Source organism: Arthrobacter citreus (assembly GCF_038405225.1).
GTDB classification, from domain to species: Bacteria; Actinomycetota; Actinomycetes; order Actinomycetales; family Micrococcaceae; genus Arthrobacter_B; species Arthrobacter_B citreus_A.
Map to the genome: position 1 here is coordinate 338,945 of NZ_CP151657.1, position 115,343 is coordinate 454,287.

The 115,343-nt window shown below is 65.3% G+C and carries 107 protein-coding genes and 1 pseudogene (2 of these 108 running past the window's edge); 71 read left to right on the plus strand and 37 right to left on the minus strand.

Annotated features, from left to right (window positions below):
- Window positions 1-812 carry the 5' portion of a M20 family metallopeptidase gene (locus tag AAE021_RS01660; RefSeq protein ID WP_342023943.1) on the minus strand. 361 nt of this gene lie to the left of the window's left edge, so 812 of the gene's 1,173 nt are visible here — the first part of the coding sequence; it begins with the start codon at window positions 810-812; its stop codon lies beyond the left edge, outside the window.
- A gap of 164 nt (window positions 813-976) precedes the next feature.
- Entirely contained in the window at window positions 977-2,506 is a 1,530-nt protein-coding gene (locus tag AAE021_RS01665; protein WP_342023944.1) for an AbgT family transporter, read from the minus strand.
- Window positions 2,507-2,692: 186 nt separating this feature from the next.
- Here AAE021_RS01665 and AAE021_RS01670 point away from each other — a divergent pair, with 186 nt between their 5' ends.
- Entirely contained in the window at window positions 2,693-3,484 is a 792-nt protein-coding gene (locus tag AAE021_RS01670) for a shikimate 5-dehydrogenase (RefSeq protein WP_342025278.1), read from the plus strand.
- A 16-nt stretch (window positions 3,485-3,500) separates the two neighbouring features.
- Here the strand turns inward: AAE021_RS01670 and AAE021_RS01675 are convergent, their stop codons facing one another.
- Entirely contained in the window at window positions 3,501-4,730 is a 1,230-nt protein-coding gene (locus AAE021_RS01675) for a class I SAM-dependent methyltransferase (RefSeq protein ID WP_342023945.1), read from the minus strand.
- A 54-nt stretch (window positions 4,731-4,784) separates the two neighbouring features.
- Here AAE021_RS01675 and AAE021_RS01680 point away from each other — a divergent pair, with 54 nt between their 5' ends.
- The gene (locus tag AAE021_RS01680) at window positions 4,785-5,936 is read left to right on the plus strand and encodes a MalY/PatB family protein (RefSeq protein WP_342023946.1); all 1,152 of its coding nucleotides are present in this window, start codon (window positions 4,785-4,787) and stop codon (window positions 5,934-5,936) included.
- 27 nt (window positions 5,937-5,963) lie between these two features.
- On the opposite strand, the gene AAE021_RS01685 is transcribed toward AAE021_RS01680, so the two are convergent.
- The 4 genes from AAE021_RS01685 to AAE021_RS01700 form a co-directional block, all read right to left on the minus strand.
- Window positions 5,964-6,722 carry an ABC transporter ATP-binding protein gene (locus AAE021_RS01685; protein WP_342023947.1) on the minus strand — a complete coding sequence of 253 codons (759 nt, stop codon included), beginning with the start codon at window positions 6,720-6,722 and terminating at the stop codon, window positions 5,964-5,966.
- Window positions 6,719-7,753, minus strand: coding sequence for an iron chelate uptake ABC transporter family permease subunit (locus AAE021_RS01690; protein WP_342023948.1), 1,035 nt, complete (start codon window positions 7,751-7,753; stop codon window positions 6,719-6,721). The genes AAE021_RS01685 and AAE021_RS01690 overlap by 4 nt, the downstream gene beginning before the upstream one ends.
- Window positions 7,746-8,819 (minus strand): ABC transporter permease, encoded by a 1,074-nt coding sequence (locus AAE021_RS01695; protein ID WP_342023949.1) that lies wholly within the window; start codon window positions 8,817-8,819, stop codon window positions 7,746-7,748. The genes AAE021_RS01690 and AAE021_RS01695 overlap by 8 nt, the downstream gene beginning before the upstream one ends.
- 65 nt (window positions 8,820-8,884) lie before the next feature.
- Entirely contained in the window at window positions 8,885-9,835 is a 951-nt protein-coding gene (locus AAE021_RS01700; RefSeq protein WP_342023950.1) for a siderophore ABC transporter substrate-binding protein, read from the minus strand.
- A 357-nt stretch (window positions 9,836-10,192) separates the two neighbouring features.
- Between AAE021_RS01700 and groES the strand changes: the two genes are divergently transcribed.
- The 11 genes from groES (at window position 10,193) to AAE021_RS01755 (ending at window position 24,869) form a co-directional block, all read left to right on the plus strand.
- Window positions 10,193-10,489 carry a co-chaperone GroES gene (gene groES / locus AAE021_RS01705; protein WP_152219702.1) on the plus strand — a complete coding sequence of 99 codons (297 nt, stop codon included), beginning with the start codon at window positions 10,193-10,195 and terminating at the stop codon, window positions 10,487-10,489.
- Between the two features lie 80 nt (window positions 10,490-10,569).
- Window positions 10,570-12,180: a chaperonin GroEL gene (gene groL / locus AAE021_RS01710; RefSeq protein WP_342023951.1), complete on the plus strand. Its 1,611-nt coding sequence runs from the start codon at window positions 10,570-10,572 to the stop codon at window positions 12,178-12,180.
- 378 nt (window positions 12,181-12,558) lie between these two features.
- The gene (gene guaB / locus AAE021_RS01715) at window positions 12,559-14,079 is read left to right on the plus strand and encodes an IMP dehydrogenase (protein ID WP_342023952.1); all 1,521 of its coding nucleotides are present in this window, start codon (window positions 12,559-12,561) and stop codon (window positions 14,077-14,079) included.
- Between the two features lie 105 nt (window positions 14,080-14,184).
- Entirely contained in the window at window positions 14,185-15,324 is a 1,140-nt protein-coding gene (locus AAE021_RS01720) for a GuaB3 family IMP dehydrogenase-related protein (protein WP_342023953.1), read from the plus strand.
- Window positions 15,325-15,393: 69 nt separating this feature from the next.
- Window positions 15,394-17,118 (plus strand): glycerol-3-phosphate dehydrogenase/oxidase, encoded by a 1,725-nt coding sequence (locus AAE021_RS01725; protein ID WP_342023954.1) that lies wholly within the window; start codon window positions 15,394-15,396, stop codon window positions 17,116-17,118.
- On the plus strand, window positions 17,118-17,612 hold the full coding sequence (locus tag AAE021_RS01730; protein ID WP_342023955.1) for a PTS sugar transporter subunit IIA: 495 nt from the start codon (window positions 17,118-17,120) through the stop codon (window positions 17,610-17,612). The genes AAE021_RS01725 and AAE021_RS01730 overlap by 1 nt, the downstream gene beginning before the upstream one ends.
- 70 nt (window positions 17,613-17,682) lie before the next feature.
- A complete protein-coding gene (locus AAE021_RS01735; protein WP_342023956.1) occupies window positions 17,683-18,519 on the plus strand; it encodes an SURF1 family protein in 837 nt (278 codons plus the stop codon).
- Window positions 18,516-18,938: a DUF3817 domain-containing protein gene (locus AAE021_RS01740; protein ID WP_342023957.1), complete on the plus strand. Its 423-nt coding sequence runs from the start codon at window positions 18,516-18,518 to the stop codon at window positions 18,936-18,938. Before AAE021_RS01735 ends, AAE021_RS01740 begins: the two co-directional genes overlap by 4 nt.
- Window positions 18,939-19,019: 81 nt before the next feature.
- Window positions 19,020-20,609: a glutamine-hydrolyzing GMP synthase gene (guaA, locus tag AAE021_RS01745; protein WP_342023958.1), complete on the plus strand. Its 1,590-nt coding sequence runs from the start codon at window positions 19,020-19,022 to the stop codon at window positions 20,607-20,609.
- Window positions 20,610-20,745: 136 nt separating this feature from the next.
- Window positions 20,746-24,654: a DUF4011 domain-containing protein gene (locus tag AAE021_RS01750; RefSeq protein WP_425362430.1), complete on the plus strand. Its 3,909-nt coding sequence runs from the start codon at window positions 20,746-20,748 to the stop codon at window positions 24,652-24,654.
- Window positions 24,651-24,869 carry a hypothetical protein gene (locus AAE021_RS01755; protein ID WP_342023960.1) on the plus strand — a complete coding sequence of 73 codons (219 nt, stop codon included), beginning with the start codon at window positions 24,651-24,653 and terminating at the stop codon, window positions 24,867-24,869. The genes AAE021_RS01750 and AAE021_RS01755 overlap by 4 nt, the downstream gene beginning before the upstream one ends.
- Before the next feature lie 8 nt (window positions 24,870-24,877).
- On the opposite strand, the gene cpaB is transcribed toward AAE021_RS01755, so the two are convergent.
- The 3 genes from cpaB to AAE021_RS01770 all read right to left on the minus strand — a co-directional run bounded on the left by cpaB (window position 24,878) and on the right by AAE021_RS01770 (window position 26,693).
- Entirely contained in the window at window positions 24,878-25,552 is a 675-nt protein-coding gene (gene cpaB, locus AAE021_RS01760; RefSeq protein WP_342023961.1) for a Flp pilus assembly protein CpaB, read from the minus strand.
- Between the two features lie 98 nt (window positions 25,553-25,650).
- Entirely contained in the window at window positions 25,651-25,971 is a 321-nt protein-coding gene (locus tag AAE021_RS01765) for an FmdB family zinc ribbon protein (RefSeq protein WP_342023962.1), read from the minus strand.
- A gap of 92 nt (window positions 25,972-26,063) precedes the next feature.
- Window positions 26,064-26,693, minus strand: coding sequence for a 5-formyltetrahydrofolate cyclo-ligase (locus AAE021_RS01770; RefSeq protein ID WP_342023963.1), 630 nt, complete (start codon window positions 26,691-26,693; stop codon window positions 26,064-26,066).
- A 102-nt stretch (window positions 26,694-26,795) separates the two neighbouring features.
- Here AAE021_RS01770 and galU point away from each other — a divergent pair, with 102 nt between their 5' ends.
- The 4 genes from galU (at window position 26,796) to AAE021_RS01790 (ending at window position 30,708) form a co-directional block, all read left to right on the plus strand.
- Complete coding sequence (gene galU, locus AAE021_RS01775; RefSeq protein ID WP_342023964.1) at window positions 26,796-27,701, plus strand: UTP--glucose-1-phosphate uridylyltransferase GalU; 906 nt, start codon at window positions 26,796-26,798, stop codon at window positions 27,699-27,701.
- Between the two features lie 4 nt (window positions 27,702-27,705).
- Window positions 27,706-28,323, plus strand: a complete 618-nt coding sequence (locus tag AAE021_RS01780) for a GNAT family protein (protein ID WP_342023965.1) — start codon at window positions 27,706-27,708, stop codon at window positions 28,321-28,323.
- Between the two features lie 90 nt (window positions 28,324-28,413).
- Window positions 28,414-29,433 carry a hypothetical protein gene (locus AAE021_RS01785; protein WP_342023966.1) on the plus strand — a complete coding sequence of 340 codons (1,020 nt, stop codon included), beginning with the start codon at window positions 28,414-28,416 and terminating at the stop codon, window positions 29,431-29,433.
- 12 nt (window positions 29,434-29,445) lie between these two features.
- Window positions 29,446-30,708, plus strand: a complete 1,263-nt coding sequence (locus tag AAE021_RS01790) for a phosphotransferase (protein WP_342023967.1) — start codon at window positions 29,446-29,448, stop codon at window positions 30,706-30,708.
- Here the strand turns inward: AAE021_RS01790 and AAE021_RS01795 are convergent.
- Complete coding sequence (locus AAE021_RS01795) at window positions 30,679-31,197, minus strand: Lrp/AsnC family transcriptional regulator (protein WP_425362431.1); 519 nt, start codon at window positions 31,195-31,197, stop codon at window positions 30,679-30,681. The genes AAE021_RS01790 and AAE021_RS01795 overlap by 30 nt on opposite strands.
- A gap of 196 nt (window positions 31,198-31,393) precedes the next feature.
- On the opposite strand from AAE021_RS01795, the gene AAE021_RS01800 reads away from it, so the two are divergent.
- The 8 genes from AAE021_RS01800 to AAE021_RS01835 all read left to right on the plus strand — a co-directional run bounded on the left by AAE021_RS01800 (window position 31,394) and on the right by AAE021_RS01835 (window position 39,143).
- Entirely contained in the window at window positions 31,394-32,638 is a 1,245-nt protein-coding gene (locus AAE021_RS01800; protein ID WP_342023969.1) for an MFS transporter, read from the plus strand.
- A gap of 61 nt (window positions 32,639-32,699) precedes the next feature.
- A complete protein-coding gene (locus AAE021_RS01805; RefSeq protein ID WP_342023970.1) occupies window positions 32,700-33,626 on the plus strand; it encodes an N-acetylglucosamine kinase in 927 nt (308 codons plus the stop codon).
- Entirely contained in the window at window positions 33,619-34,068 is a 450-nt protein-coding gene (locus AAE021_RS01810) for an NUDIX hydrolase (RefSeq protein WP_342023971.1), read from the plus strand. Before AAE021_RS01805 ends, AAE021_RS01810 begins: the two co-directional genes overlap by 8 nt.
- A gap of 97 nt (window positions 34,069-34,165) precedes the next feature.
- Window positions 34,166-35,308, plus strand: coding sequence for an ABC transporter ATP-binding protein (locus tag AAE021_RS01815; protein WP_425362432.1), 1,143 nt, complete (start codon window positions 34,166-34,168; stop codon window positions 35,306-35,308).
- A 1-nt stretch (window position 35,309) separates the two neighbouring features.
- Window positions 35,310-36,083 carry an ABC transporter permease gene (locus AAE021_RS01820; RefSeq protein ID WP_342023972.1) on the plus strand — a complete coding sequence of 258 codons (774 nt, stop codon included), beginning with the start codon at window positions 35,310-35,312 and terminating at the stop codon, window positions 36,081-36,083.
- Window positions 36,084-36,130: 47 nt separating this feature from the next.
- Window positions 36,131-36,877 carry an ABC transporter permease gene (locus tag AAE021_RS01825; protein ID WP_342025280.1) on the plus strand — a complete coding sequence of 249 codons (747 nt, stop codon included), beginning with the start codon at window positions 36,131-36,133 and terminating at the stop codon, window positions 36,875-36,877.
- Window positions 36,874-37,839, plus strand: coding sequence for an ABC transporter substrate-binding protein (locus tag AAE021_RS01830; RefSeq protein ID WP_425362433.1), 966 nt, complete (start codon window positions 36,874-36,876; stop codon window positions 37,837-37,839). The genes AAE021_RS01825 and AAE021_RS01830 overlap by 4 nt, the downstream gene beginning before the upstream one ends.
- 86 nt (window positions 37,840-37,925) lie before the next feature.
- Window positions 37,926-39,143: a pyridoxal phosphate-dependent aminotransferase gene (locus AAE021_RS01835; RefSeq protein ID WP_342023973.1), complete on the plus strand. Its 1,218-nt coding sequence runs from the start codon at window positions 37,926-37,928 to the stop codon at window positions 39,141-39,143.
- Window positions 39,144-39,153: 10 nt separating this feature from the next.
- On the opposite strand, the gene AAE021_RS01840 is transcribed toward AAE021_RS01835, so the two are convergent.
- Together AAE021_RS01840 and xseA are read right to left on the minus strand one after the other, a co-directional pair.
- On the minus strand, window positions 39,154-39,393 hold the full coding sequence (locus tag AAE021_RS01840) for an exodeoxyribonuclease VII small subunit (RefSeq protein WP_342025282.1): 240 nt from the start codon (window positions 39,391-39,393) through the stop codon (window positions 39,154-39,156).
- 65 nt (window positions 39,394-39,458) lie between these two features.
- Window positions 39,459-40,742: an exodeoxyribonuclease VII large subunit gene (gene xseA / locus AAE021_RS01845; protein ID WP_342023974.1), complete on the minus strand. Its 1,284-nt coding sequence runs from the start codon at window positions 40,740-40,742 to the stop codon at window positions 39,459-39,461.
- A gap of 149 nt (window positions 40,743-40,891) precedes the next feature.
- On the opposite strand from xseA, the gene AAE021_RS01850 reads away from it, so the two are divergent.
- The 9 genes from AAE021_RS01850 to AAE021_RS01890 all read left to right on the plus strand — a co-directional run bounded on the left by AAE021_RS01850 (window position 40,892) and on the right by AAE021_RS01890 (window position 51,326).
- Entirely contained in the window at window positions 40,892-41,731 is an 840-nt protein-coding gene (locus AAE021_RS01850) for a hypothetical protein (RefSeq protein ID WP_342023975.1), read from the plus strand.
- Window positions 41,732-41,822: 91 nt separating this feature from the next.
- Entirely contained in the window at window positions 41,823-42,902 is a 1,080-nt protein-coding gene (locus tag AAE021_RS01855) for a 4-hydroxy-3-methylbut-2-enyl diphosphate reductase (RefSeq protein WP_342023976.1), read from the plus strand.
- A gap of 26 nt (window positions 42,903-42,928) precedes the next feature.
- Window positions 42,929-44,014, plus strand: a complete 1,086-nt coding sequence (ychF, locus tag AAE021_RS01860; RefSeq protein ID WP_342023977.1) for a redox-regulated ATPase YchF — start codon at window positions 42,929-42,931, stop codon at window positions 44,012-44,014.
- Between the two features lie 518 nt (window positions 44,015-44,532).
- Window positions 44,533-46,284, plus strand: a complete 1,752-nt coding sequence (locus AAE021_RS01865) for a hypothetical protein (protein WP_342023978.1) — start codon at window positions 44,533-44,535, stop codon at window positions 46,282-46,284.
- Window positions 46,277-47,155 carry a GHKL domain-containing protein gene (locus tag AAE021_RS01870; RefSeq protein WP_342023979.1) on the plus strand — a complete coding sequence of 293 codons (879 nt, stop codon included), beginning with the start codon at window positions 46,277-46,279 and terminating at the stop codon, window positions 47,153-47,155. Before AAE021_RS01865 ends, AAE021_RS01870 begins: the two co-directional genes overlap by 8 nt.
- The gene (locus AAE021_RS01875; RefSeq protein WP_342023980.1) at window positions 47,155-48,558 is read left to right on the plus strand and encodes a hypothetical protein; all 1,404 of its coding nucleotides are present in this window, start codon (window positions 47,155-47,157) and stop codon (window positions 48,556-48,558) included. Before AAE021_RS01870 ends, AAE021_RS01875 begins: the two co-directional genes overlap by 1 nt.
- A 340-nt stretch (window positions 48,559-48,898) precedes the next feature.
- On the plus strand, window positions 48,899-49,138 hold the full coding sequence (locus AAE021_RS01880; protein ID WP_342023981.1) for a hypothetical protein: 240 nt from the start codon (window positions 48,899-48,901) through the stop codon (window positions 49,136-49,138).
- Window positions 49,139-49,213: 75 nt separating this feature from the next.
- The gene (locus tag AAE021_RS01885; RefSeq protein WP_342023982.1) at window positions 49,214-49,771 is read left to right on the plus strand and encodes a dihydrofolate reductase family protein; all 558 of its coding nucleotides are present in this window, start codon (window positions 49,214-49,216) and stop codon (window positions 49,769-49,771) included.
- Between the two features lie 64 nt (window positions 49,772-49,835).
- Window positions 49,836-51,326, plus strand: a complete 1,491-nt coding sequence (locus AAE021_RS01890) for an MGDG synthase family glycosyltransferase (RefSeq protein ID WP_342023983.1) — start codon at window positions 49,836-49,838, stop codon at window positions 51,324-51,326.
- Between the two features lie 64 nt (window positions 51,327-51,390).
- Here AAE021_RS01890 and AAE021_RS01895 read toward each other — a convergent pair.
- From AAE021_RS01895 to AAE021_RS01905, 3 genes and pseudogenes are all read right to left on the minus strand, one after another.
- Window positions 51,391-53,442 (minus strand): annotated as a pseudogene (locus AAE021_RS01895) (beta-glucosidase); the annotation flags it as partial.
- Window positions 53,443-53,519: 77 nt separating this feature from the next.
- Window positions 53,520-54,179 carry a response regulator transcription factor gene (locus AAE021_RS01900; protein WP_342023984.1) on the minus strand — a complete coding sequence of 220 codons (660 nt, stop codon included), beginning with the start codon at window positions 54,177-54,179 and terminating at the stop codon, window positions 53,520-53,522.
- A 46-nt stretch (window positions 54,180-54,225) separates the two neighbouring features.
- On the minus strand, window positions 54,226-55,551 hold the full coding sequence (locus tag AAE021_RS01905) for a sensor histidine kinase (RefSeq protein ID WP_342023985.1): 1,326 nt from the start codon (window positions 55,549-55,551) through the stop codon (window positions 54,226-54,228).
- Window positions 55,552-55,801: 250 nt separating this feature from the next.
- Here AAE021_RS01905 and AAE021_RS01910 point away from each other — a divergent pair, with 250 nt between their 5' ends.
- From AAE021_RS01910 to AAE021_RS01950, 9 genes are all read left to right on the plus strand, one after another.
- Window positions 55,802-56,833 (plus strand): LacI family DNA-binding transcriptional regulator, encoded by a 1,032-nt coding sequence (locus AAE021_RS01910; protein WP_342023986.1) that lies wholly within the window; start codon window positions 55,802-55,804, stop codon window positions 56,831-56,833.
- A gap of 228 nt (window positions 56,834-57,061) precedes the next feature.
- Window positions 57,062-58,735, plus strand: a complete 1,674-nt coding sequence (locus AAE021_RS01915) for an ABC transporter substrate-binding protein (RefSeq protein WP_342023987.1) — start codon at window positions 57,062-57,064, stop codon at window positions 58,733-58,735.
- A 65-nt stretch (window positions 58,736-58,800) separates the two neighbouring features.
- Complete coding sequence (locus tag AAE021_RS01920) at window positions 58,801-59,790, plus strand: ABC transporter permease (protein WP_342023988.1); 990 nt, start codon at window positions 58,801-58,803, stop codon at window positions 59,788-59,790.
- 11 nt (window positions 59,791-59,801) lie between these two features.
- Window positions 59,802-60,725 carry an ABC transporter permease gene (locus AAE021_RS01925; RefSeq protein WP_342023989.1) on the plus strand — a complete coding sequence of 308 codons (924 nt, stop codon included), beginning with the start codon at window positions 59,802-59,804 and terminating at the stop codon, window positions 60,723-60,725.
- On the plus strand, window positions 60,722-61,609 hold the full coding sequence (locus AAE021_RS01930; protein ID WP_342023990.1) for an ABC transporter ATP-binding protein: 888 nt from the start codon (window positions 60,722-60,724) through the stop codon (window positions 61,607-61,609). Before AAE021_RS01925 ends, AAE021_RS01930 begins: the two co-directional genes overlap by 4 nt.
- The gene (locus tag AAE021_RS01935) at window positions 61,609-62,427 is read left to right on the plus strand and encodes an ABC transporter ATP-binding protein (protein WP_342023991.1); all 819 of its coding nucleotides are present in this window, start codon (window positions 61,609-61,611) and stop codon (window positions 62,425-62,427) included. Before AAE021_RS01930 ends, AAE021_RS01935 begins: the two co-directional genes overlap by 1 nt.
- 79 nt (window positions 62,428-62,506) lie before the next feature.
- Window positions 62,507-64,822 (plus strand): glycoside hydrolase family 3 N-terminal domain-containing protein, encoded by a 2,316-nt coding sequence (locus AAE021_RS01940; protein ID WP_342023992.1) that lies wholly within the window; start codon window positions 62,507-62,509, stop codon window positions 64,820-64,822.
- Entirely contained in the window at window positions 64,815-66,419 is a 1,605-nt protein-coding gene (locus AAE021_RS01945; RefSeq protein ID WP_342023993.1) for a glycoside hydrolase family 43 protein, read from the plus strand. The genes AAE021_RS01940 and AAE021_RS01945 overlap by 8 nt, the downstream gene beginning before the upstream one ends.
- A gap of 123 nt (window positions 66,420-66,542) precedes the next feature.
- Complete coding sequence (locus AAE021_RS01950; protein ID WP_342023994.1) at window positions 66,543-67,412, plus strand: AraC family transcriptional regulator; 870 nt, start codon at window positions 66,543-66,545, stop codon at window positions 67,410-67,412.
- 9 nt (window positions 67,413-67,421) lie between these two features.
- On the opposite strand, the gene AAE021_RS01955 is transcribed toward AAE021_RS01950, so the two are convergent.
- A complete protein-coding gene (locus AAE021_RS01955) occupies window positions 67,422-67,985 on the minus strand; it encodes a TetR/AcrR family transcriptional regulator (protein ID WP_342023995.1) in 564 nt (187 codons plus the stop codon).
- 86 nt (window positions 67,986-68,071) lie between these two features.
- Between AAE021_RS01955 and AAE021_RS01960 the strand changes: the two genes are divergently transcribed.
- Window positions 68,072-68,278 carry a hypothetical protein gene (locus AAE021_RS01960; RefSeq protein WP_342023996.1) on the plus strand — a complete coding sequence of 69 codons (207 nt, stop codon included), beginning with the start codon at window positions 68,072-68,074 and terminating at the stop codon, window positions 68,276-68,278.
- 15 nt (window positions 68,279-68,293) lie between these two features.
- Window positions 68,294-69,082: a hypothetical protein gene (locus AAE021_RS01965; protein WP_342023997.1), complete on the plus strand. Its 789-nt coding sequence runs from the start codon at window positions 68,294-68,296 to the stop codon at window positions 69,080-69,082.
- 33 nt (window positions 69,083-69,115) lie between these two features.
- On the opposite strand, the gene AAE021_RS01970 is transcribed toward AAE021_RS01965, so the two are convergent.
- Window positions 69,116-69,727 (minus strand): NAD(P)-binding oxidoreductase, encoded by a 612-nt coding sequence (locus AAE021_RS01970; RefSeq protein WP_342023998.1) that lies wholly within the window; start codon window positions 69,725-69,727, stop codon window positions 69,116-69,118.
- A 184-nt stretch (window positions 69,728-69,911) separates the two neighbouring features.
- On the opposite strand from AAE021_RS01970, the gene AAE021_RS01975 reads away from it, so the two are divergent.
- The 7 genes from AAE021_RS01975 (at window position 69,912) to AAE021_RS02005 (ending at window position 80,166) form a co-directional block, all read left to right on the plus strand.
- Window positions 69,912-71,720, plus strand: a complete 1,809-nt coding sequence (locus tag AAE021_RS01975; protein WP_342023999.1) for an ABC transporter family substrate-binding protein — start codon at window positions 69,912-69,914, stop codon at window positions 71,718-71,720.
- A 304-nt stretch (window positions 71,721-72,024) separates the two neighbouring features.
- Window positions 72,025-73,668, plus strand: coding sequence for an ABC transporter substrate-binding protein (locus tag AAE021_RS01980; RefSeq protein WP_342024000.1), 1,644 nt, complete (start codon window positions 72,025-72,027; stop codon window positions 73,666-73,668).
- Between the two features lie 132 nt (window positions 73,669-73,800).
- A complete protein-coding gene (locus AAE021_RS01985) occupies window positions 73,801-74,727 on the plus strand; it encodes an ABC transporter permease (protein WP_341393463.1) in 927 nt (308 codons plus the stop codon).
- A gap of 13 nt (window positions 74,728-74,740) precedes the next feature.
- The gene (locus AAE021_RS01990; RefSeq protein ID WP_342025283.1) at window positions 74,741-75,712 is read left to right on the plus strand and encodes an ABC transporter permease; all 972 of its coding nucleotides are present in this window, start codon (window positions 74,741-74,743) and stop codon (window positions 75,710-75,712) included.
- A 14-nt stretch (window positions 75,713-75,726) separates the two neighbouring features.
- Complete coding sequence (locus tag AAE021_RS01995; RefSeq protein WP_342024001.1) at window positions 75,727-77,445, plus strand: ABC transporter ATP-binding protein; 1,719 nt, start codon at window positions 75,727-75,729, stop codon at window positions 77,443-77,445.
- Between the two features lie 311 nt (window positions 77,446-77,756).
- Window positions 77,757-79,679, plus strand: coding sequence for a translational GTPase TypA (gene typA, locus AAE021_RS02000; protein ID WP_342024002.1), 1,923 nt, complete (start codon window positions 77,757-77,759; stop codon window positions 79,677-79,679).
- 16 nt (window positions 79,680-79,695) lie between these two features.
- Window positions 79,696-80,166 (plus strand): hypothetical protein, encoded by a 471-nt coding sequence (locus AAE021_RS02005; RefSeq protein WP_342024003.1) that lies wholly within the window; start codon window positions 79,696-79,698, stop codon window positions 80,164-80,166.
- Window positions 80,167-80,391: 225 nt separating this feature from the next.
- On the opposite strand, the gene AAE021_RS02010 is transcribed toward AAE021_RS02005, so the two are convergent.
- Window positions 80,392-80,625 carry a hypothetical protein gene (locus AAE021_RS02010; RefSeq protein ID WP_342024004.1) on the minus strand — a complete coding sequence of 78 codons (234 nt, stop codon included), beginning with the start codon at window positions 80,623-80,625 and terminating at the stop codon, window positions 80,392-80,394.
- A 121-nt stretch (window positions 80,626-80,746) separates the two neighbouring features.
- Between AAE021_RS02010 and fdxA the strand changes: the two genes are divergently transcribed.
- The 3 genes from fdxA (at window position 80,747) to AAE021_RS02025 (ending at window position 83,713) form a co-directional block, all read left to right on the plus strand.
- Window positions 80,747-81,073: a ferredoxin gene (gene fdxA, locus AAE021_RS02015; RefSeq protein WP_229964965.1), complete on the plus strand. Its 327-nt coding sequence runs from the start codon at window positions 80,747-80,749 to the stop codon at window positions 81,071-81,073.
- Window positions 81,070-82,224 (plus strand): succinyldiaminopimelate transaminase, encoded by a 1,155-nt coding sequence (gene dapC / locus AAE021_RS02020; RefSeq protein ID WP_342024005.1) that lies wholly within the window; start codon window positions 81,070-81,072, stop codon window positions 82,222-82,224. The genes fdxA and dapC overlap by 4 nt, the downstream gene beginning before the upstream one ends.
- A 196-nt stretch (window positions 82,225-82,420) precedes the next feature.
- Window positions 82,421-83,713, plus strand: coding sequence for a citrate synthase (locus AAE021_RS02025; protein ID WP_342024006.1), 1,293 nt, complete (start codon window positions 82,421-82,423; stop codon window positions 83,711-83,713).
- A gap of 82 nt (window positions 83,714-83,795) precedes the next feature.
- Here AAE021_RS02025 and galE read toward each other — a convergent pair whose 3' ends face one another.
- Genes galE through dapD form a run of 3 tightly spaced genes read right to left on the minus strand, consistent with a single transcriptional unit; the run spans window position 83,796 to window position 86,716 of the window.
- Window positions 83,796-84,812, minus strand: coding sequence for a UDP-glucose 4-epimerase GalE (gene galE, locus AAE021_RS02030; protein WP_342024007.1), 1,017 nt, complete (start codon window positions 84,810-84,812; stop codon window positions 83,796-83,798).
- A gap of 35 nt (window positions 84,813-84,847) precedes the next feature.
- On the minus strand, window positions 84,848-85,723 hold the full coding sequence (locus tag AAE021_RS02035; RefSeq protein WP_342024008.1) for a hypothetical protein: 876 nt from the start codon (window positions 85,721-85,723) through the stop codon (window positions 84,848-84,850).
- 18 nt (window positions 85,724-85,741) lie between these two features.
- On the minus strand, window positions 85,742-86,716 hold the full coding sequence (gene dapD, locus AAE021_RS02040) for a 2,3,4,5-tetrahydropyridine-2,6-dicarboxylate N-succinyltransferase (RefSeq protein ID WP_342024009.1): 975 nt from the start codon (window positions 86,714-86,716) through the stop codon (window positions 85,742-85,744).
- Window positions 86,717-86,802: 86 nt separating this feature from the next.
- Between dapD and dapE the strand changes: the two genes are divergently transcribed.
- On the plus strand, window positions 86,803-87,894 hold the full coding sequence (dapE, locus tag AAE021_RS02045; RefSeq protein ID WP_342024010.1) for a succinyl-diaminopimelate desuccinylase: 1,092 nt from the start codon (window positions 86,803-86,805) through the stop codon (window positions 87,892-87,894).
- Between the two features lie 78 nt (window positions 87,895-87,972).
- Here dapE and AAE021_RS02050 read toward each other — a convergent pair whose 3' ends face one another.
- The 4 genes from AAE021_RS02050 to AAE021_RS02065 all read right to left on the minus strand — a co-directional run bounded on the left by AAE021_RS02050 (window position 87,973) and on the right by AAE021_RS02065 (window position 91,379).
- Window positions 87,973-88,848: an amino acid ABC transporter permease gene (locus AAE021_RS02050; RefSeq protein WP_342024011.1), complete on the minus strand. Its 876-nt coding sequence runs from the start codon at window positions 88,846-88,848 to the stop codon at window positions 87,973-87,975.
- Window positions 88,845-89,519 (minus strand): ABC transporter permease subunit, encoded by a 675-nt coding sequence (locus tag AAE021_RS02055; RefSeq protein WP_342024012.1) that lies wholly within the window; start codon window positions 89,517-89,519, stop codon window positions 88,845-88,847. The genes AAE021_RS02050 and AAE021_RS02055 overlap by 4 nt, the downstream gene beginning before the upstream one ends.
- A gap of 104 nt (window positions 89,520-89,623) precedes the next feature.
- Complete coding sequence (locus AAE021_RS02060; protein ID WP_342024013.1) at window positions 89,624-90,469, minus strand: glutamate ABC transporter substrate-binding protein; 846 nt, start codon at window positions 90,467-90,469, stop codon at window positions 89,624-89,626.
- 130 nt (window positions 90,470-90,599) lie between these two features.
- Window positions 90,600-91,379 (minus strand): amino acid ABC transporter ATP-binding protein, encoded by a 780-nt coding sequence (locus AAE021_RS02065; RefSeq protein WP_342024014.1) that lies wholly within the window; start codon window positions 91,377-91,379, stop codon window positions 90,600-90,602.
- Between the two features lie 163 nt (window positions 91,380-91,542).
- On the opposite strand from AAE021_RS02065, the gene AAE021_RS02070 reads away from it, so the two are divergent.
- The 6 genes from AAE021_RS02070 (at window position 91,543) to AAE021_RS02095 (ending at window position 96,552) form a co-directional block, all read left to right on the plus strand.
- The gene (locus AAE021_RS02070; RefSeq protein ID WP_342024015.1) at window positions 91,543-92,313 is read left to right on the plus strand and encodes a TIGR00730 family Rossman fold protein; all 771 of its coding nucleotides are present in this window, start codon (window positions 91,543-91,545) and stop codon (window positions 92,311-92,313) included.
- Between the two features lie 38 nt (window positions 92,314-92,351).
- Window positions 92,352-92,735 (plus strand): DivIVA domain-containing protein, encoded by a 384-nt coding sequence (locus tag AAE021_RS02075; RefSeq protein ID WP_342024016.1) that lies wholly within the window; start codon window positions 92,352-92,354, stop codon window positions 92,733-92,735.
- Window positions 92,732-93,310, plus strand: a complete 579-nt coding sequence (locus AAE021_RS02080) for a DNA-3-methyladenine glycosylase I (protein WP_342024017.1) — start codon at window positions 92,732-92,734, stop codon at window positions 93,308-93,310. The genes AAE021_RS02075 and AAE021_RS02080 overlap by 4 nt, the downstream gene beginning before the upstream one ends.
- Window positions 93,311-93,317: 7 nt before the next feature.
- Window positions 93,318-94,556, plus strand: a complete 1,239-nt coding sequence (locus AAE021_RS02085) for a hypothetical protein (protein WP_342024018.1) — start codon at window positions 93,318-93,320, stop codon at window positions 94,554-94,556.
- 155 nt (window positions 94,557-94,711) lie between these two features.
- Window positions 94,712-94,879 carry a DUF3117 domain-containing protein gene (locus AAE021_RS02090; protein WP_152219550.1) on the plus strand — a complete coding sequence of 56 codons (168 nt, stop codon included), beginning with the start codon at window positions 94,712-94,714 and terminating at the stop codon, window positions 94,877-94,879.
- A gap of 11 nt (window positions 94,880-94,890) precedes the next feature.
- Complete coding sequence (locus AAE021_RS02095; protein WP_342024019.1) at window positions 94,891-96,552, plus strand: leucyl aminopeptidase family protein; 1,662 nt, start codon at window positions 94,891-94,893, stop codon at window positions 96,550-96,552.
- A 7-nt stretch (window positions 96,553-96,559) separates the two neighbouring features.
- On the opposite strand, the gene AAE021_RS02100 is transcribed toward AAE021_RS02095, so the two are convergent.
- Entirely contained in the window at window positions 96,560-97,198 is a 639-nt protein-coding gene (locus tag AAE021_RS02100) for an O-methyltransferase (RefSeq protein WP_342024020.1), read from the minus strand.
- A 245-nt stretch (window positions 97,199-97,443) separates the two neighbouring features.
- Between AAE021_RS02100 and sigE the strand changes: the two genes are divergently transcribed.
- From sigE to AAE021_RS02115, 3 genes are all read left to right on the plus strand, one after another.
- Window positions 97,444-98,055, plus strand: a complete 612-nt coding sequence (gene sigE / locus AAE021_RS02105; RefSeq protein WP_342024021.1) for an RNA polymerase sigma factor SigE — start codon at window positions 97,444-97,446, stop codon at window positions 98,053-98,055.
- A gap of 4 nt (window positions 98,056-98,059) precedes the next feature.
- The gene (locus tag AAE021_RS02110; protein WP_342024022.1) at window positions 98,060-98,995 is read left to right on the plus strand and encodes a zf-HC2 domain-containing protein; all 936 of its coding nucleotides are present in this window, start codon (window positions 98,060-98,062) and stop codon (window positions 98,993-98,995) included.
- Window positions 98,996-99,068: 73 nt separating this feature from the next.
- Window positions 99,069-99,494 (plus strand): sec-independent translocase, encoded by a 426-nt coding sequence (locus AAE021_RS02115; RefSeq protein WP_342024023.1) that lies wholly within the window; start codon window positions 99,069-99,071, stop codon window positions 99,492-99,494.
- Between the two features lie 29 nt (window positions 99,495-99,523).
- On the opposite strand, the gene AAE021_RS02120 is transcribed toward AAE021_RS02115, so the two are convergent.
- From AAE021_RS02120 to AAE021_RS02130, 3 genes are read right to left on the minus strand one after another with little or no spacing between them, the layout of a single operon-like run.
- Complete coding sequence (locus AAE021_RS02120; protein WP_342025284.1) at window positions 99,524-100,612, minus strand: Mrp/NBP35 family ATP-binding protein; 1,089 nt, start codon at window positions 100,610-100,612, stop codon at window positions 99,524-99,526.
- A 57-nt stretch (window positions 100,613-100,669) separates the two neighbouring features.
- Window positions 100,670-101,275 carry a DUF1003 domain-containing protein gene (locus tag AAE021_RS02125; protein ID WP_342024024.1) on the minus strand — a complete coding sequence of 202 codons (606 nt, stop codon included), beginning with the start codon at window positions 101,273-101,275 and terminating at the stop codon, window positions 100,670-100,672.
- Complete coding sequence (locus AAE021_RS02130) at window positions 101,268-102,551, minus strand: magnesium transporter (protein ID WP_152219534.1); 1,284 nt, start codon at window positions 102,549-102,551, stop codon at window positions 101,268-101,270. The genes AAE021_RS02125 and AAE021_RS02130 overlap by 8 nt, the downstream gene beginning before the upstream one ends.
- Window positions 102,552-102,701: 150 nt before the next feature.
- Between AAE021_RS02130 and AAE021_RS02135 the strand changes: the two genes are divergently transcribed.
- On the plus strand, window positions 102,702-103,691 hold the full coding sequence (locus AAE021_RS02135; protein WP_342024025.1) for a general stress protein: 990 nt from the start codon (window positions 102,702-102,704) through the stop codon (window positions 103,689-103,691).
- Between the two features lie 155 nt (window positions 103,692-103,846).
- Here the strand turns inward: AAE021_RS02135 and AAE021_RS02140 are convergent, their stop codons facing one another.
- On the minus strand, window positions 103,847-105,445 hold the full coding sequence (locus AAE021_RS02140) for an aminopeptidase P family protein (protein WP_425362434.1): 1,599 nt from the start codon (window positions 105,443-105,445) through the stop codon (window positions 103,847-103,849).
- Window positions 105,446-105,551: 106 nt separating this feature from the next.
- Between AAE021_RS02140 and AAE021_RS02145 the strand changes: the two genes are divergently transcribed.
- From AAE021_RS02145 to AAE021_RS02155, 3 genes are all read left to right on the plus strand, one after another.
- Window positions 105,552-106,400, plus strand: coding sequence for a PHP domain-containing protein (locus AAE021_RS02145; protein ID WP_342024026.1), 849 nt, complete (start codon window positions 105,552-105,554; stop codon window positions 106,398-106,400).
- A 435-nt stretch (window positions 106,401-106,835) separates the two neighbouring features.
- Window positions 106,836-108,425 (plus strand): sodium:solute symporter family protein, encoded by a 1,590-nt coding sequence (locus AAE021_RS02150; protein ID WP_342024027.1) that lies wholly within the window; start codon window positions 106,836-106,838, stop codon window positions 108,423-108,425.
- Window positions 108,426-108,474: 49 nt separating this feature from the next.
- Window positions 108,475-108,606: a putative transporter small subunit gene (locus AAE021_RS02155; protein ID WP_342024028.1), complete on the plus strand. Its 132-nt coding sequence runs from the start codon at window positions 108,475-108,477 to the stop codon at window positions 108,604-108,606.
- Between the two features lie 89 nt (window positions 108,607-108,695).
- Here AAE021_RS02155 and AAE021_RS02160 read toward each other — a convergent pair whose 3' ends face one another.
- Both AAE021_RS02160 and AAE021_RS02165 read right to left on the minus strand, forming a co-directional pair.
- Window positions 108,696-109,682, minus strand: coding sequence for a site-specific DNA-methyltransferase (locus tag AAE021_RS02160; RefSeq protein WP_342024029.1), 987 nt, complete (start codon window positions 109,680-109,682; stop codon window positions 108,696-108,698).
- 20 nt (window positions 109,683-109,702) lie between these two features.
- Complete coding sequence (locus tag AAE021_RS02165) at window positions 109,703-111,400, minus strand: DEAD/DEAH box helicase (RefSeq protein ID WP_425362435.1); 1,698 nt, start codon at window positions 111,398-111,400, stop codon at window positions 109,703-109,705.
- A gap of 319 nt (window positions 111,401-111,719) precedes the next feature.
- Here AAE021_RS02165 and AAE021_RS02170 point away from each other — a divergent pair, with 319 nt between their 5' ends.
- The gene (locus tag AAE021_RS02170) at window positions 111,720-112,445 is read left to right on the plus strand and encodes a ferritin-like fold-containing protein (RefSeq protein WP_342024030.1); all 726 of its coding nucleotides are present in this window, start codon (window positions 111,720-111,722) and stop codon (window positions 112,443-112,445) included.
- Window positions 112,446-112,710: 265 nt separating this feature from the next.
- Here AAE021_RS02170 and AAE021_RS02175 read toward each other — a convergent pair whose 3' ends face one another.
- From AAE021_RS02175 to AAE021_RS02185, 3 genes are read right to left on the minus strand one after another with little or no spacing between them, the layout of a single operon-like run.
- Window positions 112,711-113,013: a hypothetical protein gene (locus AAE021_RS02175; RefSeq protein ID WP_342024031.1), complete on the minus strand. Its 303-nt coding sequence runs from the start codon at window positions 113,011-113,013 to the stop codon at window positions 112,711-112,713.
- A 15-nt stretch (window positions 113,014-113,028) separates the two neighbouring features.
- Complete coding sequence (locus AAE021_RS02180) at window positions 113,029-113,253, minus strand: DUF3107 domain-containing protein (protein ID WP_342024032.1); 225 nt, start codon at window positions 113,251-113,253, stop codon at window positions 113,029-113,031.
- Between the two features lie 46 nt (window positions 113,254-113,299).
- Window positions 113,300-113,914: a TetR/AcrR family transcriptional regulator gene (locus tag AAE021_RS02185; RefSeq protein WP_342024033.1), complete on the minus strand. Its 615-nt coding sequence runs from the start codon at window positions 113,912-113,914 to the stop codon at window positions 113,300-113,302.
- A 117-nt stretch (window positions 113,915-114,031) separates the two neighbouring features.
- On the opposite strand from AAE021_RS02185, the gene moeB reads away from it, so the two are divergent.
- Window positions 114,032-115,222 carry a molybdopterin-synthase adenylyltransferase MoeB gene (gene moeB, locus AAE021_RS02190; protein WP_342024034.1) on the plus strand — a complete coding sequence of 397 codons (1,191 nt, stop codon included), beginning with the start codon at window positions 114,032-114,034 and terminating at the stop codon, window positions 115,220-115,222.
- A gap of 24 nt (window positions 115,223-115,246) precedes the next feature.
- On the opposite strand, the gene AAE021_RS02195 is transcribed toward moeB, so the two are convergent.
- Window positions 115,247-115,343, minus strand: partial view of a glutamyl-tRNA reductase gene (locus tag AAE021_RS02195; RefSeq protein WP_342024035.1) — the final stretch only. The gene runs 1,256 nt beyond the window's last position; the window shows 97 of its 1,353 coding nt (coding positions 1,257-1,353); the start codon falls outside the window, past its right edge; its stop codon occupies window positions 115,247-115,249.

The window sequence follows — 115,343 nt, forward strand, 5'->3', positions numbered from 1 at the left end:
TCCATCTCGGCTGCTGTTTCCACCCGGATATCAATCGTTGCTTTGGCATGGCCTGCAGCTACATTGGACCCCGATCCTCCCTCGATAAGTCCCACGTTGATCGAGGTTCCACGGCTGAGATCGGCGACGCCGACGGCGGCCGTGACGAACTCGGCCAGAGCATGAATGGCGCTGGCACCGGCTGCGGGATCAAGGCCGGCATGGGCTTCAACACCGGTGGCGGTGACGGTGAAGATCCCCACGCCCTTGCGGCCGGTCTTCACCGCCCCTCCTGCGGTGGCCTCCAGCACCAGGACGGCGTCGGCGTCCTGTGCCGCCTTTTCTATGGCGGCGCGGGAGGCAATGGACCCAATCTCCTCATCGCCGTTGAAGAGGAAGGTGACAGTTGGGCGGGGGTTGCCTGCGTCCGTCAGGAGCTTCAGGGCCCAGATGCCCTGAACGAGGCCGGTCTTCATGTCGAAGATGCCCGGGCCGCTCAGTGTTGCGCGCCCGGATGGGTCTGTTCCTTCAGTGAGCGGCCATCCGGCCAGGGTGCCCGTGGGCCACACCGTGTCATAGTGGGCCAGGATCAGAACCCGCCCCGGGCCGGATCCGGGGTAGGTGACCTTAAGCGTGGGACCGAGAACGCCGTCGTCCTCCAACTGCTCTTCGGCCGGGGCGCCGAGCCGAAGCGTGAGCAGCTTGCGCACGCACTCAAGCCCGTTATCGAGTCCGCTGCGGTCCCTGCTGTAGGTTTCGGTTTCCACCAGGGAAGCGATGTCCCCGATGATTTCGGGGAGCCGGACGCGGGCGGTGTCGAGCGTGGTGTTCATGGTTCTCCTGTTGTGAAGGTGTGAAGGTGCGAAGGTGCGAAGGTGTGAAGGTGTGAAGGTGTGAAGGTGTGAAGGTGTGAAGGTGTGAAGGTGTGAAGGTGTGAAGGTGCGAAGGTGTGAAGGTGTGAAGGTGCGAAGGTTCAGGGGTGTGTAAAGAGGGAGGCTCAGATCCCGAAGGGGATGCCGAGCGCGTACCAGATCATGAAGAAGGCGATCCAGACCACCCAGATGACCATGGCCAGCGGGATGGTGAAGGACGCCAGCGTCCCGATGCCCGCTGAGCGGCGGTACTTCTGGACAAACCCGAGGGCCATCACAAAATAGGGGCTCATCGGGGTGACGCAGTTGGTGACGGAATCGGCAATGCGGTACATCGCCTGCGTGGTTGCCGGTTCTATGTCCAGGAGCATGAGCATCGGCACGAAAATCGGTGCCGCCAGGGACCACATGGCGGATCCGGACGTAATGATGAAGTTCATTACCGAAATCAGGACGGCGATGCCCAGCAGGATGGCCCAGCCCGGCGCATTAATGCTGTCCAGGGTCCGCGCTCCGCTAATGGCGAGGACTTCACCCATTCCGGTCCACTTGAAGTAGGCAAGGAACTGCGAAATGGCGAAGAACAGGACCAAGATGGGAGCCATCGATTTGATGCCTTCGATCATGGCTGCCGTGACGTCGGAACCCTGAGTAAAGGTTCCGGCCGACCGCCCGTACACAACCCCGATCAGGGCGAAAAAGAGCCCGATGACGAAGGCCATGCCGCCGATCACCGGCGAATTCAGGACTCCGCCCGCTTCTCCCCGGAACGGGGAACCGGCGGGCACGAGCGAAGCGGCCACTGCGGCCAGGAACAGCAGCGCCGTGATGCCCGCGAGGCGCAGCGCACGGCGCTCCCTGGTGGAGATCCTCAGGTCGGCAACGGAACCGGCTGCTTCGTCGCTGGCATCGGCTTCCAGATCGGGGCGCTTGGACAGGACCTTCTCCACAACCACCGTGATAGTCAGCGCGATCAGGACGGATGACGCCAGGCTGAAGAAGTAGTTGGCCAGCGGCGTGACGACGACGGCGGAATCGATGGTGCCGGCCGCAGCGGTGGTGATGGAGGACAGCAGGACGTCGGTGGTGGTCAGCGAGGGGGAGGCATCGTATCCGGCGGAAATGGAGACGAAGGCGACAATGGCGCCGAGGACCGGGCTCTTCCCGACGGCCCGGAAAACCAGGGCTCCCAGCGGGATCAGGGTTACGTATGCAGCGTCTCCGGCGACGTGGCCCAGCATGGCCGCCATGGCGAGGGCGAAGGTGACGTACTTCGCCGGCACCTTGGTGACGGTGTTCCGCAGCAGCGTGTCGATCAGGCCGCTCTTCTCCGCGACTGCAATGCCGAGCATGGTGGTCAGGATGGTTGCCAGCGGGGGGAAGGATGCGAAGTTCTCAACGGCGTCGCCGATCATGGTCTGGATGCCGGCGGCGCTGAGGAGGCTGCGCACCTCGACAGCGTCTCCGGTGCCCGGGCTCACGGCGGATACCCCCGCTGCTTCCAGCGCGGCACTGAGGACGATGACGACCCCGGCCAGGATGCAAAACAGCCAGAACGGATGCGGCAGGAGATTACCGACCCGCTCGATCGCTGAAAAGACGCGGAACGCTGCGCGCATTCCCCGGGACTGCTCGACTGTGGCGGCCTGTGTCATTGTTCCCCCTGCGGTGGTGATGGGTTCGCTCGGGCGGGGCCGTTGAAGCACCACTGGCCCGAGGGAACGGTTCCACAGGAAACCTAGTGCAGGAAAGTGCTGCGGGAAAAGAGAATGCAGATTTGTTTCCTCCCGCACCCGCTGCCCAGCGGACATAATGGAAGCGTGCCAATCCTGAATAAAGACATGACCCTGTGCATTTCCCTGGCGGCGCGGCCGTCCAATATTGGAACGCGCTTCCACAACTATTTGTATGACCAGCTCGACCTGAATTTTGTGTACAAGGCCTTCGCCCCGACGGACCTGGCCCAGGCCATAGCGGGCGTCCGCGGCCTGCCCATCCGCGGCTGCGCCGTGTCCATGCCCTATAAGGAAGACGTCATTGCGCTGGTGGACCGCATGGATGCCTCGGCGCAGGCCATCAACTCGGTCAATACGATAGTGAACGACGACGGCGTCCTCACCGCGTACAACACCGACTACCTGGCGGTCGCCCGGCTTCTGGCCGATCACCATGTGCCGGTCAGCTGGTCCGTGCTGCTGCAGGGATCCGGAGGCATGGCCAAGGCTGTTGCAGCCGCACTGAGTGATGCCGGATTCTCGGACGTGACCGTCGTGGCCCGCAATGAGGGCACCGGTAGGGCGCTCGCGGACCGGTATGACTTCAACTGGCAGGCCGAGGCCGCCGGCGCCACGGCGGACCTGCTCATTAACGTGACACCGCTCGGCATGGCCGGGGAACATGTTGCGGTGCAGTCCTTCACCCATGCTGCTGTCGATGCGGCCCGGACGGTCTTCGACGTTGTTGCCATGCCGGCGGAGACGCCGCTGGTAACGGCTGCCCGCACCGCAGGCAAAAACGTCATCACCGGCGCCGAAGTGATCGCCATCCAGGCCGAGGAGCAGTTTGTGCTCTACACCGGCGTTCGGCCAACGCCGGAACAGGTCCGGGCCGCGAGCGAGTTTTCCCGCGCCTAGTGGGCAGACGCGGCGGTTAGGAAACCTGCCCGGCGGAAGCCACGGGTTCAACCACGATGGCCACCCGGTCCTCGCCGATGCGGGTCAGGACAAGCGTTGCCTTGTTCGGTCCCTTGCCGGATCCGGTGAGCAGCTGCTTGCGCAGCTCCTCCGGGGTCACGGACATGCCGCGCTTCTTGATGTCCAGGACGCCGATCCCGTTCGCCTTCACCCAGGCCTTGAGCGCCTTGACGTTGTAGGGGCGGACCTCCAGCACGCGGTAGGCACGCGCAAACGGCGTATCCATCAGTTCCGGTGCGCCGATGTAGGCAATGTGCTCATCCAGCAAGTGCCCGCCCAGTGAGCGCGCGACGTCGGCCACAAGGCCCGCGCGGATCACCGCGCCGTCGGGCTCATACAGATAGGCGTCCACGGGACCGACGGCGACGTCCTCGCTTCCGGGGGCATAGTCCAGTGCCGAGGTGAGCTCGGCCGCGCCGTTGGGACCGATCACCAGCGCCGCCCGCCGGACACCCTCACGGCGCAGGGCGTTGAACCAGAGGGTGGCCTCGGTGACGTCTCCGTCCACGGATACCCACTGCGCTTCGCAGTTCCCCGGCAGCGCCTCGTGCGGAATTCCCGGCCCCATCTTCACGCCCACGGGCAGCCCGCGGTCGGCCAGGGACTCAACGAAGGACAGCGGCGGGGAGAACGCCTCCGGATCGAAGATGCGCGTGGTGCCGGACGTTGAGGTGGTGCGGCGCGCCGGATCAAGCCACACGCCGTCGAACCCGGTGAGATCGAAGTCCTCGGCGGTACCCTGAACCACCTTGGCGTTGGGCCATGGCATGAGGTTAATGGTGGCGGCCGCCGCGGTGATCTCATCAAGCTCCACCGCGGTGACCTCCCGGTCCAGCGTGGCCAGCGCCAGGGAGTCGGCTCCAATTCCGCAGCCCAGGTCAGCAACCTTCTCCAAGCCGGCCTCAACGTACCGCTGGGCATGCAGCGCTGCGACATTCAGGCGCGTGGCCTGCTCGAGTCCGGGGGCGGTGAAGAGCATGTGCTCGGCAAACGGTCCAAACTTGCCGCGCGCCTTCATACGGAGCTTGGCCTGGGTCAGGACGGCGGCAACAACTTCGGGGGAGTGCCCGGCCTTGCGCAGATCGGTGTTGAGTTTGAAGGACTCGGATTCCAGATACGGGCCGAGGGAGTTCAGCAGTTCCCAGCCTTCGGAGGACAGAACATGGGCAAGGGAGATATCCGGCATGCTTACCAGCCTAGTTCTTCTGCCGCCGTGCACGTTAGCTGTAGGTTGGGCGGCATGACGAAGATCGCCGCTGAGCCGATGGCCGCACTGCGCGCCCGGACGAGCTACAAATGGCAGACCTATCCCGCAGACGTGCTGCCGCTGTTCGTGGCCGAAATGGATTATCCGCTGGCAGAGCCGGTTCAGCAGGCGATGATCTCCAGGGTGCTGGCATCGGACACCGGTTACATTGCCGGACCGGAACCGGTGGCTGCCGCATTTACGGGCTATGCGGGCAGGACCTGGGAGTGGTTCGTGGAGCCCGCGGACGTGCGGACCACCACGGACGTGAGCGTGGCGATTGTCGAATGCCTGCGCCAGACCGTGCCCGTGGACGGCAGCGTGGTCATCACGCCGCCGGTGTATCCGCCCTTTTATGATCTGCCGCCCGAAGCCGATGCCTCCGTGGTGGAAGTGCCGCTGCTGCTCACCGGCGCGGGCTGGAAGCTGAACCTGCCGGAACTGGAACGCGCCTTCGCCCGCGGCGCGGACGCCCTGCTGCTGTGCAGCCCACACAATCCGCTGGGGTTGGTCCATTCGGATGAATCGCTGCGGGCGGTCGCGGATCTGTCAGCGAAGTACGGGGTGGCCGTCATCAGCGACGAAATCCATGCCCCGCTGACGTATGGCCCGGGCAGTTTTACGCCGTACCTTTCCGTCTCGGACAACGCCCGCGAGTACGGCATCTGCGTGACCGCGGCCAGCAAAGCCTGGAATATCGCCGGCACCAAGTGCGCGCTGATGGTGGCGCAAAGCGACCGCACCAGGCTGCAGCTGGATTCCATGCCGGAGGAAGTGTCGGCCCGCACCTCCATTCTGGGCCTGCACGGAACAGCAGCCGCGTACAACGACGGCGGACCCTGGCTTGGGGACGTCATGGACGCGCTGGCGGCGAACCGGGGCCTGCTGGGGGAGCTGCTCGCGGCCCGGCTGCCCGGGGTCATTTACCGTCCGCCGGCGGCCGGGTACCTGGCCTGGCTGGATTTCCGCGGCCTTGGCTGGGAAGACCCTGCGGCAGTGGCGCTGGAGCGTGCACGGGTTGCACTGGAACCGGGTGCGCGGTTCGGGCGGCAGGGGAGCGGGTTCGCCCGGCTGAACTTTGCCTGCTCTCCGGACGTCCTTGCCGAAGCCGTTGCCCGGCTGGCAGCCGCGGCGGCCGCAACCTAAACGGCTGGGCGAAGCACACGAACACAGCTAGGCGAAGTACACGCCAATCCGGTTGCCGTCGATCTCCTCGATCCGGATGTCGATGTCGTAAATGTCGCGCAGCACCTCCGGCTGCATGATCTGCGCCGGAGGTCCCTGGTGGATGAGCCGGCCGTCCCGCATGGCAATAATGTCGTCGGAATAGCAGGAGGCAAAGTTGATGTCGTGGATGACCAGCACCACCGTCTTGCCGAAGTCGTCGGTAAGCCGGCGCAGCAGCCGCATCATTTCCACCGAGTGCTTCATGTCGAGGTTGTTCAGTGGCTCATCCAGCAGCAGGTAATCAGTGCCCTGCGCCAGCACCATCGCGATGAAGGCCCGCTGGCGCTGGCCGCCGGACAGCTCGTCCACGAAGCGGTCCGCCAGTGCGGTCAGGTCCAGGTATGCCATGGCCTCGTCGATGAAGGCCTTGTCGTCGATGGTGGGGCGGCCGCCGTTGTGCGGATACCGGCCAAAGCCGACCAGGTCGCGCACGGTCAGGCGCACGGTGAGCTGGTTGTCCTGCCGCAGGATGGCCATCTTGCGGGCCAGCTCCTTGCCGGACGTGGCGTTCACGTCCAGGCCGTCCACGTTGACCGTGCCGGCATCCATGCGCAGCAGCCGCGAAATGATCGACAGCAGCGTGGATTTGCCCGCACCGTTGGGTCCGATGATCGAGGTGATGCCGCCCTCTTTGATGTCGGTGCTGACGCCGTCGACGACGAGTTGCGGGCCATAGGACTTGGAGACGCCGGTTACGGAGATCATTTGACGTTGCCTCTCAGCAGCAGGATAAGGAAGACGATGCCGCCGACAAATTCGATGACGATGCTCAGTGCGGTGTCGAACGCGAAGATCCGTTCCAGGACCAGCTGGCCGCCCACCAGGGCAATGATTCCGAGCAGGACGGCGATGGGCAGCACCGCGGTGTGCCGGAAGTGCGAGCACAGCTGGTAGGCCAGCGAAGCGACCAGCAGGCCGAAGAAAGTCACGGGTCCCACCAGGGCCGTGGACACGGCCACCAGGACGGAGCAGATGATCAGCGTGGAGGTCACGGCTTTGCGGTGGTCCACGCCCAGGTTGACGGCCATGTCCCGGCCCAGCGCCAGCACGTCAAAGGACCGGCGCATGCGCCAGGCCAGGACGCTGACCAGGGCGACGGCGGCCGTGGAGTAGCCCAGCAGGGCGCCGTCCACGTTGTTGAAGGACGCGAAGAACAAATCCTGCAGGATGATGAACTCGCTGGGGTCGATCAGGCGCTGGAGCAGGGAAGAGAAGCCGCGGAACATGGTCCCGAAAACAATCCCCACCAGCAGCATCAGGTGCAGGGACTTGCCGCCGCCGGTGAAGAGCCAGCGGTACAGCAGGAAGGAGAAGCCGACCATGAGCACGAGTTCGATGACGAACAGCAGCGGCTCGGACATGGTCAGGACCGCCTGCCCGCCGATAACGAAAACAAGCGCGGTCTGCAGCAGGATGTACAGGGCGTCAAATCCCATGATGGACGGCGTCAGGATGCGGTTGCCGGTCACCGTCTGGAAGAGGACGGTGGAGACCCCGACGGCGTACGCCACCAGGATCATGGACGCCACCTTGATGGCGCGGCGGGGCAGGATGTAGCCGATGTTCCCGCGCAGCTCGATGGTCATGAAGACGGCCACGAGGGCGGCCGCCACAATCCCGAGCGTGATGATCCAAAACTTGGGCGGAACCGAGCGCACCGGATGCCGGCGGTGGGAGACCAGGGCAGTGGGCAGCGGGCGGGCGGGGGCTTCGAGGCCGGTTTCAGCTTTAGCCACGGGTGGCACGCTTTCGCAGGAGCAGGTAAAGGAAAAGGACGCTGCCGATGGCGGAGACGATCACGCCCACCGGAATTTCATACGGATAGCGGATGGTGCGCCCAATGATGTCGCAGGCCAGGACAAAGCCGGCGCCGAAAACGGCCACCCACGGCACGGCCCGGCGCACGTTGTCACCGATCATCAGGGACACCAGGTTCGGTACGATCAGGCCCAGGAACGGAATGGATCCCACACTGACAACGACGACGGCGCTGATCAGGGACACGATGACCAGGCCCAGCGTCATTACGCGGTTGTAGTTCAGGCCCAGGTTGGTGGTGAAATCCGAGCCCATGCCGGCCACCGTGAAACGGTCGGCGGCAAGGTAACCGATGACGGTGAGGGCGCCGACGATCCACAGGAGTTCGTACCGGCCCCGCAGGACGCCCGAGAAATCTCCGACCATCCAGCTGTTCAGAGTCTGCAGCAGGTCGGAGCGGTAGGCGAAGAACGTGGTGACGGCGGAGATGACGCCGCCGAGCATGATGCCCACCAGGGGAACGATCAGCGTGTTGCGCAGCGGCAGCCGGCGCAGAATGAGCAGGAACAGCGCAGTCCCGGCGGCCGCAAAGATGGTGGCCGTGGACATCTTCATCATCAGGGATGCACCCGGAAGCAGGACGGTGACCACCAGGATGCCCAGAGATGCGGACTCCACGGTGCCGATGGTGCCCGGTTCCACGAACTTGTTGCGCGCCATCAGCTGCATGATCAGGCCGGCGACGCTGACGGCCATGCCGGCCAGGATGATGCTCAGGGTCCGGGGCACGCGGCTGACCCAAAAAACCTGCCATGCGGCGGGATCGCCGGCCAGCAGCAGGGGCAGCGAAACATCGCTGACCCCGATGAACATGCTCGCCACAGCCAGCACCAGGACCGCCGCGGCACCCAGGGCCAGATTGAGGGCGGTACGCGGAAACCGCCGTCGTCGGGCGATGGCGGCGGGCGGGGGAGCCGACGGCGAGGCGGCTGGCCCCTCGGGGGCGGAAGCGGTGCCCGGTGCGCGGGCGGCGGTGGCGCTCATAGGAAGGAATCCGGTCTTGCCTTGGGTCCGGCGGCGATGCCGGAACCCAAGGCGTCGAGGGGTGGTTAGGAAATGCCGTTCTGGATTTCGGTGACCATGCTGTCCACGTTGGTCAGGCCGTAACCGACGAGGTACCAGCTGGAAGCGTCCAGGGAGGTGATGCGGTCATTCTTGGCCGCGTTGGTGCCGTTGACCAGTTCGTTGTCCATGACGGCCACGGCTGCCTCGCCGCTCTCGCCCACCGCGGTGTCGCGGTCAATAACGAACAGGTTGTCGGGGTTCTTGTCCGCGATGTACTCGGCGGTGATGGATTCGCCGTGCTTGCCGTCGGCCTTGATCTCGGCAACCGGGGTAACGCCGAGGACGTCGTGGATGATGCCGAAGCGGGAGCCGGCGCCGTAGGCGGTCATTTCGCCGCCGCTGGTCATGACGATCAGGCCGGTTCCCGCATCAGCGGCAGCGGACTTGGTCTCTTCGATGTGCTTGTCGATAGCCGTGAGCTTCTCTTCGGCTTCCTCTTCCTTGTCGAAGATGCGGCCCAGGGTGCCGGTGACTTCCTGGAAGGATGCCATGGAATCCGTCTGGTCGACACTGAGGTCGATGGTCGGGGCGATCTTGCTCAGTTCCTCGTAGGAGGCGGCCACACGCCCGGAGATGATGATCAGGTCGGGGGCCCCTTCGCTGATGGCCTCGAAGTCGGGCTCCTTCATGGATCCGATCTTCGCGTAGTCATCACCGGCGTACTTGGAAAGGGACTCGGGGAAGTTGGCGGCCGGGACGCCGTCGACGTCAACGTCGAGGGCATCCATGGTGTCCAGTGCGCCCAGATCGAAGGTGTAGACAACTTCCGGGTTAACCGGAACCTCGGTGCTGCCCTGGGCGTGCTCCACCGTGATATTGGTCTGCACGGGAGCCGAGTCCGCCGTGGCGGCCGTCTCCGATCCGCAGGCGCTGAGGGCGAGGAGGGAAGCCAGCGCGGTGCCGGCGACGAGACGGGATTTTCCGATATTTTTCACTTTGGGGGAGCTCCAGGTACTTGGGGCCCGGCCCGGCGGGGACCCGCCAACCGAACACACAAAACTAATAGGTCACAGAAATGTTTGCTAATTGAATGCACCTGAAAACTATCGGTTAGGTAAGCCTAAGGCAAGTTGGCGTCTCGAATTATGTCCGGCGAAGGACCGCTTGGCAGGTCCGGGCCTGCCAATATTGGCACTCGCCTTGACCGAGTGCTAACCGTTGCATAAAGTCGGAGCTAGCACTCTCCCAGTGAGGGTGCTAATTCCTGAGGGAAGCGCCAACCGGCACCGCGACGACGGCCAGCGCCCACCGACGGTCCACATCCGTTAGTAACTAAGCAAAGGAGAGCCCGAGTGTCGGTCTCGATTAAGCCCCTTGAGGATCGTATTGTTGTCCGCCCCCTCGAAGCCGAGCAGACCACTGCTTCCGGCCTCGTTATCCCGGACACCGCCAAGGAAAAGCCCCAGGAGGGCGAAGTTGTCGCAGTAGGCCCCGGCCGCGTTGATGACAACGGCAACCGCGTTCCCGTGGACGTGTCCGAGGGTGACGTTGTCATCTACTCGAAGTACGGCGGAACCGAAGTCAAGCACGGCGGCCAGGAGTACCTGGTGCTCTCCGCCCGCGACGTGCTGGCCATCGTCGTTAAGTAGTCGAAAAAGGAAGACCCCGGCCAATCTGGCCGGGGTTTTCTGATGCAGGTGCAGATGTAGCTGTCGGAAAGGACACACACATGGCAAAGCAATTGGAGTTCAACGACTCCGCCCGCCGCTCGCTGGAGGCCGGCGTCGACAAGCTGGCCAACACCGTCAAGGTGACCCTCGGCCCGCGCGGCCGCAACGTAGTGCTCGCCAAGACCTGGGGCGCTCCCACCATCACCAACGACGGCGTGACCATCGCCCGCGAGGTGGAGCTGGATGACCCGTACGAGAACCTCGGCGCTCAGCTGGCCAAGGAAGTAGCCACCAAGACCAACGATGTTGCCGGCGACGGCACCACCACGGCAACCGTCCTGGCGCAGGCACTGGTCAAGGAAGGCCTGCGAAACGTTGCTGCCGGCGCAGCTCCGGGCCAGCTCAAGCGCGGCATGGAGGTCGCCGTTGAGGCAGTGGCCGCACGGCTGCTGGAAAACGCCAAGGAAGTTGAAGGCAACCAGGTTGCACACGTCGCCGCCATCTCCGCGCAGAGCATGGAGATCGGCGAACTGCTGGCCAAGGCCTTCGACACCGTCGGCAAGGACGGCGTCATCACCATCGAGGAATCCTCCTCGACGCAGACCGAACTGGTCATCACCGAGGGCATGCAGTTCGACAAGGGCTACCTGTCCCCGTATTTCGTGACCGACCCGGAGCGCCAGGAAGCCATCCTCGAAGATGCGCTGATCCTGATCAACTCCGGCAAGATCTCCTCTGTTGCCGAGTTCCTGCCGCTGCTGGAAAAGGCGCTGCAGGCCTCCAAGCCGCTGTTCATCATTGCCGAGGACATTGAGGGCGAAGCCCTGTCCACGCTGGTGGTCAACAAGATCCGCGGCACCCTGAACGTCGTTGCCGTCAAGGCCCCCGGCTTCGGTGACCGCCGCAAGGCCATGATGCAGGACATCGCCACCCTCACGGGTGCGCAGGTTGTATCTCCGGACCTGGGCCTGAAGCTGGACCAGGTTGGCCTTGAGGTGCTGGGCTCCGCCCGCCGCATCACGGTTACGAAGGACAGCACCACCATTGTTGACGGTTCGGGTTCCGAATCCGACGTGGCGGACCGCGTTGCCCAGATCCGCGCCGAGATCGAGCGCACGGATTCCGACTGGGACCGCGAGAAGCTGCAGGAACGCCTGGCCAAGCTGTCCGGCGGCATTGGCGTCATCAAGGTTGGCGCAGCCACCGAAGTTGAGCTCAAGGAAAAGAAGCACCGCATCGAAGACGCAGTATCTTCGACGCGTGCAGCCCTGGAAGAGGGCATCGTGGCCGGCGGCGGTTCCGCCCTGGTCCACGCTGCCAAGGCCCTGGACACCGATCCCGAGGTTGCCAAGCTTGAAGGCGACGCAGCCACCGCCGTGGGCCTGGTCCGCCGTGCGCTGGCCCAGCCGCTGCGCTGGATTGCCGAGAACGCCGGCTCCGAAGGCATGGTTGTTGTTGCCAAGGTCACCGACCTCGAAGTCAACAACGGCTTCAACGCCGCAACGGGCGAGTACGAGAACCTGATCGAAGCGGGCATCATCGATCCCGTCAAGGTCACGCGCTCCGCCCTGCGCAATGCTGCGTCCATCGCCGCACTGGTCCTCACCACCGAAGCTCTTGTGGTGGAGAAGCCGGCCGACGACGACGAAGATCACGGTCACCAGCACTAAGCACCTCCAAAGCCCCGGCGCAGCAGCGGATTTCCGTTGCCGCGCCGGGGTTTTCCGTGTCCCGGAACGCCTCTGGAAACGCCTGCCGCAGCGGCAGTGCACTGAGGCGCAGCGTCCGGGCATCATCGGCACCATGTTCGTTGACATGGACCTTGACCCTTGGAGCGCACATACTTGGAGACAACGGCACCCGTGCCGGCACGGCGGATCCTGGTCCCTTGGGATGGGACGGGACGGCTGTGACAGATACCACCCGGTACCACCCGGGCGCTTTTGGAATAGGGCCGCGCTGTCTTTCGTTTTAGGATGTAACTGAGCTAACCGGTCCTTTTCCCGGTTTTTCCTCCATCTCCGGTCCTTCGCGAAAGAGGCGTAGTTTTGAGCCAGCAGTCCCCAGAGCATGACCCGTTCGGCTTCATCGGCCTGACATACGACGACGTCCTGCTGCTGCCCGGCCCCACGGACGTTATCCCGTCCGAGGCGGACACGTCTTCACGCCTGTCCAAGCGGATCACCGTGCATACCCCGCTGCTCTCCGCGGCCATGGACACGGTCACCGAGTCCCGGATGGCGATCGCCATGGCCCGCCAGGGCGGCCTCGGCGTTATCCACCGCAACCTGTCCATCCCCGACCAGGCCGAGCACGTGGACCGGGTCAAGCGCAGCGAATCCGGCATGATCACCAACCCGGTGACCATCTCACCGGACGCCACACTGCAGGAACTGGACGACCTGTGCGCGCACTTCCGGGTATCCGGCCTGCCCGTCGTGGACACCGACAATAAGCTGCTGGGCATTGTCACCAACCGCGACACCCGTTTCATCCCGCGCGCCGACTACCCGCGCCGGCTGGTCAACGAGGTCATGACCCGGATGCCGCTGATCACCGGCCGCGTCGGGATCAGCGCCGAGGAAACCATGGAGCTGCTGGGCAAGCACCGGATTGAGAAGCTTCCCCTGGTTGACGCTGACGGCCGCCTGCAGGGCCTGATCACGGTCAAGGACTTCGACAAGGCCGAGCAGTACCCCCTGGCCACGAAGGACGAGGAAGGCCGGCTGCGCGTTGGTGCGGCCATCGGTTTCTTCGGCGACGGCTATGAGCGCGCCATGACCCTGGTGGAGGCCGGCGTCGACCTCCTGGTGGTGGACACCGCCAACGGCCACAGTGCCGGCGTGCTGGACATGATCGCCCGCTTGAAGAAGGATCCCGCCGTCGCGCACGTGGACATCATCGGCGGCCAGGCAGCCACCCGCGAAGGCGCCCAGGCACTGATCGACGCCGGAGCTGACGCCATCAAGGTGGGCGTGGGCCCCGGCTCCATCTGCACCACCCGTGTTGTCGCCGGCGTGGGCGTACCCCAGGTCACCGCCATTTATGAAGCTTCCAAGGCCGCCATTCCGGCCGGCGTACCGCTGATCGCCGACGGCGGACTGCAGTACTCGGGCGACATCGGCAAGGCCATTGTGGCCGGCGCCGACACCGTCATGCTCGGCAGCCTGCTCGCCGGCTCGGCCGAAAGCCCCGGGGACCTGGTCTTCGTTAACGGAAAGCAGTTCAAGTCCTACCGCGGCATGGGCTCCCTCGGTGCCATGCAGAGCCGCGGCAAAAACACGTCGTACTCCAAGGACCGCTACTTCCAGGCCGACGTCCCCTCGGACGAAAAGCTGATCCCGGAGGGCATCGAAGGCCAGGTGCCGTACCGCGGCCCGCTGTCCGCCGTCGCCCACCAGCTGGTCGGCGGCCTGCGCCAGACCATGTTCTACACCGGCGCACGCACCATCCCCGAGCTGAAGGCCAAGGGCAAGTTTGTCCGGATCACTCCGGCCGGGCTGAAGGAATCCCACCCGCACGACATCATGATGACGGCCGAAGCACCGAATTACGGCACCCGCCGCTAAGACCGCAGCTGCCGGCGCAAGCCGCATCCTTCCGTGGTTGTCCACGGAAGGATGCGGCTTGCGCTGCTTTAAGCCCCGGGCGCGTGGCTGGGATAACCTAGGGGTGTGAGTAATGAGATTGAAATTGGCCGTGGCAAGCGTGGGCGCCGAGCCTACTCCCTCGATGATGTGGCGATTGTGCCGTCCCGGCGTACCCGGGACCCGCAGGACGTTTCGATCAATTGGCAGATAGACGCCTATCAGTTCGAGATGCCGGTGATGGGCGCTCCGATGGACTCGGTGATGTCTCCCGCCACCGCCATCACCATGGGCAAGCTGGGCGGCCTGGGCGTGCTGAACCTGGAAGGACTGTGGACCCGCTACGAGGATCCGCAGCCGCTGCTGGATGAAATCGCCGTCCTGAGCGAAGATAACTTCAATCCGGCGGCAACCCGCCGGCTGCAGGAAATCTACGAGGCGCCGATCCAGGCTGAACTGATCACTTCCCGGCTGGCCGAAGTCCGCGAAGCCGGCGTGACCGTTGCCGGATCCCTGACCCCGCAGCGCACCCAGGAGTTTTACAAGACGGTGCTGGCCGCCGGAGTGGACATCTTCGTCATCCGCGGCACCACCGTGTCGGCGGAGCACGTGTCCAAGACGGTTGAGCCGCTGAACCTCAAGCAGTTCATCTATGAGCTGGACGTTCCCGTGATTGTCGGCGGAGCCGCGGGCTACACCCCGGCGCTGCACCTGATGCGCACCGGTGCCGCCGGTGTCCTCGTGGGCTTCGGCGGAGGAGCCACCACCACCACGCGCCGGGCGCTGGGCATCCATGCTCCGATGGCCACTGCCATCGCCGACATCGCCGAGGCACGCCGTGACTACATGGATGAATCGGGCGGACGCTATGTCCATGTGATTGCCGACGGCGGCATGGGCACCAGCGGCGACATCGTCAAGGCGATCGCCATGGGCGCCGACGCCGTCATGCTGGGTTCGGCGCTGGCCCGCGCCGAGGAAGCTCCGGGCCAGGGTTGGCACTGGGGCCAGGAAGCACACCACAGCGAACTTCCCCGCGGCGACAGGGTCCGGCTCGATACCGTGGGACCGCTGCAGGAAGTCCTCTGGGGACCGTCGCACCACACCAACGGAACATCGAACCTGATGGGCGCCCTGCGCCGGGCCATGGCCACCACGGGCTACTCGGATGTGAAGGCCTTCCAGCGCATCGAGGTGCTGGTCGCGCCCTACCTATCCACCATGTAATTACCTAGAGTTACAGGGAGTTGCTGCAGGGAGTGCGGCACCGGCTGGTTCAGAGAGGAAATCTCGACGATGAGTAAAGATGCACTCAGTCCCGAATACCGGGAAGATGCCCTGGCCGCGCTGCGTTCCACTGCGGAACCGGGCGAAGAACTGGACATCCTGATCGTCGGCGGCGGCGTGGTGGGCACCGGCGCCGCGCTGGACGCTGTCACCCGCGGCCTGAAAGTGGGGATGGTGGAGGCCCGCGACTGGGCCTCCGGGACGTCGTCGCGCTCTTCCAAGCTCATCCACGGGGGACTGCGCTACCTGGAGATGCTGGACTTTGCCCTCGTGGCCGAGGCCCTGAAGGAACGCGGCCTGCTGATCCAGCGGATTGCCCCGCACCTGGTGAAGCCGGTTCCGTTCCTGTACCCGCTCACGCACCGCTTCTACGAGCGCCCCTACGTGGGCGCCGGCATCCTGCTGTACGACACCATGGGCCTGACGTCCGGGAACTCCCGCGGCGTGCCCATGCACAAGCACCTCAGCAAGAAGGCAACCCTGCGGGCAGCGCCGAGCATCAAGGATGACGCCATGATCGGCTCCATCCGCTACTACGACGCCCAGGTTGACGACGCCCGCTACGTCGCCATGATGGCCCGCACCGCCGCCCACTACGGCGCGGTCGTCGCCAACCGCGTTTCGGTGGTGGACTTCCTCCGTGAAGGCGAACGCGTGGTTGGCGCCCGGGTCAAGGATTCCGAATCCGGCCGGGAATTCGATGTTTTTGCCCGTCAGGTGGTGAACGCCACCGGCGTGTGGACCGACGAAACCCAGGCGATGGTCACGGACCGCGGCCAGCTGAAAGTCCGGGCATCCAAGGGCGTGCACCTGGTGGTGCCCCGGGACCGGATCCAGTCCACGGTTGGGATGATCCTGCGCACCGAAAAGTCGGTGCTGTTCGTCATTCCCTGGGGCCGGCACTGGATTGTTGGCACCACTGACACCGATTGGAACCTGGACAAGGCGCATCCGGCCGCCACCTCGGCGGACATCGACTACATCCTGGACCACGTCAACAAGGTCCTGAAAACCCCGCTGACCCGCGAGGACGTGGAAGGCGTGTACGCCGGACTGCGGCCGCTGCTTGCCGGCGAAAACGACTCCACGGCCAAGCTGTCCCGCGAACACGTGGTGGCCCACCCGGTCCCCGGACTGGTGGTGGTTGCCGGCGGCAAATGGACCACCTACCGGGTCATGGCGAAGGATGCCGTGGACGAGGCCGCCCGGGCCCTGGACGAGAAGGTGCCCGAAAGCTGCACATCCACCATCCCGCTGCTGGGCGCAGTGGGGTACAAGGCGGACTGGAACCGCCGCCACCGCACCGCTGAGCACTACGGCGTGCACGTTGCCCGGGTGGAGCACCTGCTGAACCGCTACGGATCGCTGGCCACCGAGGTGCTCGAGCTGATCCGCGAGGATCCCTCCCTGGGCCAGACACTGCCCGGAGCGGACGACTACCTGCGGGCCGAGGTGGTGTACGCCACCACCGCCGAGGGCGCCCGCCATGTGGAGGACGTCCTGGCCCGCCGCACCCGCATTTCCATCGAATCCTGGGATCGAGGGGTGTCGGCGGCCCCCGTGGTGGCCGAGCTGATGGCACCCCTGCTGAACTGGGACCTGGACCGGGTGGAAAAGGAAGTTGCGCACTACCTGGCACGGGTCGAGGCGGAGCGCCTCAGCCAGGAACAGCCCGACGACGTATCAGCGGACGCAGCCCGGCTGAAGGCGCACGACATTGCGCCTCTTGCCTGATGACGCCTGAACTCTCCCTCAACGAGAAGGGAGCCGTGCTGACGGTTCCCGGGATGGTCATTCTCGAGATGGAAGCCGCGGACCGCAGCGATGCCGCGGCGCAGCTTGCGGAGCGGATGTTCCGGGAGGGGAGGATCTCCAACCTGGAGGGGTTCCTGGAGCAGGTCAATGCCAGGGAGCACCAGATGGCCACCGGGCTTCCCGGCGGAATCGGCATGCCGCACGCCCGGAGCGAATACGTGGCGGAAACGTCCATTGCGGTGGGGATCACACGCTACGGACACAGCATCGACTTCGGCGCGTCGGACGGGCCGGCCACCGTGATCCTTCTCATTGCAACGCCTGCCGGGGCATTCTCGGAACACCTGGAGGTCCTGGCCACCCTGGCCCGGTCGCTGTTCCGGCCGTCCTTCCGGGAATCCCTCCGCCGGGCGAATGACGCGGAAGTGATTGCCGAGTTGATCAATTCATCGCTGGTCTTCTTTGACCACTGACCCGGCCGCCGGCCCTGTCCCGGCCGGCAGGCATTGGGTTTTCTACACGGTTACGAAGTACGGTTAAGGCGTGCTGAAAACTGCCCTGCAACTCCGATGGATCGCCGCGCTGCTCCTGGCCCTCGCGATCTCCACGGTCTTCGTTCTCCTAAGCCAGTGGCAGTTTTCGACGGCCGAAAGCGACCTGCCGCCGTCGACCGACCGCACCGAAACAGTGCGGCCGCTGACCGAAGTCTTCACCCCCGGAGTGCAGCTGTTCGGCACCACGGCGGACCAGATGGTCTCCATGACCGGTTCCTTCCGCACCGACGACACCGTGCTGGTGGAGAACCGGCTGTACGACGGCGAGAAGGGCTACTGGGTGGTCACGGCCTTTGCCGTTGACGGCGCACCCGGTGACGCCGTGATTCCGGTGGTCCGGGGCTGGATTGCCGACCCCGGGGAAGCCGTACCCGCCCCGTCCGGCGAGGCCGCCGTCACCGGGCGCCTGCTGCCTCCCGAGGCCCCCGTCGCGCAGCCCACCGAGGACGGGATCCTGCCCAGCCTCGCCAGCGCTGAACTGATTAACGTGTGGGATGTTCCAGGGTATTCGGCCTTCGTGACGGCCGATGAAATAACGGTCAACGGAGCCCCCGCCGACACCGGCGAAATGCGGACCGTGGACGTCGACGCCCAGCCGCAGGAAACCTCGGTGAACTGGATGAACGTTTTCTACGCCATCGAGTGGGTCGTCTTCGCCGGGTTCTCCGTGTTCCTGTGGTGGCGCCTTGTCGCTGACGCGCACCGCCGTTCCCTCGAGGACGATGACGAGTACTACGACGACGAATACGACGACGACGATGACGACGATGAGGCCGGCAGCCTGCCGTCCGAAGGTCCGGTCCCGAGCAGTGAGGTAAAGAAGTGAGCGATCCAGCACCGGCAGTAGCCAAGAAACCGCGGCGGAAGAAGCGCCGGTTCGGCGGCACGCACGCCCAGATCCGTTCGGCACTGACGTTTTACAAGGTTTCCTCCTACGTCACCGGCGTGTTCCTGCTGCTGCTGTGCATCGAAATGATCCTGAAGTACGGGATGAAAATCGAAGAGATCACCGTGGGACCGCTGAACCTGTTCACGGGCGTCCTGATCGCCCACGGCTGGCTGTACGTGGTGTACCTGCTTGCCGACTTTCGGCTGTGGCAGCTCATGCGCTGGCCGTTCTCCAAGTTCATCGTGATTGCCCTGGGCGGCGTTGTGCCCTTCCTCTCCTTCATCGTGGAGAGCCGCACCCACAAGCAGGTCCTGGCCGAACTTGCGGCGCATCCGGAAGCGGCAAAGCGCTACTGAGCCGCACGGAAGCGGTGCCCGGCGGTCAGACTGAGCCGGAACGATGTGCGGCGCGCACGTTCCGGCGACTATCCTTGAACCGTGACTAATTCCGCGACCCCTCCCATTGAAGAGCGCCCTGTCCTCGTTGTGGACTTCGGCGCCCAATACGCCCAGCTCATTGCCCGCCGGGTGCGCGATGCAGATGTTTATTCCGAAGTGGTTCCCCACACCTGGACCACGGAACAGATCATGGCCAAGAACCCGGCAGCCATCATCCTTTCCGGCGGCCCCTCCAGCGTTTACGCGGAAGGCGCTCCCGCCGTCAGCGAAGGCCTGTTTGAAGCCGGCGTGCCGGTGCTGGGCATTTGCTACGGCTTCCAGGCCATGGCAAGCGTCCTCGGCGGCAAGGTCGCCGAGACCGGCCTGCGCGAGTACGGCTCCACCGACGCCACTGTGGTGGGCGGGGCCCGCTCCATCCTCGAAGGCACCCCCGAGCACCAGAACACCTGGATGAGCCACGGTGACAGCGTCCAGGAAGCCCCTCCCGGCTTCGATGTCCTGGCCACCACCGCCGGCGCCCCCGTTGCCGCCATTGCCAACGAAGAGAAGCGCCTTTACGGCGTTCAGTGGCACCCTGAGGTCAAGCATTCCGCCCACGGCCAGGCCGTGCTGGAAAACTTCCTCTTCAAGGGAGCCCGGCTGGAGCGCAGCTGGACCACCGGCAACATTGTCGAGGAACAGGTGGAGCGCATCCGCGAGCAGGTGGGCAGCTCCCGCGTCATCTGCGGGCTGTCCGGCGGCGTCGATTCCGCCGTCGCCGCTGCCCTGGTGCAGCGCGCAGTCGGCGACCAGCTCACCTGCGTCTTCGTTGACCACGGCCTGCTGCGCGAAGGCGAAGCGGAGCAGGTGGAACGCGACTTCGTGGCCTCCACCGGCGTCAACCTGTACGTCGCCAATGAGCAGAAGCGCTTCCTGGAAGCACTGGCCGGCGTCACCGACCCTGAAACGAAGCGCAAGATCATCGGCCGCGAGTTCATCCGCGCCTTCGAGGAAGCCGAGCGGGCCATCATGGCCGAAGCCGAAGCTTCCGGCGAACCGATCCGTTTCCTGGTCCAGGGCACCCTGTACCCGGACGTCGTCGAATCCGGCGGCGGCGAAGGTGCAGCCAACATCAAGAGCCACCACAACGTGGGCGGCCTTCCCGAGGACCTGAAGTTTGAGCTCGTTGAGCCGCTGCGGGCCCTGTTCAAGGACGAAGTCCGCGCCGTGGGCGCCGAGCTTGGCTTGCCGGCGGAGATCGTCGGACGCCAGCCGTTCCCCGGCCCCGGCCTGGGCATCCGCATCATCGGCGAAGTCAACCAGGAGCGCCTGGACCTGCTGCGCCGGGCCGACGCCATTGCCCGCGCCGAACTGACCGCAGCCGGCATGGACAATGACGTGTGGCAGATGCCGGTGGTGCTGCTGGCCGACGTCCGCAGCGTCGGAGTGCAGGGTGACGGGCGGACCTACGGACACCCGATCGTCCTGCGTCCGGTCTCCAGCGAGGACGCGATGACCGCTGACTGGTCACGCCTGCCCTATGACCTGCTGGCACGCATCTCCAACCGGATTACCAACGAGGTGGACGGCATCAACCGAGTGGTCCTGGACGTCACGTCCAAGCCGCCGGGAACCATCGAGTGGGAGTAGATTAGTCGCGGGGGACAGCCTAACCAGGCTGTCCCCCGCGTTGCTATGCCGGGCAAACCCGGCAAGAAGCGATAGTTTGGAAGGTATGCCGATTTGGTCAAGAACGCCGCGCGGAAGTGCAGAAAAGAGGGCACCTGTGTCTGAGCAGAATCCCGGGGACAACGCCTCGGACTTCCTGCTGCCCTGGCTGGGACAATTGGGGCAGCATGCCGGATCGGACACGCTTCTGCATTTCACCCCCTCAGCCTCCAACAGCATCGACCTGACTCACGCGCATCCTTCCGGGCTCGCCCAGCTGCTGGCAGGGCGCCGGACCCGGCTCTCCACCCTGCTGCGTGACTCGGAGCAGTACGGCGCGGCCATGAAAGCCGGACGCCTGCTGCGCGCCAAGATCTATGAACTGGGCACCGACCGCGGCATCGACGTCGGATACCTCGCCGCCGGAACGGCATCCTGGCGCTACGCCGCCGACGACGCCGTCCGCCCCGAATCGCTGACCGCCCCGGTCCTGCTGACACCGGTGTCGCTGACAGTGCATCCCTCGCAGGACGACTACGAACTCCAGCTCACCGACAAGGCTTCCCTGAACCCCGCCTTTGTCCGGCACCTGCAGCAGGAACAGGAGCTGGACATCGACGTCGAGTCCCTGGCCCGGCTGGCCTACGGCACGGCGCGTTTCGATCCGCACCCGGTCCTGGAAAAACTGCGCGCCGTCACCGAGGGCGTCCGCGGCATCAACATTGAGCACCGGCTCCTCGTTTCCACCTTCGCCGATCTCTCCGATCTTTCCGAAGACAGCGCACTGGACCCGGCGCACCCCATCCTGCGGGGACTGATGGACGCCGCCCGCGGGAAGAGCGCAGGCGCCCCCGCCGCCAAGGAACCGGGCCTCCCGCCGCTTGATGACCGGATGCCGGCCGACGAGCTCCTGGTGCTGGACGCCGACAGCGAGCAGCAGGACGTCCTGGACCTGATCCTGGACGGCCAGTCCCTGGTGGTTTCCGCCCCTCCGGGCACCGGACAGACCCAAACAGCCCTTAATGCCGCCGCGGCACTGGTCCACGCCGGAAAATCGGTCCTTGTGGTTGCCGAACGCCGTGGCACCCTGAACCAGTTCGTCTCCGAGCTCGACACGCTGAATCTGGGTTCAGCGGTGCTCCAGCTCAACGCCGGAGTCACCGAACAGCAGCTGAAGGACCAGCTGGTCCGGGCCATCGTCCGCAACGAGAAGGCCGCCGCACCGGACCTGGACAGCCTGCACAAGGTCCTGGTGGCCAACCGCCACCAGCTGCGCGACCACGTTAAGTCGCTGCACAACGTGCGCCGCCGCTGGGGCTGCTCGCCGTACCAGGCCATGCAGTCCCTGGCCGAGCTGACCTCCATGAGCCCGGCACCGGCGACAACCGTCCGGCTCAAGCGCAGCGTCCTGGACAGCATCACGGACCGCACCGAACTGACCGGCCGGCTGCGCCGCGCAGCGGAGCTTGGAAGCTTCAGCCGCGCCGCCACCACCAGCCCGTGGTTTGGCGCCAAGCTGCTCAACCGCAAGGAAACCGAAGAAGCCTACGAACTGACCCAGAGCCTGGCCCGGGACCTGCCGGAGCTGCGGGCCAAGGTGCAGGCTGTTGCCGAGCATTCGCAGATCCGCCTGGGCGAGACCTTTGCCCAGTGGGGCGAACAGCTGGAACTGCTGGTGGCCGTCCGGGAAAGCCTCGACAAGTTCACTCCGGACATCTTCGACCGCCCGGTCAGTGACCTGATTTCCGCCACGGCGTCCTCATCCTGGCGCCGCGAACGCGCCGTCGACATGAGTTCCATGACCCGTTCCCGGCTGCGCCGGGTGGCCAAGGAATACATCCGGCCGGGCGTGCACATCTCGGACCTGCACTCATCGCTGGTCGAGGTCCAGCAGCAGCGTGCCACCTGGGCACGCTATGCCACCACCCAGCGCCATCCCTCGGTGGCCACCGGGCTGGCGGACATCAACCGTTCCTACATCACCGTGAAGGACCAGCTCGACACCCTCACCGCAATCCTCGAGGGCACGCCCGCAAAGCCAAACCTCGCGGAGCTGACGCTGGACGAGCTGGAAAAGCAGCTCGACGCACTGGCCGGAGACCGGGAAACCCTCGAAACGCTGCCCGAGCGCACCCTGCTGCTCGACGAGATGCGCGGCCAGGGCCTGGGCGAACTGCTGGATGACCTGGAAGCACGGGAGGTCCAGCCCCGGCAGGTGGGATATGAGCTGGAACTGGCCTGGTGGCAGTCGGCCCTCGAAGCGATGATCAGCGGCGACGACTACCTGGCCATGAGTGACGGCGACAGCCTGCGCCGGCTGGAGGCCGAATACCGGCTGGCCGACAATGCGCACATCGCCTCCGGCAGCTCCCGCGTCCGGTTTGCCCTGGCTGAGCGCTGGCGTCGCGGGGTGAAGGCGTCGGCTTCCGACGCCGCGACCCTCCGCGATGCCATCAAGAACGGCCCCCTGACGCTGCAGCACCTGTGCAGCCAGCCGAAGGACCTGATTTCCGCACTCCTGCCGGTCTGGGCCGCGAGCCCGCTGGTGCTTCCCATGGTGCTGCCCGGAGACCGGACCTTCGACACGGTGATTGTCCTTGATGCCGAGTCCACGTCCCTGCAGTCCGCAGTGCCCGCGCTGGCCCGCGCGGCGCAGGTTGTTGCCTTTGGCGACGGCCAGCTGGGCGGACCACGGCCGTTCACCATCGGCGTCGAGCCGGCGCGTCCCGCAGGCGAGCAGCATGACCTCGTCAGCGCGTTCGAAGCCCTGGCCCAGGTCCTGCCGACCCGGACCCTGTCCACGGTGTACCGCGGAACGGACCGCGGCCTGCTGCATCAGCTCAGCCGCAGCTTCTACGATGACCGGCTTACCACCGTTCCGCGCGGCACTGATGTGTCCGACGACGAGCGGGCGCTGGTTGTGGAGTACCTTGCTGACGGAACGGGCATGCCCAGCGCCGATCATGAGGGCGTCGAAAGCGTCGCCGCCGAGGTGAACCGGGTGGTGGACCTGGTCTTTGAGCACATCCGCCGCCGGCCGCATCAGTCCCTCGCAGTTGTCACGGCCAGCCCGCGGCACGCCGTGCGTGTGGCTGAGGCGATCCGGGTGCAGATGGCCAACTTCCCCTGGGCTTCGGACTTCTTCACTCCGGGCAAGGAATCCTTCCGCGTGGTCCCCGTGGACCGTGCCGCCGGCCTGGTGCGGGACTGCGTGATTTTCTCGCTCGGTTTCGGCCGCACTCCGCATGGGCGCGCGCTGCACACCTTCGGCCCGTTGTCCGCGTCCGACGGCCGTGGCAAGTTCCTGACGGCCATGACCCGTGCACGGAGCAAGCTCCATGTCCTGACCTGCTTCCGGCCCGAGGACCTCGATAAATCGCGCCTGGGGTATGGAGCACTCGACTTCTACGAGCTGATCAGCCGTGAACTGAGCCCTTCGTCCGGGGCAGCCTCCATCCCGCGCATCGACGCGGGAATCACCTTCAACGGTTCCGGCGGACGCGACACCAGCACCGGCGGCATCATGGACGAGGATCCGCTGGTGGCGGACCTGGTCAACCGGCTCCGGGCCCGGGGCGCAAAGGTTTGGGACCACTATCAGGGGACCATCGACATTGTTGCCACCGTGGACCGCAGCAGCAGCGACGCCGATCCCGCCGTGCCGATGGCTATCGAGTCCGACGGCACGGAGCGCTACCGCACCATGAGCGTGCGGGAACGCAGCCGGCTGCGCCCGCAGCTGCTGGAACGGCTTGGATGGCGCTACATGCCGCTGTGGACCATCGAGGTCTTCAGCGACCCCTCCGCATGTGCAGACCTGGTGGGACGCTACCTGAACCTGCCGGCGCCGAAGGACGGCGGAGAAAAGGCAGGCACCCCGGCCGCGTCAGTGCGGGGAACCATGGCCCGCCGCGGAAGCCAGCCTGTTGTTCCTCACGGCAGCAGCCGAATCCGGGAACGTGGAACGGTTACCCCCGGCAAGGAGGCTGGCCCGCAGGTTCCTGAGGCGGAAGCGCGCCGGCCGTGAGCCCCCGGAAACCGCACCGGCGGGCCAGCGGCGGAAGCGCGCCGAAGCCCGTCACGCCGTCTCAGCCGTCTCAATCGTCTGAAGAGTCCCGGGCGCCGGCGGAGCCGTCGGTGCTGAAGGCCAAGGCTGCGGATGACGATCCGCGGGTGTGGGGCGACGGGCCCGAGGACCGCGATTCATGGCTGCTCGAACAGCGTCCTCCCCACTGGGACTGAAACCCGGATCACCCTCCGGTCAGGACCAAGTGGATCCGGCCCGATCCGGATGCTGCGGCCAGCGCCGCCGCCTCAGCGGGGGCGGCCGCAAGCACCACAACGGCGCCGCTTTCCTCTGACCCGGGCCACTGGCCGGTGCCCTCCGGGGAAGTCCACAGGACCGGTGCATCCGCTGCCAGCACCACGGGGGATGCGGTTCCCGGTTCTCCCTCGGCACCGCCGAGAATGACGTCCACGAGCTGTCCCGCCGAGATGAGCTGGACGAGTGCGGGATCGCCGGGGCGGACGGCTACGGCCACCGAACCCGGGGGAGCACCAGTCAGCAGTCCGGTCCCCACCAGTGACGTCTGCATCAGCGGGCTTCCCCGCTCCAAGGGGGTTGCCAGACGCCTGCCGGACAGCTGAGCGGCATCGGTGAAGGATCCGGGCGGAACGCCGGATGCCGCCACCGGCACCGTTTGAAGGTCCCGGGCCGTCAACAGCGCTCCGGCAGGCAAGTCAGCCGCCGTGACCACCAGGGAAACCTCGCCTGGGTCCGGCGGCAGCAGTGCCTGAACGGCGGTACCGGCAGCGGCGCAGCACAGCAGGGCGGCAAGCAGGCGCCGCCGCCGCAGGAGAAAACGCCGCAGGCGCAAAGCGGCAGCGGCGGCGGGACCGGCATGCGGCGCGGAAAAAGGAAGCACACACCGAACCTAGGCGCTGCGGGAAACCCTCGGGATGCACTGCCGGTACCGGTGGAAAACTCCGGCTGCCGGGTGGGCCGGCAGGGGGTGGGGAGGAACTATGCGGCGGAGGAACCGGTGCCGGCCGCTGAACCTGCGGACTGCGGTTTAGCCGACGAGCCGGACTCCGTGGACTTCGGGGAAGAAGCGCCGGCCGACGTGCTGTCGGACTTGGCCGGCGCTGCAGGCACCGTGTTCTTGGCGTCCCGGGAATCGGTGCGGTAGAAACCCGATCCCTTAAAGACGACGCCCACGCTGTTGAACTTCTTGCGCAGATTTCCGCTGCAAGAAGGGCATACGGTCAGGGTGTCATCGGTGAAGGACTGCTGGATGTCGAAAGCGGAACCGCAGTCCTTGCAGGCATAGGCATACGTAGGCACTGTTACTTACTCCTCCTGAAAACCAAGATGTCAGGCCCCTGGCCCCGCTGGTCCGTCAAAAAACGGCAGCTGGCACTCGGTGGCCTTGAGTGCTAACTATACACCGGGTGCCGCGGCAGTGTTTTCCATCCCGACGGCGTCAGGACAGCGTCCATCGGCTGGTCGAAATGATCCGCGGGCCAGCTTCCGGCAGGGGCAAACTCGTGGTCGTACACAATGCCCACCGCCGGTGCGGTGTTTCCGGCGGCCCGGAGACCGGACAGGAACCTGTCGTAATAACCGCCGCCCTTGCCCATGCGGACGCCGGTGTGGTCCACCGCCAGGGCCGGAACCAGCACGAGGTTCAGCCGGGGAAGTTCTGCCGCCGGCATCCGTTCCCCCGCAGGTTCCGGAACCGACGGAAACAGCCCTGGAACCAGCGGCGCATCAGGGCTCCAGCGGCACCACAGCAGCCGGCGGTCCGGCTGGCAGATGGGGACCACGACGTCGTATCCCCGCTCCCGCAAGCCATGAAGCAGCGGCAGGGTGCCGGGTTCCCGGCCGGCGGACAAATAGGCCGCCACCGTGCTGCCGGGGGGAACGAGTCCCGGGACGGAGGACAGCGCGTGTTCGGCGAGGGAAGCGCCGGCCGCCGGCGGGGCCGTGGGGGGCAGTTCCCGGCGCAGCCGGCGGTACTTTTCCCGAACCAGTTCCTTCGGTGCGGGGACAGGGAAGTCCATCATTGGTCCATTCTTGCAAAGAGACTGCTTACAATCGGCGAAACGGGCCGGTATAACCGGCCGGTATTTGGTGAAAGAGGCCTGTGCTTATGTACTCTTACGGACATGACTTCACGCGCCACCGTAACCAAAGCCGTTATTCCCGCCGCCGGGCTGGGTACCCGATTCCTGCCGGCCACCAAGGCCATGCCGAAGGAAATGCTGCCGGTGGTTGACAAGCCCGCCATCCAGTACGTCGTGGAAGAAGCCGTTAATTCCGGGATGTCCGACATCCTGATGATTACCGGCCGCAACAAGCGTTCGCTGGAAGATCATTTTGACCGCGTTCCGTTCATTGAAAAGACGCTGGAAGACAAGGGCGACCTGGAACGCCTCGCCATGGTCCGTGCCGCCTCGGAACTGGGCGAAATTCACTACCTGCGCCAGGGCGACCCCAAGGGCCTCGGACATGCCGTCCTGCGCGCCAAGCTCCACGTGGGTAACGAGCCCTTCGCCGTCCTGCTCGGTGATGACCTCATTGATGCCCGTGACGAGCTCCTGAAGCAGATGGTTGAGGTCCAGGCGAAAACCGGTGGTTCGGTCATCGCCCTCATTGAGGTGGAACCCTCACAGATCAGCTCCTACGGCTGCGCCGACATCTCCGTGGTTGAGGGCGAGGACTACGTCCGCGTCAACAAGCTGGTGGAAAAGCCGTCGGTTGACGAGGCACCGTCCAACCTGGCCGTTATCGGCCGCTACGTGCTGCACCCGGCAGTGTTCGGCGTGCTGGAGGAAACCGGACCGGGCCGCGGCGGTGAAATCCAGCTGACTGATGCGCTGCAGACCCTTGCCGCGCAGGAAGACGGAGAGGGTGCCGGAGTCTACGGTGTTGTCTTCCGCGGCCGCCGGTACGACACCGGAGACAAGCTCAGCTACCTCAAGGCCGTGGTGACCCTGGCCTCCGAGCGCGAAGACTTGGGCCCGGACCTTCGCGAGTGGCTCAAGAGCTTCACCGGTACGCTCGAAAGCTGATGTTGTGTGGGGGTCGGCCATCTGGCCGGTGACGCTGGAATGCGGAGATCTGGGCCTGAGGCCCATCCGTTACCGTGACCGCCGTGAATGGACCGAGCTCCGGGTGCGCAACGCCAAGTGGATGGCACCCTGGGAAGCGAGCAACCCGCTTCCCGGGGGCGAACTTCCCTCTTACGCCGCGATGGTGCGCAGCCTCAACCAGCAGGCGCGCCAGGACTCGGCGCTGCCCTTTGTTATCACCGAACGCCGCGGCGGGCTGCGCAGCCCGCCGGCCATTACCGGTCAGCTGACGGTTTCGACCATCGTCTGGGGCTCAGCCCGCATGGCGACGCTCGGATACTGGGTGGACGAGGCGCGGGCCGGCCGGGGGATCGCCCCAACGGCGGTGGCCATGGCCACTGACCACTGTTTTCGCGTCCTCGGACTGCACCGCATGGAAATCAACATCAGGCCGGAAAACACGGCGAGCCTGAGGGTGGTGGAGAAACTGGGCTTCCGGGATGAGGGGCTGCGCGAGCGGTACCTGCACATCGGCGGCAGATGGGCCGATCACCGAAGCTTTGCCCTCACCACCGAGGATGTGCCCGAGGGGCTGCTGAACCGGTGGCTGGCGCAGCGGTGAGCGCGGATTGAGGCCCATTTTCACGTCTGAACGCCGACACACCGGCGGCAATGCGGGCCGCCGTGTGTATTAGCTCATAACGTCGTAGATGTGGACTTCCCTCTCAACAGCTCCCTGATCCTGGCCGCCACTGTCGGCCTTTGGCTGCTGTGGGTTGGTCCCTATGTTTTCCGCAGATCTGGTCTTTCCACGGTGCCGGTTGCCGGTGCTCCAGCTCCCTCGTCAACAGTCATCCGCTCCTCCATCTCCGCCGATGGTCTGTCCCAGCAGGGGAACATCATGTACAACGCCTCCACCTCCCGGCCGCAGGACGCCGCTGCACCGGCACGCGCCTCCCACACACCGGATTCGTTCCCGCGCCGGCAGCCCGAGCTCCGCATCCGTTACGGACGCTCTGCCCTGGCACTGGCGGGAGCGCTTGCTCTTGCCTGCATCGTCATCGGATTGCCGCTGGCCCTGTTCGGACCCGTTTCCTGGTGGTTCCCCGGTGCGGCCCTGGCCGTAACGGCTGCCGCAACTGTGTCCCTGCGGACCCTTGCCGTGCGGGACCGCAGGCGCCGCGTCGATGCCGCCTTCCGGGCAGCCATGAGCGCCGGCCGCCCCGCAGCCCCGCGGCAGGATGACTCACCCCGGCAGGACGTGTCACTGCAGCAGGGTGCTGCGCCGGCCCGCAGCGAAGAGCCCCTGCAGTACCGCGAGACCGTGCTCTTCGACGCCCAAAGCACCGCCGGATCTGATACTTCAGTTGAGCACGCGGCCCCCGCAGCGTCCTCCGTCACCACGGCGCCGGGAGCATCTGACCGCCGGCCCACGGCCGAGGAACTGCGCACCGCCGCGCTGGAGGTTGCCGCCAAGGCAGCACCTGCGGCACCGGCCGGCCCGCCGAAGACCTCCACCACCCCGTGGGAGCCGGTAGCCGTCCCCAAACCGACCTACGTTGAGGCACCGGTTGCCCAGCGCCCCGCGCCGGAGCCCCTGGTTCTGCCGGAGCCGCCCAAACCGGCAGCACGCACGTCCCTTCGCCCGCCGGCTGCGGAAGTCACTGACGCCGCATCGCCGAGCACCGGCAAGATCAATCTCGACGACGTCCTGCAGCGCCGCCGCGCCTAGCGTTCCTCTGGCATGAGTCCGGGCAGCCGGAAAAACGCGGGTACAGCCGAAGGCGCCGCCAAAGCGCTGCTGGAGGGCGACGGGATGTCCGGGCCCCTGGCCGCCGCCCTGCGGCCGCTGGGACTGAGGCCCGCAGCCTGGATTCATCTGCGCTCCCACCACCGCCCCGGCGCCGGCGTCAGCGCCCTTTACCGCGTTGATGCCGTGCCCCGTTCCGGCGCAGGCAGGCACACACGCGAAGCCGTGCGTCTTCACGTGGGGGCCACAACGGCGAACCTTCCCGACGCCGGTTCCGCCCTCCGTGCTGACTTGGGCGGCACAACCGTGCGGTTGTGGATCCACCCGCGCGATCCGATCCTTTCCGGACTGCCATGGGCGACGAACGCCGAGGCGGTGGCACGGGATGTTTTCGGTGCAGACAGCGATACTGCCCGCGCAACGTTGAAGCTGGTGGCCTACCGCCCGCTGCGGCGGGCGGTTGTCCGCGGAGCGTATCAGGACGCCGTTGCCTACCTCAAGGTTCCGCAGCCCCACCTGGCCGCCGGGCTGCGGGAGCGTCTGCACCTGGCAGCGGCGGCCGGATTGCCGGTTCCACCGCTGCTGGAACCCCCGTCAGGTGCCGGGCCAGCCAGCGATGGCGTCCTGGTGCTCGGTGCGCTCCCGGGGCGGCCACTGCACCAGGAACTGCGGGGGGCCGGGCCGCACCGCCTGGACCCCGCCGTCCTGACAGGGCTGCTGGACCGGCTCCCTTCCGGGGTTCTGCTCCTGCCGCGCCGGCCCGCCTGGTCCGAACGCATTCTTGACTACGGCGCCGGGGCCGCCGTCGCGCTGCCGGAAGGAGCCGAACGAATAGAGCGCTGCGCCCAGGGGGTTGCGGCCATGGTCCGCGCCACCGATCCGGGCCCGCTGGTGCCTTCCCACGGAGACTTCCACGGCGGCAACATGCTCGCTGACGGCGGCGGGGACCTGCGGATCACCGGAATGCTCGACGTCGACGGGATGGGACCGGGACACCGGGTTGATGACCTCGCGTGTTTCGTGGGACACCTGGCGGTGCTTGCAGCGCTGACGCCGGAGAACGCCGGGCTGCAGGGTGCGGCCGAACGCTGTGCCCGGAGTTTTGCCCGCAGCGCCGGCCCGGCTGCGCTCTACAGCCGTTCGGCCGGCGTGGCACTTACCCTCGTGGCGGGAGCGGCCGTACGCGGCCCGGACGCGGCAAAGCGTGCGCTGGGTGCCGCCGAGGACCTATTGGGCCGGGCCCGCGGCCGCAGCTGAACGGCCCTGTTCCGCGGGCACCAGCTTCTGAAGGAGTGGTTCGCTCCGGTACGGAATGTGCTCGTGCAGGGCCAGCACCGTCTCGGTGCGGATGACGCCCTTGATCCGCAGCACCGAACGCAGAGCCTGCTGCAGGTGCTGCGTGTCGGTGGCAGCCAGCCGGCACCAGACATCACCGTGGCCGGAGATCTCATGGACTTCCAGGATTTGCGGCAGCGTGCGCAGCCCGGCAATCACCGTGTCCAGCTCCCGGTGGGACACCTCGATGGTCACAAAGGCGAGGACGTCGTAGCCCAGCCGTGCCAGGTCCACGTCGCGTCCACCGGGACGGACGAGTCCGGCCCGGTCCAGGTGCTTCAAGTGACTCTGCGTGGTGTTCCGGGCAATGCCCAGGGTCTCGCTCAGCTCACCGATCTGAGCGCGTGGGTCCCGCACCAACTCCAGCAGCAGCCGAAGATCGATGGCATCCAGATTGCCCAATGCGCGCATCTCCTCTCAAGGAAAACGGAGAATATTGATCATAACGGTCAATAGGGGGAGATTTAACGCCCCATAAGACCCTGCAGGCCCCATCCTATAGGGGAAATAGTTCGAAATCTCGATGAGGACGCGCTGCGCCGGCGACCTGCCCTGAACGGGCCCGGCAACGGCGGCCCAGCGAACGCAGAAGGGTAATAAACGCGCGGTGACAGTCCTGAACGAACTGCGGATGAGGCCGGCCCAGTCCGGCCGCCGCGAATGGGACGCCGCCCGCCGGCCGCGCCTGCTGCTGACCCTCGCGGTCATGACCACCCTGCTGGTGGGTGCCAACCTCGCAACGCCGCTGTATCCGCTGCTCGGGGTGCGCCTGGGGCTGACCCACTTCGGCGTCACCGTGGCGTTTGCCGCGTATGTGATCGTCCTGATCGCCGGGCTGCTGCTGGTGGGGCACTGGTCCGACTTCATCGGCCGCCGGGCGGCCCTTGTCCTGGCCGGCGTCGTCAGCCTCCTGGGCGGAGTGCTGTTCGGCACCGCCACCAGCATGGAAGCGCTCATCGTGGGACGTGCGCTGCAGGGCGCCTCGGTGGCCCTTGCCACCGGTGCGAGCTCGGCGGCACTGCGTGAACTGCTGCCGCACCGGCCCGAATGGGCCACCCGGTTCACGCTGATGGTTTCCGCCGGAGGAGTGGCCGCCGGCCCCGTCATCGGCGGACTGCTGTCCCTGCTGCCGGCCCCCACCCTGACTCCGTTCCTCATCCACTCAGTGGTGCTTGCCGGCCTGCTGGTTCCGCTGTGCCTGCTCAAGGCACGTCCTGCCATCGCGGTCCCACCGCTGGGCCGGGCTTTGGCGGCACTGCGGCCGCGCCGCCTCGCCGTCTCGCACCAGGCCCGCTCCCAGTTCTGGATGGCCTCGGTCACCGGCTTCCTGAGCTTTGCCGTTTTCGGGTTCTACCTGTCACTGGCTCCCACCTACTTCGCCGGCATTGCGGGCACATCCGCCCGCCCGGTCGTTGGCCTGCTCGCGGCCCTGGCACTGGCGGCGTCCGCCGTCAGCCAGCTCACCGGCATCCGTGGACGGCTGGTGGTCCCGGCGGGTCTGGCCCTGATGGGAACCGGCGTCGCATTGATTCCGGCGGCCGGCGCCCTGGGCAGCGTTGTCCTGCTCATCGCCGCATCACTGGCCGCCGGTTTCGGCCAGGGCATGGCCTTCCGGGCCGTGTTCAACGACGTCGCCGCGAAGGTGGAAGCCGCGCAGCACGCACAGATCATCAGCACGGTGTACGTCATCACGTACCTGGGCAGCGCCATTCCGGTGCTCGGACTCGGTGCCGCAGGTGCAGCCTGGGGCCTTCCCACGGCAGTGGCCTGGTTCTCGGCCGCCATCGCGCTGAGCTGCGCGATCCTCTGCGCCTACGCGCTGGTCCGGGCCCGCCGGAGCACGCACGCCTGACGGATTACCCGCCGGGACCGGGAACGTACCCAGCCGGTCCTATGGAAAGTAGGCTGGTTCAATGCACATCTCCCGCGAGAGGACACCCGCCGGCCCTGACGGCAGCGTCATCGGACTCGATATCGGCGGCACCAAGACCCACGGACTGCTCCTGCGCCACGGCGTACCGGCCGCCGAAGCGGTCGCGGGCAGCGCCAACCTGCAGAACGTCAGCGCCGAACAGGCCGCTGCACACCTCGCTGAAATCTTCACTGCGCTGGACGCGGGTCCGGTGGGGCGGGTTATCGCCGGATCCGGGGGCATAGACACCGACGACGACGCCGCAGCGCTCCGCGCGCTCATCACCCCCCACGTCCCGGGCGCAGCGGTGGACGTCATCCACGACACCCGGCTGATCCTGGCCGCCGGCGAGGCTCCGGCGGGCATTGCGGTCATAGCAGGCACCGGTTCGGTGGCCTGGGGGCTGAACCCTGCCGGACAGGAAGCCCGGTGCGGAGGATGGGGCTACCTGCTCGGTGACGAGGGCAGCGGCTACTGGGTGGCGCGGGAAGCGGTGCGTCATACCCTGCGCACCTTCAACCTCGGCGGGGAGCCGGATGAGCTGGGCGCTGGTCTGATGCGGGCATGTTCGGTGACCGGGCCGGTACAGCTCATTTCGCTCTTCCATTCCCGCGAAACCGGACGGCGCTACTGGGCAGCCAAAGCCGGCGTCGTGTTCGACGCGGCGCTGCAGGGAAACCCCGCCGCCGTAGAAATCGTGGCGGCCGCATCCCGTCATCTGGCCGGGCTGGCAGCGGACACCGCCCGCATGCTGGGCATCGACGGCCCCGTGGTGGTGGGCGGCGGCATGGGCATGCACCAGCCGCTGCTCCAGGAGCAGCTGCGGCAGGACCTGGAACGGGCAGGGCTGCGGGAGATCCGCTTCCTGCACCGTGATCCGGTCCACGGGGCCGGCTTCCTTGCGGCAGGGGATGCGCCGCGTGGCTGATGACTTCGACGTCCGGGTCGGCGCCTATGCCGTCATCATCCGGGACGGCAGCATCCTGCTGTCGCACTGGAACGACCACGGCTACTCGGGCTGGACGCTTCCCGGCGGCGGCCTGGAGCTGAAGGAAGACGCGCCGGCCGCCGTCGTGCGCGAAGTCCGTGAGGAAACCGGATACGGCGTCGAAACCCAGGAGCTCCTGGGCGTGGACAGCATCTTCATTCCGCCCGAGCGGCGTTTCCCCGGCGAAAAGCCGCGGTTGCTGCACGCACTGCGGATCATTTACCGCGCCCGCGTCACCTCGGGAACACTGACCCATGAGCTTGCCGGCAGCACCGATGAGGCGGCCTGGGTGGCCCTGGACCAAGTTTCCGGGCTGGGCGCCACGCCGCTGGTGCAGGTGGGGCTTAAGCTGGCCATCCACAACGCCGTCCGCTCCGAATGAACAACTGGACTACTCCAACCCTGTGTCCTACCGTTTGAACTCACGGCAGGACACCAGCTCCGCAGGACCCCCCAAGATTCCAACGGAAGGCCTCCCCATGACCCCGACGGACCCCGCACGCCGGACCGCCGAGCCGATGATCAGTTTCCGCGGCGTGACCAAGTCCTATGCCGGATCTCCGGCTCCCGCAGTGGATGGCCTGAGTTTGGACATCGCCCGCGGTTCCGTGACGGTATTTGTCGGTCCGTCCGGCTGCGGCAAGACCACCTCGCTGCGGATGATCAACCGCATGATCGACCCCACCGCCGGCTCCATCACCGTGGATGGCACCAATGTCAGCGAGGTCAAAGCGCCGGAGCTGAGGCGGTCCATGGGGTACGTCATGCAGTCCGCCGGCCTGATGCCGCACCGCACCGTGCTGGACAACGTGGCCACGGTGCCCCGGCTGCTCGGCCAGTCCAAGGCGCGGGCGCGGGCCAGGGCAGCGGAACTGCTCGACGTCGTCGGGCTCGCTTCGGCCCTGGGCGGACGCTACCCGGGCCAGCTGTCCGGCGGACAGCAGCAGCGGGTGGGCGTGGCCCGCGCACTCGCCGCGGACCCGCCCGTGCTGCTCATGGATGAACCGTTCAGCGCCGTGGACCCCGTGGTCCGGGCCGAGCTGCAGGAAGAGCTGCTGCGGCTGCAGCGTGACCTGGCCAAGACGATTGTCTTTGTCACCCATGACATTGACGAAGCAACCATTCTCGGCGACAAGGTTGCCGTGTTTGCCGTGGGCGGGCGGCTGGCGCAGTACGCCGCGCCCGAGGAGATCCTGCGGGCCCCGGTGGATGACTTCGTGGCCGGATTTGTCGGCCGGGACCGGGGCTTCCGGCATCTGTCCTTCCAAGCGGGCTCCGATGTTCCGCTGCATCCGGTCCAGCTGCTGGATCCGGCCCGGCTGGCGGATCCGGCGGTGGCCGTGACCGGGAACTGGGCGCTGGCGGTTGACGACGGCGGCCGGCCGCTGGGCTGGGTCCCGGCCCGGGACCGGGCTGCCGTGACAACACCGGACCGGCTGGTGCCGGGCGGCTCGCTGTACCGGGAAGGCGAGAACCTGCGCAAGGCCCTCGATGCCGCGCTGTCATCACCCGCCGGGATCGGCGTGGCAGTGGACAGCGAACAGCGGGTCATCGGTGCCATCCGGCCCAACGAGGTGCTGGCCCTAATCGAGCAGGCCCGGCTGCAGCGGAGCGGAGGCTGAGATGGAGTGGTTCCTCGCCCACACTGACCAGGTGTTCCGGCTGACCGGACTGCACCTGTACCAGTCAATTGTGCCGCTGGTGCTGGGCGTCGTCATCGCGGTGCCCCTGGCGGCCCTGATCCGCAGCAACCGGCGGCTGAGCGGGGCGGTGCTCGCCACCGGCTCGCTGCTCTACACCATCCCGTCCCTGGCCCTTTTCGTGACGCTGCCCGCCATCCTGGGCACCCGGATCCTGGACATCAGCAACATCATCATTGCGCTGACCATCTATGCCGTGGCCCTGATGCTGCGGGTGGCCGTTGACGCCTTCAACTCGGTTGACGACGGCGTGCGGCAGGCTGCGACGGCGATGGGATACCGGCCGCTGCGCCGGTTCCTGACCGTGGACCTGCCGCTGTCGGTTCCGGTCCTGATTGCCGGGCTGCGCGTGGTTTCGGTCAGCAACATTTCGATGGTCAGCGTGGGGGCACTGATTGGCGTGGAAAACCTGGGCTTCTTCTTCCGCGACGGACTGCGGCGGTATTTCATCACCGAGATTGTGGTTGGCATCGTCGCCACCCTGGTGCTGGCGTTCCTGATGGACCTGGTCTTCGTGCTCCTGCAGCGCGCCCTGACCCCCTGGCTGCGGGCTGGACGACGCGGAAGCACCTCCGCCGTGGGACCGGACGGGGACAACCCGGCAGGACGCAGCAGCACCGGCAGCACCGGCGGCGGATCCCGGGTGCCGGGGAGCACGCTGGCCACCGCCCCCGACGCCGCACTAAAGGGGGCCTGACCATGCCCGTAACCATCCCGCGCACCGAGTACACCAGCACCAGCGCCATGGGCCAGGGCTGGGAATGGCTCACCGACCCGGCCAACTGGACAGGAGCCGCCGGAATTCCGCTGCGCACCATGGAACATCTGCAGTACACCGGCCTGACCCTGCTGATTGCGGTTGCCATCGCCGTCCCGCTGGGCCTCTACATCGGCCACACCGGCCGCGGCCAGGTTGCGGTTGTTGCCGTCTCGGGCCTGCTGCGCGCCCTGCCAACCCTCGGAATGCTGACCCTGTTCGTGCTGCTCGCCGGGTTGGGCCTGATGCCGCCCATCTGGTCCCTGGTCCTGTTGGCGGTTCCGCCGCTGCTGGCGGGAACTTACTCGGGGATCGCCGCGGTGGACCGCAGCATCGTGGATTCAGCTCGCAGCATGGGCATGACCGAACTGCAGATCCTGTTCCGGGTGGAAGTGCCCAACGGCATGAAGGTGATGTTCGGCGGGCTGCGCGGCGCCACCCTGCAGGTGGTGGCCACCGCGGCGGTGGTAGCCGTCATCAACCTTGGGGGGCTGGGCCGGTACCTCATCGACGGGCTGGCCCTGGGCGACTACGGCCGGGTCTTTGGCGGTGCGGTCATCATCGCCGTGCTGGCGCTCGCCGTCGACGGCATGATTGCGTTGGCAGCACGGTTTGTCATTTCACCCGGTCTCCAAGACCGCCACCCTTCTCCGGCGGCTGCCGCCGCCGATAAAGCACCCATACCTACCGGAAGCGGAACTGCCGCCGCCGGCTCACTAGGAGGAAAATCATGATGCAGCACACGCGCCGGAACCCCCGGCGGAAGGGCCTGGCCACCCTGGCCGGAGGCTTCACCCTGGCCCTTGTCCTGGCCGGCTGCAGCGGCGGCGGCGGAGGTGACCCGCTGGCGTCGGAAGAGCCGTCGGAAACGGCGGCCGCCGGGAGCACCGAGACCATTGTGGTGGGTTCGGCTGACTTCCCCGAGTCCAGCACCCTCGCCGAAATCTATGCAGGCGCACTGAACGGCGCCGGCATCCAGGCCGAGACCAAGCTGGGCATTGGTTCACGCGAGGTATACCTTCCCGCACTCGAAGACGGGTCCATTGACCTGATCCCGGAATACACCGGAGCGCTGCTCGTGGGAGTGGACTCGGATACTGAACTGGTGGACGCCGGCGAAATTGTCGATGCCCTGCCCGCAGCCCTGCCGGAGGGGCTGGTCATCCTGGAGGCCTCGGATGCGGAGAACAAGGACGCGATGGTGGTCACCCAGGCCACGGCCGAAAAGTATCAGTTGGAGAGCATCGAGGACCTGGCCAAGGTCTGCGACCAGCTGACGCTGGCCGCACCTGCGGAGTTCCAGGAACGAGCCCAGGGCCTGCCCGGCCTGGAGGAGAAGTACGGCTGCGTCTTCAAGGAGTTCACCCCCATCGGTGACAGCGGCGGCCCGCTCACCGTGGACGCCCTGCTGAAGGACGAGGTGCAGGTGGCCGACATCTACACAACCACCCCCGCCATCGAGGAAAACGACCTGGTGGTCCTGGAGGATCCGAAGCAGAACTGGCCCGCCCAGCAGGTGGTGCCGCTGGCCTCCGGCGACGCACTGTCGGACGAAGCCACAGAGGTGCTGAACCAGGTGTCGGCACAGCTGACCACCGAGGACCTGATCGAGCTGAACCAGGCCGTGAGCGGGGACCAGAAAATGGACCCCAGCGAAGCGGCCCGGATGTGGCTTGAGGAAAAGGGCTTCGCCTAAGCCCTGACCGCACGGTTACCCCTCAAGGACCCCCTTTTCGCTTCACATGCGCAAAGGGGGTCCTCTGTCTGTGGCAACATGTTTGAATGGCAGAATTCAAGCAGTCGCACAAGCTCCACAACGTTCTCTATGACATCCGCGGCCCCCTGCTGGAGCATGCCCAGCGCATGGAGGCGGCAGGCCACCGGATCCTGAAGCTGAACATCGGCAACCCGGCGCCGTTCGGTTTCGAGGCGCCGGAGGCCATCCTCGTGGACATGGTGCGGCACCTGCCCAAAGCCCAGGGGTACAGCGACTCCCGGGGCCTCTTTTCCGCACGCACCGCCGTCGTCCAGTACTACCAAAGCCGCGGTATCCAGAGCATCGACGTCGACGACGTGTACCTGGGCAACGGCGTGAGCGAACTGATCACCCTGTCCATGCAGGCCCTGCTGAACAACGGCGACGAAATCCTGGTGCCGGCACCGGACTATCCGCTGTGGACCGCTTCAGTGTCGCTGGCCGGCGGCACGGCCGTGCACTACCTCTGCGACGAGGACGCGCACTGGTGGCCCGACGTCGAGGACCTCGAGTCCAAGATCACCGACCGCACCAAGGGCATTGTGCTGATCAACCCGAACAACCCCACCGGGGCGGTGTACCCGGAGCACATCGTCAAGGAGATCGTGAACCTGGCGCGCAAGCACGGGCTCATCATTTTCTCGGACGAAATCTACGAAAAAATCCTGTACGACGACGCCGTGCACATCAATTCAGCGTCCATCACCGGCGACGACGTCCTGTGCCTGACCTTCAGCGGACTGTCCAAGGCCTACCGCATTGCCGGCTACCGCAGCGGCTGGATGGCGATCTCGGGACCCAAGCACGAGGCCGCCGACTACATCGAGGGCATCAACCTGCTGGCCAACATGCGCCTGTGCGCCAACGTGCCGGGCCAGCACGCCATCCAAACGGCGCTGGGCGGGTACCAGAGCATCAACGACCTGATCCTGCCCGGCGGCCGGCTCAAGGCCCAGCGGGACCTCGCCCACAAGATGCTCAACGACATTCCCGGGGTCAGCTGCGAACTGTCCATGGGCGCGCTGTACCTGTTCCCGAAGCTGGATCCGGAGGTCTATCCGATCGAAAGCGACGAGCAGTTTGCCCTGGACCTGCTCAAGCAGCAGAAGATCCTGATCTCCGTGGGAACGGCGTTCAACTGGGTGCGCCCGGACCACTTCCGGATGGTCACGCTGCCGAACGTGGAGGACATCGAGGATGCCATGATCCGGCTCGGCGAGTTCCTGGCCAGCTACAAGCAGTAACCGCCGCAGGCTACTCGGCGCGTGCCTGGTCCCGGGCCGCGTCGAGCCTGCGCCGTGCGCCCTCGAGCCATGACTCGCAGCGCGTTGCCAGCTGTTCGCCGCGCTCCCACAGGGCCAGGGATTCCTCCAGCGATGCGCCGCCGGTTTCCAGCCGGCCGACCACCGAGACCAGTTCATCGCGCGCCTGCTCGTAGCTCATGGCTTCAATGTCGGCCGGAACTGCTGATGCTTCGTGTGCTGCGGGGTTCATATCGGTGCTGTCCTTCGGGTTGGAGTGTGCTGTGGGGTTCTGCGCGGGGGAGGAGGACGCTTCGCTCATGCTGCGCCTTCCGCCGGGTCGGATTCGGCGGTGGCTGCCAGTTCGCCAACCGCCACCCGGATGCGCAGGTGTGCTGCGGCGGGAACAGCTGCCGCGTCCCGGACCACGGCGCCGTCGGCAAGCTGTACGACGGCGTAGCCGCGGTCCAGCGTGTTCTGCGGCGACAGGGCGCGCACCTGGGCCCGGAGGTGGGAAATGCGGTCGGTGTCCCGCCGGACCTCCGAGACCATGCAGGACAGGGCCCGTTCCCGCAGGCGAGTGACGTCCTGGGCCCGCCCGTCGATCATGGTTTCCGGTGCGGCCATGACGGGACGGGACCTGATGTGGTTCAGCCGTTCCTTTTCCCGGCCGACCGTCAGCTCCACGATGCGCCGCAGCTGGGCACGTGCGGCGCCGATGCGGTGCAGTTCCTCACCCACATCCGGCACAATCCGCTTGGCGGCGTCGGTGGGCGTGGAGGCGCGCAGGTCCGCCACCTCATCCAGCAGCGGCCGGTCCGCTTCGTGGCCGATGGCGCTGACCACCGGAGTCTGTGCCGCAGAGACCGCGCGGACCAGGTCCTCATGGCTGAACGGGAGCAGGTCCTCCAGCGAGCCGCCGCCGCGGGCAATGACAATCACGTCCACTTCGGGCATGGCGTCGAGCTGCGCCAGCGCACGGCTGACCTCGGCTACGGCGTTGACGCCCTGCACTGCCACTTCACGAACTTCGAAGGCCACAGCGGGCCAGCGGAGGGCGGCGTTGCGCATCACGTCCTTCATGGCATCGGAGTTGCGGCCGGTGATCAGCCCAATCCGTGAAGGCAGCAGGGGCAGGGGAAGTTTCCGGTCCTCGCGGAACAGTCCCTCGGCCGCCAAGGACTGCCGCAGGCGTTCAATCCGGGCCAGCAGGTCACCGATGCCAACCGGGCGGATGTCTCGTGTCTGCATGGACAGCCGTCCGGTCTTGACCCAAAAATCGGGCTTGACCTGGGCCACCACCCGGGCGCCGCGTTCGAGCGGAAGCTCCAGCCGGTTCATGACGGCGCTCCACACGGTGAGCGAGAGCGATATCTCCGCATCGACGTCGCGCAGTGTGATGTACGAGGCGTTGGCCCGCTTATTCAGCTCAATGACCTGCCCCTCCACCCAGGTGGCCGGGGCGCGGTCAATGTAGGTCTTGAGGTTCCGGGACAGCAGCTGCAGCGGCCAGGGGTTCTCGGGAGTTGTTTCCGCGGCAGTTTTCGGAAGGCTCGTGGGAGCGGTTTCATCGGGACCGGAGGGGTCTAGGGGGTCTTGCATAAGTTAATGTCTATCAGGTGCCGCCCACAACGCGCGTGCCGAACCCGGACTGCTGGATTTCGGGCGTGCCGGCTGCCCCGCCTTGCTGAACCATGCTCTGCTGAACCATAGTGTCCCTTCCGCTCTGCGAAAGAACGAGGAAAGAATTTATGCGAACTTTTGGTTCGGCGCTTCTTGGCCTGGTGGCCGTCCTGCTGGCGGTAGCCGCTTTCTGTTCCGCCTGGCTGTCGGAAAACGTGGTCTCCGACGACGGTTTCACCGCCCTGGGCCAGCCGCTGGGAACTGACGCCGCCTTTCAGCAGAACCTTTCCGAGGCGATCGGACGGCAGGCGGCCGAGAATCTGCAGGTGCCCGACGCCATCGCCGGTCTTGTCGAACCGCTGATTACCGGCGCCGTGCAGGGGGTGCAGGCGCTGCCCGAGTACCCCCAGGCGTGGAACGAAACACTGCGCCGCTCACACACCCAAACGTTCGACGGCGATGGTGCGATCGCGCTGGACGTGGCACCCCTGGTGGGGCTGGTGGTCAACGCCGTGGGCAGTGAAACCGGAATAGAGGTGGCCCCGCCCGAAACCTCGCCGGTGCCGCTTACCGGGGAGGACCGGCGCCAGTACGTGGAATCGCTGGTGTCGGTGGCCGGCGCCTGGCCGTATCTGGCGCTCGGCGCCGCGGCTGCCGCCGTCCTGGCCCTGCTGGTTGCCAGGAGCCGGACCGCCGCAATGGCCTGGCTCGGCTTTGGGACGCTGCTCGCCGGGGGACTGATGTGGATCGGTGCGGGCAGTCTTCCGGCGCTCGCCGCCCGCCCGGCGTACGGCAGCGCCGTTGCCGAAACATTCGCTGCCGCTTTTTCCACCGAAGCTGCGGCAAGCCTGCAGGCCTGGACGATTCCCTTCCTCCTGGGGGCAGCGGTGCTGCTGGTTGTGGGACTGTTGGCACGGTCACTAAGTGGGGCCCGTGTGCGCCGCAGCGCCTACGGACGCCGCCCCTGAACAAGGAACCGGGGTATGCCGCAGGTGCGCCCATAGCGGACGCCCGGGCCTTAGGCCCATTCGATGCCGGGGCACCCGATAGCATGGAGGCATGACCAGCACTGCCGTATCCGTGCCTATGCCCACCGTGCCCCGCCGGCGCCGCAGCCCGCAGGAGGTGGCCGCAGCCGCCCCCGTGAGCGGTCCCCGCCGTGTCCTGCTTGCCGCCCCGCGCGGTTACTGCGCCGGTGTTGACCGTGCCGTGATCGCCGTCGAAAAGGCCCTGGAGGCTTACGGGCCGCCCGTCTACGTGCGCAAGCAGATTGTGCACAACCTCCACGTCGTTCAGACGCTGGAGGAAAAGGGTGCCATCTTCGTTGATGAAACCGACGAGGTGCCCGAGGGCTCGCTGCTGATCTTCTCCGCCCACGGCGTGTCACCCGCCGTCGTGCAGTCCGCAGCGGACCGCAACCTGCAGACCATCGACGCCACGTGCCCGCTGGTGACCAAGGTCCACAAGGAAGCCGTCCGCTTTGCCCGTGACGACTTCGACATCCTGCTGATCGGACACGCCGGCCACGAGGAAGTCGAAGGCACCTACGGCGAGGCACCGGAGCACACCCAGATTGTCAACGGTCCCGAAGACGTCGACAAGGTCACGGTCCGGGACCCCGACAAGGTTATTTGGCTGTCCCAGACCACGCTGAGCGTTGATGAGGCGATGCACACCGTGGAACTGCTGCGCAAGCGGTTCCCCACCCTGCAGGATCCGCCCAGCGACGACATTTGCTACGCCACGTCCAACCGCCAGACCGCGATCAAGAAGATTGCCCCGGAAGCCGACCTGGTTCTCGTGGTGGGCTCGGCCAACTCCTCGAACTCGGTCCGCCTTGTGGAGGTTGCCCTGGAATACGGGGCGAAGGCCTCCTACCGTGTCGATTTTGCCAACGAGGTGGACGAGAGCTGGTTTGAGGGCGTCTCCACCGTGGGCGTGACATCCGGAGCCTCAGTGCCGGAAACCCTGGTGCAGGAGGTGCTGAACCTGCTGGCCAGCTACGGCTACGGCGACGTCGAGGAAGTGGTCACCGCGCAGGAAGACATCATGTTCTCGCTGCCCAAGGAAATCCGTGCCACGCTCAAGGCCATGGGGGACACCTCCCGCGGTTTGGGAGGCCGGCGCGCCGGAGCCTAGCTCCGGCACCGGTATGATTGATTACCGTGGCTCTTACTATTGGCATCGTCGGCCTGCCCAACGTCGGCAAATCAACCCTGTTCAATGCGCTGACCCGCAATAACGTTCTGGCGGCGAACTATCCGTTCGCCACCATCGAACCGAATGTCGGCGTCGTATCGCTTCCGGATCCGCGGCTGGCCAAGCTGGCCGAAATCCACGGTTCCGCACGGATCCTGCCGGCAACGGTGTCCTTCGTGGACATCGCCGGCATCGTCAAGGGGGCGTCCGAAGGCGAAGGCCTGGGCAACCAGTTCCTGGCGAACATCCGTGAAGCCGAGGCCATTGCCCAGGTGATCCGCGTGTTCGATGACCCCGACGTTATCCACGTGGACGGCAAGGTGGATCCCCGTTCCGACATGGAGACCATCAACACCGAACTGATCCTTGCCGACCTGCAGACGCTGGAAAAGGCGATCCCGCGGGTGGAGAAGGAAGTCAAGATCAAGAAGCGCGACGCCGCGCAGCTGGCTGCCATGCAGGCCGCACAGGCCGTGCTGGAGCGCGGCGACACCATCTTCTCCTCCGTGGAGAAGGACAAGCTGGACATGGAGCACCTGCGCGAGCTGAGCTTGCTCACCGCCAAGCCGTTCATCTACGTGTTCAACGTGGACGACGCCGTGCTGGGCAACCCGGAGCGCCAGGAAGAGCTGCGCGAGCTCGTGGCTCCCGCCGACGCCATCTTCCTCGACGCCAAGCTCGAAGCCGACCTGGTGGAGCTGGATGAGGAAGAAGCCCGCGAGATGCTCGAGATGAGCGGCCAGGAAGAGTCCGGCCTGGACAAGCTGGCCCGCGTTGGCTTCCACACGCTGGGCCTGCAGACCTACCTGACGGCCGGCCCCAAGGAAACCCGTGCGTGGACCATCCGCAAGGGCGACACCGCCCCGCAGGCCGCCGGCGTCATCCACTCCGACTTCCAGCGCGGCTTCATTAAGGCCGAGGTTGTCTCCTTCGATGACCTCGCCGAGGCCGGTTCCATGGCCGAGGCCAAGTCCCGCGGCAAGGTCCGCATCGAAGGTAAGGACTACGTCATGGTCGACGGCGACGTGGTTGAGTTCCGGTTCAACGTTTAGTTCCTGACCTCTTGGACCTGTGAAGGGCCGCTAAGAACATGTTCTTAGCGGCCCTTCCTTTTGCTTCCGATTCGACGCCGAAAAATGACGTAGCCAGCATTTTGATGTACCTGAGTGGGCGGATCAGAGTTTAAGCGCTGGAACCGTGCCGGCTGGCTAGAACCCGCCATCGAAAGGAGTGTCGGGACGAGCCGAGCCCTCGACAGCGCCCTTGAGCGTCACGATCCGTACGGTGTCGAGGCGGGCTGATCCTGTTTGAATTGGGACCCAGCATAAGCGGCGAAGTTTGTCGACTGCTTTCTCGCAGTGTCCCACGACACATTTTGGGTACTGAGTGGCTCCTTTCCAGACCAGCCACGCCCGCAGTCAGCTGCTTGCTTCAGCCTGTTCGGGGAGGTGGGCCTGTAGTCTCGAGCAAGACGGTCGTGGATTAATGAAGGGCGCAGGGAATGTGGGTTTCGAGACTCCGTGTCAACGGTGGCTTCCTCAACGGGCTAGATGTTTCGTTCGTTCGTGGGTTGAACGTTGTTATCGGTTCTCGCGGTGTCGGCAAGACTGCATTGCTCGAACTTCTGCGGCATGCACTAGGTGCTGAGCATGCCGATAAACGGCGACGTCAGCAGCGGGAACAGTTCCTTTCCGCGGTGCTGGGAGTCGGCGAGGTGATTGTCGACCTGGAAGACGACCTTGGTGCAACGCAGGTGATCGTTGATGCAAGAGGGCGCGGGCGCGACCGTGACCTGTCGCATTTTGCTCTAGTTCTCGGGCAGAGTGAGTTGGAAGAGATCGCGTCCGATGCGGCTAATCGGCTGAAGCTCCTCGACCTCCGCGCTGGCGAAGAAGCCACCGCGATGCCCCGAGACGAGCTCGGAGAGCTGGCCCGCAAGATGTTCGAGCTTCGCGGGCAGTTGCAAAAGTGCGAGGAAGAGTCCCTCAAACGTGCAGGTTTGGAAGCGGACCTGCAGATCTACCGGTCGCAAGAGGAATCTCTGGTCGGAGATGCGCAAGGTCCCCTTGCCGCTCAGAGGGACACGCTTCGTGATGTAGAGGCGCGTTCTAACCTGATCGTCAGACGGGGCGTAAATCTTCGAACAGCCGGAGAATTATCAGCTCAGATGGGTAGTGCAGTCGATACGATTCAGCAGATTCTGGTGAAGCTTGATGTGCTGGATATTGAATTCATGGCGGATGAGATCTCTCTTGCTGGGACTCTCAGCACCGTTCGCTCTAAAGCTGAGTCCCTCCGAAAATCGATTGGCGTTCTTGATGATGGTGTTTCAGACCGCATCGCCACGGCGACCACGGAGGAAGCCAAGCTTCGAGAAACTGCCGCGCCGCTGAGGGAGAATCTAGAGCAAGCTGAGGCAGGGCTGGGGCAAATTACGGCTCATATCCGAAATGTCGATGCTCAACTGCGAGAACTCGACGACAACGACAAGAGGATCGTCGCACTGTCAACAGAGCTCCAGTCTCTGAAAAGTCAGAGAGATGCAGCGTTCGCCGCTGTAGAAGCGGAAGAAGAGCGACTGTACCGTGCGAGGCATACCGTTGCGGAATCTACGTCGCGTCAGATTGACCGCCATATTGTCGTGGTAGTCGAGCATCTTGCAGATGCGTCCGAACTACGCGATGTACTCACGGAGGGCCTTAAGGGTACACACACCAGAGCTACACTCATCGATTCGCTGGCAGCACGCGTTCTACCGAGGATGCTCTTGGAAATGGTGGAGGCACATGATGTCGATGGACTAGCTTCAGCCGGCGATCTGTCTCAGGAGCAGGCGGCTAGGGTGATCGGTGTTTTTGATTCCATGGAGGGGGTCGAACGCCTCGCAAAGGTTCGGCTAAAAGATAGCGTCGACTTCCTACTGCGCGACGGTGCAGTGGACAAAAGCGTTGACAATTTGTCGGCTGGTCAGAAGTGCGCCGTAACGCTGCCAATCGTTCTCTCCGAGCGAGAGCGGACACTGATCCTCGATCAGCCAGAGGACCACCTGGATAACGCCTATCTCGTGGATCACGTTGTGTCAGCAATGAGTCACCGTACCGGCGACCAGGTCCAGACAATCGTGGCGACCCATAACGCGAACATCCCGGTTCTAGGGGCAGCTGGACGAGTGTTCGTCCTTGCGAGCGATGGACAGCATGGTGAAGTCCGCGACTCCGGAGCATTCGACTCACCGGCGGTCGTCTCAGCGATCACGACCATTATGGAGGGTGGACGAGAAGCCTTCGAGCGACGAGCTAGGTTCTATGAAGTCCATGAGTGATCCGCTTAATTCCCAATGTGAATGGCTCGACGATTCCCTCAACTCGGACTCGCCGTCGGCTAGGCTGCGAGCCGCCGTGTGGATCAAAGCCAACCCGGAGGATGTTCCGGTACGCGTACTGATACGGGCTATGCAGAACGAATCTGTGCCTCAAATTCGGCAGGTCCTCAATGACGTCTTGGCGGCGCGGGAATCACTTTCAAACGCGACGCAGTCAGATTCTGTGTCCCAGGAATCGGACTCAAGTCGTGGGTCTGTTCCAGAACTTGCGCGCCTGATTCGACATGAGCTCTCTCCGCCGGTCGGTTGGATCCGCAAGGCAGGCAGTCGGGAAATCAGGGACTTCCAGCGAAGTGCGACAAATGATGCGATCAATCGGCTGGAACGCCGAATCGACGCCCTGGTTGCCCTGATCCGTGAAGGATCGGATTTGGATCTTACGGAGTGCAGCTTGGAACACACCTTGCGGGACTGCTGGCCGGATCTGACCGCTACTCCGACTTTTGTGCCGGCGCCGGACCTCGCTGGCCGCCCGGCAATGATCCTCACCGACATTGGTCTCTTGGAGGTTCTACTAGCTAACGTCTACCAGAATGCCATAGACGCGTCGCTGGAGATGGAGGGAGGGCGGTCCATCGAAGTGAGCTGGAGCATAGTTGGAGAGAGGTTTTGGGTGAGGGTGTCGAATCCGTTTGCAGGAAAGCAGTTCGACGTCAAGGACGTCGAAACAACCGGAATTTCTACGAAGAGCGGGCATCAGGGGATTGGGTTGGCTCTTATAAAAACTGCTTCCGAAAAGCTTGGTTATGGTTTCAAAATTACGGGACGTAGCGGCGTTGCAACCTTCATACTCACGGGAAAGCGAAACTGATGACAAACCCACGTGCCGTACTAGTTGATGATGATCCACAGCAACTGGCGGAGGCTTCGGCGACAATCGTCGATGCTGGATACGAGCTAATCACGTTCGAGTCGGTCGAGGAGGCGCTCAGCCTTGTCGAAAGCACTAACGACCTGATCGATCTCTTTGTCTTGGATCGAAAGTTGCCGATGCGTGTCGGCGAGAAAGCCGTTGATGAGTTGGGCGACGAGCTATTCCAGATCGTAACCGCCCGCTATCCTGATTCACGCGTGATCGTCTTCAGCGGCTACACGGATTTTGATCATGCGCAAAGATCCATGGAAGGGGCTGGTCTTGTCTTCCAAGATGAGGACGTTCGGATTGATCGAGTGTCCGTGCTGCGTAAGTCCCAGTTCGACAAGTTCGACCGTTTCATTCGAGATTTGCGCGAAGTTATCGCACGCTTCGATCTGATTGAACTTACGACGAGTGAAACGACTGAGCTTCGCGATCGGCGAGTCCTCCGTCGAATCGCCTATCACTACGGTGCGTCAGCGATTGCGGCCGTCCCTCTAGCCGGTGGACTTACGGGCGCAGCCGTTTGGCGCTGTGAGGTTGCGCGTCCAAATGGGTCTGTCGCGGTAATAGTAGCGAAGGTGAGTGGATCGCTTCCAGCGGCCGGAGGGCTGCAGGACCTGCTTCCCAAAGGAGGCATAGCACGTCGTGTCGACGTTATACAGGGCCTCATGGGCGGCTCGATCATTAGCATCTTGCAGCTCGCAGGTTCGTCGACGACCCCACTGATGAACTTAATCGGTTCAGAAGACCTCATGGCCGCTGACATCATCAAATCGCTTCGTGAGAGTCTTGACACGCTGGAACAATCCCCCGCCAGAACAGTTCCGCTCCGCGACGTTGTTTGCCAGATTGTTGATTGGAACAAGTTTGAGTGTGAACTCGCTTCGATCGGGCTTACCACGCCGCCGCCCGAGCTTTGGGTTACAACTTCGATGGTCATGAGCCATACCGACCTTCACGCTGCAAACATACTCGTATGTGACGGCCTACCGGTGATTATCGACTCGGACGAGAACCAATTCTCCAGTGCGCTCCGGGACCCGGCCGTCATGCTGATGTCGAGCTGGGTCCACCCGGACTCGCCACTCCTCGGCTCGGACTGGCCTTCAGTGGAGGACATCTCAGAGCGCTTTGGAGATTCAGCGTTCGCTCGAGGTTCGTTGTCTCCCGCATGGTGCGCATCTGTACTGAGTTGGATGGAGGCAAGAAGCGCTTCCTCACGCGAGTATTGGTCGGTGGTCATGGCCTATGGTGTGCGTCAGCTTCGGTTCGACAACGTCCGGTCGCAACCCGAATTGAAAGCGAAGGTGGCCGCTCTGGTCGCCCTAGCTCACAAACGCTTGGAAGAAACGTGAGAAGCCTCGGAGGTCTTCGTTTATGCACTCTCGTAGTAAGCATGGTGCGTATGTCTATCGAAGTTGAGGACGTGGCTCTTCGCGGCCCCAGAACTTGAGATCGCTTTTCAGTCCGGGTCTTACGCTTCACGCAGGCCGATCGTGGGTGGGCCAGGCATTCCATACGCCACACCGACGTGCTTTAAGGAGAGGTTATTCCGTAACGGAACGTGGTGGAGTTTAGGTTTAATGTGTAGATTCTTCGCCTGAATACCTAGAAATGCCGCCCTCACCGGAAACGCTGAGGGCGGCATTTCTACGTTCAGCTTCTTGTACCCAGCCCCTCAGCTAGTCTGCCTTCATGCAACGCAAAAGCATCGCCGTCGCGCTTGTGCTCGTCGCTGTGTCCATGCCGGCCGCGGGGTGTCGCAGCGATTCTTCTGTCCCGTCGTCCCCTGCACCTTCATCGCATGCTTCCCCGGCAACGGCGGACCCTGCCGATTCGCTAACCCACACTCCCGGCACGGACGAGCCCGGAGCTGAATATTGGACGCCCGAGCGGATGGAAAGCGCCGTGCCCTATATGCCCACCGACGACTGAGCAGGGTTCTTCAGGCTCCAAAAGATTAGCCGCAGCCCATTGCCCTAAGCACCGGTGCCACAGAGAATCAATCGCATGGGCTCCCTGACTTTCAGCATCAACGTCACCCTGGATGGTTGTATCGATCACCAGGAGGGCATCGCCGACGACGAGACGCACGCGCACTTCACCGCACTTCTGGACCAGTCCGGCGCCATGCTCTGGGGGCGCACGACGTACGAGATGATGGAGAGTTACTGGCCGGCGGTTGCCCGCGGGGACGTTGAGGCGCCGCCGGCGCTGCGCGAGTGGGCGCTCAAGCTGGACGCCATCCCCAAGTACGTCGTGTCCTCCACCCGCAGCGACTTCCCGTGGAACAACAGCCACCTCATGGAAGGCGACCTGCGCACCGCGGTGCAGGGTCTGAAGGACCGGACCCCGGACGGGGTGCTCGTCGGCAGCGGCCGGCTGGCGGCAGGGCTGGACCGGCTGGACCTGATTGATGAGTACAAGTTCCTTGTCCATCCCAGAATCACGGGACACGGTCCCACCCTTTATCACGGTCTGCTCGACAGCACGCGCCGCCTTGAGCTGATCTCGGCGGAGCCCCTCAGCAACGGTGCCATTTCCACGCACTACCGGCGGGCTGACTGAGGTCCGCAGCGCAGATGCTGTGCTTCCGTCCGGAGGGTGATGCGGCCCCTGCTAGCCTCGCTTCATGCGCAAAACGTCGGCACGAACCCCCAAGACCGCTGCAGGGGAGCGCGTACTGATCCTGTCCGCAGGGGTGGGCTCCGGGCACAACAGTGCCGCGGCGGCGGTGCAGCAGGCGTGCGCCGCGCGTTCCGACGTCGCCGAGGTGCAGGTACTGGACGTGCTGCAGGTCAGCAGCGTGCTGTACCGGGCGCTGCTGAACAAGGGCTACTTTGTCCTGGTTGAGGGCTTGCCGTGGCTGATCGACTGGGGCTACGACATCAGTGACCCGCCCTTCCGCCGCCGGGGCCCCATAGACCCCTGGACAAGGATGAACTCCGTTCCGGTCATTGATGCCGTCAAGCGATTCCGGCCGACCGCGATCGTGTGCACGCACTTCCTGCCCGCCCAGCTGCTGGCATCACTGCTCCTTCGCGGCGTGACCGGCGCGAGGACTGCCGTCGTCACGACGGACTATGACTTCCAGGGGCTGTCGCTTACCGGCGCGTTCCACGCGCTTTTCCTGGCCCGGGAGGAGGGGCGGGTGGAGCTGATGGCGTTCGGACTGCCCGCCGACCGCGTGGCGGCCCCGGGGATTCCGATCGCTCCACAGCTAAAGGCCGCACCCGAACGCGATGCAACCGAGCCCCCGATGCTGCTGATCTCCGCGGGCGCGAGCGGCGGTGACTACGCCGTCGCCGTGGTGCGGCAGACGCTGCACATGCGCTCGCCGTTCACTGCGACGGTCGTGTGCGGACGCAACGAAGCCCTGCGCAAGCGCATAGAGCAGGTGGTGGCACCCGCCGGAGACCGCTACCGCGTGCTCGGCTTCACCACGGAGATGCCGCAGCTGCTGCGCCGCGCCGATCTGTTTGTGGGCAAGCCCGGCGGATTGTCAGTGTCGGAGTGCATGGCTGCCGGGCTGCCGATGGTGCTGGTGAACCCCATTCCGGGCCAGGAGGTCCGCAACGGCGACTACCTGATGGAGCAGGGGGCGGCGGTCCGCTGCAACACTGCCGCGACAATCGGCTGGAAGCTCGACGAGATACTGCGCGAGCCGGGCCGCCTGCAGCGGATGCAGGCCGCGGCGCAAAGGACCGGCCGGCCTGACGCTGCGGCGGACGTGCTGTCCGGGCTGCTGGACGGACCGTCCCGTCCGCTGGTCACAACCCGGGCGGCGCAGAAGACAATCCTCTCCGCCAGCGAGGAGCGCGTTGTCGCGACCGATCTCAGCGGACCATCGGCACTGGTCCGCCTGATCGACTCGGCGACGGGCAGCACAGTCGCCCTGCTGCAGGCCCAGGAGCTGGAGGATTTGCAGAGGCGGTACGGGACCCGGGACGGAGGCCTGGTGCTGCGGCGCGGCCAGGCGCTGCGGTCGCTCAGGTGGGAGGAGCGGCGGCTGATCCGGGCCATCCTGGGGAAGGATGAAACGCTGTCGGTCCACGTTGAGAGATCCCGTCCTCACCGGCTGGTTCCGCAGGGCACCGCAACCGGACCGCGTCCGCCCAGCTGACCGGGCTGTGCCAGCCGGCGAGCAGGGCCCAGTCCCCGGCGCGGGGGGACCAGCATTTGGTGGCCGGATCGCGCTGCAGCGTAGGACCCGCATCCAGGGAAACCCGCACCGCTGTCTCCGCGCCGGGCTGCAGCGTCACCTTCCGGAAGCCCAGGAGCTGAGCCACCGGCCTGGAAACTGACACGTCTGCGGCGTAGATCTGAACAACGGTGGAGCCTGTGCGGTTACCGGTGTTTGTGACAAGCACGTCCGCGGTGCCGCCAGTGTCATCGAAGTGATGGTTGAGAAGGCGGTGCTCGAACGTGGTGTAGCCCAGGCCGAAACCGAACGGGAAGGCCGGCGCGTTCCCCTCGCCGTCGAGCCGGCGTTGACCCCACTTATCGTCATAGACGACGGACTTCGCCGCGCGGTCAAACGGCGGCAGATGCGCGGCGTCCGTCGGCAGCACAAACGGCAGCCGCCCGCCGGGCTCCGCAGTACCGGTCAGCACGTCCGCCAGGCCGCGTCCACCCTCCATGCCTCCGTACCAGGCGAGGACAAGCGCGGGCACGTGCGCCCGCCATTCCTCCGTGAGGATCGTGCTCCCGCCGATCAGTACGACGACGGTCCGGGGGTTCGCGGCGGCCACGGTGCGGATGAGACGCACATCGGACGGGCGCAGGTTGAGCGAGCTGCGGTCGCCGCCCCGGACGAACCTCGACGCCAGATGGGCGAGGCCAATGAGGACCCGACGGAGGGCGCCCGCGCCAAAAGCCCGGCTAAGGACACCCACGTCGACGCCGCCGGTAACCACGGACTCGCCCTCATCGTGCTGGTCCAGGCCGACGACGACGATGGCCGTGTCCGCGGCGGCCGCCAGTGCGGCGGCGGCGCGTTCGTTCCGACCTGACGCAGCCGTGATGCGCACCCGGGGGAGCGCCTCGCGCAGCCCCTGCAGCGGCGAGATTGTGGAGGGAGGCCGGACGCGAGATGAGCCGTGATCGCCCAGGTTCGCCCGGGCCGCGAGCCGGCCGATTACCGCGAGGCGGCGGATCGAGGGAGCCAGCGGCAGGAGCGGTACTTCGCCACGAATTTCATTCTTCAGCAGCACGATCGACTCCACGGCGGCCCGGCGGGCAAGCGCCCGGTGGGCCGGGGAGGCGATGAGGGCAGTGCTGGGCTCCGCCAACTCCCGGCTCGCGGCATGGAGCACGCTGGTGCGCAGGATGCGGCCCGCGGACTGCAGCACGGTGTCGCGGGCCAGCTTTCCGCTCCGTAGCGCGGCAGGCAGATCGCGGGCACGAAGAAGCCGCAGCGGCATCTCCACATCCATCCCCGCCTGCAGGCTGGCGGCGGCGTCGTGGGTGCCGAACACCCAGTCGCTTGTCACGAACCCCGGGAAGCCCCACTCGCGCCGCAGCACATCGGTGAGCAGGGCGTGATTCACATCCATGTACTCGCCCCGCACCCGGTTGTAGGAACTCATCACCGAGTCGGCGCCGGCGTCCACAACAGCCTTGAAATGCGGCAGGTACACCTCGTGCAGGGCATGCTCGTCCACTGTCACATCGACCTCGAAGCGCTCGTCCTCCATCGAATTGAGCGCAAAGTGTTTCACGCACGCCATCGTGTGCACGCGTACGCCCCGGGTCATCGCCGATCCCATCCGGCCGGTGAGCACCGGATCCTCCCCGTAGCACTCCTGCGCCCGGCCCCACGCGGGGTGGCGGAGCAGATTCACGCAGATGGAGGCGGAGTAGTTGGCGCCCCGTGCCCTGGTTTCCAGACCGACGGCGAGCCCAACCTGTTCCTCCAGCGACGGATTCCAGGTCGCGGCCCGTGCCATCGTCACGGGGAAGGCTGTGGAGGCGCCAATCACGACGCCGCGGCCGCCGTCGCTGAACCGGATTCCCGGGATGCCCAGCCGCGGGACCGCCCCGGCCACGAAAGGCAGCCGGCGCAGCAGCATCGGGATGAACGGGAGCAGCAGCCCGGGGGAGTCGCCGTCGAGCAGCCCGAGGAGCTCCCTGTCCGTCATCTGCCGGACCAGTTGGTTGGCGGCTTCATCGGCGTTGAGCTCGCCGGTCCGGACTGCCCGGACCGCCTCGCCGTAGGCGCCCGCCGTCGTCATCTTCATGGACTAGATTCTGCACCCTGTGAGTGCGAGTCGTGAGTGCGCCTCAGCCGGCAGCCGGAAAACCGATTTCAGCCGGCCTAGGCGGACTGTACATATGCCAGTACGGCCAGCACCCGCCGGTGATCTTCGGGGCTGTGCTGCAGTCCCAGCTTTGCGAAAATGGACGTGATGTTCTTTTCCACCGCACCTGCGGACAGGAACAGGGCGCTGCCGACGGCGGCGTTGGTCCGGCCCTGCGCCATCAGCTCCAGCACCTCGCGCTCCCGCGGAGTCAGCGCGTCCAGCACCGCACGGCGCCGCGATGCACCCATCAGCTGCTGCACCACCTCCGGATCCAGCACCGTCTCCCCGCGGGCCAGCCGCTCCAGGGCACCGAGGAAGTCCCCGACGTCGGCCACCCGGTCCTTCAACAGGTAGCCAACACCGGCCGGATTGCCCGCCAGCAGCTCCGCGGCATACCGCGTCTCCACATACTGCGACAGCACCAGCACGCCAACGTCGGGATGCAGGCGGCGCAGCGCGATGGCCGCCTGAATGCCCTCATTGGTGAAGGTGGGCGGCATCCGGTTATCCAGGATGACGACGTCGGGCCGGTCGCCGTCCTCCGCCGCGTGCACGGCGGCCAGGAGATCCGCGGCGTTGTCGACGGCGATGTCCACCTCATGCCCGCGGCTGCCCAGCAGCTCCACCAGACCTGCCCGCAGCAGGGCGGAGTCTTCGGCCAGCGCCAGCCTCACGCGGGAAGGGGTGCAGGGCAGGCTGCAGCGAAGGAGAGCTGGAGAATCATGCCTTCGAGGATAGCGGAAGCTCAACGCTGGTTCGGGTGGGCCCGCCCGAGGGGGAGTCGATCTCCAGCCGGCCGTCAACAGACCCGATCCGTTCCTGCAGGCCGGCCAGGCCGGTGCGGGTGCCGGCTGCCGTCCGGCGGCTGATCGCCGCGCCGCCGTGTCCGTTGTCGGTGACGCTCAACAGCAGGGCATCGTCATCATGGCCGGCGACCGTAATCGCGATCCCGGTGCCGCCGGAGTGCTTGACGGCGTTGTTCACCAGCTCGCTGGCGCAGAAGTAGGCAATGGCCTCAACCGCGGGGTCGGGGCGGCGGGCCAGCTTGTAGCTGACCGTGGCGGGCAGGGCCGCGCCGGCGGCCAGTGTAGCCAGCGCGGTGTCCAGGCCGTCCTCCAGCGCGGCCGGGCGGATGCCGCGGGCCAGGCCGCGCAGGTCCGCCAGGGCTTCCTTGGCGGTGCCGTTGGCGCTGTCCAGCAGGGACAGGATTTCGGGGCTGGCCGTTTCACTGGACAGGCGGTCGCGGACATCGCCAACCTTCATGGCAATGGCCACCAGCTGAGCCTGGGTGCCGTCATGCAGATCCCGTTCAATCCGGCGCAGGCGGGAGTCGGCGTCATCCACCGAGGCGCTGCGGGACTGCTCCAGCTGGCGCACCCGCAGGCTTGACGCCGTCGGGGTGAGGAGGGCCCCTGCCAGAAGCGCCTGCACGCGGGCGGTTCCGTTATTGATCCACGGCCAGATGAGCAGCAGCAGCAGGCCGGCCCCGGCGTAGATCCACTGCCACTGGGTGGTGTCCGCATACACATCCGGAAAGACCTGGCTGCCCCGGTGCCAGCTGCCGTCCGATGCCTGCTGCATGGGCAGGTAGCGGTACCAGAACCAGTGGGTCAGCCCTCCCAGTGCCGTGATCAGCCAAGTGATGCTGAGAACCGCGAACGTCATGGAAGTGATGAAGGACAACACCATGTGGGCTAGTGCCCTCCAACCGGCGGCATCGGTCAGGCCGCTGCGAAGGAAGCCGACAAAGCCCGGGCGCGGGGCAAACGGCAGCGGGGCCGGCAGATCGGTGCCCAGCAGGTTTCGAACCAGTCCCCGGTTGAGCATTGCCCAGCCGCGTGCTCCAATGATCATCGCGGCTGGAATCACCAGCCCGGCCCAGGTCACCAGCAGTCCGGCGCCGAGGGACACGGCGGTGACCGCGTAGGTCAGGGCCAGCGGCGCCAGGAGGACTGAGATCCAGTGATAGCCGAAGGCCCGCCAGGTTTTGGCCTGTAAAAGAGCGGGGCCGCGGGATGGGCGGGCGGGGGAAGCGGATAACGTCATGGTCTAAGTCTGCTGGTCCCGGCGACAGCGCGACACCGGGCAGGCCGCCGGGCTTCGGTGGGGATAACCCCCGCCGGGCAATGAGCGCTTTGCATCAGCCGTGGACCGGGCAAATCAGACCGGGACGGACTGGCCTTGTCGCGGAGCGGGAAAAGGCTTACTGTTCTTGCCAGTATTCGAAAGGAATAAACGTCGTAAGCGCTTACCACTCGGCAGCCCTGCCCCGCGGTGCTGTGACAAAATTGCAACTATGACCGAGACTCGAGCCCGGCGCCCCGGACGGGCCGTCATTACCCTTGCCGATGTCGCGGCTGCCGCTGGGGTGTCCACCGCAACGGTGTCCCGCGTGATGAACCGCGTGCCGACGGTCAATCCTGGCCTGGCGCTGCGCGTGGAGGCCATCGCCCGGCAAATGGGCTATCAATTTAATGCAGCCGCCCGCACCCTGGCAACCGGCCGCACCGGCGCCGTCGCCCTCATCATCTCCGAGGCTGACCTTTCACAGCCATACTCCTTCACATCAGCACCTCTGCACGGCGTCCTGTCCGCGGTCGCCCGGCATGACCTGCAGATTGTCATGCTCCTCTCCGGCAGCGCCCAGCAGGAGTCGTACCTGCTCGAATCCCTGGGCCGCACCGGGGTGGACGGAGCGATGGTCATCCTCGAAGACGAAATCTCGCATCTGCCCGAGCTGCTTGGCGATGCGGGGGTTCCGGTGGTTTACCTGGGCCGTCCGCTGGGAGACGCAACTTCCCAGTCCTATGTCGACGTCGACAACGTGGGCGGTGCGCGCATCGCCACCGAGGCGCTGATTGAAGCGGGACGAACCCGTATCGCCATTCTGGCCGGCACCGATCGCCTGACGGCGGCGAGAGACCGCCTCGAAGGTTGGCGGTCCACCTTGACCGAGCATGGCCTCGAAGCCCATCGCATCGCCCGCGGAGCGTTCTCGCCGGCAGGCGGAGCGGACACCATGACCCGCCTGCTCGCCGCATACCCGGACATTGATGGCGTCTTCGTGTGTTCGGACTACATGGGCTCCGGAGCTCTGCAGGTGCTGGCCGCAGCCGGACGCCGCGTACCGCATGACGTGTCGTTGGTTAGTTACGATGACTCGGTCCTGTCAGAGGTGGCGAATCCTCCACTGTCCTCGGTGCGGCAGCCGCTGGAGCTGATGGGCGAAGAGATGGTCGACGCGCTGGCCTCCCTGATGGCCGGCTCCGGGCCCTCCGTTATTCAGCGCGTTCTGCCGAGCAGCCTCACCCGGCGGGACTCCCTCTAAAGCCGATCTGCAGTAGGTGGCCCCTTGCTGCCTGTTCCAGCATGCGCTTACTTAACAAACGATGATCGCGTGCTGCGCTCTTTCATGTCCCGCCAAAATCAATGATTGACGTGCCGAAAATTCGCCGTTACGCTCCGAGATAGCGCTTACTGGCATTCTGACTCCACGATGGAATGTGAGATTGGGCACACAGCGGTCGAGGCAGTCTCGATCATCGAAAGGACAATGATGTTCACTTCACGAAAAAGACTCGCCGGAGTCGCCGCATTGACAGGGGCAGCCCTGATGCTCAGCAGTTGCTCGGCCGGCGGCGAGGCAAACAGCGCGGAAGCCGACGCGATTCTGACACTTCCAGGCACCTCGTCAACCCAGTTCACCGAGAACTTCAACCCGTTCTCCACCACGGCCCTTCTCGGCATTCAGTCCACCGTTTACGAGACCCTGTTCTTCGTGAACCGGGCTGCCGAGGGTGAACCGGTGCCGGTCCTGGGCACCGAGTACTCGTACAACGACGAGGGCAACGTCCTCAGCATCACCACCCGCGAGGGAGTCAAATGGAGCGACGGCGAGCCCTTCAGCGCCAAGGACGTCGCCTTCACGCTCAACCTGATCGCCAATACGCCCGCGCTGAACACGGGTGGATTCGACGGGGTGGCCGAAGCCACGAGCGACACCGAACTCACGGTTACGTACCCGCAGGCCGACGTGCTCAACTCCATCGGAACCCTCAGCTCCATCTACATTGTTCCCGAACACATCTGGTCCGAGATCGACGACCCCGCGACCCACATCAACAAAGACGCGGTTGGCACCGGACCGTTCACGGTGTCCGACTTCTCTCCCCAGAGCTACCTGCTGGAAAAGAATGAAGGCTACTGGGAAGAGGGCAAGCCCGAGCTCGACGGCGTTCGCTACGTGTCCCTGTCCGGGAACCAGGCCGGCGTTGACTCAATCCTCAACGGCGACGTTGACTGGATGAGCATGTTCATTCCCGAGGTCGAATCCCTCCTCGGCCCGGAGGAAGATATCGAGTACGTCAACACTGTCCAAAACCAGCTCTCGCTCGTCACCTGCTCAAATGCTGAGCTCGGCTGCACCGGCCCGCAGACCGACCCGGCTGTCCGCCAGGCCATCTACGCGGCCATGGACCGTGATCAGCTCAATTCCCTCGCCTTCTCCGAGCTCAACGGTGACATCAGCCCCACCTATGCACTGCTTCCCCGCGACGAAAAGTGGATTTCCCCGTCAATCAAGGAGCCCATCGCCTCCAACACCGGCGACCCCGCCAAAGCCGAGAAGCTGCTGACCGACGCAGGGTATGCCAAGGGATCCGACGGCATCTATGCCAAGAACCGCGAGCGGCTGAGCTTCTCCGTGAAGACCGTCACCGGCTGGACGGACTGGATTGCCGGAATCGAAACCATGGCCCAGCAGCTGCTGCCGGTCGGGATCGAGCTGAAGGCCGAGCAGATGTCCTGGAACGAATGGACCGAAGCAACCAACACCGGTAACTTCCAGCTGCTGGTGAACAACCTGTGGCCCGGTGCCGGCTCTGAGCCCTACTACCTCTACAACGCATTCTTCGACAGTGATTCAACGGCACCCGTCGGCGAGTCGGCTAACCCGAACTGGGCCCGCTACTCGAACCCGGACGTCGATGCGGCCCTGGCCGTCCTGAACGTGACCACCGACGAGGACGTGAAGATGGAGCAGTACGCCATCATCCAGGAGGCGATCGTCGAGGACATGCCGTACATCCCGATTCAGGCCTACGGCAGCCTGAGCACGTTCCGCACGGATGTTGTCACGGGCTGGCCCAGCGATGACGACCTCTACGCGCTTCCCATGGTGTGGCAGGCACCTGACTACGGTCAGGTACTCAAGAACCTCACCCTAAAGTAAGAATCCATCGGGACCAGTGGCGGGCCTGCGGGCCTGCCACTGGTCTATGTCGGAACGAGAACCGCGTGAGATACCTCCTGAGGAAAATCCTCTTCTACATCGTTGCCTTCTGTGCGGCAATCACCATCAACTTCGCTCTTCCCCGGCTCCTGCCCGGGAACCCGGTTGACGTGATGCTGGCTAAACTGGCCCAGCGCGGCCAGGTCGAACCGGAAACACGCGCCGCTATCGAGGCCATGTTGGGGACCACCGACGACGCCTCGCTGCTTTCGCAGTTCGGCGACTATCTGGTCAACATCTTCCAGGGTGATCTTGGCGTGTCGGTCACCTTCTTTCCGACGCCGGTGATCACGGTGATCGGCCAGGCACTGCCATGGACCATCCTGCTGGTCGGTATCGCCACCGTGATTTCGTTTGTCATCGCGCAGTTGCTCGGGATGCTCGCCGGATGGAAACGCGGCGGCTGGCTCGACAGTTTTATCCCCGCATCCACCGTTCTGCAGGCAGTTCCCTATTTCTGGCTGGCCCTCATCCTCAGCTACGTCTTCGCCGTGACGCTGGGAGTGTTTCCCATCAGCGGCGGCTATGACTACCGCACCGTAAGTGCGGGCTGGAGCTGGGAGTTCCTCGGAAGCGCGATCAAGTACGGCACCCTGCCCGCATTGACCATCGTGATCAGCTCCCTCGGCGCCGGCCTGGTGGGCATGCGCAACATGATGGTCTCCACCATGGCCGAGGACTACATCGTCACCGCAGAGGCCAAAGGGCTCCGGCCCCGCCGGATCATGACGATGTACGCGGGCCGCAACGCCGTGCTCCCCTCGGTGGCCGGCTTCGGCATCGCGCTGGGCGCGGTTGTTGGCGGCTCGATCCTCACCGAGCAGGTGTTCTCCTATCCCGGTATCGGGCAGACCCTGCTGCAGTCGGTGCAGAACAACGACTATGCCCTGATGCAGGGTGTCTTCCTGATCATCACCACCTCGGTGCTGCTGACCAACTTCTTCGTCGACGTGATCTACGGACTCATCGATCCCCGAACCCGGCACCAAGGATAGAGGCCCAGATCATGACCTCCACCGCCCAACTGGACACCTTCGTTCCCAGCCCGAAGCGGCGATTTGACGGGTTCCGGCGCAGCCTTCCACCCCGAACACCCAAACTCGTCGTCGGCCTGGGCATCACCATCGCGATCGCACTTTTCGGACTGATCGGACCACTGCTGGTTACCAACCCGATGGCAATCAGCAATATCGGATTGTCAGGGCCCTCGGGTGATCATCTCCTGGGCACCACCCAAACAGGACAGGACGTCCTGGCTCAACTCGCTTACGCAACCCGCGGATCACTCATCGTGGGCATCACCGTCGGATTCTTCGCAGTCGCGCTTTCCGGACTGGTCGGCATCCTCGGTGCCTACCTCGGAGGGCGCTGGGATGAGAGTTTCTCCCTCTTCACCAACGTCGCCCTGGTGATCCCCGGTATCCCGCTGATGATCGTCGTGGCGAGCTACGTCGAGCAAAAAGGCCTGCTGATGATCATCATCGTGCTGACCCTGACATCCTGGGCCGGAGGTGCGCGGGTCCTTCGCGCCCAAACCCTTTCAATGCGCAACCGTGACTACGTTCTGGCGGCCAAGGTGGCCGGCGAACCGACCTGGCGCATCATCCTCGTCGAGATCCTTCCCAACCTGCTGCCGGTCCTGGCTTCCCAGTTCGTCTTCGCGGTCATCTTCGCGATTCTCGGCGAATCCAGTCTCTCCTTCCTCGGCTTGGGTGTTTCCGGCACGTTCTCCTGGGGCAGCATGCTGTTTTACGCGCAGAACGCCTTCTCGCTAAGACTGGGGGCCTGGTGGTGGTTCATTCCGCCGGGACTGATGATCGCCCTGCTCGGAGCCGGGCTGGCTCTGATCAACTTCGCCATTGACGAAGTCATCAATCCCAAGCTCCGCCTGGCCACAGCGGCCAAGGCCACACGAAAGGGCACGCGATGAGCGGCCAGCTTGAATCGACCGACGCACTCCTCACCATAAACAACCTGAACGTGGTCTATCACGCGGCCACCCGCGTCCACGCCGTGAAGGACGTAAGCCTTACGGTGCACCGCGGCGAGATCCTTGGCCTGGCCGGTGAGAGCGGGTGCGGCAAGTCCACCTTGGCTTACGGCATCAACCAGCTGCTCAAACCGCCCGCAGCCATCGAAAGCGGCACGGTGACCTTCCACGACTCCTCGGGCAGCGACATCGACATTTTGGCCCTGTCCGGCGAAAAGCTGCGGAGCTACCGGTGGGACAAGACCTCAATGGTCTTTCAGGGGGCGATGAACTCGCTCAACCCGGTGCTGTCCGTGCACGACCAGATCAATGACGTCCTGACCACGCACCGGCCGGGCATGAAGCGTGCGGAACGGCGTGACCGCATCCGCCATCTCCTGGAACTGGTGGGGGTGTCAGCTGACCGGATCAACGCCTACCCGCACGAGCTGTCCGGCGGCATGCGCCAGCGGGTGATGATCGCCATGGCATTGGCCCTGAACCCTCAACTGATGATTATGGATGAGCCAACCACGGCACTTGATGTGGTTGTCCAGCGGGAGATCCTCGGAGAAATCCAGCGATTGCGCGACGAGTTCGGTTTTGCGGTGATCTTCATAACCCACGACCTGCCGATGCTGCTGGAGATCTCCGATCGGATAGCGGTGATGCTTGCCGGCGAAATTGTGGAACTCGCCACGGCCGAGGAGATTTACGCCGGAGCCGCCCACCCCTACACCCGCAAACTCCTGAAGTCGTTCCCGTCCCTCACCGGGGCACGCGGAGACTTTATCCGCACCGGCGAGTCAATCAACGGCTCCACTACGACAGCGGGGGTCCTCTGATGTCCACCCTTTCCGTTACCGGCCTCGTGAAAGAATTCCCGGCCCGCTCCGGCGGTATCCGTGGCAAACTTCGCGCGGTGAACGATGTTTCGTTCGAATTGAGCTCAGGCAAAACGGTTGCCCTGGTGGGGGAGAGCGGCAGCGGCAAGTCCACCGTGGCCCGCATGATCGCCCAGCTGGAGACACCCACCGCGGGCACCATTGAACTCGACGGCCAGAAAATTGCCTCGGCGGGCAGGGCGCTGCGGCGTTACCGCAGCGCGGTGCAGATGGTGTTCCAGGACCCGTTCGCATCCTTGAACCCCTATCACTCCATCAGCCATCATCTGCGGCGGCCGTTGCAGCTGAACAATCAGGCAACATCAGCCGACGGATACGACGAGAAAGTGCTCCAGCTGCTGGAACGGGTGAATCTCTCACCTGCGGCTGATTTCATCCACCGCCGACCCCACGAGCTTTCCGGCGGGCAGCGCCAGCGGGTTGCCATCGCCCGGGCACTGGCACCAAAACCGCGGGTACTCATCGCGGACGAACCGGTGTCGATGCTTGACGTCTCGATTCGGCTCGGCGTGCTGAACCTCATGGCGCAGCTCCAGCGGGAAGAGGACCTGGCGGTGCTGTACATTACCCACGACCTGGCCACGGCCCGGCATTTTTCGGATGAAATCCTGGTGATGTACCGCGGCGAGATAGTCGAGCACGGGCCATCCGATGCAGTCATCCTCGATCCCCAGCATGATTACACCAAACGCTTGCTGACCGCCGCCCCCGACCCGGGAACCCATCCACGATTCGCTGGGATGCGCGGCAACTCGTAGCCGCGGATCCCAGCCCCCTCACCTGAACCCTTTTCACTTCGTCGACCCAAGATTCGACTCGTTCCAAAGGAAGTACTCCATGTCTGACTCATCCGCGCACACCCTGACCGAAGCCCCCGAAGTGGATGACCTCATCGCCGCCATGACGCTTGAAGAGAAGGTGGCCCAGCTTGTGGGCCTCTGGATCGGGGTGGCCGACGGCGGGGAGGTGGCTCCGGCGCAGGCGGAAAACACCGGCCAGGCCAAGGCATGGAGCGAGACCGCCGCAGAGGGCCTTGGCCAAATCACCCGCCTCTACGGCACCCGCCCGGTATCGGCACAGTACGGGCTGGAGACGCTCCGACGGCTGCAGGCCGACCTGCGAAGCGCCGCTCCCCATGGCATTGGTGCGATTGTGCATGAGGAATGCCTGACCGGCGTGGCGGCATGGGGTGCCACCACCTTCCCGTCTCCGCCCGCCTACGCGGCCACCTGGGACCCGGAGCTGATCGAGCGTGTTGGCGCGGCGATTGGCGGGAGCCTGCGGGGGCTGGAAGTTCACCAGGGGCTCGCACCCGTGCTCGACGTGGTCCGTGACGCCCGCTGGGGACGGGTGGAAGAGACCTTCGGCGAGGACCCATATGTCGTGGGCACCTTGGGCGCTGCCTATATCCGGGGTTTGGAAAGCAGCGACATCATCGCGACCCCGAAACACTTCGCAGGGTATTCCGCCTCCAGGGCCGCCCGCAACCACGGCCCCGTCGACGCCGGCCCGCGCGAGCTGGCCGAGGTGTTCCTCTACCCGTTCGAGATCGTCATCCGCGACAGCTCGCCGCGGTCCATCATGCCGTCGTACGCTGCGATCGATCACGTGCCCTCGCACGGCGACAAGCACCTGCTGACCGATGTGCTGCGCACCGATTTCGGATTCAACGGCACTGTGGTCTCCGATTACTTCGGCGTGAACTTCCTGGAAACCACACAGGGGGTCACCCGGTCCCGCGCCGAGTCCGCGGTTCTTGCCCTCTGCGCCGGCGTCGACGTCGAGCTGCCCGACGCCGCAGCATTCCCGCACCTCGTGGCCGCCGTCCGCGCCGGCATCCTGGAGGAAAGCGCCATAGACATCGCCCTGCGCCGGGTCTTGGTGCAGAAGCAGCACTACGGACTGCTGCCCGCAAGTTTCAAGGCGGCCGCCGGATACGCAGAGCGTGCCGGAGCCGAAGCGGTTGCTCCGGACCTCAATCCGGTCGAACACCGGGACCTCGCCCGGGAAGTGGCCGAGAAAGCAACCATTCTGCTGGCCAATGACGGCACCTTGCCGCTGGCCGCTGCCGCCAGAATCGCCGTCGTGGGGCCCAACGCGCACAGCCGGACCGCCCTGCTTGGAGACTACAGTTTCACCAACCATGTGGAACCCCACTACCCGGACGTCGCCGAAGGAATCCACATCCCCACCATCCTCGATGCCATGAGGATCGAATTCGACTCCATCGACTATTCCCGCGGCTGCGAGGTCGAAGGCGACGACGCCGGGGGAATCGATGCGGCTGTGGCCCAGGCCGCCGCCGCCGACGTCGTGGTGGCCGTGATGGGAGACCAGGCCGGGTTGTTTGGACGCGGCACGGTGGGGGAGGGCAACGACGTCGACAGCCTCGAATTGCCCGGTCTGCAGCGCCGTTTCCTTGAGGCGCTGCTTGCCACCGGCACACCGGTTGTACTCGTGCTGGTCACCGGGCGTCCGTATGACATCTCCTGGGCCACGGACCGGTGCGCGGCAATCGTGCAGGCATGGTTCCCCGGCCAGGAAGGAGCTGCAGCCGTGGCCGGCGCCCTGTCCGGACGTATCAATCCGCGTGGCCGCACCACGTTGTCCTTCCCGCATTCCGCGGGTCGCCAGCCGGCAACGTACCTGCGTCCGGCCCTCGCCGGACCGTCGGGGGTAACCTCGCTCGGGGCCGACTTTGTGTACCCGTTCGGCCACGGCCTGAGTTACACAACCTTTGCGCACTCCAACCTGACACTCGACGCCGACCGGATCGACAGCACGGGAACCGTGCAGGTCCGGGTTACTGTCCAGAACACGGGTGAGCGGGACGGCACCGACGTGGTGCAGCTGTACCTGCGGGACGTCACCGCACACGTCACCCGCCCCGTGTCCACCCTCATCGGATACGCCGCCGTGGACCTTGAGGCCGGCGGCAGCCGAGACGTCACCTTTACAGTGTCCGCGGAACGTCTCAGCTACGTGGGACAGTCCGGGCACTGGGAAGTGGGACCGATGGAAGCGACTCTCGCTGTGGCCCACAATGCCGAGGACGCCGGCCAATCCTCGCGGATCACTGTGACCGGGCAGCGCCGGATGCTCGGCAGCGACCGCGTCCTGGTCACGCCGGTCTCGGTGACCGGCGGTGAGTGAAACCGGGACGCCCCTGTCCTTTACCAACCCGGTGCTGGCGGGGATGCATCCTGACCCGTCGATCTGCCGGCTGGGTGACACCTTTTACCTGGTCAATTCCACCTTCGAGTACCTGCCGGGGATTCCCATATACGCCAGCACCAACCTCGTGGACTGGGTTCTGTTGGGGCACGGCATCGCCAGGAAGGAACAGCTCGACCTGTCCGGCACCCGTGCCTCCGGCGGTCTTTTCGCGCCGACGATCCGGGAACACAAGGGCACGTTCTATATCGCATGCACCGCAGTGGATGCCACCGGCGCCTCGGGCAACTTCTACATCACGGCCACAGACCCGGCCGGCGAATGGAGTAACCCCGTCTGGTTGCCTGACGCGGTGGGAATCGATCCGACCATCCTCTTTGACGGGGATGACGTGTGGTGGGCCGGCTGCCGTGAGGTGGCCAATCCCGGCTATGAGGGGGAGACCGAGATCTGGCTGCGGCGGCTGGACCTCGATGCGGGGTGTTTAACCGGTCCCGAACACATCCTCTGGTCCGGTGCGGTAAAGGGGGCAATCTGGGCGGAGGGGCCGCACCTTTACAAACACGGCCAGTACTACTACCTGCTGACCGCGGAGGGAGGCACCGGCGACCACCATGCGGTCAGCGTGGCGCGGGCAACCTGTGTCTCCGGCCCGTATCTGGGTAACCCGCGCAACCCGGTGCTCACGCACCGGCACCGCGGAGACACCGCCACTGTTCAATGCGTGGGGCACGCCGACTGGGTCCAGGCGCCGGATGAGTCATGGTGGGCGGTCGCGCTCGCAACAAGGCCTCGGCACGGCCTGACCCTGCTGGGCCGGGAGACGTTTCTGACCCCCGTGGCCTGGGAGAATGACTGGCCGGTGTTCAACCCGGGTTTGGGTGGATTGCCGGAGCAGGGGGAGGTGCCTGCAGTGGTGGAAGCCGGGACCGGGCCAGACGCCACCTCCAGTCGGGTGCGCCGGGTTCTTGGCCGGAATGAACCGTGGATCACGGCGCGGGGGTTTCCCACTGACCACATGGCCGATGCAGGCCACGAGGACTCGCTTGCGTTGATCTCCACGGGTGCACGGGTGGACCGAACCGAGCCGGCAGCGGCTCTGGGGGTTCGCCTCGCTCACCACACGGCAACCTTCTCCGCCACGATCGAACGCCTGCTCACTGCGCCGGAACATGAAGGACCGGAGCAGGCTGTGGTGGGAATCATCCTGGCTCAGAGCCCGGCAGCACAGATCCGGGCGGAGCTCAGTATGCGGGGCGGAGGACACCTCGAGGTCATTGAGGTGGCGGACGGCATAAGCCGCACAATCACCTCCCGCAGCCTCGACGCCGGAACGGTCGGTCAGCTTCTGGCAGGTGAACCGGCACGCATCAACCTCCGAATGAGCGTGCTTGATGGCCTGATGATGCGTGTCGCGGCTACTGCCGGCGGTACTGCGGTGCTGAACGAGGAATTATCAGTGCGCGTGCTCAGCACCGAGGCCGCCGGCGGGTTTGTCGGAGCGGTGGCCTCAATCCACTCAACGGGCGATGCCGGCACCGGAGCAGTCTTCACCGACATGTTCTACGAGCACTGACGGAGCACGGCCGCTGAGCCACAGATGATGTGCGCCGCCGCCCGGACCCGGCAGAATCGGACCCGGAGATGTCGGGCGGAGCGGTCGTGCCGGGGGCAAGAGTGGAAGGTGAAGGGAGCAGCCGTGATACAAATCCTCAACCGCCTCGTCGACGACATCGAGCAGCGCCTCAGCGAAGACCTGGACTTCGACGAGCTCGCCGGAACGCTGGGAACTACGGGCTACCACGCACGCCGCATGTTCTCGTCGCTGGCCGGCATGCCGGTTTCCGAATATGTGCGGCGCCGGCGGATGACCGTCGCTGCGGCTGACGTCATAGGCGGCGCGGATGATCTGCTCACGATCGCGGTGCGGTACGGCTACGGCTCGACCGAGGCCTTCGGGCGGGCGTTCCGTGCCGTTCACGGCGCCAGTCCCGGCAATATTCGCCGTGACGGCGGCCCCCTGCAGAGCCAACCAGTCCTCAGGTTCCGCCTGACCGTCGAAGGGAACACCCCCGTGGACGCCCGCATCATCGAACGCCCTGCCTTCCGCCTCACCGGCCACGCCGCCCGCGTCCCGCTGATCCACGAGGGCATCAACCCCCACATTCAGCGGCATATCGCGTCGCTGCCCGCCTCCGAACACGAGCGGCTCAAGAACCTCAGCGGCACCGAGCCCCGGGGACTGCTGCAGGTCAGTGCCGACGTCGGTCCCGACTATGACGAGGGCAGCGAACTGACCTACCTTCACGGCGTGGCGGTCGACGCCGATGCCAAAGTTCCCGGCGACCTCGACGTGATCGATGTCGAAGCGGGGAAATGGGTCGTGTTCCGGACAACGGGCCCGCATCCGCGCGCCTTGCAGGAGGCATACGCGGCCTCCGCAACGGAATGGTTCCCCTCCAACCCGTGGAGGCTGCGCCCCGGCCCATCGATCGTCTCGGTGCTTGACCGTGCTCCCGACTTCAGCACTGCCACCTGCGATCTTTGGTTCCCCATTGAACGCAGCTGAGCACCCGGCCTAGCCGGAGCGGCTCCAGAGAAGGTAGGCCTCGGCGAGCTGTCCCGGCACACTCGGAGCAGCTTCGCGGATGGCCGCCGCCTGCGGCCTGGTAATGGTGGCCACCGCGACGACGACTTCAAGTGCCGTGATGTTCTTCCGGACCGCATTTGCGCGCTTCAGAATCGTCAGCAGCTCCTCCAGCGCGTTGAGCGCGGGCTGTTGAACATCCACAAGCGGTGAGGATTCTTCTGTTCCTGAGTCCGCCTGCAGGCCAAGACCATCCGTCAGCGCCCCGAGCTCCATATCCATCAGCCCGGCCAGCAAACTCTTCCAGGCCCCCGCCGGGTCCTTCTCAACGACGGCGCGCGCTTCGGCCACGAGATTCAGGATCTCCCGGACCATATCGTCAATCACGGCCCGGATCAGGTCATTGCGGGATGGAAAGTTGCGGTACAGCGTTGCGATACCCACGCCGCTCGCAGCGGCCACTGCATCCAGGGCAACGTCGCCGCCGCGCTCGGCAAACACGTGCCTTGCAGAACTGATGATCGCTTCTCTTCGCTGCGCCGCGTCCGCCCGCATCCGCGCTCCCTTCAAGTTGACCTTCAGTCTAAACCGGAGGAATATCTTCCATAGAAGTGGAGGAAATTCCTCCGAAAGAAGGATTCATGACATCGCAAACGCCGTCATCCGGCTCTCACCGCAAGCACGCGGCCATCTGGGCCGGTCTAACCATCGGGTTGTCCGTCATTCTGCTGGTCCTTCTCATGCTGTTCATTTCGCCATCGCTCCTCTCCGGGCCACGGGATCTGGCGCTGGGAGTGGTTGGGTCTCAGGACCCGGCGGAATCCGTCGCGGAAACATTGGAGGCCTAGTCGCCGGGTGCTTTCGTGGTGCACTCCTATGAGAGCGCAGGCGCCCTTGAGCAGGGAATCCGGGACCGGGAGATCGTTGGCGGGTTCGACTTCACCGATCCGGATATGTCGGTGTATGTGGCCAGCGCCGGCTCAACGGCCGTCTCCGGCACAGTGAGCAACGTGGGGGCCACGATGGCGGGCAGCCTGGGACAGACCGCGGAGATTGTGGATGTGGTCCCGCTTCCCCCGGGCGACCCCACCGGCGTAGGTATCGGAGTCCTGGCCTTTCCGCTGGTATTTGGCGGCATTGTGCCTGCCGTGGCCTTCCGCTCCATGCTGTCCGGACAGCGCTGGTGGATTCTTGCCGGACTCACCGACTTTTCGGTGGCCGGAGGGTTCGTCGTTGCCGGGGTGCTGAAGTACCTGTTCGGCAGCATCGAGGGTCCGCTGGCCCCGGTGGCGGCAAGTGTGGCGCTGGGGATTGCGGCGCTGGCGCTTCCGCTGGCCGGCCTCAATGAGTGTTTTGGCACGAAGGGCTTCACCATCGCCGCCATGTCCATGATGTTTGTGGGGAATCCCTTTGCCGGCATTGCCACCAGCGCCCAGTGGCTTCCGGGCGGGGTGGCGATGATTGGCCAGCTGCTTCCGCCCGGTGCCGCCGGTACCCTGGTGCGCTCCATGGCCTACTTTGGCGGCGTCGGCGGCGGCGCTGCGGCACTGACCCTGGGCATCTGGGTCTTGGCGGGGGTTGTGCTGTGGTTTACCGGGCCGCGGATCACGGCTGCCAAGGCCAGCAAAGAGGCGGCACTTCCGGTGGCCTGAGATCGTGTGCGTGGAAGGCCGCTCCCGCCGAGCCTAGCTGCTGATGCCGGGCGCGGTGCCGATACTGGAATCGTCACTCAGAATGCCAAGCATGCAGGCGGCGAGGTCACGGCGCGGAATAGTTCCGCCGAGAGTTCCTTTGTCGCCAGTGTTCAGGGCCTTCCAACTGCCCGAGGGTTCTTTGTTCGTGAGGCCGGTCGGCCGGACAATGGTCCAGTCCAGTCCCGACGCCTTGACGGCCTTTTCCTGCTCGTTGTGATCGGCCAGCGCCTTGGCCAGCGCCACCTGCATGATCAGCCGCAGCGGCGCCGGCATCTGCTTGCCCGAGTCTCCGGCGCCCAGCGAAGACTGCACAATGAGCCGGCGCACGCCTTCCTTCTGCATGGCGGTTATGACGTTCCGGGTCACTGACGTGCGCTGATGGGCTACGCCTTTCGCGCCGCCAACGGTGACGACGACGGCGTCGGCCCCTGAAACTGCCGAAGCAGCGGCGTCCGGATCGGTCGCATCGCCGGCGATCGCCCTCACGCCGGCCGGCGCGCGGCCGCTGCGCGAGAGAACCGTGACGTCGTGCCCCGCGGCCTGGGCGAGGGAAGCCAGTTCGGCTCCGGTACCGCCGGAGCCGCCAATAATGGTGAGTTTCACGTGAGCCTCTTGTTGTTGGGTGCCGATAGCCTCCCAGCATCTTATCCGGCGGCGCATTCCCGGCCCCGGCATCCCGGCACCCCGGTGCCCGGCGGCTTTCCGGCATTCGTTGCGCCCAAAATTTCCCCGGTGTGCAATTATCACAAGGTGTGCGACCGACGCCATATAGTCCCGGGGAGCAAGAATGCGTTTGAACCGCCTGACCAAGCTGGCTGCCGCCTGCGCCGCGGCCGTCCTGGCCCTGGGCGCCTGCACCGCAGAGGAGAGGATGGCCGAAGAACTGCCGGGAGCATCGCCCAGCCCCGGCGGTGAGATTTCGGTGGCGGAGGCCGGCGTCGTCAATTCCTTCAATCCGCAGTCGGCGGCGGGGAACACCGATATTAACCGGAAGCTCGCGTACGCCACGCACTCCGGCTTCAACTATGTGGACAACAACCTCGAGGTTATACCGCTGGAGGACTTTGGCAGCTATGAACGGGTTTCCGAGGATCCCCTGACGGTCAAATACACGGTCAATGACGGCGTGGCCTGGTCCGACGGAGCGCCGGTGGGTGCCGATGACATGATGCTGGCCTGGGCTGCGGGATCCGGATGGTTCGACGACGAACTCCCCGGCCCCGACGGAGAGCCACTTTCGGGGACCCGCTATTTCGACTACGCCGGTTCCACCGAAGCCCTGGGCTTGACGGGCCTGCCGGAAATCGGCGACGACAACCGGTCCATCACCCTGACCTATTCAGAGCCGTATGCGGACTGGGAAACGGCTTTCGGATCCTTGTCCGACAGCAGCGGAATTGGTGTCCCGGCCCATGTGGTGGCCCAAGGCGCCGGGCTGGCGGACGAAAAGGCGCTGACGGAGCTGATCCGGGAGACTCCGGGGGGAGATCCGCTGAACCCGGCCCCGGTCAACCCGGAGCTTCGTGCCGTGGCCGACTACTGGAACACGGCCTTTGCTGCGCGGACCCTTCCCGAGGATCCAGCCCTGTACCTCTCCAACGGGCCCTACATCCTTTCCGGCATCATCCCGGGGGAGTCCCTTACCCTGGTCCGCAACGAGGACTACACCTGGGGCGTCAAGCCGGGCCTGGACAAAATCACCGTCCGCTTCCTCTCGAATCCCGCAGCGCAGACGGCTGCCCTGGAAGACGGCTCGGTGGACATTATTTCCCCGCAACCGGACGGCGGCACGCTCCCGGAGCTTGAGGCGCTTGAAAGCCTGGGGAACATCAACCTGCACCAGGGCAACCAGCTTGCCTATGACCACTTGGACCTAACCTTCGACGGCGTGTTCGCTGCAGGCGCTGTGCGCGAAGCCTTTCTGGCAACCGTCCCGCGCCAGGCGATCGTCGAAGCCACCGTTCAGCGGCTGCAGCCGGGGGCCGAACCCCTGAATTCCCAGGTTTTCCTGATGGACCAGTCCGGGTACGGCGAATCCGTGGCCGAAAACGGGTCCGGCGAGTTCGCGGAGGTGGACCTGGAGCGGGCGCAGGAGCTGCTTGACGGCGAGACTCCCACGGTCCGCGTCCTGTACGACCGCGACAACGCATACCGGACCGAGGCCTTCCGCCTGATCAGCGAGTCCGCCTCCGCAGCCGGCTTCGACGTTGTTGACGGCGGCCTTCCCTCCGGGGAATGGGCCGCCCGGCTCGGAACCGGCACCTATGACGCGGTGATCTTTGGCTGGACCGCCAGCGGGGTGGGCGTGGCAGGGGTGCCGCAGGTTTTCCGCACGGGCGCAGCGTCCAACTACAACGGTTTCTCCAGTTCGGAGGCCAATGACCTCATGGCAGAGCTCGTGGTGGAACAGGATGCCCGCCGCCGGGGGGAACTTCTGGCAGGCATTGACCGGCTGATCTGGGAAGCCCGCTACGGCCTGCCGCTGTACCAGCTGCCCGGACTGCAGGCTTCGGCGGACACGATCGAGGGCGTGGAGTACATGCCAAACTCCACCGGGGTGTGGTGGAACGTCTGGGAATGGAGAGTGCTCCGGTAGCCGATAGCTGCGGCCCTGGGAGCGCAGAGTATGACATGGGTCACCCTGCAAACCTATAATTGCGTCGTAATATGATGCGCGTATATCGAATCGTTACATCTGCATGTGTTTCTATGTATTTCCGCCTCTGATAAGCCGTTTTGTCCACTTTGGGGGCCTCCGGGCGGGCATGTCTGTCATTTGGGCCGCCCCGGAGTGAGTACGGTATGGGCCAAAGGCAATTGCTTTTGAATTTGTGAGTGGGCTCACTAGGTAGCCTCACTGCCGGCGCTATGCGCTCGGATCCAGAAACTAAGGAGGCGGAATGCGTTTCACACGCACTCCCAAACTACTCAGCGTTGCAGCCGTGGCCCTTCTGGCACTGACGGCCTGCGGCGGCGGCGACACCTCGAACGAGGCCGGAGCCGAAGGCGACACGAGCCGTGTCATTATTGCGGACAACGCAGAGCCCCAGAACCCGCTGATCCCCACCAACACCAACGAGGTGGGCGGCGGCGCGGTACTGGACCTGCTCTTTGCCGGCCTGATCAGCTATGACGCTGACGGCAAGCCGCAGAATGAAATGGCCGAGTCGATTGAGACCGAGGACGCCCAGAACTACACCATCACCCTGAAGGAGGGAAAGACCTTCAGCAACGGTGAGCCCGTGACGGCGGCTTCCTTTGTGGATGCCTGGAACTACGGTGCCGCTGCGAAGAACGCGCAGCTGTCGAGCTACTTCTTCGAGAGCATCGAAGGCTACGACGAAGCCAGCGCCGAAGGCTCCACCGTGGAAACCATGTCCGGCCTGAAGGTTGTGGATGACACAACGTTCACCGTCGCCCTGAAGCAGCCGGAGTCCGACTGGCAGCTGCGCCTGGGTTACAGCGCCTTCTACCCGATGCTGGCGGAAGCGCTGGCAGACCCGGCCACCTACGGCGAAAACCCCGTGGGCAACGGCCCCTACAAGTTCGACGGCGAAGGTGCCTGGGAGCACAACCAGCAGATCAAGCTGGTTCCGAACGAGTCTTACGAAGGCCCCCAGGAAGCCCAGAACGCAGGCGTGACGTTCAAGATCTACCAGAACGACACCACGGCCTACCAGGACCTCATTTCCGACAACCTGGACGTCCTCAAGGTCATCCCGACCTCCGACGTGAAGAACTTCAAGAACGACCTCGGCGAAGAGCGGTCCATCGAGTCCCCGTACGCCGGGAACCAGACCCTCGCCATCCCGTACTACCTCGAGAACTGGAGTGGCGAGGCCGGCAAGCTCCGCCGCCAGGCCCTGTCCATGTCCATCGACCGCGAAGAGATCACCCGCGTGATCTTCAACAACGGGCGGACCCCGGCAGCAGACTTCACTGCTCCGGTGCTGGACGGGTACAAGGACGATCTCCCGGGCAGCGAAAACCTGGAGTTCAACCCGGACGAGGCCAAGAAGCTGTGGGAAGAAGCCGAGAAGCTTGCTCCCTACGATGCTTCCGAACCCCTGACCATCGCATACAACGCTGACAAAGGCGATCACAAGACCTGGGTCGAAGCTGTGGTCAACAACGTCAAGAACAACCTCGGCATTGAGATCACGGGCAAGCCCTACGCCACCTTTAAGGAAGCCCGCACCGAGGCTACCGACGGTGTGCTGACCGGCGCCATCCGCTCAGGCTGGCAGGCGGATTACCCGTCGCTGTACAACTTCCTCGGCCCGATCTACGCCACGGGAGCCGGCTCCAACGACGCACGTTACGAGAACCCCGAGTTCGATGAACTGCTCAGCACGGGCCTCGCGGCAACCTCCGTCGAAGAAGGCAACGAGGTCATGAACGAAGCACAGGAAATGCTTCTGGAAGATCTGCCCGCCATTCCCCTGTGGTACCAGGTTGCCCAGGGCGGCTGGAGCACCAATGTAGACAACGTTGAGTTCGGCTGGAACGGCGTGCCGCTGTACCACGCCATCACCGGCAAGTAATTCCGACAGCGCAGGGGCCCGGCTGCGGTTTGCAGCCGGGCCCCTGGGCCGTTCCAAAGTAAAGGTGCTCTTTAGAATGAGTTTCACCAACCCCCCTCAGCGGGAATGCCCCGCGCGGCAGGCAGGCATCTGATGACCGGATATGTCCTCAGGCGCTTCCTCCAGTTAATCCCCGTGTTCCTCGGCGCAACACTGCTCCTGTACTTCCTGGTCTTCAGCCTTCCCGGCGACGCCACTGCCGCCATCTGCGGCGAAAAGGGCTGCACGCCCGCCGTCGAAGCCTCGCTACGCGCCCAGTACAACCTGGACCAGCCCTTCTTTATGCAGTATCTGCTGTATCTGAAGGGTGTGCTGACCTTCGATCTGGGGACCAACTTTGCGGGCCGCGAAATTGCGACCATCATTGGTGAGGTCTTCCCGACCACCGCCAAGCTGGCCGTGATGGCCCTGGTCTTCGAAGCAGTCTTCGGCATTGTCTTCGGCTTGTTTGCCGGACTGCGCAAGGGCAAGTTCTTCGACTCGACGGTCCTGGTAGTCTCCCTCGTGGTCATCTCCGTACCGATCTTCGTGCTCGGCTTCCTCATGCAGTTCGTTTTCGGCGTCAAGCTGGCCTGGACCAATCCAACGGTCAGCGGCGCAGCGGGTTTCACTGAATTGCTGCTGCCCGCCATCGTGCTGGGTCTGGTGTCCTTCGCCTACGTGCTGCGGTTGACGCGCACCAGTGTTATTGAAAATGCGAACGCCGACTACGTGCGGACTGCCACAGCCAAGGGGCTCAGCCGCCCCCGGGTCGTGACAGTGCACATTCTGCGAAACTCCATGATTCCGGTCGCCACCTTCCTGGGTGCGGATCTTGGCGCCCTGATGGGCGGCGCGATCGTGACCGAAGGAATCTTTAACGTCAACGGCGTCGGCAACACCCTGTACCGCGCCGTGCTCAACGGCGAAGGTCCGGTTGTCGTCTCGATCGTCACCGTGCTCATCCTGATTTTTTGCCTCGCCAACCTGTTGGTAGACCTGCTGTACGCGTGGCTGGACCCGAGGATTCGATATGCCTGAGAATGACCAAACCATGACCCCCGCCATCCGCGGCAAGGTTTCCCCCTATCCCATTGAGCACTTCGTGGCGAAACTGGACGAAACACCGGTGGCCGCCGTGGACAGTTCAACAAGCGACGGCGCTCCCCGCAGTCTCTGGAGCGAAGCGTGGCGCAGCCTGCGCAAGCAGCCGCTGTTCATCATCAGTGCCCTCCTTCTGCTGATCGTGGTTGTGGTGGCACTGTTCCCGGGCATGTTCACCAGCCAGCAGCCCAACGACAACTGCCTGCTTGCCAACTCCGACGGCGGTCCCGCCCCGGGCCACCCGCTTGGCTTCACCCAGCAGGGATGCGACATCCTGGCCCGCGTGGTCTACGGCACCCGCTCCTCACTGCTGGTCGGCCTGATGGCGACCCTCGGCGTCGTCCTCATCGGCGGCATCATTGGCGCCCTGGCCGGTTTCTTCGGCGGCTGGATCGATGCCATCCTGGCCCGCCTGGGTGACATCTTCTTTGCCCTGCCGCTGATCCTCGGCGCGATCGTCGTCGTCCAGCTTCCGTTCTTCCGCGAGAACCGCAACGTCTGGACGATGGTGCTGATCCTCGTAGCGTTTGGGTGGCCGCAGGTGGCCCGCATTACCCGCGGCGCTGTCCTTGAGGTCCGCAACGCGGATTTCGTCACGGCCGCACGCTCCCTGGGCGTCTCCCGGATGTCGGCACTGATCAAGCACGTCATCCCCAATGCCGTTGCACCCGTGATCGTGATCGCCACCATCTCGCTCGGTACCTTTATCGTGGCGGAATCCACGCTGTCCTTCCTAGGCATTGGACTGCCGCCGGACATTATGTCCTGGGGTAACGACATTTTCTCCGCGAAGCCTTCCCTGCGCACCAATCCGACGGCAATCTTCTGGCCCGGCCTTGCCCTGTCGCTGACCGTGCTGTCCTTCATCATGCTTGGTGATGCCCTGCGGGATGCGCTCGACCCGAAGTCGCGCAAGCGATGACTAAGGATGTGACCATGTCCACGACCCCCAAGGCGGACACCGCTGCCTCGGCACAGGCCCGGGACGGACAGCCGCAGCCGCTGCTCGAACTCCGGGACCTTGCCATTACCTTCAAGACCAACAACGGCGACGTCCCGGCGGTGCGCAATGCACACCTGACGATCATGCCCGGGGAAACCGTGGCGATCGTGGGGGAGTCCGGATCCGGCAAGTCGACGACGGCCCTGGCCGCCATCGGCCTGCTGCCCGGCAACGGTGCGGTCTCCGGCGGAAGCATCATCTTTGACGGCGAAGACATCACCCACGCCAGCGAGAAGCGCATTGTTGAACTGCGCGGCTCCTCCATCGGCATGGTTCCCCAGGATCCGATGTCCAACCTGAACCCCGTCTGGAAGATCGGTTTTCAGGTCAAGGAAACGCTGCGGGCCAACGGCCTGCCGCACGATGCCAAGGACGTTGCCCAGGTCCTGTCCGAGGCCGGGCTGCCGGACGCCGCGGCGCGGGCCAACCAGTACCCGCACGAGTTCTCCGGCGGCATGCGCCAGCGCGCGCTGATCGCCATTGGCCTGTCCTGCCGGCCGCGCCTGCTCATCGCCGATGAGCCGACGTCGGCCCTGGACGTGACCGTGCAGCGCCAGATCCTGGACCACCTGGACCGGATGACCGATGAACTCGGCACCGCCGTCCTGCTGATTACGCACGACCTCGGCCTCGCCGCCGAGCGCGCGCACAAGGTAGTGGTGATGTACAAGGGCCAGGTAGTGGAGTCCGGGCCTGCCCTGGAAATCCTGCGCAACCCGCAGCATCCGTATACGCGCAAGCTCGTGGAGTCCGCGCCGTCGCTGGCCTCGCGCCGGATTGAGACAGCGCGGACCCTCGGCGTGGAAAACGACGAGGTTCTCGCCTCCGGCCCCGAAACGGTGCGCACCGACAACGTGATCGAGGTCAAGCATCTGACCAAGGTGTTCAACCTGCGCGGGGCCCTGGGCAAGTCCACGGACTTCAAGGCCGTCGACGACGTGTCCTTCTCCATTCCGCGCGGCACCACCACCGCCGTCGTGGGGGAGTCCGGTTCCGGCAAGTCCACGGTGGCGCGCATGGTCCTCGGCCTGGAAAAAGCCACCGAGGGTGACATCCTGTTTGACGGCGTGGACATCACCACGCTGAACCGGCGGAAGATGTTCGATTTCCGCCGCCGGGTACAGCCGATTTTCCAGGATCCCTACGGGTCCCTGGATCCGATGTACAACATCTTCCGGACCATCGAGGAGCCCCTGCGGGTTCACGGTATCGGTGACGCCAAGAGCCGGGAGAAAAAGGTCCGCGCGCTGCTGGACCAGGTCTCCCTGCCGGCATCCATGATGCGGCGCTATCCCAATGAGCTGTCCGGTGGCCAGCGCCAGCGTGTTGCCATTGCCCGGGCCCTCGCGCTTGATCCGGAGGTGGTGATTTGCGACGAGGCCGTTTCGGCACTGGACGTCCTGGTCCAGGCCCAGATCCTGAACCTTCTGGCCGACCTGCAGTCCGACCTGGGGCTGAGCTACCTCTTTATTACGCATGACCTCGCCGTGGTGCGCCAGATCGCGGACCAGGTGTGCGTCATGCAAAAGGGGCGGATTGTTGAGACCGGGTCCACCAACGACGTCTTCGACAACCCGCAGCAGGACTACACCCGGGCGCTGCTTGCAGCCATCCCCGGTGCCGGCCTGATGCTCCCGCCGCAGGTGGCCTAGGAACCAGGTTCGCCGGCAGCAACACCGGAAGGCAGGCAGCCCCAGCGGCTGCCTGCCTTCCGGCGCATCCGGCCCCGGTCCGCAGGGCCCCGGATCCGCACGCCGGCAGGCCCGCGGACGGTCCATTAGGGAACTTATGGTCTTCGGATTAGAATGGTAGCGTGCCCGCTGACGGCGGCGCCTTCGGTACATTCTTTACGGAGCATACGTGTAGAGCGGGATTCGTACAGAACGGCCGGATTGACCCGGAAACATCCCGGGCTACTGTGCACCACCTTCGAACTTATCTCCTATGAATTGAGTCCTCACGCATGTCAGAAACCAACACGGCTGTAAATACCGCAGTACGGAGCGATCTCCGCAACGTTGCGATTGTGGCCCACGTTGACCACGGTAAGACGACCCTCGTCGACGCCATGCTGAAGCAGACGAACTCGTTTGCCGCCCACGGAAACGTGGAAGAACGCGTGATGGACTCCGGTGACCTGGAGCGCGAAAAGGGAATCACCATCCTGGCCAAGAACACCACCGTGTTCTACAACGGCCCGGCTGCCAAGGGTGAAACGATCACCATCAACGTCATTGACACCCCCGGCCACGCCGACTTCGGTGGCGAGGTTGAGCGCGGCCTGTCCATGGTTGACGGCGTTGTTCTCCTCGTTGACGCTTCCGAGGGCCCGCTGCCGCAGACCCGCTTCGTGCTGCGCAAGGCGCTGGCCGCCAAGCTGCCCGTCATCCTGCTGGTCAACAAGACCGACCGCCCCGACTCCCGCATTGAAGAGGTTGTCGGCGAAGCCATGGACCTGCTCCTGGGCCTGGCATCCGACCTCGCGGACGAAGTTCCGGACCTGGACCTGGACCTCGTCCTGAACGTTCCGGTTGTCTACGCAGCAGCCCGTGTCGGCGCAGCTTCGCTGGAGCAGCCGGCAGACGGATCCGCTCCGGACAATGACAACCTGGAACCGCTGTTCCAGACGATCATCGAGCACATCCCGGCTCCGACCTACAACCCGGACGGCGTGCTGCAGGCACACGTGACCAACCTGGACGCTTCCCCGTTCCTTGGCCGCCTGGCACTGCTGCGCATCTTCAACGGCACCCTGCACAAGGGCCAGACCGTTGCCTGGGCCCGCGCCGACGGCACCCTCAAGTCCGTCAAGATCACCGAGCTGCTGGCCACCAAGGCCCTGGAGCGCGTTCCGACCGAGTCGGCCGGACCCGGTGAAATTGTTGCTGTTGCCGGTATCGAGGACATCACCATTGGTGAAACCCTCACCGACATCGACAACCCGATGCCGCTGCCGCTTATCACCGTTGACGATCCGGCCATCTCCATGACCATCGGTATCAACACCTCGCCGCTGGCCGGCCGGGTCAAGGGCGCTAAGGTTACCGCCCGCCAGGTCAAGGACCGCCTCGACAAGGAACTGATCGGTAACGTTTCGCTGAAGGTTCTGCCGACCGAGCGTCCGGATGCCTGGGAAGTCCAGGGCCGCGGCGAGCTCGCGCTGGCCATCCTCGTGGAGCAGATGCGCCGCGAAGGCTTCGAACTGACCGTGGGCAAGCCCCAGGTTGTGACCAAGCAGATCGACGGCAAGAAGTGCGAGCCGATGGAGCACATGACCATCGACGTACCCGAGGAATACCTCGGCGCCGTGACGCAGCTGATGGCTGTCCGCAAGGGCCGCATGGTCAACATGGCCAACCACGGCACCGGCTGGGTCCGCATGGAATTCATCGTTCCGGCCCGTGGCCTGATCGGCTTCCGCACCAAGTTCCTTACGGAAACGCACGGCGCCGGTATCTCGTCCTCCATCGCCGAGGGCTACGAGCCCTGGGTTGGTCCGATCGAGTACCGCACCAACGGTTCGCTCATTGCTGACCGCTCCGGTGTTGTCACCCCGTTCGCCATGATCAAGCTGCAGGAACGCGGCTCCTTCTTCGTGGAGCCCACCTCCGAGGTTTACGAGGGCATGATCGTTGGCGAGAACTCACGCGCCGATGACATGGACGTGAACATCACCAAGGAAAAGCAGCTCACCAACATGCGTGCGGCTTCCTCGGACACCTTCGAGAACCTGACCCCGCCGCGCAAGCTGACCCTGGAAGAGTCGCTCGAATTCGCCCGCGAAGACGAGTGCGTGGAAGTAACCCCGGAGTCCATCCGCATCCGCAAGCTGGTCCTGAACGCTTCCGAGCGTGCCAAGGTAACCCGCGCACGCGCCAAGGGCTAACAGCATTTCGGCAGCATTGAGCCCCGTCCGCCGGGTCCCGCTTTGGCGGGGCCCGGCGGCGGCCGTGCTCGGGGGAGTGCTGGCAGCCGTGCTCGGGACCGGGCTCCACGCCCAGGTCCTGTATGCCGGGGACACCGCCGTACCGCTGGGAGCAGCGGGAGCGCTGATCCTGAGCTGCGCCGTCGCCGTGTTTGCGGGGGTATGGGCAGCCTCCGTGCTGTGGACGGCTGCGGCCGGGCTGGTCTCCTACGTGATCCTGGGCCTGTTCACGCTGGACCTCTGGGATACGCCCCTCATCATCACCGATACGGTGCTTGAGGTGCAGCCCGGCATTGTCCTGGCCGGACGCATGTGGCTCTTTGGGCAGGCGCTGGTGACCATTGCCGCGGTGTTCGTCAGCGCCCGCGTGCTGGCCGCATCCCGCCGGCTGGAGGCGGAACAAGCTGCCGGACGGCAGCTGCCTGAGCCTCCATTTGCGGGCGCCTGAAAAGCCGAGGGCCTGAAAAGCCAGTTGTCCGCAAAACCCCGCTTCCGGATCTCCGGCAGCGGGGTTTTTGCTGTCTTGGCATGTGATCCTGCGCACCCGTTCCCACCCTTTGTGCACTGCTGGGACAGGAGGTTCCCCGGCAGCCCCACCAGTCACGAAGAGTGGGAACCAATGCAGCGGGATGGGCCGTCAGCGGCGGTAGCGTCGCCGTCGGCAGCGGAAAAATCAGCGGCGCGGCGGGCGCGGCGCCGGCGGGGGCGGAACTTCCTTGGCCGCGGTAACCAGCGCGTAGGGCACCGTGACATGGCCGCGTCGGCCGGCAACAGTGACTTCCTCGTCAACAGCCTCCACCAGGTAGCCCAGAACGTCGGTGAAACCGCCTTCAATGCGGTAGCGGACCACCACCCGCGCTCCGGCGGGCAGGGCACGAAGGACGGCGGCGGGAGGGGGAGCATTCACCGTTACATGGTACGCGGGCATCTCCCGGCTGGGAGATAATGGATCAGGCTACTAACGTGGAACCAACACTTCGTGGATTTTCCCGGCACGGGACGGTCCGCAGATCAGGAAGGCAAGGGACGTGACGTACGTAATTGCGCAGCCATGCGTAGATGTAAAAGACAAGGCATGCATTGAGGAATGCCCGGTGGACTGCATCTATGAAGGTGAACGCTCCCTCTACATCCACCCGGACGAGTGCGTCGACTGCGGTGCCTGTGAGCCGGTCTGCCCCGTTGAAGCGATTTACTACGAGGACGACACTCCCGAAGAGTGGGCCGAGTACTACAAGGCCAATGTTGAATTCTTCGACGATCTGGGTTCCCCGGGCGGTGCTGCCAAGATCGGCAACACACACAAGGACCACCCGATCATCGCCGTCCTGCCGCCGCAGAACCAAGAGGCATGAGCACGGTTCCTTCCCGCACTTTCGGGCTGGACCTGCCGGAGTACCCCTGGGAAGCCATGGCGCCGTACGCCAAGCTGGCCGCGGAGCACCCTGACGGTGCCGTCAACCTGTCCATCGGCACGCCCGTGGACCCGACGCCCGCCGTCGTCCGCGAGGCGCTGACGGCGGCAGCGGACGCGCCGGGCTATCCCACCACCCACGGCACGCCGGCACTGCGGGAGGCCATCAGCGCATGGTACGCGCGGCGCCGCAACGTGCCGGGGCTGGATCCCCAGGACATCATGCCCACCGTGGGCTCCAAGGAGCTGGTGGCGTGGCTGCCGCTGCTGCTGGGACTGGGGCAGGGCGACGTCGTTGTCCGTCCCACGGTTGCGTACCCCACCTATGACATGGGTGCCATCCTGGCAGGCGCCACCCCCGTGGCCGCCGACAGTTTGGATGAGCTCGACGACGACGTCCGCGCCCGGGTGCGCCTGGTCTGGGTTAATTCTCCGGGCAACCCCACCGGAATTGTCCGTACTGCGGCCTCCCTGCGCGCCCTCGTGGATTCGGCCCGGAAAACCGGAGCCGTGGTGGCGTCCGACGAATGTTATGCGGAACTGGGCTGGGGCGGCTGGGATCCGGAGCGCGGGGGATCTCCGGTGCCAAGCATCCTGGACCCCGCGGTCAGCGGCGGAAACAATGAGCTGCTGCTGTCGGTGTATTCGCTGAGCAAGCAGTCCAATGTGGCCGGCTACCGCGCCGCCTTTGTCGCCGGCGACGGTGCCATCATTGCCAATCTCGTGAACAGCCGGAAGCATGCCGGAATGATTGTCCCGGCACCGGTGCAGGCGGCCATGATTGCAGCGCTTTCCGATGACGCCCACGTGGCGGCGCAGAAGGAGAAGTACCGGGCGCGCCGGGAGCTGCTGGTGCCGGCGCTGGAAGCCTTCGGGCTGACCATCCATCATTCCGAGGCCGGGCTGTACCTTTGGGCAACAGCGGGTGAGGACACCTGGACCACGGTGGAACGGCTGGCGAAGCTGGGGATTGTTTCCGGGCCGGGCGTCATTTACGGCGACGCCGGAGCTGGCTTTGTGCGTATTGCGCTGACCGGCTCCGATGAACGCGTCGCGGCCGCTGCCCGCCGGCTAAGGGACGCCGGGATATAGCGCAGGCTTATAACGCCGGAACCGGATGGACGACATGTTTCGCTTCCACAACAACCCGGCTGCCGATTAGTCGTAAAGGGCGCCCAAAGGGTAGCGTTTTGCGTAAATAGATTTAGCGGAATTGACACTATGGGCGCCCCCCGACACCAAGCGGTGCCCGTAGCTATGGTTTCTTCAAACTCCTGAAGGAGACTTAATGACTGAGCGTCCCAGTGCACAGCTGCACTACGGGGAAAACACCGAAGACCGGCTGGAGCTTCCCCGCGTTGCGGCGGCGGAGGGCAACGACGGCTTTGATGTCTCCAAGCTGCTGAAGCAGACCGGAACCGTCACGTATGACCCCGGCTTCATGAACACCGCCTCCACGAAGTCCGCCATCACCTACATTGACGGTGACGCCGGCATCCTGCGGTACCGCGGCTATCCCATTGAGCAGCTGGCCAAGCACTCAAGCTTCCTGGAAACGTCCTACCTGCTGATCTACGGGGAACTGCCCACTCCCGCGCAGCTGGAGGATTTTGACCAGCGCATCCGCCGGCACACGCTGCTGCATGAAGACCTCAAGGGTTTCTTCGGCGGCTTCCCGCGCGATGCGCACCCGATGCCGGTGCTGTCCTCCGCAGTCAGCGCGCTCTCGACCTTCTACCAGGACTCCCTGGATCCGTTCGACGAAGAGCAGGTGGAACTCTCCACGATCCGCCTGATGGCGAAGCTTCCGGTGATTGCCGCCTACGCGCACAAGAAGTCCATCGGCCAGCCCATGCTGTACCCGGACAACTCCATGAACCTCGTGGAGAACTTCATGCGCCTGAGCTTCGGCTTCCCGGCGGAACCGTATGAAATTGATCCTGACCTGGTCAAGGCGCTGGACCTGCTGCTGATCCTGCATGCGGATCACGAGCAGAACTGCTCCACCTCCACCGTCCGCCTGGTCGGCAGCGCCGGTGCCAACATGTTCACCTCCGTTTCCTCCGGAATCAGCGCCCTTTCGGGACCGCTGCACGGCGGCGCCAACGAGGCCGTGCTGAACATGCTCCGCGACATCAAGTCCACGGGCATGGCGCCGGAAACCTTCATGGAGAAGGTCAAGAACAAGGAAGACGGCGTGAAGCTCATGGGCTTCGGGCACCGCGTCTACAAGAACTACGATCCGCGCGCCAAGATCGTGAAGGCCACCGCCCATGACATCCTGGCCAAGCTCGGCGGGAACGACGAGCTGCTGGATATTGCCATGCGCCTGGAAGAGAAGGCCCTGGCCGATGATTACTTCATCGAGCGCAAGCTGTACCCGAACGTGGACTTCTACACGGGCCTGATCTACAAGGCCATGGGCTTCCCGGAGAAGATGTTCACCGTCCTCTTCGCCATCGGACGCCTGCCGGGCTGGATTGCCCAGTGGCGCGAAATGATGCAGGACCCGCAGACCAAGATTGGCCGCCCGCGCCAGCTGTACACGGGTTCCCCGGAACGGAACTACCCCGCCCGCTAGGCTCCAGAGCCTCGCAGGAGCGCGATATGCAAAAGGGCCCCTGGAATCCGCAAGGATTCCAGGGGCCCTTTTGCCGTGCCCGCTAGGAACCGGCGTAACCCTGGGGATTGTTCTTCTGCCAGCGCCAGTGGTCCTCGCACATGGCCTCAAGCGTGCGCTGGGCGGACCAGCCGAGATCCATCAGCGCCGCGGACGGGTCGGCGTAGCTGACGGCCGCGTCACCCGGGCGGCGGGCGGTGACTTCGTAGGGAATCTCCCTGCCGGCAGCCTTGCCGAAAGCGGCCAGCACCTGCAGCACCGAGGAACCGTTGCCGGTGCCGAGGTTCCAGCGGTGCACGCCGGACTTGGCGGTGATGAATTCGAGCGCGGCCAGGTGGCCTGCGGCGAGGTCCACGACGTGGATGTAGTCGCGCACGCCGGTGCCGTCGGGGGTGGGGTAGTCGTCGCCGAATACCATCACCTTTTCCCGGCGGCCCACGGCCACCTGGGCCACGAACGGCAGCAGGTTGTTCGGAACGCCGGTGGGATCTTCGCCGATCCGGCCCGACTCGTGGGCGCCGGCCGGATTGAAGTAGCGCAGCAGGGCGATGTTCCAGCGCCCGTCGGCGGCACCCAGATCGGCCAGGATGTCTTCGATCTGTTCCTTGGTGCGGCCGTAGGGATTCACCGCGTCCATCGGCGTGTTTTCGGTCAGCGGAACCTCTTCGGAGGCTCCGTACACGGTGGCCGAGGAGCTGAAGACCAGGGTCCGGACGTCGTGCTTGTCCATCATGCGCAGCAGGTTTAGGGTGCCGCCCACGTTGTTGTGGTAGTAGTACAGGGGCTTCGCCACGGACTCCCCAACGGCCTTCAGCCCGGCAAAGTGGATGACGGCGTCGATCGCGTGGTCGGTAAAAACGGCGTCAACGGCCTGCTCGTCGAGCAGGTCAGCGCGGACAAACTCCGCACTGCGCCCGGCCAGGTCCTGGACCCGGTTCAGTGACTCTTTGCTGGAGTTGGCCAGGTTGTCCAGCACAACCACGTCGTGGCCGGATTCCAGCAGGGCCAGTGTCGTGTGGGAACCGATGTATCCCGTGCCTCCGGTAACAAGTATTCGCATGACTTCAGACTAGTTGATAGCGCGCCGGAGCCGGGTTAGGAACCCTCCGCTGTCCGGAACACCGTCAGGACCACGGCGTCACCGGAGGACGGCGCCTGGTTCCAGGTTCCCGTGGCCCGTGTCCACCGGCGTTCATCAAAGGCCACCGAATCCAGGGAGAGTGTTTCGGCGCTGGCGACGGCCCACTCGGCCAGCGACCACCCGTAGCTTCCGGTTCCCGCCACAGTGATGCGCGAGCCCTCCACCGTGGCCTCCACGGGGCCGTAGACCGAGGTCATGGCAGCCAGCACGGCTTCCGGATCACCCGGGGCCGACGGCGGATCCAAGGTGCAGGCCATCCCGGCGGGGGAGTGCCCGGTCAGGGCGGAGGCGAAGGCCTTGGCCTCGCCCTCGTGGTCCGCGTAGGCATCGGGGAAAGCGCTGCGCTGCACCGTTTGGGCCGCCACGGTCAGGGGCAGGTCCGCGTAGTTTGGAACCTTTTCCAGCGCGTCGTAGAAGGCGTTGGCCGCATACACCGGGTCCATGACCTGTTCCTCGGTGCCCCAGCCCTGGGACGGGCGCTGCTGGAACAGGCCGCGGGAGTCCGGGCCGGCGTCGTCCCCGTAGTTGAGGTTGCGCAGCCCGGACTCCTGGATGGCGGTGGCCACGGCGATGGACGCGGCACGCGCGGGCAAGCCGCGGCGCACCGAAATACCGGCGAGGAGCGCCGCGGTCTCGGCGCGCGCCGGGGTCAGGTGGTATTCCACGCCGTCGGCTGTGGCGGTGCACGACGGCGGCGGCGCGGCCTTCTCTCCCGGCCCGCGGAACACCGACACCGCATATATAGTGACGGCGACAAGGAACAGCAGCACCAGCGCCAGCACCGGAAGGATTCCGGTGCTGCGCCGGTCCGCGGGACGGGAAGCGGCCATGAGGGGCGTGCAGCTGCCCTAGTTGGCGTGCAGGGCGGCGTTGAGCTCCACCGACGCTCCGCTGCGGGCCAGCGCTTCCACGCTGCCCGTGACCGAGTTGCGGCGGAAGAGCAGGTTGGGAACTCCGGAAAGCTCCACAGCCTTGACGATCTGCGGTTCCTCGCCCGGAACCAGCACTGACACCCGGGTGCCGGCGGTGATGTACAGGCCCGCTTCCACCACCGATTCGTTCCCGATGCTGATGCCCACGCCGGAGTTGGCCCCCAGCAGGACCCGCTCGCCGAGCGTGATCTTCTCCCGGCCACCGCCGGAGAGGGTGCCCATGATGGAGGCGCCGCCACCCACGTCGGTTCCGTTGCCCACCACCACGCCGGCGGAAATGCGTCCTTCCACCATGGAAACGCCGAGCGTGCCGGCGTTGAAGTTCACAAAGCCCTCATGCATGACCGTGGTCCCTTCGGCCAGGTGCGCGCCGAGGCGGACCCGGCCGGCGTCGGCAATCCGCACGCCGGACGGGACGACATAATCCGTCATGCGCGGGAACTTGTCCACGCCGAACACGGTGACCGGTCCGCGGGCGCGCAGGCGCAGGCGGACGGCTTCGAAGCCTTCGACGGCGCACGGGCCGAAGTTGGTCCAGACCACGTTGGGCAGCTGCGCGAAGATGCCGTCCATGTTCAGGGTGTTCGGGGCGGCCAGACGGGTGGACAGCAGGTGCAGGCGCAGATAGGCGTCGGCGGTGGAAGCCGGAGCGGCGTCCAGGTCAATTTCGGTGCTGACGACCTCGCCGCGTGTGCCGCGGTCCGGGTCGGTCATTGAGGCTGCCGCGGCTGTGAGATCTGCGGCGAGAGTGCCTGCAGAGGCGTCGGTGGGGAGGGCTGCGAGCACGGGCTGCGGGTACCAGACGTCCAGGACGGTTCCGTCGTTGGTGATGGTCGCCAGGCCCAGGCCGGAGGCAATGCGGGCGGTCGGGGAGGAGGTGCTTGAAGTCATGCGTTCCAGTCTACCGACGGCCCCTGCGAGGTGCCGTTGCTGCCGGGGCTGCCGGCCTGCCGCCGCCTGATCGGTAGGGTGGAGGCATGACACAAACGCCATCCCGGACCTTGGACCTGACCCGCGACGTTGCCCTGCTCACCGCAGACCTCATGGACATTGAGAGTGTCTCCGGCAACGAAAAGGAGGTGGCCGACGCCGTGGAGGCGGCGCTGCGTTCCCTCGAGCATCTGGAAGTGGTGCGCGACGGCGACTCCATCATCGCGCGGACATCCCTGGGCCGCGGGGAGAGGGTTCTCCTGGCCGGACACCTGGACACGGTGCCGCTGCCGACGGTTGAAGGTTCGCGCGGAACGGTCCCCTCCACCTGGGACGGCGAGGTGCTTTACGGACGCGGCGCCACCGACATGAAGGGCGGGGTTGCCGTGCAGCTGGCGCTGGCCGCCGAACTCACCGCCCCGAACCGGGACGTGACCTACGTGTTTTATGACCACGAGGAAGTGGAGGCGTCCCTGAGTGGACTGGGCCGGCTGCAGCGCAGCTATCCGGACTGGCTGGCAGCGGACTTCGCGGTGCTCCTGGAACCGACCAACGGCACCGTGGAGGGCGGCTGCAACGGCACCATGCGTTTTCACGCCACCACCACGGGCCGCGCCGCGCACTCTGCCCGGGCCTGGATGGGCGAGAACGCCATCCACGCGGCGGCGGAGATCCTGGCGCGGCTGCGGGACCATGAGCCGGCCACCGTGAGCGTTGAGGGACTGGAGTACCGGGAATCGCTGAATGCGGTGAAAATCTGGGGCGGCACCGCGGGAAACGTCATTCCGGACTCAGCCACCGTGGAGATCAACTACCGGTTCGCTCCGGATAAGGGCATCGAGGAAGCGGAGGCCTACGTGCGGCAGCTGCTTGACGGGTTTGACCTCGTCCGCACCGATGCGGCATCGGGCGCCCGGCCCGGACTGGACCGGCCGGCCGCAGCGAGCTTTGTTGCCGCCGTCGGGGCCGAGCCCAAGCCCAAATACGGCTGGACCGACGTCGCCCGCTTCAGCGAACTGGGCATTCCCGCCGTGAACTTTGGCCCGGGGGACGCGCTGCTGGCCCATACCGACAACGAACACGTGCACGCCGATGCCGTCCGGGCCTGCCTGGGCGCGCTGCGCAGCTGGCTGAGCTAACGGTTTTTCATATGCACAGAAGAAGGCCCCGGACGGATGTCCGGGGCCTTCCTCTGTGCACTGGCTGAAGCGGTTGGCCTACTTCACCGGCGCTTCGACGCCTTCAGGGTCAATGGCGTCCTCTCGCTCCAGCAGTTTCCCGGCCCGCGCGCCGAGCAGGCGGGACAGCCGCTGCGCGGTGAAGGTCAGCAGCATGTTGATCAGGATGAAGATCGCCGCCGCCACGAGCAGGGAGGGCAGCATGTTGCCGGCACCGGCGCCGAAGCGCTGGGCATTTGCCAGCAGATCGGTGTAGCCGATGATGTAGCCCAGGGCCGAGTCCTTGAGGATCACGACAAACTGGCCCAGCAGGGCCGGCAGCATGGCCACCAGCGCCTGCGGGATCTCGATGCTGCGCAGCGACTGGGACGGGGTCAGCCCGATCGCCAGGCCGGCCTCGCGCTGGCCCTTGGGCAGGCCGAAGACGCCCGAACGCACCAGTTCCGCGATGACTGATCCGTTGTAGAGCGTCAGCGCCACCACCACGGCCCAGAACGGAGCGCTTGACGCTTCCATAGGCGTGGACTTGGCGAAGAACTGGTACAGGAAGATCATCATCAGCAGCACCGGAACGGCGCGGAAGAACTCGACGACGACGTCGCACACCCACCGCAGCGGCGCCAGCCCGGACAGCCGGCCGAAGCCGAAGATCAGGCCGAAGACGATGGAAGTGACCACGGCGACGCCGGCGGCCCGCAGGGTGGCGAGCAGGCCGGGCAGCAGCGTGTAGCGCCAGGTTTCCCATTCCAGGAACGGAGTCCACTTGGCAGCTTCAAACTGGTCCTTTTCCGCCAGGCCGTTGACTGCGAAGCCCAGCACGCCCAGGACGAAGAGTCCGCCAAGGATATTGAAGACCAGGATCCGGCGCTTGGCCTTGGGCCCGGGAACGTCGAACAGGACAGCTTGGTTGCTCATCGGGCCACCGCCAGTTTCTTGGAGGCCCACGTGGTGAGCAGGCCGATGGGGATCACAATGATGACAAAGCCGATGGCAAAGGTCAGGAAGACCTGGGTCATGACGTCGGGCCGGAACTCGATCATGGTTTTCATCAGGCCCGAGGCCTCGGCAACGCTGGCTGCGGCGGCCACCGTGGTGTTCTTCACCAGGGCGATGATGACGTTGCCCAGCGGTGCGACGGCACCGCGGAAAGCCTGCGGAAGAATGATCAGCCACGCTGCGGGCAGGAAGGACAACCCGATGGAACGGGCGGCTTCTGCCTGACCGAGCGGAACCGTGTTGACGCCGCTGCGGATTGCCTCGCAGACGAAGGCGGCGTGGTAAATACTCAGGGACAGGACCGCCAGCAGGAAGAAGTTGAAGTTGAAGTCCTTGACGAAGTTCACCTGCAGCTGGCCCCACAGCCCAAGCACGGAGAACACCATGATGATGGTCAGCGGAGTGTTGCGGAAGATATTGACATAGGCGGTGCCGAACCAGCGCAGGCTGGCGATCGGCGAAATCCGCATAACGGCGAGGATGGTGCCGAGCACCAGCGATGCCAGGGCTGCCCAGAACGCCAGCTGGATGTTGACCCAGAACGCCGCAACGACGTCGTAATCCTCGAAGAGGGCGAAGAATCCACCCATGATGTACCTCTTCTGTGAGAGAAAGAAACCGGTGCATGCGAAGGAATTGACGTCCTTCGCATGCACCGAGGTTTACGCCGGCGGACCGCCGCCGGTTGACGTGCTTAGGCGCAGGCTGCCGGCTCCGGCGGGTTCAGCTCGTCATTGTAGGTGTAGTCGGCACCCTCGGTGTTGGCCTTGATGGCCTCTTCCCAGGAACCGTCCTCGATCATGGTGCGGATGGCCGTGTTGATGGCCTCGCACTGAGTGCTGTCCTTGGAGATGCCAACGCCGTACTGCTCTTCGCTGAACGGGTTGCCGACCACTTTGAACTTGCCGGAGTTGGCATCCGTGGAGGCGAGGCCGGCGAGGATGATGTCGTCGGTGGTGACGGCGTCAACCTGGCCGCCCTGCATGGCGGTGACGCAGTTGGCGTAGCCGCCCTGCTCCAGCAGGTTCACATCGGCCGCCAGCGTGTCCTTGATCTTCTGGGCCGAGGTGGAACCGGTGACCGAGCACAGCGTCTTGCCGTTGAGGTCTTCGGGGCCCTTGATGTCCGTGTTGTCGGCGTTGACCAGCAGGTCCTGGCCGGCAACGAAGTACGGTCCGGCGAACGCAACGCGCTCCTTGCGGGCGTCAGTGATGGAGTAGGTCGCGAAGATCATGTCCACTTCGCCGTTTTCCAGCACATTTTCACGCTGGGCGGAGGGGGTCTCCACCCATTCGATCTGGTCTTCGGAATAGCCCAGGTCTTCTGCCACGTACTTGGCGACGTCAACATCGAAGCCGCTGTACTCGTTGCCTTCCTTGAAGCCCAGGCCCGGCTGGTCGAACTTGATGCCGATCTTGATCGTCTCTCCGGAGCCGGTTTCGCCGCCGCCGGCCTCATTGCCGGAGTCGCCTCCGCAGGCGGACAGGGTCAGTGCTGCTGCGGCGGCGAATGCCACTGCTGCATAACGGGTCTTGCGCATGATTTCTCCTTGTTTAGCGGCCCAACCGGACGGGCTGGCCTTGCTTCAAGGGGTTGCCCCCAACGTGTGGATCCGGGTGAATATAAGTGGATCCGGTGCTTCGTTATTCGGTGAATCTGAAACGGTGAATCTAGTGGGCGAGGATCTTGCCCAGGAAGTCCTTGGCACGGTCGCTCTTGGGATTGGTGAAGAACTCCTCCGGAGTGGCCTCTTCGACGATCTGTCCGTCGGCCATGAACACCACGCGGTCCGCCGCCTTGCGGGCGAAGCCCATCTCGTGGGTGACAACGATCATGGTCATGCCCTCCTTGGCCAGGCCGACCATGGTGTCCAGGACTTCGTTGATCATTTCCGGGTCCAAGGCCGAAGTGGGCTCATCGAAGAGCATGACCTTCGGCTTCATGGCGAGCGCCCGGGCAATCGCCACGCGCTGCTGCTGACCGCCGGACAGCTGGGCCGGAAGTTTGTTCGCCTGGTTGGCAACTCCCACCCGTTCCAGCAGGTCCATCGACAGCTTTTTCGCTTCTGCTGACTTCATTCCCTTGACCTTGACCGGACCCAGAGACACGTTGTCGAGGATGGTCTTGTGGGCAAAGAGGTTGAAGGACTGGAAAACCATGCCGACGTCGGCGCGCAGCTTCGCGAGTGCCTTGCCCTCTGCAGGCAGGACTTTGCCGTCAACGGCGATTTCGCCGTCGTCGATGGTCTCGAGCCTGTTGATGGCACGGCAGAGAGTGGACTTTCCGGAACCGGACGGGCCGATCACTACGACTACTTCGCCGCGGGCTACGTCGAGGTTGATGTTCTGCAGGACGTGCAGGTCCCCAAAGTGCTTATTGACGTTCTTGAGCGAGACAAGAGGAGCAGCAGAATCAGGCGATGCAGAATCAGTCAGTGCAGAATCAGGCATTGCGCCTTCGGGTGTGTCACGGGTCATAAGAAGAAGATAGCCAATGATTGTGTCCACTATGTGTCATAGTCCACAATTTCTCCGCAATCGTGACGCAAGAGCAACCAAACACGTACCCCGGGGGGTGTGAGACCGTGGCCACGCCTGTGCTTACCCTTGAAGCATGGAATTCAGCGACAACACGTCACGTCCCCGTATCGGCACGCCCCGGAAGCGGGGGCCCGTGGAACTGCGCCGGGCGCAGGCTGCCGCGCCGCAGTCGGACCGGTACCTGCTGGACGGCAGCGATCAGACGCATTTCACGCATACCGATCCGTGGCGGGTGCTGCGCATCCAGAGCGAGTTTGTGGAGGGCTTCGGCACGTTGTCCGAGCTGGGCCCGGCGGTCAGCGTGTTCGGCTCAGCCCGCAGCACCCCCGGCTCGCCGTACTACAAACTCGGCGAGGAAGTGGGGCGGCTGCTTGCCGAGGAGGGACTGGCGGTGATTACCGGCGGCGGTCCGGGGTCCATGGAGGCGGCGAACAAGGGGGCGGTGGAAGCTGACGGGCTGTCGGTGGGCCTGGGCATTGAGCTTCCCTTTGAGACCGGCCTGAACGACTGGGTGGACCTCGGGATCAACTTCCGGTACTTCTTTGTGCGCAAGACAATGTTCGTCAAGTACGCCCAGGGATTCATCGTCCTTCCGGGCGGGTTCGGAACCATGGATGAACTGTTCGAAGCCATGACCCTGGTGCAGACCCAAAAGGTCACGTCCTTCCCGATTGTCCTGATTGGCACCGACTTCTGGAGCCCGCTCATGGACTGGGTGCGGGGCACCCTGCTGGCCGAGGGCATGATCTCGGCCAAGGACCTCGACCTGATCCACGTGGTGGATGATCCGGCGGAAGCCGTGCGCCTGATGATCGCTGACAGCGCCGGGCACGTCTCGCCGTAGCGGCCCGGGGCAGCCGTCCCGTCTGGCACGATGGTCCTGTGACAACATTCCTGGTCTTCCTGGCAGTCCTTGCCGCAGGGGCTGTGGCGCTGGCAGCCACCGGGCTTCCGGCGCGCCGCAGATCCACGGCCCATCCGGAAGGAACCGCCGCGGCCCGGGCCCTTCCCGGAGCGGGGGGAACGGGGGATCCCGGACTGGCGGAACCTGACCCGCGGCTGCCGCCGGTCCTGCTCCCGGATCACGTCCAGGCATCCGATATTGGGCGGCTGAGGTTTTCCGTTGCGCTGCGGGGATACCGGATGGACCAGGTGGACGAGGTCCTGGCGAGACTGGCCACGGCGCTCGCCGAGCGGGATGCCGAGCTTGCCGCCCTCCGGAATCCTCCGGGAGGCCGGACGGAAGAGCCGGGAGCGCGTTCATGAACGCCGCGGCCGGCACTGACGGTTTACTGCGCTGTCCCTGGGCCGTCACCAGCCCGGATTACCAGCTCTACCATGACGGGGAGTGGGGCCGTCCGGTGAGCGGGGAGGCGGCACTTTTTGAACGGCTGAGCCTTGAGGCCTTTCAGTCCGGGCTGAGCTGGATCACCATCCTGCGCAAGCGGCCGGCGTTTCGGAAGGCGTTCGCAGACTTCGATCCCGCCGTGGTTGCCACCTTCACCGACGCGGACCGGGAGCGGTTGATGGCCGACGCGGGAATTGTCCGTAACCGCGCCAAGATCAACGCCGTCATTGCCAATGCCCAGGCGCTGCTGCAGCTGCCCGAGGGCGAGAGCCTGGACCGGCTGTTGCGGGAACACGTTCCGAACCGGCCGCGCCCGGTACCCCGGACCCTGGCGGATGTTCCCGCGTCAACCGCCGAATCCGCTGCACTCGCCAAGGCCCTGAAGCAGCGTGGATTCCGCTTTGTCGGTCCCACCACTGCTTACGCCATGCAGCAGGCCGCCGGTTACGTCAACGACCACTTGGAAAGCTGCTGGGTGCGCGATGGAGGGTAGGACGTCCGTGGAACAGGAGAACCCACCGGCGTCGCGGCCCAACCGCGTTGCCGGGGCCGCCGCTGCCGCCGCTGCCGGTGTTTTTGGCCGCTGGCCCTGGTACGGCAAGGTGCTGGCCGTATGGGCCCTGGCGCGCCTCTTTTCCTATGCCCTGTTCATGGCGGTGGCCGCGCAGCAGGGTTTGAACCCCTGGGGCTGGGAGGGTACTCCGTCCTATCTGCAGTTCATTGGCGCGTGGGACAGCGAGTGGTACGGGAAAATCTTTGCCGGCGGGTATCCGTCGGAAGTGCCGCGGGACGCCACCGGACGCGCCCAGGAGAACGAGTGGGCGTTCTACGCACTCTTTCCCTACCTGGTCCGGGCGCTCGCGGCCGTGACGGGGTTGGGCTGGGAAGTGCTGGCCCCGCTAGTCGCCACGGCCGCGGGATTCGCTGCGGCGCTGATGGTGTACCGGCTCTTCACACTCCGCGCGTCGGCCGGCACCGCACTGTGGGGTGTGGTGTTCGTGGCGGTCAATCCGGTGTCGCCGGTCCTTCAGGTGCCCTACGCCGAATCGCTGAACCTGCTCCTGCTCGCCGCGGCGCTGTATCTGCTGGTGCAGCGCCGATATTTGGCCGCGGTGCCGGTGGTGCTGGTGATGTGCCTGTCCCGCCCGGTGGGGGTGGCTTTTGCAGTGATGATGCTGGTGCTCTTTGTCCGCCGCTGGATTCGGCGCCGGACCGAACCGTTCTCCCTGGCCGAGACCTGGCGGATGATCGTGCTGGGTCTGGCCTCCGGAGTCGGCGCCCTGGCCTGGCCCGCCCTGGCCTGGGCGGTGACGGGGGACCTGCGGGCCTACACGGACACGGAGACCGCCTGGCGGGGCGACAGCCTGCTGCTGTTCAAACCCTGGTTTGACGAGGCTGAGCGGCTCTTTGGTCCGGTCATGGGGCCGGCGGCGCTGGCGGTGCTGGTGGTCCTGACCATCCTGTGGCTCACTTCCGGTCCGGTGCGCCGGCTGGGTGTTGAACTCCAGGTGTGGTGCGGGGCGTACCTGATGTACCTGTTTGCCTTCCTGAACCCGCTGACGAGCACTTTCCGGCTCCTGCTGCCGCTGTTCCCCCTGGGATTGGCCTTGGCGTTCCTGAGCACATCCCGGGCCTACCGGTGGACCGTGACCGCGGCGTTCCTGATTCTCCAGATCGTATGGGTCGCATGGCTCTGGCGATGGACTCCGCTTCCCGGCGGAGGAGATTATCCACCCTGATCCTGTGGCGGGGAACACACGAAATTTCGTTTGCATGATGTTTGTACGGAATAATGAAGGGCAATTGCCGCCGGAGCTGGTTTGAGGCCGTGCGACAGAGGATTACATGTGACTGGGGGGCAACCCGCAGCGCACTGTGAAAGGGGAACTGGAACATGGCTGCAATGAAACCGCGCACAGGGGACGGACCAATGGAGGTCACCAAGGAGGGGCGAAGCCTCATCCTTCGGGTGCCGATCGACGGCGGCGGACGGCTGGTCGTGGAGCTGAACGCCGAGGAAGCCGGAAAGCTCAAAGACTGCCTGCTGGGCGCCACGAGCTAGGAAACGAAACGATGCAGCGAGTTCCCAGAGGATTCTCCCAGGCGGCCGGGGCAGCCGGGCCAGCCGGGGCAGTCAACGGGCACGGGGCGGCGAACTCGGTGATGACCGCCGTGTCCGCGCTGGAGCCGCTGCAGCGGCGTGCCGGCGACCCCACCGCCGGTACCGGGCTGCAGCCGGGACCCGATGAAGGTGTCGATGTCCTGGTGGCGGCCATTGCGGCTGCTCCCCAGACAACAGTCCGGGAGGACACCGAGGAAGCGCTGCATCCAACCCCGCAGCCGCGCCGGGGCGCAGTGGAAACGGCGCTCGGATACGAGGTGGATGTGGCTGCCCGGGCAGCCACTGCGGGAGTCACCGGCAAAGCCGGCGAGACACTGCTGGTGGGGCCGCCCTCCGCGAAGGAGGGCAGCTTGCCGGCGAAACTGATTTTCCTCGGTGTCGGCGATGAGTCGGTGCAGAGCATGCGCCGCGCCGGTGCCGCCCTGGCCCGGGCAACCCGGGGCGCGCAGTTGATCCGCGCCGCGGTGGTCGACGGACTGGACCCTGCCGCTCAGCAGGCCTTTGTGGAGGGCTTCCTCCTGGGCGGATACACGGCACCCCGCCGCGGAAAGACTCCGGCCGGCCCGCCGATGGCCCGGAAAATGGAAGTAACCGGGCTGGACCCGGAAGCCCTGAACATCGCCGAAATCACTGCCCGTGCCGTGTGGCTGGCGAGGGACCTGACCAATCTGCCGCCCGACGTCGCAACCCCCGAGTGGATGGCCGGGCAAAGCCGTGCCGTAGCCGCCCGTGCTGGCCTGGAAGTATCTGTGCTGGACGAGGCTGAACTGCTGCGGCGCGGATTTGGCGGGATGCTTGCCGTCGGTTCCGGATCCGCCCATCCGCCCCGCCTGGTGCAGGTTTCCTACCAGCCGGAGTCCGGGGACGGTGAACACGTGGTGCTGACCGGGAAGGGCATCACCTTCGACTCAGGGGGAATTTCCCTCAAGCCCCGCGACGCCATGATGGCCATGAAAATGGACATGGCCGGGGCCGCCGTCGTGCTGGCCGCAGTTGAGGCTGCGGCGGAACTGAAGCTTCCATACCGTGTGACAGCCGTGCTCGCGCTGGCCGAGAACGCCATCGGCGGGTCCGCGTACCGTCCCGGAGACGTGGTGGACACGTACAACGGAACAACCGTTGAGATCGGCAACACGGATGCCGAGGGCCGGATGGTCCTGGCCGACGCCCTGGCGTATGCGGCGGCTGAACTGGCACCGGATGTGCTGCTGGATGTGGCCACCCTGACCGGAGCGGCCGCTCTGGGCCTGGGCCAGCAGTACGGAGCGTTGTTTGCCAACTCAGCGCAGCTGCTGGCAGGGATGGAAAAGGCGGGACGCACTTCCGGTGACCGGGTCTGGCAGCTGCCGCTGGTTCACGAGTATGAGTACGCCCTCGAATCGGTAACAGCAGACCTGGCACATGTGGCGCCTCCGGCCCTGAAGTTCGGTGCCGGTGCCATCGTGGCAGCGCTGTTCCTGGAGAAGTTTGTCGACGGAGTGCCCTGGGCGCACATCGACATTGCCGGACCCATGCGCGCCGGATCGGATTCCCACGAGGTTTCCAAGGGCGCCACCGGATTTGGAACCCGGCTGCTGATTTCCTATCTCAGGGATGCGGCGAAGGGGAGCTGAAACGGTCCTAGCTGCCGGTCTTTACGGCCAGCAGCAGGCCGTCCCCGGTGGGAAGGAGGGATGAAACGAGCGCCTCGTTCTCCCGGATGGCCTTGCCTACCTTGCGCATAATGTTGGTGGTTGCTTCCCGCACGGCGGGATCTGACACCTTGCCGTGGTCCAGCGCGTCGTTGACCACCAGCAGTCCGCCGCGCTTGAGGAGGCGGACCGCCTGCGTCACGTAGAGCGGAAACGACGGCTTATCCGCGTCGATGAACACCATGTCATACGCTCCGTCGGTGAGCCGGGGGAGGACCTCGGCCGCACGCCCGGAAATGGTCCGTGTCCGGTTCCCCGGCACGCCGGCTTCCCGGTATGCCTCGCGTGCAGCCCGCAGATGGTCCACGTCCGAGTCGATGGTGGTCAGCACCGACTGCGGTCCGAGTCCACGGAGCAGGCAGACGCCGGAAACACCGGCTCCGGTGCCCACCTCCACCACGGTCTGCGCCTTGGAAGCGGCGGCGAGCACGGTCAGGGCGGCTCCCACGCCGGTGGAAACCGGAGAAACACCGAGCTCATAGGAGCGCTCCCGCGCACGCAGCAGAACTTCGTCCTCGAAGGGCAGCCCCTCCGTGTAGGACCAGCTGGTCTGCTTGTCGGCGCTCATCGGTGTCACTTTCATTAAGAGGGGAAGGGTGCTCAGTCAAGCTTAGGGCCCGGCGGCTGTCCGCCCGCATTTCCCGTGGGGCGTGCCGCCGCAACGGGGGCGGGAACTGCCCTTGTGCACCCGCCTTACGCGTGCTAACAGAGAATTCCCAGATTGATGCGTCAACATAATTATGCAGGAAACAGCACCGGGGATTGGTTCGTCCTCCCGGCGGATCACAGCGGCCAGGGGAAGGAGGGAAGACCATGACGACGACACCTTCAGTGGCAGACGCCGGATCGGCTGAATCCGAGTGGGTGAGGCCCACCTGGGAAGAGGTGGTGACGGCGCACTCAGCGAAAGTTTACCGCCTGGCGTACCGGCTCACGGGAAACCGGCACGACGCCGAAGATCTCACCCAGGAAGTTTTTGTCCGCGTCTTCCGGTCCCTGGAGAACTTCCAGCCCGGCACCCTGGACGGCTGGCTGCACCGCATCACCACGAATCTGTTCCTTGACCAGGCGCGCCGCAAGAGCCGCATCCGTTTTGACGGCATGAGCGAAGAAGCGGAGAGCCGCCTGCCCAGCAACGGCCCCGGGCCGGAACGCAGCTTCGAATTCAACAATCTTGACGTAGACATCACCCGGGCCCTGGATGAACTTCCGCCGGATTTCCGCGCTGCGGTTGTCCTGTGCGACCTTGAGGGGCTTTCCTACGATGAAGTGGCCCGCGCCCTGGGCGTCAAACTCGGCACCGTACGGTCCCGGATCCACCGGGGCCGCACCATGCTGAAAGAGAAACTGGCGCACCGTGACCCGCAGCTGCGGCGCGGACCCGGGTCCCGGCTGGCCCTCCCACGCGTGGCGGGCGCCAGCTGATCCCATGCGACATCCCAAACGCCTCCTGCGGGAGTTCCTGGACAATGAAACCAGCCCCTCCCGGGCCGCTGCGGTCCAGGCCCACCTGGCGCGCTGCAGCACCTGCCGCGCGGAAGCCGCCCGGCAGCGGCGCTCCCAGAGCCGCCTGCGGTCAGCGGAAATCCCCAGGCCCGGCCCGGAACTGCGGGAGCACTTTGAACAGACGGCACACCGGGGAACCGAAACGGTGCACGGTTACGCCGACGCGCCCGCCCGCACCGGCAGGCGCCGGCACCGCGGCGCCGTCTTCGCTGCAGGGGCGGCAGCCGCCGTCGGCCTGGTCCTTTCCACCGCATACCTGCTGGGAGGGTGGTCCACAGACGCGGCGCTGACCGGATCGGCGCCGGGAATGGCGGCTGGCTGGAGCGAGGTGACCGGCGGTGACGCCCACGAACTCACGGGCGAACAGATCGACGCCCTGAGGACCCACGGCTGGGCCTGCCCGGAACTCCAGGCGGTGGGAATGTCCCTGGTAGCCGCGCATTCCGTCCAGGTGGACGGGCAGCCGGCGGTGCTGATGACGCTGGAGGGCAACGGCGGCTCGGTAACGGTCTACGAGATCCGTCCGGACGGCGGGACCCGGGAACCGGCAGTGGACGGCTTCAGCGGACATCCTGTCACCGATGAAGGATTTGTCCTGCGGGACGAGAAGCGGGGCCTGGGCCGGCCGGAGGTATGGGTCCACCCGCAGCGCCCGCAGCAAGCGGTGGTCGCATCACCGCGGGTGACGTACTCCATCAATGCGGCACCGGACGGCCAGGTGCTGGAAGACGCCGTCAGCGAGATCTCGCTGACCGAATCATCCCGCCTGGTCCGGCACATACCCGACACTGCGCAGGGGCTTTGGGACCGCATCCAGCGGGGACTCTCAGTCATGAGTGGAACAGGAACGCACCCTTGAGCCCGACGCAGCGGCGTGGGCTCTCCCGCCCGGCGAGTGGCCTGCAGGGCCGGCGGAAAGGTAGTCTTCACAGGTGATCGGAATCAACGGCTATGAGCTGCTCGTCCTGGCGATCCTCGCTGTGGTGGTGCTGGGGCCTGAACGCCTGCCTGAGTACGCCTCTCAGCTGGCCAGGCTGATCCGTGAACTGCGGCGCATGGCCACCGGAGCCCGGGACCAGCTTCGTGAAGAGGTGGGTCCGGAAATCGACGAAGTGGACTGGCGCAAGCTTGATCCGCGGCAATACGATCCCCGCCGGATTATTAAAGAAGCCCTGCTTGATGACTTCGAGGACGCCGTAAAGCCGGTCAGCGCACGCCCCGCACCGGCGGCGCCGCGCGGAAGCACCCGCGCTCCGGGAGCCGAAACGGCTGCCGCGCCCACGTCTCCGCCTGCCGTCAAGCCGCTGATGCGGCTCCAGACCGGAGACAAGGCCCCCTTCGATTCCGAAGCCACCTAAGAGCTCCGGCTACGCGGCCACCCCGCGGGTCAGCGCGGCGTCACGTCGAGCTTGAGTCCGGACAGCCCGCGTGGACGCCGCGCGAGGGCTGCGGCTATGCGGCGGAGTTCCGCTCCCGCCGATCCCTCCACGGATGCGGATTCCGACAGCACCACCGGCGCTCCGGCATCCCCGCCCGTCCGCAGGTCGACATCCAGCGGGATGCTGCCCAGCAGCTCAATGTTCTTGCCGAGGGTTTCGCTGAGGCGTTTGGCAACGATGCTGCCGCCGCCGGAACCGAACAGCTCCATCCGCTCCCCGGTGGGCAGCTGCAGCCAGGACATGTTCTCGATGACTCCGGCCACGCTTTGCCCGGTCTGAGAGGCGACGGAACCGGCACGTTCAGCAACATCGGCGGCTGCCGCCTGGGGCGTGGTGACCACCAGGATCTCCGACTGCGGCAGGAGCTGCGCTACGGATATAGCGATATCACCGGTTCCCGGCGGGAGGTCAAGGAACAAGACATCAAGATCGCCAAAGTAGACGTCCGTCAGGAACTGCTCCAGGGCCCGGTGCAGCATTGGACCGCGCCACGCGACCGGGGCATTGCCGGCCACGAACATGCCAATGGAAATGGTCTTGATGCCGTAGGCCACCGGAGGAAGGATCATTTCATCCACCCGCGTGGGCGGCATGGTGATGCCCAGCAGCCCGGGAATGGAGAATCCGTGCACATCGGCGTCCACGATTCCCACGCGCAGTCCGGAAGCGGCCATGGCGGCCGCGAGGTTCACCGTGACGCTGGACTTGCCCACCCCGCCCTTGCCGCTGGCCACGGCGTAAACGCGGGTCAGCGATCCGGGGCGGTTGAAGGGAATATCCTTGGCGCCGCCGGGTCCGCGCAGTTTTTCCTTGAGCGCCGTGCGCTGTTCGGCGCTCATGACGCCCAGGTTCACCCGGACAGCGGTGACTCCGTCAACGGCGGCGAGTGCGCGCTCGACGTCGGCGGTGATGGTTTCATGAAGCGGGCATCCGGCGATGGTCAGGAGAATGCCCACGGAGGCGACGCCGTCGTCGTCCACTGATACTCCCGTGACCATTCCCAGCTCCGTGATCGGGCGGCGGAGCTCGGGGTCCATGACGGCGTCCAGGGCTGCCAGGGCATGGTCCGCAGTGTGCTGTGCTGTCGCCACGCCTTAGCCTTCCCTCCCGCCCGGATTGAGTTTGGGCATGCTGTCGGTGCTGCCGGACTCGTTGTGCCGTCGGCGCACGGGCCGCCGCTGCCCCTGGCCGTCCTCGGCGCCGTCGTTGGCTTCCAGCAGTTCCTCGAGCAGGCTGCGGAGTTCGGAGCGCACGTAGTCGCGGGTGGCAACTTCACGCAGGGCTATCCGCAGTTCGGCGATTTCGCGGGTGAGGTATTCGGTGTCCATCAGGTTGCGTTCGGCCCGTTCGCGGTCCTGGCGGACCGAAACCCGGTCCCGGTCATCCTGGCGGTTCTGGGCCAGCAGCAGCAGCGGAGCCGCGTAAGAGGCCTGCAGGGACAGCATCAGGGTCAGCAGTGTGAAGCCCAGCGCCACGTTGTCGAAGCGCAGCGGTTCGGGTCCCCAGGTGTTCCAAATCAGCCAGACGGCACAGAAAATCGTCATGTAGACAAGGAACGTGGGAGTGCCCATGAAGCGGGCAAAGTTTTCCGTGGCGTGGCCGAAGGCGTCCGGGTTAGGGGACAGCCGCGGCAGCCAGCGGGTGCGGGCGGTCCTGGGGGTGTCCAGGCCACTCGTTTGGGACTTCACTCTTTCAGCCATGTGTCCTTCCCTGCGTTGCGGTGGGGGCGTCATCCGAGGCGCGCCAGTCATCGGGGAGCAGATGGTCCAGGACGTCATCCACTGTCACCGCCCCCACGAGGCGGCCGCCGTCATTGACCACCGGCAGCGAATTGAGGTTGTAGGTGGCGAGCATCCGGGACACTTCGCTGATGCTCGCGTAGTCCCGGACCGGCTCCAAATCCGTATCAAGGATATTCCCCAGCGCCTCCGGGGGAGCGGACCGCAGCAGCTGCTGGATATGCACGACGCCGAGGTACCGCCCCGTGGGTGTCTCCAGCGGCGGGCGGCACACGTAGATCGAGGAAGCCAGGGCCGGGGTCAGCTCCTCCCGGCGCACATGCGCCAGGGCTTCCGCCACCGTCGCCTCGGGCGGCAGGATCACCGGCACGGGAGTCATCAGCGAACCGGCGGTATCCTCCTCGTACTGCATCAGGCGCCGCACATCGCGGGCATCCTCGGGCTCCATGAGCTGCAGCAGCTCTTCCTTTTGCTCCTCGGGAAGCTCATTCAGGAGGTCCGCGGCGTCGTCGGGATCCATTTCCTCGAGCACATCCGCGGCGCGCTCCACATCGAGTGACTGCAGAATCTGAACCTGGTCATCGTCGGGGAGTTCCTGCAGCACATCGGCCAGGCGCTCGTCCTGCAGCTCGCTCGCCACCTCGATGCGGCGCTTGCCGCTCATCTCATGCAGGGCCTCGGCGAAGTCGGCGGCCTTCAGGTCATCGTTCTGCGCCACGAACTGCGTGGCCGCCTGCGGTCCGCTGATGTCCCAGTGGAAGATATCCGCCCAGTCGATGATGATGGGTTCCCCGCGCCGGCGCAGGGACCGCAGCCGGGAGGGGGAACCGCCGCGGCGGACAAACAGGTTGGAAACGTGCCAGTCACCGGCGCGGTTTTGTTCAATGGCAATGTCTTCAATGGTTGCCTCTCCGCTGCCGTCGCGGAGCAGCACCTTGCGGTCGAAGAGTTCGGCCACCACCAGCATCTCGGCGCCGCGCTGTTCGAAACGGCGCAGATTGACCAGTCCGGTGCAAATGATCTGTCCCGGATCCATGGACGTAATGCGGGTAATCGGCACAAAAACCCGTTTCTTTCCCGGTACTTCCACCACGATGCCCACGGCCTGCGGCGGACGGCCCGGGCCGCGGTCCAGCACGACGGCGTCACGCAGCCGGCCCAGACGGTCGCCCAGCGGGTCAAAGACATCGAGGCCGAGCAGGCGTGCAATAAAGACACGGGTAGGATTTTTGCTCACATTCTTAGGCTACGTGGTGCCCGGCGCTTCCGCCGTATTTGGGTCCGGCAGCAGGCGCGGGATGCCCCGGCGGGGAAACAGCGGCGGGATGGCCGTTCACTTCAAGCGATACAGCCACCGCCGGGGCGGTAAGTGGGACAGAATGGAAGGATGTCTAACCTCTTCGGTTCAAAGCCGCCCCGCGACGAAGGCCGCAGCCTGCCACAGGGAGAAACGGTGGGCCGCTACACGGCCTACCTGGACGCCCAGAAAGCGGTGGACTATCTGGCCGACAGCAAGTTCCCGGTCCAGATGGTCTCCATTATCGGCAACGAGCTGAAGTCCGTGGAGCGGGTGACCGGCCGGTTGTCCTATCCGAAGGTGGCCCTGTCATCGGCTGCAACCGGTGCCTGGTTTGGCCTGTTTGTGGGTTTGGCGCTCATGCTGTTTGCCGGCGGGGAGTCCTACGTTTCGCTGATTCCGTCCATGGCCCTGGGTGCAGTCTTCTGGCTGCTGTTTGGGGTGCTGGCCTACGCCCTGCAGCGCGGCCGGCGCGATTTCACGTCCATCAGCCAAGTGGTGGCCACCAGCTATGACGTCATTGTTGCTCCGCAGGCCGCGAACGATGCCCGCCGGCTGCTCCAGCAGCTGCCGATGATCGGGCAGCACGGCCATCCCCACCCGCCGCAGAACCGTCCGCCGTACCAGGGCCAGGGCGCGCCCGGACCGTACCAGGGTGCACCGGGACCGTACCAGGGGCAGAACCCGCAGCAGGGTCCGCAGGGCGGGCAGGGTGCCGCTCCGGAGCGCCCGGCCAGCTGGGCCAACCCGTACGGCGCGGCAACCGGCGCACAGCAGCCGGCTTCCGGCCCTGAAGGAGCCGGCCAGGACGCCGCCGGCGCCCACAGCGTCCAGGGGACCCCGGCACAGCAGGAGCAGACCGGATCGGTGCCCCGCGGCCAATTCCCCGATCTTCCCGACGGTAGGCCGCAGTACGGTGTGCGGCTTCCCCCGGCTCCGGCACCGGCAGCCCCGGCTCCGGATGCTCCCGCGGGAGGAAACGGCGCAGCCGGCTCCACCGGCCAGGATGATGCTGCACCGGGCCGGACGCCCGATCAGGACAGCACCGGCGGCCAGGGCGACACCGCGGACAACCGCTAGCCAGCGCAACCGCTGGGCCGGCAACCGCTGGTCCGGCAACAGCTGGAAGCCAGAAACCGCTGGGCGCCAGCGGCCGGAAGCCGTAAACACATGAGGCTCCGCACCCCCAGGGGTGCGGAGCCTCAGTCGTCTGCGCTTAGGTGCAGGCGCTGGTGCTATTCGGCGGCGTACAGGCCGGCCATCCAGTTTTCGACGTCCTCCGGGTTGCGCGGCAGGGCCGAGCTGAGATTGACGGGACCGTCAGCGGTGATCAGGATGTCATCCTCAATCCGGACGCCGATGCCGCGGTACTCCTCGGGGACGGTCAGGTCCTCGTTCTTGAAGTACAGGCCCGGCTCGATGGTGAAGACCATTCCCTCGGTGATGACCCCGTCCAGGTACAAGTCCTTGCGGGCCTGGGCGCAGTCGTGGACATCCATGCCGAGGTGGTGGCTGGTGCCGTGCGGCATCCAGCGGCGGTGCTGCTGGCCCTGGTCCGAGAGTGCTTCCTCGAGCGGAACGGGCAGCAGGCCCCAGCTGTCGAGGCGCTCGGCCAGAACCTTGACGGCCGCTGCGTGGACGTCGCGGAACTTCGCGCCGGGCGTGGCGGCGGCAAAGCCGGCATCGGCAGCATCCAGCACAGCCTGGTAGATCTTGCGCTGCACGGGGGAGTAAGTGCCGTTGACCGGCACCGTGCGGGTGATGTCAGCGGTGTAAAGGCTGTCCGCTTCCACCCCGGCGTCCAGGAGCAGCAGCTCACCTGCGTTCACCGTACCGTTGTTGCGGATCCAGTGCAGCACCGTGGCGTTGTTGCCGGCGGCCGCGATGGTGTCGTAGCCGAGGTCGTTACCCTCTTCACGTGCCCGGGCGAAGAATGCGCCTTCAACAACGCGTTCCCCGCGGGGATGCGAGATGGCCCGCGGCAGGGCCTTGATGACCTCGGTGAAGCCGTTGACAGTGGCGGCCACGGCGGCTTCCATCTGCTTGATTTCCCAGGCGTCCTTGATCAGGCGAAGTTCGGACAGCGCCTCGGTCAATTCACCGTCGAGGGCATCGAGTGCGCTGAGGTCCGCGTTTTCCGGATCCATGGCGGTGTTGTAGCGGACGGTGTCCACCAGGGCATCAACCATTTCGTCGACCTTGCGCAGCAGGCGGACGGAAGTTCCGCCAAACGTGGGGTCGCCAACGTTGGCGGTGATGGCGGTTTCGGCTTCGTCCAGGTGCCGGGTGGGAAGGTCCAGCAGTGCGCTGACCTGTTCCAGGCCCAGGCGGGATCCAATCCAGAACGCGCCGTAACGGGCGTTGGAGTAGAACTCCTCGCTGTCAGTGCCGGCCAGCGGACGGAAGTACAGGACGGCCGTGTGGTTCCCGCCGTCGTCGCCCGTTCCCGGTCCCACCGGCTCCATGACCAGGATGGCATCCGGCTCCTGGTCCAGGCCGAGGCCGGTGAGGTGCGCGAAGCCGGAGTGCGGGCGGAAGCGGTAATCGGTGTCGTTGGAGCGGACCTTCAGGGGGCCTGCGGGGATCACAAGGCGTTCACCCGGGAACCGCTCGGACAGGGCGCGGCGGCGCTTCGCCGCGTACGGCGCCACTTCAGCCGGAGCCGGCAGTTCGGCGTCGTCGTCGGCCCAGCCCGTTGCCATGAACGCCTTGTAGGCCTCGTTGGAGGGCTTCTGCGAGCGGTTGTTTACGCGGTCATCCAGGGGCTGCCCTTCGGACAACTCCCCGAGTCCGGAAGTATCGGCGGTGGTCAGGGGATTCGCATCAGTAGTCACCCTTCCATGGTCTCACTGCGCGGCCGGGGCGGCCAAACACCCTTTACTGTTTTGCCCTGCGGCGCCAATGGGGAAGTGGAGGTGCGGAACCCAGTAGATTGAGGACGTGAGAATCGACCTGCATACCCACTCCACGGTTTCCGACGGAACCCAGCCGCCGGCGGACGTCATGCGGTCCGCCAGGGACGCGGGCCTGGACGCCGTCGCCCTCACCGACCACGACTCCACGGCAGGGTGGGAGGAAGCGGCCAGGACCGCCCGCGGACTGGGCCTGACCCTGGTGCCCGGCATGGAGGTGTCATGCCGCAGCAGCGAGGGCATCAGCGTCCATGTCCTGTCCTACCTGCATGACCCGGGGCATCCGGAGCTGCTTGCCGAGATTGCCCGGTCACGGACGGCGCGGGTGTCGCGGGCGGAGCTGATGGTGCAGCGCCTTGCCGAGGACTTCCCCATCAACTGGGAGCTCGTCCAGGAACATGTTGCCCCGGGAGCGACCATAGGCCGGCCGCACATCGCGGATGCCCTGGTTGCCGCAGGCGTGGTCCCCAACCGGTCGGCCGCTTTTTCCGGCATCCTGACCGCACGGTCACGTTACTTTGTTGCCCATTACGCCCCGGATCCGGCCCGTGCCGTTGAACTGATCCGGCAGGCCGGAGGGGTTCCCGTGTTCGCGCATCCGGTGGCTTCCTCACGGGGACGCGTGGTGGGCGAGCAGACCTTCCACGACATGATCGACGCCGGACTGCTCGGCGTGGAGATCGACCACCGGGACAACCCGCCGGAAGGACGTGCCTGGCTGCGGAAGCTGGCACAGGAGAACTCCCTCCTGGTCACCGGATCCAGTGATTACCACGGGACCGGCAAGCCAAATCTGCTCGGCGAATTCACGACGGCGCCGGAAGTCCTCGAAAAAATTACGGCGCTGGCCACCGGCTCCGCAGTCGTTCATCCCTAGGAAAAAATTCCGGGAAATTCAACCGGAAATTCCATAGTAATTCTAATTGCCACAATAACTCTGCTAGCTTTGAAAAGTCCGATGACGTCTTGGGGGATGCCGTCGGATGGAGATGCCCTGCGCATTCTTCGGGCAGCCAAGCAGCTGCCTGCCGCGGTTTGAGCCGACGCTCACCGCTTGTTTGCGAAGCTGTATGCGCTGCTGCCCCGATGGACCGGCTGCCCTTCAGCGGTTTCCGATTAGCGGATACCGCTTGAGCGCATGTGCCGTCCTGGCCCGCCGGAATGCGGTTGACGGCCTTAGTGCAGCAATTACCCGTGCTGTTTTTTGCGCGGAGGAGAGGGAACTGTGCCGAACGACGGAGTGGATTTTTATCAGCTGGGAGGATGGACAGTAATAACACTGTTTGTCCTTTTTTACGGCGGGACATTCTTCATGTCCACAATGATTGGCAAAAAGAATGAGAATGCCGACGGTTATATGACGGCCGGCAACAAGGTCGGTTTCGGTGTCTCGGCCGCCAGCATGACAGCCACGTGGATCTGGGCCTCCTCCATGTACGCCTCGGCCACCTCCGGCTACACCTACGGCATCTCCGGCCCGATCCACTACGGGCTCTGGGGCGCCCTGATGATCCTGTTTATCTACCCCTTCGGCAAACGGATCCGTAAGGTCGCGCCCAAGGCACACACGCTGGCCGAAGTGATGCGGGCCCGGCACGGGAAATCCAGCCAGCTGATGCTTGCCGGCTCCAATGTGGTGGGCAGCGTCATTTCGCTGACGTCTAACTTTATTGCCGGCGGCGCCCTGGTGGCGCTCCTGTCTCCCTTCAGCTTTCAGCAGGGCATAATCGCCGTCGCCGCGGGAGTCCTGCTGTACACCCTGTGGTCCGGGTTCCGGGCCTCCGTCCTGACTGATTTTGCCCAGGTGGTCGCCATGCTCGGCGCCGTCGTCGTCATTATTCCGGTGGTTTTCTTCGCAGCCGGCGGGCCGTCCATGTTTGAAGCCGGGGCCGCGAACCTCACTCCCCAGCAATCGAACTTCTTCTCCTCCGACGCCTTCCTCAACCAGGGCGCCCCGTACATTGCGGCGGTCCTCGCGTATGCCATCGGCAACCAGACCATTGCCCAGCGGCTGTTCGCGGTCCGTGAGGACATGATCAAGAAAACCTTCGTCACCGCCACTGTGGGTTACGGCGCGACCGTCATCGGCATCGGCATGCTCGGCGTCATGGCGCTGTACCTGGGAATCAGCCCGGTCGACAATGACCTCAATAACCTGATCCCGCAGATGGCCACCACCTACCTCGGCCCGATCCTGCTGGGTGTCTTTTTCATCATGATCCTTGGTTCCCTTTCCTCCACCGCGGACTCCGACTTGTCGGCGCTGTCCTCCATCATGATGGCTGACGTCTACGGCCAGAACATCGCCAAACGAGGCAAGGCCAATCCCAAGACCATGCTCCTGATTGGCAGATTGTCCATGGTGGCGGCCACCGGTGCCGGCCTCTACTTCGCCAGCGGACAGCTGAACATCCTCGACCTGCTGGTCTTCGTCGGCGCACTCTGGGGTGCCCTGGTCTTCCCTGTGCTGGCCAGCTTCTACTGGGACAAAGTCACCAACAGTGCTTTCACCGTCTCGGTGCTGGCCGCCCTTGCGGTGTTCATCCCGGTGCGCTTTGCCTGGTTCTCCATGGACGGCGCCACAGGGTATGTCTTCGATGCCGTGTCGGTCATCGGAATCGGCGTAGTCCTCGGGCTGATGGTCTTCGGTTTCCTGGGACTGAGGCCGGCGCTGTTCATCGGAGCCGCCGGTGCCGCCGTGTCGGCTCCGTTCGTGATGGGTTTCCTTCACGACTACGAGGTGCTGACCGGTTCCCTTGTTGCCTATGCCGTAAGCACGGTCATCTGCTTCCTGATGTCGGTGCGCAATCCATCGAACTTCGACTTCGACACCATCCAGCAGCGGATCGGGGACTTCGACAACCGCACCCCCGCGGAGACGATATCCGCCGCAAAGTCCTGACCCCGCACCCCTGATCCCCCCCCGTAGTCCTGATCCAAGGAGAGCACTGATGGAAACAATTTGGCTTACTGTCTACGTCCTTGTCTGGCCCGTCATTGTGGCCGGCGTCCTGGTGCAGATTGTCCGCGCCTTCTTCCGTGACTGGGTCCAGTCACGCCGCGAAGGACGAAGCATCATCTAGGCCCGGCAGATCCGGCCGGGAGCATAAAAGCGCCGTCCGTGCAGGGGATCCCTGCACGGACGGCGCTTTTTGTGTTTCGTGTCTTTGCCTTATCCGGCGTCGGCGGTCATAACGGCTGAATCGTCCGCAGCGACTGAACCAGCCGCTTCTGAAGGGGCCACCGCGCCTGAATCCGCCGCCGCGTCTAAACCGGCCGCAGCAGCGGACACCGCTTCGGCGGTCACCAGATCGGCTGCGTGCCCGAGCCGTTTGGCCATCACCTCGATGGCCTGGGGATTCGCGTCCACGCAGACAAACTTGCGGTTCAGCTTCGCGGCAACGGCGCCCAGGGTGCCGGAGCCCGCGAAGAAGTCCAGGACCCAGTCACCCTCACGGCTGCTGGCAGCCACGGTGCGGCGTAGCAGGCCCTCCGGTTTCTGCGTCGGATAGCCTGTTTTCTCCTTGCCGGTGGGGGAGACGATGGTGTGCCACCAGACGTCGGTGGGCAGCTTGCCCAGAGCCACCTTCTCCGGAGTCACCAGTCCCGGGGCCATGTACGGCTCCCGGTCCACTTCGGTGTTGTCGAAATGGTAGGCCGCCGGGTTTTTCACGTAGACCAGAATGTTGTCGTGCTTGGCCGGCCAGCGGTTCTTCGCCCGTCCGCCGTAGTCGTACGCCCAGATGATTTCGTTGAGGAAGCAGTCCCGCCCGAACAGGGCATCGAGCATCACCTTGGCGTAGTGCACCTCGCGGTAGTCCAAATGCACGTACAGCGTGCCGTCGTCGGCCAGCAGGCGCCATGCCTCGGCCAGTCGGGGTTCCAGGAACGCCCAGTAATCCTCGAAGGCGTCGTCGTAGCTCGAAAGCAGGCCCTTGACCGTGCTGTAACTGCGGCCCTTGAAACCCACCCGGTCACCGGTGCCGTCGGTGCTGCGGACCATGGTGGTCTGCTGCCGCCGCTGCGACCGGCCGGTATTGAACGGGGGATCCACATAAATCATGGTGAAGGCGCCGTCCGGCAGGGTCGGCAGGAACACGGCGTTGTCCGCGTGTACCACCATAGACCTGCCGTCCGGCGACCAGAGGGGTGTGCTCATGGGCTTGTGGTGCTGCCCGGCTATTCGGCGGCGGAGGCGGAGCCGCCAACCACTTCGCCGTTGCGGCGGCGGGTGCGGGAACGGCTGCGGCGGGGACGGTCAGCCGAAGCGCCGGCCGCTGCTGCGGGGGCCTCAGCCTTTTGTGCCGGTGCGGCAGCGGTTTCAACGTCGGAGCGGCGCGGGGCGTCCCGCTTTTCCGAGCGTGACCGGTCGCTGCTGCGGGGACGGTCACCGTTGCGGTCGCTGCTGCGGGGACGGTCACCCCGGGTACGGGAACGGTCGCCGCCGCGGGCACCGTCACGGGACGGCGCCGAGGTGTTCTTCTTGCCGGTTTCGCCAAGATCCTCGATCTGCTCGGCGTTAATCCCGGCGTGGGTGCGCTTGTTGCGCGGCAACCGGCCCTTGGTGCCGGCGGGAATGTTCAGATCCGTGTAGAGGTGCGGGGACGAGGAATAGGTCTCCACAGGCTCGGCCTGGTCCAGGCCCAAGGCCTTGTTGATCAGGCCCCACCGGGGAACGTCATCCCAGTCGACAAAGGTCACTGCGGTGCCCTTGTTGCCGGCACGGCCGGTGCGGCCCACGCGGTGCAGGTAGGTCTTTTCATCTTCGGGGCACTGGTAGTTGATGACGTGGGTGACGTCGTCGACGTCAATACCGCGGGCGGCGACGTCTGTGGCGACGAGGACGTCCACCTTTTCGTTGCGGAAGGCGCGCATGGCCTGTTCGCGGGCACCCTGGCCCAGGTCGCCGTGCATGGCGGCTACGGCGAAGCCACGGTCGGTCAGCTCCTCCGACAGCTTGGCTGCCGTGCGCTTGGTCTTGGTGAAGATGATCGTGCGGCCGCGGCCTTCCGCCTGCAGGATGCGGGACACCACTTCGCTCTTGTCGAGGTTGTGGGCGCGGTAGACAACCTGGCGGATGTCCTTCTTGGTCATCCCCTCGTCATCCGGATCGGCGGCGCGGATGTGGGTGGGCTTGGTCATGTAGCGGCGTGCCATGGCGACGACGGCGCCGGGCATGGTGGCCGAGAACAGCAGCGTCTGGCGGACGGCGGGGGTGGCGGCCATCAGGGTTTCGACGTCGGGGAGGAAGCCCAGGTCCAGCATTTCGTCAGCTTCGTCGAGCACCACGATGCGGACGTTCTTCAGCGAGAGGTGCTTTTTGTTGTACAGGTCGATGAGCCGGCCGGGGGTTCCAACCACAATCTCCACGCCGGAGGTCAGTGATTCGATCTGCGGCTCGTAGGCGCGGCCGCCGTAGATCGTGGCGATGCGGGCGCCGCGGCGCTTGGCCGCGGTGGAGAGGTCGCCGGCCACCTGGACGGCAAGCTCACGGGTGGGCACCACAATCAGTGCCTGCGGTGCGCCGGGCACGGCAAGGGAGGCATAGGCCTCGTCATCCGGGGCGATGACGCGCTGGATGGCGGGAATGCCGAAGCCCAGCGTCTTGCCGGTACCGGTCTTGGCCTGGCCAATGATGTCGTGGCCGCCGAGGGCAACCGGAAGCGTCATGGACTGGATCGGGAAGGGGTGGGTGATTCCGGCCTCGGCCAGCGACTGCACGATGTCGGGGCGGACGCCGAAGTCCGCGAAGGTCAGTTCGGGAATTTCGGCTGCCGCCTGCGACGTGGCGAGGGTTTCGGCCACGGACAGAGCTTCGTTGCTGTCATCAGCGGTGAGGTGACGGGTGTCGTCCACCTGGGGAAGTTCAGTGTTCAATTAAATACCGTTCAGTTAGGCATCGCGGCGCCATGCTCGACGAGTGGCTGTGAGAGCCCATACCGGAGCGGATGGCGCGCGCATGATGCGTCCAGCGGAAGCCGATCGCGGGCTAACAACTGCAGGTCCGCCGCGGTGCATCGGGCACGGGCGGCGGCCAAAAATATCAAGATCGCGTAGGTGTTGCGGGTCTGGCTAAGGTCTATCAGACGACCGGGCATCCTTTTACTACCCAACAAGTCTAACCGGTGGGTGCCAAGGAGAGCGCATTGGGAGCGGGTGCGGCGCGCGGCCGGGTGCTGGCGGTACGCTGAACTGCATGACGAACCGGACCCGTTCCCAGCCCCCTGCCCCTCACGGCCCGGATCTGCGGGATCCTTCCCCCGATCCGGCGGAGCTGTACCGCCGCTTCCTCGCCGACCTGTTCGGTGTCATGGCCTACGGTGAGCTGTCGGCCTTCGAGCGGATGTCCTCCGACGCGCGGTTTTCGCCCACCCTGCATGACCGGACCGTCCTGGGGCGGCTGGCAGTCCGCGAATACGGGCACTTTGAACGGGTGACCGGACATCTCCGGAGCCTCGGGCTGGATCCCGAAACGGCAATGCGGCCGTTCCAGCCGTCAGTGGATGCCTTCCACGACCGGACGCGGCCGGCCGACTGGTTCGAGTCGCTGATGAAGTTCTACGTGACTGACGGCATTTCCGATGACTTTTATCAGGCAGTTGCATCCCGGCTGGATCCGGAGACGGCGGAGCTGGTGCTTGGGCTGCAGGAGGACGAACCAACCGGCGCCGTTCTCGAGGCAAGGCTTCAGCAGGCGCTGGCGGATGATCCGCGGCTGTCCTCGCGGCTGGCACTGTGGGGACGGCGCCTGGTCGGAGAAGCACTGACCCAGGCGCAGCGGGTCGTCCTGGAACGGGCCGTGCTGGGAGGGCTGCTGCCGGACACTGAGCAGGGCGTCTACGAGGACGAGGTCAAAACCCTTTTTGCATCGCTGACCCGGAACCACTCGCGCCGCATGAGCCGGCTGGGCCTAACCGCCTGAAAGTGCGGCGCCTTAACGTGCGGATGGCCTCAATGGCGCCATCGGGATCATCTGTCGTGCAGATAACGGGGTATCAACCCGCCACCGAGCATCTATCGTGCAGATAACGGGGTATCAAAACATCTCTCGTGCAGATGAGGGGACCAAAAGGCCTCAGAACGCCTTCTTGAGCCCCTGATGTGCGCGAAGGATTCCGGGAAGGCCCCTGATGTGCGCGAAGGATTCCGGGAAGGCCCTGCGCGAATCTGCGCGAAGGAGCCGAAGGCTAGAGGCGCAGGACACGTTCCAGTTCGGCGCTGTCCCGCGACTCGCGCGCCGGGCCCAGGACGAGTGCTGTCGTCACCGCGCAGGCGGCGGCAGCCACCGGGGGCAGGGCCCAGACGAGCCAGTGCAGGTCCGGATCGGACCCGGCACCGGCCAGCTGCAGCACCACCCACAGCAGCAGCCCGGCCACCACGCCAAGCCCCGGGAGCAGGAAGACGCCATAGCGGGACCGGCGCCGGTCAGCGCCCCACACGATGAAACCGGCTGCCAAAGAGGCAACAACGGCAACAATCAGGCTGGCCATCTTCCTGTCCGAAGCCTAGAGGGCGCCGAAGCCGACGCGCCGTACCTCTTCAGCACCGATTTCCACGTAGCCGATGGAGCCGGCGGGAACCATGATGAGCCGGCCCTTGTCATCCTTCAGGCGCAGTTCCTTCTGGGCGCTGAGGGCCTCAGCCACCACATCGGCTACCGCGTCGGCGGTCTGGCTCGACTCAAAGACAATCTCGCGGCCAACATTCTGAATACCGATTTTTACTTCCACCGTGGTGCCTCCTGTATTAACGAATGTATCCGCTTCGGAATCTACTCTAGATCTCCTTGGGGAACCGGCTGATTCCGCGCCAAGCTAAACGGTAAATAAGTTCGGAAGCCGCATCGATGTCCAGGTCCCCGTCGGTCTCGAGCCAGTAGCGGGCACTGACCTGAGCCATTCCGGCAAGCGCGCGGCCCAGCAGGGTTGCCTCGACGGGCGAAAGCTTGGTGTCCTCAGCGATCACCCCGGCAATGCTGCTCGCGAACCGGGCGTTGAACTCCTCAATCCGTGCGCTGACCTCGACGTCGTTCGTGAGGTCCGATTCGAAGACCAGCCGGTGCCCCTGGCTGTCCTGGGCCACGAAGCGGAAGTATGCCCGCATGGTTTCGCGGACCCGCAGCTTGTTGTCCGTGGTGGAGGTCAGCGCGGAGTTGAGGAACTCCGTCAGCGTCCCCAGATGGTTCTCCAGCAGCGCCAGGTACAGCTCGCGCTTGCCCGGAAAGTGCTGGTAGAGCACGGGCTTGCTGACATGCGCGGCTTCGGCGATGTCGTCCATCGCGGCTCCGTGGAAACCGTTGCTGACAAAGACTTCCTGCGCGGCGCTCAGCAGCTGGCGGCGGCGTTCCTCCCGGGGCAGGCGGGTGGATTTGCCGGTTTGCTGGCTGCTCACGTGTACGGACCTCTCAACGGCACCGGGCGAAGGTGCCCGGATAACGGATTTCAGTTTACCCGCGGGTAATAAGTCCAACAGGTTTCCGCTGCGCGATTCGGTACTAGATTGGGATTCATGACTGAGCAGCATGTTGCACTTCCGCCGCTGGTTGAGCCTGCAGAAGGGCTGAGCGACGAGGAAACCCTGCGGTATTCCCGGCACCTTCTGCTGCCCGAGTTCGGGATCCAGGCCCAGCGGCGCCTGAAAAACGCGCGTGTCCTGGTGATCGGCGCCGGGGGACTGGGGTCGCCTGCTTTGCTGTATCTGGCGGCGGCCGGCGTGGGAACCCTGGGCATCATCGACGACGACACGGTGGAACTTTCAAATCTGCAGCGCCAGGTGATCCACGGGGTAACCGATGTCGGCAGTTCCAAGGCCGAGTCCGCCCGCCGCAGCGTTCTCGAGCTCAATCCCCTGGTCACGGTGGTGCTGCATCCGGTCCGCTTGGATGCCTCCAACGCGCTGGAGATCTTTGCCGGCTATGACCTGATCCTGGACGGCACCGACAACTTCGCCACCCGCTACCTGGTGAACGACGCAGCCGAAATCCTGGGTAAACCCTATGTGTGGGGTTCCATTCTCCGCTTTGACGGTCAAGTGAGCGTGTTCTGGGGACAGTACGGGCCAACCTACCGGGACCTCTATCCGGAGGCGCCGCCGCCCGGTTCCGTTCCCTCCTGTGCGGAGGGCGGGGTGCTGGGGGTGCTGTGCGCACAAATCGGATCCGTAATGGTCAACGAAGCCATCAAGCTCATTACCGGCACCGGGACCACCCTGCTGGGCCGGGTGCTGGTGCTGAACGCCCTGGATATGGTCTGGCGGCAGATTCGGGTGCGCAAGGACCCGGCGGCCGTGCCCGTCACCGAGCTGGTGGATTACGAGGCCTTCTGCGGCTTGCCGCCGCGCGGAACAACCGCCGGCGGGAGCGACGCCGAAATCCCCGCCGTCGGCGTTCGGGAACTCGAACGGCTGCTGGCCGAACGAAGTGCCGGGACCCGGGATTTTGATCTGCTGGACGTCCGGGAACCCGGTGAGCACGCGATAGTGAGCATCCCCGGCGCGGTGCTGATGCCAAGGGCCGGCATCCTCTCGGGGGAGCAGCTGCCGGGGCGTGGCCGGGAGCTTTACGTCCACTGCAAGTCAGGGGTCCGGTCAGCCGAAGTGACAGCGTTTCTTCGGGGCCGGGGATACCCGGACGTCTACAACGTGGCCGGGGGAATCCTGGAGTGGGTGCGCGAAATTGAGCCGGCAAAGCCGGTGTATTAGGCGAAGGGTCAAGAACCCAAGGAGCTAGGCGGACTCCGCGGTGTCGGTGTCGTCGGCCGCGGGGACGCCGTGGTGTCCGGAGAGGCTGCCGTGCGGCGGAACCGCGGGACGGCGCTGAACC

Coding starts and splice junctions, on each gene's coding strand:
- AAE021_RS01880 (WP_342023981.1), top strand. CDS start 48,899: ATGCAACGCAAAAGCATCGCCGTCGCGCTTGTGCTCGTCGCTGTGTCC.
- AAE021_RS01915 (WP_342023987.1), top strand. CDS start 57,062: ATGTTCACTTCACGAAAAAGACTCGCCGGAGTCGCCGCATTGACAGGG.
- AAE021_RS02050 (WP_342024011.1), bottom strand. CDS start 88,848: ATGAGCAACCAAGCTGTCCTGTTCGACGTTCCCGGGCCCAAGGCCAAG.
- AAE021_RS01885 (WP_342023982.1), top strand. CDS start 49,214: ATGGGCTCCCTGACTTTCAGCATCAACGTCACCCTGGATGGTTGTATC.
- AAE021_RS01990 (WP_342025283.1), top strand. CDS start 74,741: ATGACCCCCGCCATCCGCGGCAAGGTTTCCCCCTATCCCATTGAGCAC.
- AAE021_RS02070 (WP_342024015.1), top strand. CDS start 91,543: ATGGAATTCAGCGACAACACGTCACGTCCCCGTATCGGCACGCCCCGG.
- AAE021_RS01665 (WP_342023944.1), bottom strand. CDS start 2,506: ATGACACAGGCCGCCACAGTCGAGCAGTCCCGGGGAATGCGCGCAGCG.
- AAE021_RS02035 (WP_342024008.1), bottom strand. CDS start 85,723: ATGGCCGCTTCCCGTCCCGCGGACCGGCGCAGCACCGGAATCCTTCCG.
- AAE021_RS01770 (WP_342023963.1), bottom strand. CDS start 26,693: ATGATGGACTTCCCTGTCCCCGCACCGAAGGAACTGGTTCGGGAAAAG.
- AAE021_RS02025 (WP_342024006.1), top strand. CDS start 82,421: ATGACTGAGCGTCCCAGTGCACAGCTGCACTACGGGGAAAACACCGAA.
- AAE021_RS01695 (WP_342023949.1), bottom strand. CDS start 8,819: ATGAGCGCCACCGCCGCCCGCGCACCGGGCACCGCTTCCGCCCCCGAG.
- AAE021_RS02160 (WP_342024029.1), bottom strand. CDS start 109,682: ATGAGCACACCCCTCTGGTCGCCGGACGGCAGGTCTATGGTGGTACAC.
- groL (WP_342023951.1), top strand. CDS start 10,570: ATGGCAAAGCAATTGGAGTTCAACGACTCCGCCCGCCGCTCGCTGGAG.
- AAE021_RS01820 (WP_342023972.1), top strand. CDS start 35,310: ATGGAGTGGTTCCTCGCCCACACTGACCAGGTGTTCCGGCTGACCGGA.
- dapC (WP_342024005.1), top strand. CDS start 81,070: ATGAGCACGGTTCCTTCCCGCACTTTCGGGCTGGACCTGCCGGAGTAC.
- AAE021_RS01840 (WP_342025282.1), bottom strand. CDS start 39,393: ATGAACCCCGCAGCACACGAAGCATCAGCAGTTCCGGCCGACATTGAA.
- AAE021_RS02080 (WP_342024017.1), top strand. CDS start 92,732: ATGAACGCCGCGGCCGGCACTGACGGTTTACTGCGCTGTCCCTGGGCC.
- AAE021_RS02055 (WP_342024012.1), bottom strand. CDS start 89,519: ATGGGTGGATTCTTCGCCCTCTTCGAGGATTACGACGTCGTTGCGGCG.
- AAE021_RS01940 (WP_342023992.1), top strand. CDS start 62,507: ATGTCTGACTCATCCGCGCACACCCTGACCGAAGCCCCCGAAGTGGAT.
- galU (WP_342023964.1), top strand. CDS start 26,796: ATGACTTCACGCGCCACCGTAACCAAAGCCGTTATTCCCGCCGCCGGG.
- dapE (WP_342024010.1), top strand. CDS start 86,803: ATGACACAAACGCCATCCCGGACCTTGGACCTGACCCGCGACGTTGCC.
- AAE021_RS01930 (WP_342023990.1), top strand. CDS start 60,722: ATGAGCGGCCAGCTTGAATCGACCGACGCACTCCTCACCATAAACAAC.
- AAE021_RS02155 (WP_342024028.1), top strand. CDS start 108,475: ATGGAAACAATTTGGCTTACTGTCTACGTCCTTGTCTGGCCCGTCATT.
- AAE021_RS02060 (WP_342024013.1), bottom strand. CDS start 90,469: ATGCGCAAGACCCGTTATGCAGCAGTGGCATTCGCCGCCGCAGCAGCA.
- AAE021_RS01870 (WP_342023979.1), top strand. CDS start 46,277: ATGAGTGATCCGCTTAATTCCCAATGTGAATGGCTCGACGATTCCCTC.
- AAE021_RS02135 (WP_342024025.1), top strand. CDS start 102,702: ATGTCTAACCTCTTCGGTTCAAAGCCGCCCCGCGACGAAGGCCGCAGC.
- AAE021_RS01905 (WP_342023985.1), bottom strand. CDS start 55,551: ATGACGTTATCCGCTTCCCCCGCCCGCCCATCCCGCGGCCCCGCTCTT.
- AAE021_RS01855 (WP_342023976.1), top strand. CDS start 41,823: ATGACCAGCACTGCCGTATCCGTGCCTATGCCCACCGTGCCCCGCCGG.
- AAE021_RS01850 (WP_342023975.1), top strand. CDS start 40,892: ATGCGAACTTTTGGTTCGGCGCTTCTTGGCCTGGTGGCCGTCCTGCTG.
- AAE021_RS01790 (WP_342023967.1), top strand. CDS start 29,446: ATGAGTCCGGGCAGCCGGAAAAACGCGGGTACAGCCGAAGGCGCCGCC.
- AAE021_RS02150 (WP_342024027.1), top strand. CDS start 106,836: ATGTCCACAATGATTGGCAAAAAGAATGAGAATGCCGACGGTTATATG.
- AAE021_RS01935 (WP_342023991.1), top strand. CDS start 61,609: ATGTCCACCCTTTCCGTTACCGGCCTCGTGAAAGAATTCCCGGCCCGC.
- AAE021_RS01875 (WP_342023980.1), top strand. CDS start 47,155: ATGACAAACCCACGTGCCGTACTAGTTGATGATGATCCACAGCAACTG.
- AAE021_RS02120 (WP_342025284.1), bottom strand. CDS start 100,612: ATGGACCCCGAGCTCCGCCGCCCGATCACGGAGCTGGGAATGGTCACG.
- AAE021_RS01815 (WP_425362432.1), top strand. CDS start 34,166: ATGACCCCGACGGACCCCGCACGCCGGACCGCCGAGCCGATGATCAGT.
- AAE021_RS01995 (WP_342024001.1), top strand. CDS start 75,727: ATGTCCACGACCCCCAAGGCGGACACCGCTGCCTCGGCACAGGCCCGG.
- AAE021_RS01805 (WP_342023970.1), top strand. CDS start 32,700: ATGCACATCTCCCGCGAGAGGACACCCGCCGGCCCTGACGGCAGCGTC.
- AAE021_RS02100 (WP_342024020.1), bottom strand. CDS start 97,198: ATGAGCGCCGACAAGCAGACCAGCTGGTCCTACACGGAGGGGCTGCCC.
- AAE021_RS01985 (WP_341393463.1), top strand. CDS start 73,801: ATGACCGGATATGTCCTCAGGCGCTTCCTCCAGTTAATCCCCGTGTTC.
- galE (WP_342024007.1), bottom strand. CDS start 84,812: ATGCGAATACTTGTTACCGGAGGCACGGGATACATCGGTTCCCACACG.
- AAE021_RS01730 (WP_342023955.1), top strand. CDS start 17,118: ATGACGCCTGAACTCTCCCTCAACGAGAAGGGAGCCGTGCTGACGGTT.
- AAE021_RS02125 (WP_342024024.1), bottom strand. CDS start 101,275: ATGGCTGAAAGAGTGAAGTCCCAAACGAGTGGCCTGGACACCCCCAGG.
- AAE021_RS01685 (WP_342023947.1), bottom strand. CDS start 6,722: ATGATCTCCGTAACCGGCGTCTCCAAGTCCTATGGCCCGCAACTCGTC.
- AAE021_RS02170 (WP_342024030.1), top strand. CDS start 111,720: ATGACGAACCGGACCCGTTCCCAGCCCCCTGCCCCTCACGGCCCGGAT.
- sigE (WP_342024021.1), top strand. CDS start 97,444: ATGACGACGACACCTTCAGTGGCAGACGCCGGATCGGCTGAATCCGAG.
- typA (WP_342024002.1), top strand. CDS start 77,757: ATGTCAGAAACCAACACGGCTGTAAATACCGCAGTACGGAGCGATCTC.
- AAE021_RS01910 (WP_342023986.1), top strand. CDS start 55,802: ATGACCGAGACTCGAGCCCGGCGCCCCGGACGGGCCGTCATTACCCTT.
- AAE021_RS02095 (WP_342024019.1), top strand. CDS start 94,891: ATGCAGCGAGTTCCCAGAGGATTCTCCCAGGCGGCCGGGGCAGCCGGG.
- xseA (WP_342023974.1), bottom strand. CDS start 40,742: ATGCAAGACCCCCTAGACCCCTCCGGTCCCGATGAAACCGCTCCCACG.
- AAE021_RS01975 (WP_342023999.1), top strand. CDS start 69,912: ATGCGTTTGAACCGCCTGACCAAGCTGGCTGCCGCCTGCGCCGCGGCC.
- AAE021_RS02090 (WP_152219550.1), top strand. CDS start 94,712: ATGGCTGCAATGAAACCGCGCACAGGGGACGGACCAATGGAGGTCACC.
- AAE021_RS01925 (WP_342023989.1), top strand. CDS start 59,802: ATGACCTCCACCGCCCAACTGGACACCTTCGTTCCCAGCCCGAAGCGG.
- AAE021_RS02065 (WP_342024014.1), bottom strand. CDS start 91,379: ATGCCTGATTCTGCACTGACTGATTCTGCATCGCCTGATTCTGCTGCT.
- AAE021_RS01955 (WP_342023995.1), bottom strand. CDS start 67,985: ATGCGGGCGGACGCGGCGCAGCGAAGAGAAGCGATCATCAGTTCTGCA.
- AAE021_RS01680 (WP_342023946.1), top strand. CDS start 4,785: ATGACGAAGATCGCCGCTGAGCCGATGGCCGCACTGCGCGCCCGGACG.
- AAE021_RS01670 (WP_342025278.1), top strand. CDS start 2,693: ATGACCCTGTGCATTTCCCTGGCGGCGCGGCCGTCCAATATTGGAACG.
- dapD (WP_342024009.1), bottom strand. CDS start 86,716: ATGACTTCAAGCACCTCCTCCCCGACCGCCCGCATTGCCTCCGGCCTG.
- AAE021_RS01830 (WP_425362433.1), top strand. CDS start 36,874: ATGATGCAGCACACGCGCCGGAACCCCCGGCGGAAGGGCCTGGCCACC.
- AAE021_RS02110 (WP_342024022.1), top strand. CDS start 98,060: ATGCGACATCCCAAACGCCTCCTGCGGGAGTTCCTGGACAATGAAACC.
- AAE021_RS01960 (WP_342023996.1), top strand. CDS start 68,072: ATGACATCGCAAACGCCGTCATCCGGCTCTCACCGCAAGCACGCGGCC.
- AAE021_RS01725 (WP_342023954.1), top strand. CDS start 15,394: ATGAGTAAAGATGCACTCAGTCCCGAATACCGGGAAGATGCCCTGGCC.
- AAE021_RS01835 (WP_342023973.1), top strand. CDS start 37,926: ATGGCAGAATTCAAGCAGTCGCACAAGCTCCACAACGTTCTCTATGAC.
- AAE021_RS01825 (WP_342025280.1), top strand. CDS start 36,131: ATGGGCCAGGGCTGGGAATGGCTCACCGACCCGGCCAACTGGACAGGA.
- AAE021_RS01980 (WP_342024000.1), top strand. CDS start 72,025: ATGCGTTTCACACGCACTCCCAAACTACTCAGCGTTGCAGCCGTGGCC.
- moeB (WP_342024034.1), top strand. CDS start 114,032: ATGACTGAGCAGCATGTTGCACTTCCGCCGCTGGTTGAGCCTGCAGAA.
- AAE021_RS02175 (WP_342024031.1), bottom strand. CDS start 113,013: ATGGCCAGCCTGATTGTTGCCGTTGTTGCCTCTTTGGCAGCCGGTTTC.
- AAE021_RS01675 (WP_342023945.1), bottom strand. CDS start 4,730: ATGCCGGATATCTCCCTTGCCCATGTTCTGTCCTCCGAAGGCTGGGAA.
- AAE021_RS01795 (WP_425362431.1), bottom strand. CDS start 31,197: ATGCGCGCATTGGGCAATCTGGATGCCATCGATCTTCGGCTGCTGCTG.
- AAE021_RS01890 (WP_342023983.1), top strand. CDS start 49,836: ATGCGCAAAACGTCGGCACGAACCCCCAAGACCGCTGCAGGGGAGCGC.